This window comes from Pantoea sp. PNA 03-3, assembly GCF_003201175.1.
In the GTDB taxonomy this organism is placed as follows: domain Bacteria; phylum Pseudomonadota; class Gammaproteobacteria; order Enterobacterales; family Enterobacteriaceae; genus Pantoea; species Pantoea stewartii.
Genome location: NZ_QICO01000004.1, coordinates 230687 through 345029, shown reverse-complemented (window position 1 = coordinate 345029; position 114343 = coordinate 230687). Strand labels below are relative to the sequence as shown.

The following is a 114343-nucleotide window of genomic DNA, read 5'->3' as shown; positions in this document are numbered from 1 at the left end:
TCCAGAATACCGAGTTTGTTTCCCAGCTCCTGACGCAGATAAATGCGTAACGTTTCACCGGGAATCTGCGTGATCAGTGGCAATGCCAGTGTACTTAAACGCGCTTTGCCGTCACGAGAGCTTAAATCGACCTGCGGCAACAGGCTGTCGAACAAAAACGAAGAGAGCGGCATAGCCTGCTCCATCCTCGCTTCGAATGCGGCTTTACCTTCTTTGCGAACCAACGTATCCGGGTCTTCGCCGTCAGGTAAAAACATAAAGCGTAGTTGACGACCGTCATTCATGTAAGGCAATGCGGTTTCAAGCGCTCGCCAGGCGGCTTCACGTCCGGCGCGATCGCCGTCGTAACAGCAAATCACGTTATCCGTACTGCGAAACAGCAACTGAATATGTTCAGCCGTGGTCGATGTACCCAGTGAGGCAACCGCGTAGTCCACGCCGTATTGCGCCAGGGCAACGACATCCATATAGCCTTCCACCACTAACAGGCGTTTCGGTTCAGGATGATTTTTTAAGGCTTCATACAGGCCATACAGCTGACGACCTTTATGAAAAACAGGCGTTTCGGGCGAGTTCAGATACTTCGGCGTATCATTACCCAGCACGCGGCCGCCAAAGCCGATAACGCGGCCTCGCTTATCGCGGATGGGAAACATCACGCGCTCGCGAAAGCGATCGTAAACCCGGCCTTTGTCATTACTGACCAGCATGCCCGCTTCCATTAATGACTCGCGATCTTCCGGCTGCTTACCAAAGCGTTTGAGAACATTGTCCCAACCGGCGGGGGCATAACCTATCGCGAAATGATTAATGATATCGGCGCTCAGGCCGCGATGTTGAAGATAATCGCGCGCTGACTGGGCACTGGATTGCTGCAAACTTTGCTGATAAAAACCGTTAAGGTTGTCCATCAGTTGGTACAGGCTCTGGCGCTGATGGCGTTCCATCGGGCTGGGCCCGTTACCCGCTTCGTAAGGGACATCTAACCCGTGAGAAGTGGCTAACTCTTCGATACTTTCAACAAACTCCAGACGATCGTAGTTCATCAGAAAGTCGATGGCATTACCGTGCGCACCACAACCAAAACAGTGATAAAACTGTTTTTCGCCATTTACGGTAAAAGAGGGGGTTTTCTCATTATGAAAAGGACAGCACGCATGATAATTCTTTCCCTGCTTTTTCAGCTTTACGCGAGCATCGATCAACTCCACGATGTCCGTGCGGGCAAGTAAGTCATTGATAAATACGCGTGGAATTCGTCCTGCCATAAGCCCCGTTTTTTCAGCTCATAAACGACAACAAGCCGCGCTTCCTTTCGGAAAGCACGGCCTTTTACTTGACTCGGTCTGCGTTTATCACGCTGTGGAGGCGAACCTCCGGGATATTAGTACAGACGAGTGCGGCGTGCGTTTTCGCGAGCCAGTTTTTTGGCATGACGCTTAACTGCAGATGCTTTAGCGCGCTTACGCTCGGTCGTTGGTTTTTCATAAAACTCACGACGACGAACTTCAGCCAGAACGCCTGCTTTCTCGCAAGAACGCTTAAAGCGACGCAGTGCTACGTCGAACGGCTCGTTTTCACGTACTTTAATTACCGGCATGTAACTCTCACCTCAATAAAATTCGGTTTTTCTGCTGACTGCGGCGCCAGCACATTTCAAAATGGTGCAGCATTTTACTCCAACTCGCGTCGGCTTGTAAAGCACCATGGATAATTAAGAACCAACAGGAGCGTGTGCCTGTGCGGCTGCCGGTTTTTTCCAGGGGCGGGAGTATAGCGCACTCTTTAGGCAGCAGAAAATGACTTTTTGCGTGGATTGAGTCCTCTTTTTGCACAGTGGCTATGCTAAACTGCGCGCCGCAAGAATGAGGTGAAGCAATGCGAATTCTGGGTATTGAAACATCGTGCGATGAAACCGGCATCGCAATCTATGATGACGAGGCTGGCTTAGTCGCGAACCAGCTCTACAGCCAGGTAAAACTGCATGCCGATTACGGCGGCGTGGTACCGGAACTGGCTTCGCGCGATCACGTACGTAAAACGGTGCCCCTGATTCAGGCGGCGCTGAAACAGGCGGGTTTAGCGCCGCAGCAGATTGATGCGGTGGCCTATACGGCGGGCCCGGGCCTGGTCGGCGCGCTGCTGGTGGGCGCGACGATTGGGCGCGCGCTGGCCTTTGCGTGGAAGGTGCCTGCGGTGCCCGTGCATCATATGGAAGGCCATCTGCTGGCGCCGATGCTGGAAGACAATCCACCCGCATTCCCGTTTGTGGCCTTGCTGGTTTCTGGCGGCCACACGCAGCTGATCAGCGTTACCGGCATTGGTGAATATGTACTGCTGGGCGAGTCAATTGACGATGCCGCAGGCGAAGCCTTCGATAAAACCGCCAAATTGCTGGGGCTGGATTATCCCGGCGGTCCCATGCTGTCGAAAATGGCGCAGCAGGGCACGGCTGGACGCTTCACGTTCCCGCGTCCGATGACCGATCGTCCGGGGCTGGATTTCAGTTTCTCGGGCCTGAAGACCTTTGCGGCGAATACCATTCGTGGCCATGACGATGATGCGCAAACCCGTGCCGACATCGCCCGTGCGTTTGAAGATGCGGTGGTGGATACGTTGGCCATCAAATGCAAACGCGCCCTGGATGAAACCGGTTTTAAGCGGCTGGTGATTGCGGGCGGCGTAAGTGCCAACCGTACGCTGCGCGAGCAAATGGCGGTCATGATGCAGAAGCGCGGTGGTGAGGTGTTTTATGCCCGTCCTGAATTTTGCACCGATAACGGCGCCATGATTGCCTACGCGGGCATGGTGCGTCTGAAAGGCGGTACGCGGGGAGAGCTGGGCGTAAGCGTCAGGCCGCGCTGGCCGCTGGCCGAACTGCCTGCCATCTGACAGAAAAAAGCCGGTCAACCGGCTTTTTTTACGCTTACTGTTTCTTTTTGCGCTTCCAGATTTTACTTTCCTGACGACGCCACAGACGTTGGATGTTGTCATGATGCCGCAGCAAAATCAGGCAGGAGAGCATGGAAACCGGGAACGTAAACTGCGGTTTAAACCACCAGACATAGAACGGCGCAATCAGGGCGCTGACAATCGCCCCAAGCGATGAGTAGCCACTGAGCAGCACGGTCAAGAGCCAGGTGCCGGTCATCAGCCCGGTCAGATCCCAGCCGATAGGCGCGATAGCACCAAACGCGGTCGCCACGCCTTTCCCACCCCTGAAGCGGAAAAACACCGGATAAATATGGCCCAGACAGGCGGCAATGGCGGTTAAGCCCAGATAGAGCGGGGGCACATGAAGCAGGTACGCCAGCCAGACAGGCACCATACCTTTCAGAATATCGAATACCAGCACCGTTGCTGCCGCCGCTTTGCCGCCAAGGCGCAGCACATTGGTGGCACCCGGGTTGCCTGAACCGTGGGTGCGGGGATCGGGTAGCCCGGCGAGTTTGCATACCAGAATCGCACTGGAGATGGACCCACACAGATACGCGAAAATAATCATACCAAGCGCGAAAGCACTCATAACACCGTCCCGTTTCCTTTGGGGTCGTTTTGATCACGTCAACTATGGATAATACGCACAATCTGCCGGAAGTGGTATCCGGCCTGGCCAAAAACAGAGAGCACCGTCATGGATATCGTCTTTATAGAACAACTCACCGTCTTCACTACAATTGGCGTTTACGACTGGGAGCAGGGGATTCAGCAGAAGCTGGTGATCGATATCGAAATGGCCTGGGATAACCGCCAGGCGGCCGCCAGTGACGATGTTAAGGATTGTCTGAGCTACGCCGACGTCTCTGAGGCGATCCTGACACATCTGACGGGCGGACGTTTTGCACTGGTCGAACGCGTTGCCGAAGAAATTGCGGATCTGTTGATGAACCGTTTCAATTCGCCCGGTGTGCGTATAAAGGTAGCAAAACCGGGCGCTGTAGCGCAGGCCGCGCAGGTTGGCGTGCGAATTGAGCGCGGGACTATTCCTAAATAGTAATGATGTGATTGCCATCACAATGAAACCAAACCAAATTATGGTCTGTCTCAGCAGGTGCCGTTTCGTTATAACAAACTCAATGGCAAGCGAGCTTAATGTTATATTCAGGCTGGACAGATAAGATTCAAGGCGATAGCGCGACTGCTAGCGCCTTTTTCATGGTTTTAAAACGGACAGAGGAAATACATTGATGGCAGATATTCATCAGCTGTGGGTAGCTGCAATCCTGGGCGTGGTAGAAGGGCTGACCGAGTTTTTACCGGTCTCTTCCACCGGGCACATGATTATAGTGGGGCATTTGCTTGGCTTTGAGGGTGACAAAGCCGAAACCTTTGAAGTCGTGATTCAGCTAGGCTCCATTCTGGCGGTAGTCGTGATGTTTTGGCGGCGTTTGTTTGGCCTGATCGGCATCCACTTTGGCGAAGTCAAACACGAAGGGACAGGAACCGGTCGCTTAACGCTGATTCATATCCTGCTGGGCATGATTCCTGCTGTCGTGATAGGGCTGGTCTTACACGATCAAATTAAAACGCTGTTTAATCCGATAAATGTTATGTATGCGCTGGTGGTCGGCGGTTTGCTGCTGTTAGCGGCGGAATTCCTGAAGCCAAAACAGCCAAAATCCGTTGGCGTGGATGACATTACCTATCGTCAGGCGTTTATGATCGGCTGCTTCCAGTGTCTGGCGCTGTGGCCGGGCTTCTCGCGTTCAGGTGCCACGATTTCAGGCGGGATGCTGATGGGCGTGAGTCGCTATGCGGCGTCCGAGTTCTCCTTTATCCTCGCCGTACCGATGATGATGGGGGCGACCGGGCTGGATCTGTATAAGAGCCTGGGCTTCCTGAGCATGGCCGACTTCCCGATGTTTGCGGTGGGTTTTATCACTGCCTTTGTCGTCGCGATGATTGCGATCAAAGTGTTCCTGGAGCTGATCAAACGCATCTCTTTCGTATCGTTTGCGGTCTACCGCTTTATCGTAGCGGCTGCGGTTTACATGCTGTTCACGTAAACCCAACGCGGCCAGGTCACTGGCCGCGTTAACCTCTGCCTTCGGCAACGGCGTCGATGCGGCGCCGCGTCAGCTCTTCCCGCACCGCACTCCCTTTAAAGCCCGCCTCAACCACCGCTTTCGATGACACGGCCTGCGCCCGCGCAAATGCGCGTCGCAGATAGTCACCCTGTGGATACGGCATGCTGGCGAGCCCACCGCGCCCACGGGCATCGGCTTCGCTACACAGCGCCAGTTGATGCACGCGTTCAGGCTTACGCCAGGCGTCGAGACGGTCAAATAACGCCACAATCGCCTCAGAAGGCAACTGCTCAATGGTGTGCATCGTGTCGTGGAATTCGGTTACCAGCAGGGCTAAATCGCGAATGGCATTCGGCACGCGCAAACGCTCACAGAGTGCGGCAACCAGCGGCACACCGGCGGGGCCATGACCGCGATGGCTGGGCCACTTTTCAACGGGCGTTAACGCTTTGCCTACATCGTGAAATAGCGTGGCAAAACGTACATCAATGGCCTCACTTAAGGCGGCGGACAGCGTCAATGCCATCAGCGTATGCACGCCCGTGTCAATTTCAGGATGCCATCTGGCGGGGGCGGGGATGCCATAAAGGTTATCGATTTCCGGGAACAGCACCTTCAGGGCACCGCAGTCACGCAGCACCTGAAAATAGACCTGAGGATTATGCGAGGACAGCGCTTTTTCGGTCTCTTTCCACACGCGCTCAGCGGTAAGATCGGCCAGCTCGCCGCTCTCCACCATTTGCTGCATCAGCGCCTGGGTTTCATCGGCAATGCGAAAGTTAAGGTGGGCAAAGCGCGCAGCAAACCGTGCCACGCGCAGCACGCGCAGCGGATCTTCACTAAAGGCTTCTGAAACGTGGCGCAGCAGTCGGTCAGCAATATCCTGTTGCCCCTGGTAGGGATCATAGAGCGTGCCGTTTTCATCGCGGGCGATGGCGTTGATCGTCAGATCGCGGCGTTGTAAATCCTGCTCCAGCGTGACGTCCGGGGCCGACCAGGTGGTAAAACCGGTATAGCCTTTGCCGTTTTTGCGTTCGGTGCGCGCCAGTGCATATTCTTCGCGGCTGTCAGGATGCAGAAACACCGGAAAATCGCGGCCCACCTGATGATAGCCCTGTTCCAGCATGCTTTCTGGCGTTGCGCCCACGACCACCCAGTCTTTGTCTTTAACCGGCAATTTCAACAACGCATCACGTACCGCACCGCCAACAAGAAACGTCTTCACGCACCACTCCAGAGATAAATAAGCGACCTGCGCGTCTGCGGGCGTCCTGCACCTGAATTCAGACGGGCACAACCCTTATTGTTACACAAATTCGACATATTGCAGACAGGCCAAAAGGGGCATCTTGCGATCCCCTTTTGCAGCGAGCGGTGGAAAAGGTTAGTTCATCCAGCGATCGTTTTTCTTGCGACGCGGCACCATATGCGGCAGCAACAGACCCAGCAGCAGGCCCACGCCGAGCACGCCGCCACCGTATATAAACCACTGCATGATGATCGTGCGCTGTTTGTCATCCAGCTGAACGTTAGCGGCATTGACCTTCTTCTGGGCCACGATCAGTTCGTTCTTCAGCTTCTGATTTTGCTCTTTCAGCCCATTGATGACGCTGTCGCTGCTGGCCACTTTATTCTGCATCTCGGCCGTGCGCTGGTTCCAGCTGTTGTCAATGTTCGCTAACTTAGCTGTCAGGTCTTTAACCTGTTGTTCTAACTGAGGCACCCGGGTGCGCAGGCTGGGATTTTCACTCAACTGCGACAGGGGAATCCAGACGGTGCGGCCTTCCGCATCGCGCACCTGGCCATATTTGGTGGCGTCATTGGTTTGTAGCAGTTCGACCTGTTCACCCGCGTTCAGCTTACCGAGCAGGCGAAACTGGTCGCCGGGGCCGCTGCGAACCCAGGTGGATAATTCGTCAGAAACATAGCGTTTTTGATCGGCATGAGCAGGTGTAAGGGCGCTGAGGGCCAGCAAAGTGATTCCAGCAAGTGTGATTTTTTTCATTCGATTTCGTTTTGTTTAAAAATAAAGATAATTTACCGGCACAGTCTGTAGAGGCTTCGCATAAATCTGAATGAGAACTATCCTGGTCTCATAACAGTGCGAAAAGGCGAGCGAAAGCAGAAAGAAACCAGAGACAGCAAGGCTTCTGTGCATTACTCTTCGCCTGAAAACCCGCATCTTCGGCTCAGTGGATGCAGCAGAAGATAACCTTAAACGGGCAGGGAATATATCCTCAAGTGCCAGCGACGTAGTGAATAAAAAAATATGACCATCGAGATTGAGCTTAAGTTCATTGCAAAACCCAACGCTGCCGGGAAACTGGCAGAGAAGCTGGCGGCTTTTCCGCATCAGCATCAGGCAGCGCGCCAGCTGACCAATATCTATTTTGAAACCGACGATAACCAGTTACGTCGGTGGAACATGGGCTTACGTATTCGCGGCGTGGACCAGCGTTACGAAATGACGCTGAAAACGGCCGGCAGTACGCTGGGCGGTTTACATCAGCGCGGCGAATACAACGTTGACCTGACGGAACCTACGCTGGATATCAGCCGCCTGCCCGCCGACATCTGGCCAGAGGGAACGGATATCGCGGCCTTACAGCAGCGCCTGAACCCGCTGTTCAGCACGCATTTTGACCGTGAAATCTGGCTGGTGACGGCAGGTAAGAGCGAAGTGGAAATCGCGTTCGATAAAGGCGAGGTCGCGGCCGGTGAGCATCAGGAAGCGCTGTCAGAAGTCGAACTGGAGTTAAAAAGCGGTGAGCGCAGCGATATGCTGGCGTTTGCGCAGCAACTGATTGCCGTGGGCGACCTGCGTATGGGCAGCCTGAGCAAAGCGGCACGCGGCTATCAGCTGGCGAAAGGTAACCTTCCACGTGAATTACGTGCTTTTCCGCTTTTGAAAGCCGGGCCGAAGGCGACGGTGGAAGCTGGCATGGTGGCGGCAATGGCCGCTGGCCTGGAGCACTGGCAATATCATGAAGAAGTGTGGTTACGGGGCAATAAGCGCGCGCGGGAATCAGTACGTGAAGCGCTGGACGTGCTGCGCCAGGCCTTTGCGCTCTTTGGTGCGTTAGTGCCGCGTAAGGCCAGTAGCGATCTGCGTCAGAAGCTGACGACGCTGGAAGAAACGCTGCTGAATGAAGACGTGGATGCAGACAGCTTCTGCTTCTCTACTCGCTCCGTAGAAACCCAGTTAGCACTTACTCACTGGCTGGCTGAGGCACAATGGACGCCGTGGATTGATCAGAAGGGGCAAGCCAAGCTGCAAGGTTCCTTCAAGCGCTTCGGCGATATCATGCTGGGCCGCATTAATGCCGATCTGAAAGAAACCTTTGCCACCATTCATCAGGCGAATGAATATCAGGACAAAGCCACGCGTCTCGATCGACAATTACTGGCCGTTCATTTGCTGGCGGGCGCTTACTCGCCGGACGCGGTAGAGCACTGGCTGGCCCCGTGGCAGCAGCTACAGCGCGCCATACACGAAAAGCAGCACGTCAGCTTAGACGGCTTAACCGCGCAGGCAATGAAACAACCGCCGTTCTGGTTAACCAGCGGCTCGCCGCGCTGAATCTAACAGCACGCTATCAGGGAGAGAACATGTTGCCAGCCTTACCTACCGTATTGCGTACTCAGGCCGAGCGGGCGGTCGAACAGTCAGGTCTTACCGGTTCTGCTCTTACGGAAGAGCAGCTTGCCGGTCTGGCCTTCAGCGATTTCGTGCTCGACAACCTGCAGCAGAACCCGGACTGGTGGCAGGCGATCGCTGACCGCTCGCCTCAGCCTGAAGAGTGGCGGCACTACGCGCAGTGGCTAAGTGGTGACATGGCGGCGGCAGACAGCGAAGCCAGTCTGATGCGCGTGCTGCGCCTGTTTCGGCGTCGGATGCTGGTGCGCATTGCCTGGATGCAGTGCCTGCATCACGCCAGCACAGAACAGACGTTGCAACAGCTGAGTGTACTGGCGGAGGTCCTGATCAGTGCGGCGCGTGACTGGGTTTATCAGGACTGCTGTCGTGAGTTTGGCACGCCCTGTAATGCCGCGGGTGAGCCTCAGCCGCTGCTGATCCTGGGCATGGGAAAACTGGGCGGCGGCGAGCTGAATTTCTCCTCTGATATCGATTTAATTTTTGTCTGGCCCGAGAACGGCAGTACCCGTGGCGGTCGGCGTGAACTCGACAATGCGCAATTTTTTACCCGTATGGGGCAGCGCCTGATCAAGGTGCTCGATCAGCCCACCGCGGACGGGTTTGTTTACCGGGTGGATATGCGTTTACGGCCCTTTGGCGACAGTGGGCCGCTGGTGATGAGCTTTGCCGCGCTGGAAGATTATTACCAGGAGCAGGGGCGCGACTGGGAACGCTATGCCATGGTGAAAGCCCGACTGATGGGCGATGATCAGGATCGCTGGAGCCAGGAGTTGCAGCAGATGCTGCGGCCGTTTGTCTATCGCCGCTATATTGATTTCAGCGTGATTCAGTCGTTACGTAACATGAAGGCGATGATCTCACGTGAAGTGCGCCGCCGTGGCCTGAAAAATAACATTAAGCTGGGGGCGGGCGGCATCCGCGAAACGGAGTTTATCGTCCAGGTCTTTCAACTGATTCGCGGTGGACGTGAGCGCTCGCTTCAGCTCAGAGCCTTGCTGCCCACGCTTTCCGCTATTGAATCCCTGGGCTTACTGCCACCGGAGCAGGTTGCTGCACTGCGTGAGGCCTACCTGTTTTTGCGGCGGCTGGAAAACCTGCTGCAAAGCCTGGCAGATGAACAAACGCAAACGCTGCCGGAAGATGCCCTGCACCGCGCCCGACTGGCCTGGGCGATGCAGTGTCAGGACTGGTCAGAACTTAGCGCAAAACTGGATACGCACATGGCCGCCGTGCGGGCAATCTTTGACGAGCTGATCGGTGAAGATTCGCCGGATGTTGGCGATCAACCGGAGCTGGCCGATTTTAATATGCTCTGGCAGGACAGTCTGGAAGACAGCGAGTTGGCCCCGCTGGTTCCTCAACTGGACGCGGAACACTGTCAGGCGCTCAATCAGTCACTGGAAGCGTTTCGTCAGGATATCAGCCGCCGTTCCATTGGTCCGCGCGGCCGTCAGGCACTGGATCAGCTGATGCCGCGCCTGCTGAGCGAAGTCTGTCTGCGCAGCGATGCGGCCGTCACCTTTAGCCGGCTGGCACCGCTGCTGCTCAGCGTGCTGACGCGCAGTACCTATCTGGAGCTGCTGACGGAATATCACGGAGCCCTGCGGCACCTGATCCGTCTGTGTGCAGCCTCGCCGATGGTGGCAAGCCAGCTGGCGCATTATCCGCTGCTGCTGGATGAGCTTCTCGATCCCGCCACGCTGTATCAGCCCACCGCGACGGATGCCTATCGTGATGAACTGCGCCAGTACCTGATGCGCATTCCCGCCGATGATGAAGAGCAACAGCTTGAAGCGTTACGCCAGTTTAAACAGGCGCAGATGTTACGCATCGCGGCAGCCGACATTGCAGGGACGTTGCCGGTGATGAAAGTGAGCGATCACTTAACCTGGCTGGCCGAAGCCATCATTGAATCGGTGGTGCAACAGGCCTGGAATATGATGGTGCAGCGTTACGGTCGGCCTTCGCATCTGGTGCAGGAGCACGAGCGGGGCTTTACCGTGCTGGGCTATGGCAAGCTGGGTGGATGGGAGCTGGGTTACAGCTCCGATCTTGATCTGGTTTTTCTGCACGACTGCCCGCTGGACGCGGTGACCCAGGGCGAACGCAGCATTGACGGCCGACAGTTTTATCTGCGGCTGGCCCAGCGCATCATGCACCTGTTTAGCACCCGCACCTCGTCCGGGATTTTGTACGAAGTGGATGCGCGCCTGCGTCCTTCCGGTGCGGCGGGCATGCTGGTCAGCACGTTCGATGCTTTTGATGACTATCAACGTAACGAAGCCTGGACATGGGAACATCAGGCGCTGGTGCGTGCCCGGGTTGTCTTCGGTGAGCCCGCCCTGAGCGAACGTTTCAACGCCATTCGCCGGGCGATTCTCTGCCTGCCCCGTGAACCGGCGGCGTTGCAAACCGAGGTCAGGGAGATGCGTGATAAAATGCGCGCGCATCTGAGCAATAAGCATAAAGGGCGCTGGGAGATCAAAACCGACGAAGGCGGCATTACCGATATCGAGTTTATTGCCCAATATCTGGTACTGCGCTATGCCGCAGCAGAGCCTGCCTTAACGCGCTGGTCGGACAATGTGCGGATCTTTGAACTGATGGCAAACCATCAAAAAATGGCAGACGACGAAGCGGCGGCGTTAACCCATGCCTATGTCACGCTGCGCGATGCCTTGCACCATCTGGCGCTGCAGGCGCTGCCGGGACACGTCGAACCGGATGCCTTTGCGCAGGAAAGAGCGTCGGTCAACGCCAGCTGGCAGCGGTGGTTGCAGTCAGCAGAATCTCTCACGGCGTGATGCTGATAGCAACTGTGCTATCATCCGCGCACTATTTTGAATGCAGTCTGGAGTGTCTGGAATGAAAGTTACTCTGCCCGCGTTCGGCCAGGCTTCGGTACTGGTCGTTGGCGATGTCATGTTGGATCGTTACTGGTATGGCCCTACCAGCCGTATTTCCCCTGAAGCCCCGGTGCCGGTGGTGAAAGTGGAGACCGTTGAAGAACGCCCTGGCGGCGCCGCTAACGTGGCGATGAATATTGCTGCGCTGGGTGCCGGTTCACGGTTGATCGGGCTGACCGGTGAGGACGATGCGGCTCAGGTCCTGAGTAAAACGCTGAAGGACGTTCGTGTTGACTGCGATTTTGTCACGTTAAAAAGCCATCCGACGATCACCAAACTGCGTGTGCTGTCCCGCAACCAGCAGCTTATCCGCCTGGATTTTGAAGAAGGTTTTGAGCAGGTTGATGCCGCACCGATGCACGAAAAAATGCGCCAGTCGCTGGCCAGCAGTGGCGCGGTGGTGCTGTCGGATTACGGCAAAGGGGCGCTCGACAGCGTTCAGCAGATGATCACTCTGGCGCGTGAAGCCAGTGTGCCCGTCCTGATCGATCCGAAAGGCACCGATTTTGCCCGCTATCGCGGCGCGACGCTGCTGACGCCCAACCTGTCGGAATTTGAAGCTGTTGTCGGTAAATGCAGGACGGAGCAGGAAATTGTTGAACGCGGCATGAAACTGATTGCCGATTGCGACCTTTCCGCGCTGCTGGTCACGCGTTCTGAGAATGGCATGTCGCTGCTACAGCCGGGGAAAGCGCCGCTGCACTTGCCCACGCAGGCACAGGAAGTGTTTGACGTTACCGGCGCCGGGGATACGGTGATTGGTGTGCTTGCTGCTGCTCTGGCGGCGGGGGATTCGCTGGAAGAAGCCTGTTTCCTGGCCAACGCGGCAGCCGGTGTGGTGGTGGGTAAACTGGGAACCTCAACCGTCAGCATCGTGGAGCTCGAAAACGCCATTCATGCCCGTCCGGAGCGCGGTTTTGGCATCATGACCGAAGCGGAACTGAAAGAGGCCGTCGCTATGGCCCGTCAGCGCGGCGAAAAAGTGGTCATGACCAATGGCGTCTTCGACATCCTGCATGCCGGTCATGTTTCCTACCTCGCAAACGCCCGTAAACTGGGCGATCGCCTGATTGTGGCGGTAAACAGCGATGCGTCGACGAAACGTCTTAAAGGCGACAGCCGTCCGGTGAATCCGCAGGAAAACCGGATGATCGTGCTGGGTGCACTGGAAGCCGTAGACTGGGTCGTGCTGTTTGAAGAAGATACGCCGCAGCGTTTGATCGCCAGCATATTACCGGATTTACTGGTGAAAGGCGGGGATTACAAGCCGGAAGACATTGCAGGCAGTAAGGAAGTCTGGGCGAATGGCGGTGATGTGCGGGTGCTGAACTTTGAAGATGGCATTTCAACCACCAATATCATTAAAACCATTCGCGGCAACTGAGTCGTGATGGCGGGAGCCTGCGCTCCCGCCAGCCAGCATCACTCGCCGGATTTATCCGCAGGGTTCGCCGCCGGGACAATCGCCGGTGCCGGGCCTGGCGTGGTGGGCACCGCGGGTGCAGACGATGCGGTCCCGGTTCCTTTGCTTTCCAGCTGGGCCAGACGTTGTTCCAGCGCCGCCAGTTTTTCCCGCGTACGCAGTAAAACCTGAGTCTGTACATCAAACTCTTCACGGTTGACCAGATCCATGCGGGTCAGCTGGGCCTGCAGAGTCTGCCGTATTTTCTTTTCAACATCATCGCCAAATTCACGAACTCCCTTCGGCAGCGCGTCATGAACCTGACGGGCAATTTGTTCAATTTTTTTCGTGTCGATCATGATGATTTCCTGGTTACGGGTTGCTGTGGCAGCATTTTACCAACGCTAGAGTCACTTAAGTGTAATGCCTGAATTGAAAAGGTTAAACCTGAAATCCATAGCGCAAAAAAAGCTAAAGCAATAATGGCTTTGTGGATTGCTGCCCTGACGGGGAAACGTTATAGTTAAAACGCTTATTCTCAGGGCGGGGCGAAATTCCCCACCGGCGGTAAATCAGCCCAGGCTGAAAGCCCGCGAGCGCTTCGCCGTAATGGTGAAGGTCAGCAGATCCGGTGTAATTCCGGGGCCGACGGTTAAAGTCCGGATGGGAGAGGGTAACGACATCTGTCAGGCATTATGTCTGTTTTGCGTCATTGCTACGTCTTTACGACGTCACTCCTAAGCTTGCCCTGATTCTGGTAACCCAACACATTTATAAGGTTTTATTACCATGAATCAGACTCTACTTTCTGAATTTGGCACGCCGAAACAGCGTGTAGAACGTGCTATCGCAGCCTTACGCGAAGGCCGTGGTGTTATGGTTCTCGACGATGAGAATCGCGAAAACGAAGGTGACATGATTTTCGCCGCGGAGACCATGACCGTGGAGCAGATGGCGTTAACCATTCGTCACGGCAGCGGTATCGTTTGTCTGTGCCTGACTGAAGAACGTCGCCAGCAACTGGCGCTGCCGATGATGGTGGAAAACAACACCAGCGCCTACGGCACCGGTTTCACCGTGACGATTGAAGCGGCAAAAGGCGTAACCACCGGCGTATCTGCTCAGGATCGTATCACCACTATCCGTGCCGCGATTGCCGATGACGCAAAACCTGAAGATTTAAACCGTCCGGGTCACGTCTTCCCGCTGCGTGCCCATGATGGCGGCGTTCTGACGCGCGGTGGCCACACCGAAGCCACTATCGATCTGGTGACGCTGGCAGGCTTCAAGCCCGCAGGCGTTCTGTGTGAACTGACCAACGACGACGGTTCCATGGCGCATGCGCCGGAAGTGATCGCGTTCGCGAAACAACACGCCATGCCCGTCGTCACCATCGAAGATTTGGTAGCCTACCGTCGCGAACACGAAACGCGTCAGGCCAGCTAGTTTTCGTCTTAATCAGGCCAGTTCTCTGGCCTGATCGTCTCGCCTTGTCCTGTGTGTGTGCTTCCTCAGTCCCTGCCATTTTTATTCAAAATTTCTGACAGAGAACATCATGCTTATCCGCGTGATCACGCCGGTAAAAAGCGTATCGTGGTGTTCACAGAATGAACACATCAAGGATCACTATGAGTCAGGTTCGCATGCCGGCGCTGTTTTTGGGACACGGCAGCCCAATGAATGCCTTAGAAGAAAACCGCTATACCGCTGCCTGGCGTAAAGCCGGTGAAATCCTGCCACGGCCACGTGCGATTCTGGCGGTTTCGGCTCACTGGTACACACAGGGAACTGCCGTAACGGCGATGGACAATCCACGCACTATTCACGATTTTGGCGGCTTTCCTCAGGCGCTTTTTGATACCCGTTATTCCGCGCCGGGCTCACCCGCACTGGCGGAAGAGATTGCGGAACGGTTATCCCCGGTGCCGGTTCATCTGGATCACGCATGGGGATTGGATCATGGCTCGTGGGGCGTGCTGATTAAGATGTATCCCGACGCAGATATCCCGGTCGTCCAGCTCAGTATCGACAGCGGCAAGCCCGCCGCCTGGCATTTCGGGATGGGAAGAAAGCTGTCTGCGCTCCGCGATCGCGGCGTGATGATCGTCGCCAGCGGTAACGTGGTGCACAACCTGCGTAAAGTTCTCTGGGGCGGTGGCGAAGCTTACAGTTGGGCCACGGGGTTCAATAACTTCGTGCGGGACAATCTGGCGGTGCAGGCCGAGGCGGATGCACATCCGTTGGTGAGTTTTATGCAGCATCCGGATGCGGCCTTATCCAACCCGACGCCGGAACATTTCCTGCCATTGCTGTATGTGCTGGGCTCCCGTCACGCAGATGAGCCTGTGACCGTTCCGGTGGAAGGTATGGAGATGGGCGCAATCAGTATGTTGTCGGTACAGGTCGGTTAACGCGTAAGACAGGCCAGCGAACTGGCCTGGAGCTAAAAGGCTATTCAATGAAGGCGTGCGGATAGAAACGCGACAGATCCTGCGTGATCAACTCCCGATCTTCCCGCAGGCCAATCCCGGCCGGTTGATCGTCGATGAGCCAACTGCCAATCAGCGTATAACTGTCACCAAATTTTGGCAGCGGATGGAACTGCTGCACAATCATGCCTTCTTCGCCGTATGGACCATCCACCCGGGCGATCTCTTTGCCGTTTTCCACGATACGAATGTTAGCGCCTTCGCGGGAGAACAGCGGTTTGACCACATACTTGTCCATAGGCGGCACGTCGTCTTCAGCAAACCAGGCAGGCAGCAGGTTGGGATGATTGGGAAACATCTGCCACAGCATCGGCAATAACGCTTTGTTTGACAGAATGCTTTTCCAGGCGGGTTCAAGCCACCGCACGCCCGCATCCGCCAGCTTGGTCGAAAACATTTCGCGCAGCATAAATTCCCACGGGTAAAGCTTAAACAGATTACTGATCACCTGATCGTGCGGGTCAGTAAACTGGCCTTTCTCACCCAGCCCTATCTCATCAATATAGAGAAATTCGCTGGGTAAGCCGGCTTCCGTGGCGCAGTCCTGCAGGTATTGCACCGTGCCGCGATCTTCCTCGGTATCCCGGCAGCAGGCAAAGTGCAGCCAGTTAAAGCCGTGCTGCTGATGCAGCACCGTGAAGCGATCGATAAGCTTTTCCTGCAGGCTGTTAAACTGGTCGCTGCCAGGCGGCAACTGGCCCGCATTCAGCTGGTCTTCCAGCCACAGCCACTGGAAAAACGCCGCTTCATACAGCGAGGTCGGTGTATCGGCGTTGTTTTCCAGCAGTTTGGCATCGCCTCGGCCATCCCACGCCAGATCGAGACGGGAATAAAGTGAAGGCTGACGCTGATTCCACGAGTCACGCACGAAGTCCCAGGTATGTTTTGGAATACGGAAGCGGGTAAGCAGGGCTTCACTGTTTACCACTTTTTCCACCACCTGCAGACACATCTGATGAAGTTCGGCGGTCACCTCCTCCAGATAGTCGATTTGCGCCAGGGTAAACTGATAGTAAGCATCTTCGCACCAGTAGGGCTCACCGTGCATGGTGTGAAAACGAAAACCAAACTCTGTGGCTTTTTCCCGCCAGCCCGGACGCTCAGAAATCGCGATACGTTGCATAAACGGTATTAGCCTCCCAGCGAACGGCTGGAGGTGCCGGAAGCACTGCTGCGTTGCATCGCGTTTTGTTTCGCGACCGTTTCGCCAAAACCACCACGTGTGATGGTGGAGGTGGTGGTCGGTTTCGGCGCCAGGGCAGTTTTGGGCACGTTCATGGTCTTACCTGGGGTGGCATTACCGTAGTTACGGCCAGAGGCATCCACGAACTGACCGTTTGCCGGGCTGTTGGGGGTTTTCGGTGAGAACAACGGTTGCTGGGCAAAGCCCGCGCCACCGCCCATCATGCGCCCCATCATGTAGCCTGCCATTAACGGCATCCAGAAGCTGCCACTTTGCTGCGCTTCGGCATTCGTACTGCCTGTGCCCGCCTGTGCCGGTGCCTGCTGACACTGGTTTTCACCAAATTCGGCGACACAGTCTTCACGTGTCGCGTATTTTGGCGCGGTGCGTTCAGCTTCCTTTTTAGCGTTGTTAAACGCGGTGGTGCACTGCGCACTTTGTCCCGGATTGGCTTTTGAACAGTCGTCCGCGTTTTGATAAAGGGTGACGGTTTCGTCGTTTTGCTCACAACCTGCCAGCATAAATACCGCTGAAACAGCGATAGCAACAGGCGTTAAGTGTCTTGCTTGCCAGCTCTTACGAAAGGCGGCATAGCGGATCGTTTTAGTCCGTTTCATTATAAATATCCTGTGCCCAAAGGTAGTGCATAGAATAGGGGATGAGTGGTGAGAAATGAAGCTAACGGCCAGGCAGGACGGGGATCTTTACGTAGTTATACGTTTTGCAGAGAGGCGGGCCGCAAAGCAGCCCGCAACAGGCTTAGTGACTGAACGGATTACGGCTGCTCTTATGTGCGGCCTTATGTACGGGGGCCGGTGCTGGTGCCGTTTCGGAAGTGGAGATGTGATCTTCACCCAGCACCTGCTGTACATTTTGTGGCTGAACCGTTTCGGGCGAGGTTGAGATTTCTTTACCTAACTGACTGTTAAGCACACCCAAACTCTGCTCGTTCAGCGTGCCCAGGGCATAGCTGATATTCAACTGGTTAATCAGATAGCTGTAACGCGCATCCGACAACTGCTGCTTAGCGTTATAAAGCGTTGATGTCGCATTCAGCACGTCAACGATGGTACGGGTTCCCACCTGGTAACCGGCTTCCATCGCGTCTAATGAACTTTGCGCGGACACCACGGCTTGTTTGTAAGCGGCAATGCTACTTGCTGACGCATTGACGTTGTTGTAAGACGAGCGCACGGTCTGCACGGCTGAACGGTGCGCGGCTTCCAGCTGCTCACTGGCGCTGACAAAGTTGTATTGCGCCTGTTTCACCTGCGAGGTCACGCTGCCACCGCTGTAAAGCGGCAGGGTAAAGCTCAGGCCCACTTTGTTGTTGCCGGTGATGGAATCTGTCGAGCTGGCATTTTGCTCAGCACGGCTTCCGCCGTATTTGCTGTTGGACAGGCCAGTCGAGGCGGTCAGATCCAGCGTCGGTAAATGGCCCGCCTCCGCTGAACGGATTTGCTCACGGGCTAAGTCCTGGTTCAGACGGGCAGAAAGCAGGTTCAGGTTGCGGCTTTCAGCCTGCTTAAGCAGCGAGTTAACCGCTTCAGGTTTAGTGGTTTTGAAGCGATCAATATCCAGCGACGCCAGCGCCAGGTAATCCATACCGGTAATCTGACGCAGAGACTCCACTGCGTTGTCCAGGTCATTACGCGCGGTCACTTCATTCGCCAGGACACTGTCGTACTGCGCGCGGGCGTTCTGCACGTCGGTGATGGCGACCAGGCCCACGTTGAAGCGCTGGGTCGTTTGATCCAGTTCGCGATAAATCGACATCTTCTGCGCTTCGACGTAAGAAAGCGTATCAATGGCTTTCAGCACATTGAAGTAGGCCGTCGCGGTGTTCAGAATCAGATCCTGCTGGGCGACCTGGTAGGTCACATCCTGAATACCGGCTGCTTTTTCCTGCAGCGTCAGCGCACGCCATTTTGACATATCGAAAATGGTTTGCGTCAATTGCAGCGAGCCACTGGTGGTATTGGAGTGAATACCGCTACTATCACGGTAGCCGTTTGCGTAGGTATAGTCTGCACCCAAACCCAGTTGGGGTAATAAAGGACTGCGCGCTTCGTTAATTTTCTCGAACGCCGCATCACGCGTCGCCGCAGAGCTACGCAGATCAGGGTTGCTTAAACGCGCTTGCTGGTAAACCTGAAGCAGGTTTTCCGCCTGGCTGGCGAAGCTGAAACCGCCCAGGCTCAGCCCAATAAAAAATGGGAGCAGTTTTTTCATTTGCATTCCTTTTGTTGCAGCAAATCGCAGTGACTGTGCCGCCTGTAAGCCAAAAATTATCGCAGATTCTAGCAGAGGGCAACTGTGAGATAAGGTGGCTGAACGTGCCATATTTGTGTGTTTCAGGTAAATAACTCAGTAATGACCCTTTGGATGGCATCTGGGCTTGTGTTTTATCTGTGTTATCCCAATCTGCATAAGGAACTTAATGATGAAGGACAATAAAACATCACCTGTGACTTTCACAAAAAATGATGTAGAAATTATTGCACGAGAAACCGCGTACGAGGGTTTTTTTTCCATTGTGCGTTATCGCTTTCGTCATCGGTTGTTTAATGGCCAAATGAGCCGGGAAGTGACGCGTGAAGTTTTTGAGCGCGGTCATGCCGCTGTGCTGCTACCTTATGATCCCGTCCGTGATGAAGTGGTGCTGATTGAACAGATCCGCATCCCGGCTTTCGATTGCAGTCCCACGCCCTGGCTGCTGGAAATGGTGGCAGGCATTATTGAACCGGGTGAAACCCCGGAGCAGGTGGTGCGCCGTGAAGCCGTCGAAGAAGCGGATCTGACGGTTGGCCGGGTCAAACCGGTGCTGAACTACCTGGCCAGCCCCGGCGGCACCAGCGAACGGTTATCGGTAATGGTCGGAGAAGTGGATGCCAGCCAGGCAAAAGGATGCCATGGTCTGGAGGAAGAGAATGAGGATATTCTTGTCCATGTGGTCAGTCGTGAACAGGCTTACCACTGGGTGGAACAGGGGATTATTGATAACGCGGCATCTGTCATCGCCTTGCAATGGCTGGCACTGCACCATAAAAAACTTCGAGAAGAGTGGACGCAAAAATGAAACAGCGCTATATCCCTGATTTCCCCGAGATGATGAGGCTGTGCGAAACCAATTTCGCCCAGTTACGTCGTCTGCTACCACGTGATGACGCAGCAGGCGCATCGGTGATCTATCAGGTGAGTGGCGCCCGCTACCAGGTAACCGTTGAGGAATCAACGCGTTATACTACCCTGGTCGATATCCGTCAGACGGCCCCAGCCGTAAGTTACTGGAGCCTGCCGTCAATGTCTGTCAGGCTGTATCATGACGCGATGGTGGCTGAAGTGTGTTCGACACAGCAGATCTATCGGTTCAAAGCACGTTATGATTATCCGAATAAAAAAATGAATCAGCGTGATGAGAAGCATCAAATCAATCAGTTTCTTGCTGACTGGTTACGTTATTGCCTGACGCACGGCGCGATGGCAGTACCGGTTTGCTGATGCGTATAATGCACTGAATGGCGTAGAGACGAAGGAAACGCTTTGGATAGCCTGCTAACTCTTCCTGCGACAACAGAATCTGAGGTTCGGATTCTGCAAGTAACGGACACGCATTTGTTCGCAGGAAAACACGAATCCCTGCTGGGGGTGAATACCTGGGCCAGTTATGACGCGGTACTGGATGCGATCATCGCGCAGCAGCGTGATTATGATCTTATCGTTGCCACCGGCGATCTCTCTCAGGATCACTCAGTCGAAGCCTATCAGCATTTTGTTGAGGGCATTTCGCGCCTGCCTAAACCTTGCGTCTGGCTGCCGGGGAATCATGATTTTCAACCTGCGATGGTCGATACGCTGGCAGAGGCCGGCATTAACGCACACAAGCATGTGCTGTTAGGCGATCACTGGCAGGTTGTTCTGCTGGACAGCCAGGTTTTCGGCGTGCCCCATGGCATGTTAAGTGACTACCAGCTTGAGTGGCTGAATACCACGCTTGCCCGTTATCCGCAGCGCCATACGCTGGTGCTGTTGCACCATCATCCTTTAGCGTCGGGCTGCACCTGGCTTGATCAACACAGCCTGCGCAATCCGCATCAGTTAGACGCCGTGTTGCAGCACTATCCGCTGGCAAAAACGCTGGTCTGCGGCCATATTCATCAGGAAATGGATGTACCGTGGCAGGGCCGCCGTGTGCTGGCAACGCCGTCGACCTGCGTGCAGTTCAAACCGCACTGTACCAGCTTTACCATCGATACCGTTGCGCCCGGCTGGCGCTGGTTTACGCTGCACAATGACGGTCAGCTTGAGACCGAAGTCAACCGACTCACCACACAGGCTTTTCGCCCCGATCTGGATGCTGAAGGATATTAACGGATGAAGGCGCTGCTTTATCTGCACGGCTTTAACAGCTCACCGCGTTCAGCAAAAGCGACGTTGTTTAAACAGTGGCTGAGCCAGCATCATCCCGATATCGAGATGATTGTGCCGCATTTGCCCACGTTTCCTGCGGATGCGGCAGCTATGCTGGAAGATATTGTGCTCAGCCACAGCGGACGACAGCTGGGCCTCGTCGGTTCTTCGCTGGGCGGCTACTACGCCACCTGGCTGTCACAATGTTTTATGCTGCCGGCGGTGGTGGTCAATCCCGCCGTTCGCCCGTTTGAGTTGCTGGTGGATTTTTTGGGTGAAAATCAGAATCCCTACACCGGTCAGCAATATGTGTTAGAGTCTCGCCACATTTACGATCTGAAAGTGATGCAGATTGATCCGCTGGAAGCGCCTGATTTATTGTGGTTGCTGCAACAAACCGGCGATGAAGTGCTCGACTACCGCCAGGCACTCGACTATTACAGCGCGTGCCGTCATACGGTTGAAGAGGGCGGAAATCATGCATTTACTGGATTCGAGCGCCATTTCCCGCAAATTCTGGACTTTCTGGGCCTGAATCACGCTTGAGCAACGTGGAAATCGCAACCATTTTCTTCATCTAATCAGACAGTTACCATGAGTCAATCAAGCTATAATGCGGGTGACATTGAGGTCCTGACTGGCCTTGAGCCGGTTCGCCGTCGCCCGGGAATGTATACCGATACGACGCGCCCTAACCACCTGGGTCAGGAAGTCATTGATAACAGCGTCGATGAGGCACTGGCGGGCCATGCCAAACGGGTAGAGGTGATTTTGCATGCCGATCAGTCGCTGGAAGTCATCGACGACGGGCGCGGCATGCCGGTGGACATCCACCCGGAAGAAGGCGTTCCGGCTGTTGAACTCATTTTGTGCCGGCTGCACGCGGGCGGTAAATTTTCCAATAAAAACTACCAGTTTTCCGGTGGCCTGCACGGCGTCGGGATTTCGGTGGTTAATGCCCTGTCCAAACGCGTTGAAGTGAATGTGCGCCGTAACGGCGAGATCTACACTATCGCCTTTGAAAATGGTGAAAAGGTGCAGGATCTGACCGTCACCGGCACGGTTGCCAAACGCAACACCGGCACCAGCGTCCATTTCTGGCCGGACGAACACTTCTTTGACAGCCCGCGTTTCTCGGTTTCCCGCTTATCTCACCTGCTGAAAGCGAAAGCCGTGTTGTGTCCGGGTGTCGAAATCGTCTTTAAAGACAAGCTCAACAATACCGAGCAGCGCTGGTGTTACGAAGATGGCCTGACAGATTATCTGTGTGAAGCCGTAAACGGCCTGCCGACGCTGCCGGAAAAACCGTTTGTGGGTGCCTTTGCAGGCGATATCGAAGCGGTGGACTGGGCGTTACTGTGGCTGCCGGAAGGCGGTGAGCTGTTGACCGAAAGCTATGTGAACCTGATCCCGACCATGCAGGGTGGGACACACGTTAATGGTCTGCGCCAGGGCCTGCTGGACGCCATGCGCGAGTTTTGCGAATACCGCAATATCCTGCCGCGTGGCGTGAAGCTGTCCGCCGAGGATATCTGGGATCGCTGTGCCTATGTGCTGTCGGTGAAAATGCAGGATCCACAGTTTGCCGGTCAAACCAAAGAGCGCTTATCTTCACGCCAGTGCGCCGCCTTCGTGTCAGCCGTGGTCAAAGATGCCTTCAGCCTGTGGCTGAACCAGAACGTGCAGGCGGCAGAACAGCTGGCAGAGCTGGCGATTTCCAGCGCCCAGCGCCGGATGCGCGCGGCGAAGAAGGTCGTGCGTAAAAAGCTGACCAGCGGCCCGGCGTTGCCCGGAAAACTGGCAGACTGTACAGCACAGGATCTGAATAAAACCGAACTGTTCCTGGTGGAAGGGGATTCGGCGGGCGGTTCAGCCAAGCAGGCACGCGACCGCGAATACCAGGCGATCATGCCGCTTAAAGGCAAGATCCTGAACACCTGGGAAGTCTCGTCGGATGAAGTGCTGGCCTCACAGGAGGTGCACGATATCTCTGTGGCGATCGGTATCGATCCCGACAGCGAAGATCTGACGCAGCTGCGCTACGGTAAGATCTGTATTCTCGCCGATGCCGACTCAGATGGGCTGCACATTGCCACGCTGCTCTGCGCGCTGTTCGTGAAGCACTTCCGTACGCTGGTAAAAAACGGCCACGTTTATGTAGCGATGCCGCCGCTTTATCGTATCGATCTGGGCAAAGAAGTGTATTACGCGCTGGATGAAGACGAGAAAGAGGGCGTACTGGAGCAGTTAAAGCGTAAGAAGGGCAAACCGAACGTTCAGCGCTTTAAAGGGCTGGGTGAAATGAACCCGCTTCAGTTACGTGAAACCACGCTCGATCCGAATACCCGCCGTCTGGTTCAGCTTACCGTCAGTGACGACGATATTGAGCAGACGCTGCGGACGATGGACATGCTGCTGGCGAAGAAGCGTTCTGAAGATCGCCGCAACTGGTTACAGGAAAAAGGCGACAAGGCCGATATCGAAGTCTGAGTCGGTTACCCGCTGCAAAAAGCCCCGGCCTGTACCGGGGCTTTTTCGTGTCAGCGTTGCAGAAATTACTGGCCGGGTTCCAGCACCAGAATTTTTACGTCTGTCACGTATTCTTTAATGGCAGCGCGATGGGCTTCCATATGCGGCATTTGCTGATGCTGGTCGAGATGACGCAGGGTTTCCCACTGCTCCAGCATGAAAATCGAATCGGGTGAGTTGTGTTTCCACGGCACCTGCGCCTGATGATCGACCAGCGCGCTGTACTGATGGCAGCCTTCTTCTTCCAGCACGGTCGGGATCACCTGATGAAACGCCTCCAGTACTTTCTGACGGTAGCCTGGCTTCACACAAATTTCAGCAACGACGGTTAACATTCACGTTTCCTCTTTCGGGGGGAAAGTCTATTTAAGCAAAAATTTCGCTGAGATGCGTCCGATAACGAGCAATATCCCGCGGCACATCAGGCTGCTTGATCACGTCGTTACAGATGAACGTCGGTAAGGCTTCCATTCCAAGGAACTGATTAGCCTTGTGAAAATGCAGGTACAGGCCATCCACGCCGACGCCTTCGAAGAATTGCTCAGGATCGGTAAAGGCTTCCAGCGGAGCGTTCCAGGTCAGGGAAAGCATATATTTTTTGCCCTGAAGCAGGCCGCCAGAACCGTATTTTTTCTCGCTGTCTGAACGTGTGCGACCATCACTGGCATACAGCTTGCCGTGGCCTTCCGTAAAGACTTCGTCAATATAACGTTTCACGGTCCAGGGTTCGCCCATCCACCAGCCTGGCATCTGATAAATCACGACATCGCTGTCGAGATATTTTTGGATCTCATCTGCCACAACATAGTCACTGTCGGCGACGGTAACGGTCACCTCATGGCCCAGATCGCGCAACTGGCTGGCGGCCACGTCGGTCAGCGTATGATTCAGTTCACCTTTAGAATGGGCGAAAGTTTTACCACCATCGATAATTAAAATGTTGCTCATTAAGCGTGTCTCCCGTATGCGTTTATGGGGAGTAGCTTAGGCCGCGACGCGCGGGAGAAAAATGCGAGAATGATCACAACACTTTTGCGATTAGCGCAATAACCCGTAAGGTTATGTCACCATAACGGCGCAAACTCACCTCCGAAAAAAAAGAATGATGAAGAAAACACTCATAATGACTTTACTGCTGGTGGCTGGCGTTGCCCAGGCCCAGTCGCGTCTGGACAGCGTGCTCAACACCAAAACCCTGAAAGTCTGTACGACCGGGGACTACAAGCCCTACAGCTTTCTGAAACCCGATGGCCACTATGAAGGGCTGGATATCAGCATGGCGGAGTCGCTGGCGGCGTCACTGGGAGCGAAAGTGCAATGGGTACCTACCACCTGGAAAACCCTGATGCAGGACTTTTTAGCGAAACAGTGTGATATCGCACTGGGTGGCGTATCGGTTACGCTGAAGCGCCAGCAAACCGCCTGGTTTGCTCAGCCGCTTGGCGTGGACGGCAAAATTCCGCTGGTGCGCTGCGCGGATAAAACGAAGTATCAGACGGTTGACCAGCTAAATAAACCCGGCGTCCGGTTAATCGAACCCGCGGGCGGGACGAACGAAGCCTTTGTGCACAGTTATCTTCCTCAGGCGGCGTTAACGCTGTTTCACGATAACGTCACCATTTTCCAGCAGTTGGTGGATAACAAAGCCGATGTGATGATTACCGATGCCTCAGAGGCGCTGTATCAGCAAAAACGCTTCCCTTCCCTGTGCGCACTCAATCCGGATAAACCGCTTCAGTATGGCGAGAAGGCCTATATGCTTCCGCGTGATGATATGAGCTGGAAACAGTATGTCGATCAGTGGCTACACCTGAGCACGGCCACGGGAGAATATGCGAAGATTGCGCAGCAGTGGATGGGCGTGATGAAGTAATCATGTTTTGTGCGCTCAGTTTTTTTGCAGCGCTGTACACGCCATCCGACAGGGTTTCTGAGCGGGCGTCCTCACGTCGCTGTCGCGTGCCTTCACGTCGCGCTTCAGCCTGACGGACTGACGGAGACGATACAGCCTGTACCGACTCCGTTTTTTGCCCGCGTCCTGCGGGCAAATCCTGGTTTTATCGCTCTGTTCAGCGCTGCGGATTGCCTGCTCCGACTTCCTGTCAGATGGCTTTGAAACGCCACGGTGCGGTTATCTGAATCAAAAGCGAAGATGCTTAATACAACGACGCTTTACCCAGCCCACCAAACAAATTCATCTTGTAGCGAATGACCGCTTTTGCCGCCTCAATCGCTTCGGGATAAATTACGTTCGGATCCCACCAGGTTTCACGGGTTAACACTTCACGCACCTTCTGGAAATAGGCATATTTCATGTCGCTGGAGATGTTGATTTTACCCACGCCCAGCGTCACCGCCTCGGCCACTTCGGCATCGGGATTCGCCGAGCCGCCATGCAGCACCAGTGGAATGGAAACGCGCTGTGAAATGTCGCGCAGGATATGCATTTGCAACTCCGGTTTCATATCTTTGGGATAGATACCATGCGCGGTGCCGATGGCGACCGCTAAGGTATCCACGCCGGTTCGCTGCACAAAGTCTTCGGCCTGAGCCGGGTCGGTATAGATCACTTTGCTCACGCCGCCTTCCACGGTCGTCCCGGTATCGCCAATCGTCCCCAGTTCGCCCTCAACCGACACGCCCACCGCATGGGCCAGCTTCACCACCTCTTTCGTCAGCGCCACGTTTTCTTCATAAGGCAGCAGGGAACCGTCAATCATCACCGACGTGAAACCGCACTGAATAGCGCGCAGCACATGGGCCACCGATGCACCGTGATCCAGGTGCAGCGTAAACGGCACGCTGCTTTTCAGTGTGCGCTCCCGCACATAGCCAAAAAATGCATCGGTGACGAATTCCAGTTCACTGGGATGAATCGAGATAATGGCCGGGGTTTGAGTGGCTTCGGCTTCTTCCACGACCGCGCGGATAAAACAGCTGTCAGCGACATTGAAGGCGCCAATCGCAAAGCGATGTTGACGGGTGGGTCTTAACATCTCTTTCATGGAAATCAACATGTTAAATCTTCCTCAGCTTGTTTTATGACAAAGGGTTGCCCTGCGCTGACGTTCAGAGACGCGCACCGGGTTACAGCAGAAAGCCATCAGGCCTGGCGGGCGGAGCCAGACCAGCTCAGATAGTCACTGACGACTTCACAACAGGCGGACTCCATCAGGGCGAGTAAGTCCGGCAGTTCGGTGGTGGGAGGGTGTTTAAGCGCCTGGTGCAGCGCCTGTTTACCGGCTTCAAATACCGCCGCGCCAACGTTAATCTTGGCGACGCCGTGCTGACTGACGCGCCGAATATCGTCCGCTGGCGTGCCACTGCCGCCGTGAAGCGCCAGCGGGCGCGATGAGGCCGCGTGCAGGTCTGCCAGACGCTGGAAATCGATTGTCGGCTGCACCCCAGCGGGATAAAGCCCATGCGCGGTGCCAACCGAAACCGCGAGCAGATCGATATGGGTCTGCTCAAGAAACGGCAGGACATCCGCCACCTGGGTCATTTTGACCGCCGCGTCGGCCAGCGCGTAGGTGGGCGCATCGGCGATATGGCCCAGTTCGCCTTCGACGCAAACCCCGGCGGTGTGGGCCATGTCGACCACGCGGGCCGTCTGACGAATGTTTTCGGCCAGCGGCTCCGCCGAAGCATCGATCATCAGCCCGGTAAAGCCTGCGCGAAAGGCCTGGCCAATCAGCGGAAAGGCCTTGCCATGATCGAGCGCCAGCGCGATTGGTACGCTGGCCTCCGCCGCCAGCGCCTGCACCAGCGGCACCGCGATGGCTGGCGGAAAATGACGGCTATGGCCTTGATACACATTCAGTATCAGGGGCGCACGCTGCTGCTCCGCCGCCTTAACCGCCGCCCGGGCACTTTCCAGGTTGAAGCAGTTGATGGCCAGAACGGCATATTTTTTCTGCGCAGCCTGGCTTATCAGGTCGTTCATTGCCGCGTACATACTCACTCCTTATTCCAGTGTGAATTTAATGTCGTCGTCGCGAACGGTGTGATCTTCCACGTCGTCAAACTCTTCGTCGGCTTCAGTGACGGGCTTTTTCAGCAGCGAAAGCATGACGCCACAGATCGTGGTGCCGATACCGAGCGCCAGGCAGAACAACCCGGGTTTGGTGAACAGCGGTACGACAAACATGCCGCCGTGAGGCACTGGCGCTTCCACGCCCCAGACCATGATCAGGCCACCAGCAACGGCTGAGGCAACCACACAACTCCCGACGACCCGGAACAGATCGCGTGCGGCAATGGGGATCACACCTTCGGTGATCATGCAGATCCCCATCGGGAAGGCCGCTTTCAGGGCTTCTTTTTCCGCGCGGGTGTACTTATGGCGCGTGAGCAGCCAGGAGAGCGTGATGCCAAAGGGCGGGATCATCGAACCGGCAAATTTGACCGCTTCCGGCCCGTAAATGCCGTCCACCAGCATGCCATCCGCAAACAGCGACATGGTTTTATTGACCGGCCCGCCGAAGTCAAAGGTCGCCATCGCCCCCAGAATCGCCCCCATGATGAACTTAGAGCCCCCCTGCATTGATTCCAGCAGGGCGATCAGCGCCTTTTGCAGCCAGACAATGGGCTGACCGATAAACGTCATCATGAGCAGCCCGGCAATGATGGTGCTCAGTACGGGCAAGACCATGATCGGCATCAGCCCCTGCATCGATTGTGGCAACCGGATACTGCGCCGCAGCAGAATCACCGTGTAACCCACCAGGAAGCCACCCAGGATGCCACCGATAAAGCCGGTGCCAATCTGTCCGCAGATAAACCCGACGATCAAACCCGGCGCGAAGCCCGGCCTGTCGGCAATCGAGTAAGCGATAGCCGCACTGATCAACGGGACGATTAAGCCCATGCCCCAGCCACCGATCTGGTTCAGCATCCAGGCGATCGTACCGGGATGTTTACCCACATCGGGCCCGCCAATCACCTGACCCAGCGCAATGCAGATCCCGGCGGCGACAATCAGCGGGATCATCCAGGAGATCCCGGTTAACAGATGGCCTTTGATCGCTTGCCCGTACTGGCTTTTGTTAGCGTTCATTGTGGATCTCCTCAGGCACGCGCCAGTGAATCCGCCACTTTTTCCAGAAACTTGATGGGCGACTTGATCACCACTTCGGTTTTCACCCGCACGATCGGTTTGCCACGAAAACGTTCCTCGCCGGTGATCTTCACGTCCACCGCCAGGATCACCACGTCGGCTGCCGCTATCGTTTCGGCATCCAGGGCGTTTTCTGTCCCGATGGTGCCCTGCGTTTCCACATGGATGGTGTGGCCAAGGGCGTGAGCGCCTTTGATCATTTTTTCACGCGCAATGTAGGTATGCGCGATGCCCGCCGTACAGGCGGCAACACAGACAATGTTCATGATTACCTCGGATTCCAGGGTTAACAGAGGTCGGTTTCGGCGTACTGACTAAACAGCCGAATGATTTCGCTGGGATCGTTTTCCACCAGCAGTTGCGCAATCACCTCATCATCGGCCAGCGCACTGGCCACCTGTGACAGCAGGCGAATATGGGTCGTGTTTTGATCTTCCAGCCGCACGGCAAACAGGATGATGCAGCGCACCTTGCTGCCATCCAGCGTCTCCCAGGGGATATCCTGCTGGCTGCGCCCGATGGCCAGCGTGGTTTGCTTAACGGCGGAGGACTTACCGTGAGGAATGGCGATATGATTCTCAAACCCGGTCGATCCCTCCGCCTCGCGTAGCCAGACATCGCGGATAAAGGCCTCTTTATCGCTAATGGCACCGTCACTGAACAGCAACTCCGTCAGTTCGATAATGGCCGCTTCTTTGCTGCTGGCCTGCAGATTGAGATTGACGCGGCGTGGCGTGAGAATGCGAGAAATATCCATTAATCAGACCTCATTCAGTTAATGTTCTGCCAGTGCGCGCGTTGCGGCCTGTGGCAGTTGGCGACCAATCATGGCGTCCGTCACCCGGCGAATATCGTCGTCGTTAAAAAACGCAGTAACATACACGGTGGGCAAGGTGCTGATATCGAGATGAATGGTGGAGATGACCAGATCCACCGGCTCCTGCTGACAAAAGTCGTCCAGCGTGCTGGCCGAAATAACGCCCACGATAATCCAGTCCGGAAAGGCGCGCAGGATGCGACTTTTCAGCAAATGCGACGTGCCGACGCCGCTGGAACACACCAGCAAAATACGTTTATGGGCGATTTGCCGTTCAAGCGCGGCCTGAAAATGCACGCACAGATAACCGATCTCATCGTCAGCGATTGGCCCATAATGAAACCGCTCGGCCGTTACCTGCATGGCGCGTTGGGTCAGCGTGAAAATATCCTGTAATTCCGCTTTTATGTCATCGAGTAAGGGATTGCGAATCGTAATATGATATTTAAGCCGGTTAAGTAGCGGCTTAATATGGAATAGCAAACCTTCAAATAATAAAGAATCGGTCGACAGATCCTTTTGGATGAATGCGGAAAAGCAATGAATTAATTCGAGCGTAATATTGCGCGATGCTGCATTTGAAAAAGGAGAGTGCGATAGCATGTGGCTGCCGCGTTCTTCGACTACAATGCCCGATGAAATAATATATTGATAAATAAATCCCACTTCATCCGCGGGCGCGGATTGCCCCAGCCGCTGTTCAATCTGTACTACCATCTGGCGGGCAATCTTCAGAATTCGGTTGTCCATTTCTGACGCGCTCAGAGCCAGCGGCAGGGACAAGGCTTTGCCCTGCGCCATACGGTGAATCATGATCAGAATATGGGTGGACAGATTGAGGTAATACGCATCGCTCAAAGGGTAGCCAAGCTGCTGCTCCATTTGCTGCAGTAAGCGCTGCACAAAGGCCACGTCCTCTTCGCCAAAATAGTGGATCAGCGCCTGATAACTGCCGGGGTCGAGCCGCGGCAGGGCCATATTGCTGCCCGTGTTATGCTGCATAACGTCGTTAATCAGCAAAACCATGGCCTGGCGCAGTGCTTGCTCGCTGCCTGCCACATGCGTGCCGCTCTGACTACGGACCAGCTCCAGCGCCAGCGGCTGCAACCACTCTTCAATCACCTTGAGGTCATTAACAATCGAAGCGTGACTGATGAAATAACGTTCAGATAACTTACTGATCGAGGTTTCACGTGGCGCGTCTCGTAGCAGCTGGGACAGGATTTTTACCCGCCGCGCATTGTTGCTTAAGCCCGCAGACCAGTTATCGTCGCTGGCAACATGCTGCTGCAAGCGCAGCCGCTGTTCATGATCGTGTGTTTCCAGCGCCACACAGCGGCCAGGCAGCTTCACCAGTTGCGCCTGCCAGCCATGCAGCCAGGGTTCCAGACTTTGTAAATCGCGATAAATACTTTTTTCAGAAACGGTTAACTGTTGGGCTAATTGCGCTAACGCCAGCGGCGTGCCCGCCTGTAACAGTAATTTCAGTAATCGGTGTTGTCGTGAAGTCAGATTTTGCATTCAGTCACCTGTCTATTATTTCGTTAGCGGTGCTTAAGTGGCAATTCGTTAAATCCAACCAGGGCATAAAATAAAACCGGTATATGTCGCTGAAATTGAATTTAGGTGGTGAAAGAAAAAGCAACAATACTAAATGTTGTCCCGGGAACGGGACAGGATTAATACGCTATAAATAAGCTGATAATTAATTGCGAGGAAGGTCACAAACTATTAAAAATAAGCGCACGGGGATTTTTACCGGTGTGGTTTTTTCGGCGACCGGAAAACAGGGAAAAAAGAGTGACCAGCCCGCTCCAGGACTGTGACTAATACCCACGAATAAGGTACTATCCTCGCCAAACAACCGCCGGGTGATCCGCCGTTGCGGGTCACGATGTGAGGATGAGGACTTAATGAGCGAATTGACGCAGGATGGTGCAGAGCGTCTTGCCCTGCATACGTTTACTGAGAATGCGTACTTAAACTACTCCATGTACGTCATCATGGACCGTGCGTTGCCTTACATTGGCGACGGCCTGAAACCCGTCCAGCGCCGCATTGTATATGCCATGTCGGAGCTGGGGCTTAACGCTACCGCCAAATTTAAAAAATCGGCCCGTACCGTGGGTGACGTGCTGGGTAAATACCATCCTCATGGTGACAGCGCCTGTTACGAAGCCATGGTGTTGATGGCACAGCCGTTCTCCTACCGTTATCCGCTGGTCGATGGCCAGGGAAACTGGGGGGCACCTGACGATCCTAAATCTTTCGCCGCCATGCGTTATACCGAGTCTCGCCTGTCGAAGTATGCCGAAGTGCTGCTGGGTGAGCTGGGGCAGGGCACGGCAGACTGGGTGCCAAACTTTGACGGCACGATGCAGGAGCCGAAGATGTTGCCGGCGCGCCTGCCAAACATTCTGCTGAACGGCACTACTGGGATCGCGGTGGGCATGGCAACCGATATTCCGCCGCATAACCTGCGCGAAGTGGCGCAGGCCGCTATCGCCCTGATTGACGATCCGAAAACCAGCCTGGATGCGCTGCTGGAGATTGTGCAAGGGCCGGATTTCCCGACCGAAGCCGAAATCATTACGCCACGCGACGAGATTCGCAAAATCTATCAGAACGGGCGCGGCTCGATTCGCCAGCGTGCGGTGTGGAAAAAAGAGGACGGCGAGGTGGTGATCACCGCGCTGCCGCACCAGGTGTCCGGTGCCCGGGTACTGGAGCAGATTGCCAGCCAGATGCGCAATAAAAAGCTGCCAATGGTCGAGGATTTACGTGATGAGTCCGATCACGAAAACCCGACTCGCCTGGTGATTGTGCCCCGGTCAAACCGTGTCGATCTGGATCAGGTTATGAACCACCTGTTCGCCACGACCGATCTGGAAAAAAGCTACCGTATCAACCTGAATATGATCGGACTGGATAACCGTCCGGCCGTGAAAAACCTGCTGGAAATCCTGTCTGAATGGCTGGTGTTCCGTCGCGATACTGTTCGTCGCCGTCTGAATCATCGTTTAGAACGCGTGCTGCGCCGTCTGCATATCCTGGACGGTTTGCTGGTGGCCTTCCTTAATATTGATGAAGTCATTCACATCATCCGTACCGAGGACGAACCAAAGCCAGTGCTGATGTCGCGCTTTGAGATCAGTGAAACCCAGGCCGAAGCGATTCTTGAACTCAAGCTGCGCCATTTGGCGAAGCTGGAAGAGATGAAGATTCGCGGTGAGCAAAGCGAACTGGAAAAAGAGCGCGATCAGCTGCAGGCGACGCTGGCCTCTGAACGCAAAATGAATACGCTGCTGAAAAAAGAGCTGCAGGCAGACAGCAACAGTTTTGGTGATGATCGCCGTTCGCCTCTGCGTGAACGTGAAGAAGCCAAAGCGCTCAGCGAAACCGAGCTGGTTCCGTCTGAGCCGGTTACGATTGTTCTGTCGCAGATGGGCTGGGTGCGCAGCGCCAAAGGACATGATATCGACCCGGCGGGCCTGAGCTATAAAGCCGGTGACAGCTTCCTGGCGGCGGCACGCGGCAAGAGTAATCAGCCTGTGGCCTTTATCGATTCCACTGGCCGCAGCTATACGCTGGATCCCACCTCGCTGCCGTCGGCACGCGGGCAGGGCGAGCCACTGACCGGTAAACTGACGCCACCACCGGGTGCGGTTGTTGAACAGGTATTGATGGAGCCGGAAGAGCAGCGCCTGCTAATGGCTTCGGATGCCGGATATGGCTTTATCTGCACCTTCAACGATCTGATTTCGCGCAACCGTGCGGGCAAAGCGCTGCTGACCCTGCCGGAGAATGCGCGCGTCATGACGCCGATGGCTGTGCATCATGAAGACGACATGCTGTTAGCGATCACCCAGGCGGGCAGGATGTTGATGTTCCCGGTCGGCGAGTTGCCGCAAATGTCGAAAGGCAAGGGCAACAAGATTATCTCGATTCCGTCGGCGGATGCCGCGGCGGGCACGGATAAACTGGCCTGGCTCATGATTCTGCCACCAGGCAGCGCGATTACGCTGCACGTCGGTAAACGCAAGCTGTTGCTGCGCAGTGAAGAGTTGCAGAAATTCCGTGCCGATCGGGGTCGCCGTGGCACGCTGTTACCGCGCGGTCTGCAAAAAATTGATCGGGTCGAACTGGATGCCCCGGCACGTCCTGACAGCGCTGACAGCGACGCGTAATTCATCCGGCTGGTTCATCGCCAGCCGTGTTACATTGAGGAAGCTATGTTACTGATATTACGCACGATTATTGTGGTAATTTATTCGATTCTGGTCTGTGTATTTGGCTGCATCTGGTGTCTGTTCTCGCCGCGCAATCCGCGTCACGTCGCCACCTTTGGTCATCTGTTTGGCAAATTATCGACGCTGTTCGGTCTGAAGGTTGAACTTCGTCGCCCAGAGGGCGCGGATAATTACGGTAATGCGATTTATATCGCTAATCACCAGAACAACTACGATATGGTGACGGCCGCTAAAATTGTGCAGCCCACCACCGTGACCGTGGGGAAAAAAAGCCTGCTGTGGATACCGTTCTTTGGTCAGCTTTACTGGCTGACCGGTAATCTGCTGATTGACCGTGACAACCGGGCCAAAGCACACGGCACCATTGGCGAGCTGGTCGAGCAGTTCAATAAAAAACGGATTTCGTTCTGGATGTTTCCTGAAGGTACGCGCAGTCGCGGGCGGGGATTATTACCATTTAAAACCGGTGCGTTTCACGCTGCGGTCGCGGCCGGCGTCCCGATCATTCCGATTGTGGTGTCCAATACGCACAATAAAATTAATCTCAACCGCCTGAAAAACGGTCTGGTGATTGTGGAAATGCTGCCGCCGGTAGACGTCAAACAATTTGAGTCGTCGTCTGTGCGCAAACTGGCTACCCACTGTCGTGAACTGATGGCCGCGAAGCTGGAAGAGCTTAACGCCGAAGTCGAAGAACGCGAAAAAAACGGTAAAATCTAACCGACAAATCCGTTGTCGGACTATTCTGCATGGATGCCCCACGGCGAGTGACGTCCTGCGTCGCTCGCCGTGAAAGCAGCACAGCAATGACAGCAATAAAAACAGGGTTGGCGTTTCAGCGCCACGCGTAAAAGGTCTGAAATTTCATGTCTTTCAGCAGACGTCAGTTTATCCAGCTTTCTGCCGGTGTGGCGCTCAGTGCCACGGTAATGCCGCATGCGGCACGTGCCGCTTCCTTGCGTGGTGACACGCCACTTCCCGTTCCGCCGTTGATCGAATCCCGCCGGGGTCAGCCGCTGTTTCTGACCTTACAGCGCAGCCACTGGTCGTTTAACGGTGACAATAACAAGGTGCCGGTCTGGGGCATCAATGGCATGTACCTTGGGCCAACTGTCCGTGTTTACAGCGGCGATGATGTCAAACTGATCTACAGCAACCGCCTCAATGAACCGGTTTCGATGACCGTCAGCGGCCTGCAGGTGCCAGGGGCACTGATGGGCGGCGCGCCGCGGATGATGTCAGCGGGCGTCGACTGGGCACCGGTGTTACCGATTCGTCAGAACGCCGCCACCTGCTGGTATCACGCCAACACGCCAAACCGCATGGCACCCCACGTCTATAACGGCCTGGCGGGCATGTGGCTGATCGAGGACGACCTCAGTAAGCAGCTTCCGTTGCCAAAACACTATGGCGTGGATGACTTTCCGCTGATCATTCAGGACAAGCGGCTGGATAACTTTGCGACACCGGTTTATGACCCACCCGCTGACGGCGGTTTCCTGGGCGATACGCTGCTGGTTAATGGCGTACGCAATCCGTTCATTGAGGTATCACGAGGCTGGGTGCGCCTGCGGTTGCTCAATGCCTCCAATGCCCGACGTTACGAACTCAGCATCAGTGATAACCGGCCGTTTACGGTCATCGCCAGCGATCAGGGTTTTTTACCGTCGCCGGTAGCGGTACAGCGGCTAACGCTGGCTCCCGGTGAGCGGCGCGAAGTTCTGGTGGATATGTCGCAAGGGGATGAGGTCTCCATTACAGCGGGCACCGCGGCTGGCATCATGGATCGCCTGCGCGGTTTCTTCGAGCCTTCGACGATTTTGACCTCAACGCTGGTGCTCACGCTTCGCCCCACTGGCCTGCTGCCGCTGGTGACGGATAACCTGCCAATGCGTTTACTGGCCGATCAGATTCTGGACGGCGCTTCGGTGCGTACCCGGGAGTTTCGTATTGGCGACAGTATGCCCGGCATCAACGGTGCCGTGTGGGATATGAACCGCATTGATACCACCGCGCAGCAGGGCACATTTGAGCGCTGGATTATCCGTGCCGATCGTCCGCAATCGTTGCATATTCAGGGTGTAATGTTCCTGATTAAGAGCGTGAACGGTGCGCAGTCGATGGGGGAAGACCGGGGCTGGAAAGACACCGTCTGGGTGGACGGCGAGGTCGAACTGCTGGTCAACTTTACCCAAAGCTCTTCAGACCATTTCCCGTTTGTCTATTACAGTCAGACGCTGGAGCTGGCGGATCGGGGAACGGCAGGTCAGCTGCTGGTGCAGCCTGCCACGGCATAACGGAGCAGACTGTGCCGGGCAGGGCTTTCAGCTTTTGCGTTTGGCTAGCGCAGAAGCTGCAACATCAGTTGGGGCATCTGATTTGCCTGGGCCAGCATGGCGGTACCGGCCTGCTGTAAAATCTGCGCCTGTGACATCGCCGATACCTCCGCAGCGTAGTCTACGTCCTCTATCCTGCTACGGGCAGAGGTAAGGTTTGTGACCATATTGTTCAGGTTGGCGATAACCGACTGAAAGCGGTTCTCATAGGCACCCAGCATACTACGCTGACTATCAACGGATTTAATCGCCCGATCGAGATCGGCCAAAGGCGTACCGTCTGTCGCGGTTCCACTTGTTCCGCCGGTAACATCCCCTTTTAAAACGTCAAAGCCTTCTGCCGCAACCGTACGGGCCACGCCATTTACGGTATCTCCTGAGGTCATTTGCCGGATATTAAGTGTTGAGCCGGTGGTACCCGCTTTCAGAAGGTTATAGCTGTCGCTGGCATCCAGATCGATCGTGATCGTTTCGCCGTCTTCCGCACCGACCTGAAAGCGATACGCAGCCGAGCCCGATCCGGTATTCAACATACTAATGCCGTTAAAATTCGTTTGTGCGGTAATACGGTTAATCTCCTCCATTCGCTGATTCACTTCTGTCTGAATAGAGTCGATATCCGCAGCGGAGTTGCTGCCATTTTGCGCCTGCACCGTCAGGTCACGTATGCGTTGCAGGTTGTCGTTAATCGTGGAGAGCGCCCCTTCAGCGGTTTGTGATAGCGAAATCGCATCATTGGCATTTCTGCCCGCTACCGTCATGCCGTCGATGTTTGAGGTCAAACGATTAGCAATCGCCATTCCCGCCGCATCATCTTTCGCACTGTTAATGCGCAAACCTGAAGACAGGCGCTCAATGGCGGTCGATAAAGCATTTTGAGAGTTATACAGATCGTTTTGAACGATCAACGACACGATATTGGTATTGATAACCGACATGATACGCTCCCTGGTTAAGTCGCTTAACGTTCTGAAAACCGTGAAATGACGTTCAATGGTGGTAGCCGGGATCACGCGACAGGTGTGACAGAAAACAGTATTACCTGCATAACGACGTTTTCACAAAAGCGGAGCGGCTTCGGTGTGTTGCAAAATTTTACCTGTTATAACAAGGTAAGGTGAGGTGATTAGAATTTTAAGTTTTTGATTTAAAAGACAAAATACAAGGCGGAATTAAGGTGTCAGCGTTCAGCGCAAAAAATTTGATTTAACAGAGCGGAAAGACAGGGGGATTTCGGTCAGGAAAGGGTTTTTTTGCCCGGCGCCGCGCCCTGCCCAGAAAGGCGTTGCGTAATTATTATGCGTTTTGTCATACATTTTAAGGACGTTTAACATTTTGCGTGGGCGCTAACCGTAAAAAAGCCCCTCCCGGAGGAGAGGCCTGCACGAGGCGTGCATCGGGTCCGATGCGCCCGTGTTAGCCGTTAAACGTATCCGGGTCAGGACCTAAACGCTTACCGGTATCAAGCTGGGCAATCTCACTCATTTCTGCCTTATCCAGGCGGAAATCGAACACATTGAAGTTTTCTTCGATGCGTGCCGGCGTGACGGATTTCGGGATAACCACCAGCCCGCTGTCCAGATGCCAGCGGATAACGATTTGCGCCGGCGTCTTACCGTATTTTTTGGCCAGAGACTTGATGATTTCCTGATCGAATACGCCTTCGCCGCCCTGAGCCAGGGGACTCCAGGACTCGGTCTGAATCTGGTGCATGGCGTTCCAGGCATGCAGCGTGCGCTGTTGCAGCATCGGATGCAGCTCGATCTGGTTGATCACCGGGGTTACACCGGTTTCTTCCAGCAGACGTTTCAGGTGCGGCTGGTTGAAGTTACAGACGCCGATGCTTTTGACCAGGCCTTGTTGCTGCATCGCAATCATGTTCTTCCAGGCGTCAACGTACTGATCTTTCTCCGGGCACGGCCAGTGCATCAGATACAGATCTACCTGCTCCAGCTTCAGTTTTTGCAGACTGGTTTCCAGTGCCTGCTGGACATTTTGCTGGTCAGCATTCCACAGTTTAGTGGTGATAAAAATATCCTCACGCGCGACATCGGTTTCCTGTAACGCCTGACCAATCGCTTCTTCGTTTTTGTACGCGGCGGCGGTATCAATTGAACGATAGCCAACGTCCAGCGCTTTCAGCACGGCGTTGCGCGCATCTTCCATGCTGGCTTGCCACACGCCAAGTCCGAGCTGTGGCATCATGTTACCGTCGTGCAGTTTGATAATAGGTTGGTCTGCCATATCCTGCTCCTTACATTTGCAGTAAACCAGGGAATCTTCGCTGTGCTTAAGTCTAGCTAACAATTTTCAGGCTGCCTGCGAACAGGCGAGGATAACCCTGCCTGATCCTGTAAACTTCTTGCCTGATTCTCCATTTTGCTGGCGATTTAACCAGGCGCGCGGCAAACTGCGCTTTTTATTTTCAGGAGTGATGATGCCCCACGACTTACTGTGTCAGCGGCTGGCTCAACAGGTGGTCACGCTGATGACGAACGGACGCGAACAGCTGTGTCCGGTGGAAAATGTCTCACTGATTTATGCGGGGCAGCACCGACCGCGTGAGCCCATCATGTATCAGCCCGGCATTGTCATTTTGTTTCAGGGCAGCAAAACCGGTTATCTGGGCAGTACGGTTTTTCAGTACGACGCCACAAAATACCTGATGCTCACCGTGCCGCTCCCGGTCGAATGTGAAACCTGGGCGTCACCCGAGCAGCCTCTGGCCGGGATGTGCCTGCGCGTGGATACGGCCAGCCTGCAGGATTTGCTGATGGACATCGGTGATGACGAAGGGTTTCAGCCTCAGCCGTTGACCTCGGGCATTCACTCTGCCTTTCTCACGGAGCCAATGCTGTGTGCGGCAGAACGCCTGCTGGATGTGATGACCCAGCCTCGTGATGCAAGGGTGCTGGGGCCACAGATTGTGCGGGAAATTCTTTACTATGTGCTGACCGGCCCGATTGGGGGTGCACTGCTGTCACTGGTGAGTCGTCAGACGCAGTTCAGCCAGATTGCCCGGGCACTGCGCCGTATAGAGAATCACTATGCCGACAACCTCAGCGTGGACACGCTGGCGGCAGAGGTGAACATGAGTGTCTCAGCGTTTCATCATAATTTCAAAGCGGTGACGCAGACGTCGCCGCTGCAGTATCTCAAGCGGTATCGCCTGCATCAGGCGCGTTTACTGATGCTGCAGGATGGCCTGAAAGCCAGCGTCGCGGCGGTGCGCGTCGGTTATGAGAGTCCGTCGCAGTTTTCGCGGGAGTTTAAGCGCTACTTTGGCGTGACGCCGGGTGAGGAAGTGAATCGGGTGCGTCAGACGGTGGCCGAACCGCCCGCCTGACGCACGCGTGGTCAGGCTCTTTGACGACGTTTTTTCCAGATAACCACGATGCTGCCAACCAGCCCGACGACCAGCAGCACCATCGGTAATACCATCAGGACAGCCATCACCTGATCTTCGTGCCGTTTGATAAACGGCACCTGGCTGATGCCGTAACCCAGCGTCACCACAATGCCCACCCACAGCAGACCGCTCAGCCAGTTAAACAGCTGAAAACGGCTGTTCTTCAGGCCGGAAATGCCCGCCATTGTTGGCAAAATGGTACGAATAAAGGCCAGAAAACGTCCCACCAGCAGCGCCATCAGGCCATGACGATTAAACATATTCCATGCGCGTTGGTGATATTGTGCCGGAAGCTGCATCAGCCAGCTCTTAACCAGTCGGGTATTACCCAGCCAGCGGCCTTGCAGGTAACTGAGCCAGCAGCCCAGACTGGCGGCGGTGGTCAGGATCAAAAGCGTGGGGAAAAAATCCATCACGCCTTTGGCTACCATCGCGCCAGCCAGCAGCAGCAGACTGTCGCCGGGCAGAAAAGAGGCGGGCAGTAAACCATTTTCCAGGAATAGCGTCATAAACATCACGCTGTAGACGATCCATACCACTTCCGGATTGGCCAGCGCGGCGAAGTCTTGATGCCAAAGCGCGTGCACAATCTCATGTAAAACACCCATTAGCTATCCCATTACGTCACAATCATGCTGAATTATAGTGTTCAGATCGGCCTGACCTCTTGGTTGTCGCCTGCCCCAGAGTGGGCGACAACCTTAACCAGCGGGGGTTCTTCTGCTCGCTGAACACTTTTATATTAAGAGAATTTTAACATCTATCTGGCTGTGGCCTGTCGATATATCACACGGGTCTGTATCTGGTTTATATCAGGTTTACTCTTTTAGCGCGTCAGGCGTGTAAAACCCGCGTCAAGATCAACCAGTAAATCATCCACATGTTCCAGACCGATGTGCAGCCGTACCAGCGTACCGCTGAAATCAACGCCGCCCGCCGGGCGAATAGCCGCCAGCTCTTCGGGTTGACTGGCTAAAATCAGCGACTCATAACCGCCCCATGAGTACGCCATGCTAAAGTGCTGAAAATGATCAAGATACATCGCTAACTGCTCGCGGCTCAGTTTTTCTTTCAGCACAAACGAAAATAATCCGCTGCTGCCGCTGAAGTCGCGTTGCCAGAAGGCGTGACCGGGGCATGAGGGCAGCGCCGGATGATTCACTCTGGCGACCTCCGGGCGGGCGGCCAGCCATTCCGCGACCTGAAGTGCACTTTCTTCATGCTGCCGCAGACGTACGCCCAGCGTACGTAACCCCCGGCTGGCCATGTAGGCGGTATCGGCATCCACCATCTGCCCCATCAGGTAGCTGTTCTCGCGCAGTTGATCCCAGCAGCGGGCATTGGCGACGGCGGTCCCAATCATGGCATCGCTGTGACCAATCAGGTATTTGGTGCCAGCCTGAATCGAAATATCCACGCCCAGCGCAAGAGGACGAAACAGCACGCCCGCCGCCCAGGTGTTGTCGATCATAATAATCGCGTCCGGTGCTTTTGCGCGCACCGCCGCCACAATGGCGGGGACGTCCTGCACCTCCATCGTGATGGAGGCGGGCGACTCCAGGAACACCACGCGCGTGTTGGGCTGAATCAGGGTGGCGATCGCATCGCCGATGCCGTGATCAAACCAGGTGGTGGAGACCTGAAGTTTAGCAAGGATTTTGGTGCAGAAATCCTGGGTTGGTTCATACACCGCGCCGCTCATCAGCACATGATCGCCTGCTTCAACAAACGCCAGAATAGCGTTAGAGACCGCTGCGGCGCCGCAAGGATACAGCACACAGCCCGCGCCGCCTTCCAGCTCTGTCATGGCGTCCTGCAAGGCAAAGTGGGTCAGCGTGCCACGACGACCATAAAACAGTTCGCCCTTTGCCCGCCCTGCGGTCGCGCGTTTTTTCTCCGCAACGGTATCGAAAACCAGCGACGAGGCTCGCTGAATGACCGCATTCACCGAACCCTGGGTATAACGTTTATCGCGTCCTGCGCTGACGAATGTGGTATCAATTTTTTTTGTGGTCATGAACTCCCTGCCTTGCCGCTTGCACCTGAGCCTTCACGTTAGCACGAATTCGGCGATGACGTTGAGGGGCAACACAGATTATTCGCGCAGCAACAGGGAGATTTCCCGTGCGGCCTCCTGCAGTAGCGGCAAATGGTGTTGACGCAGCGTATCCGCAGAAACCTGTCCGGCATGGACGCCGACGTTCAGAGCGGCCACGATGCGTCCGTCCGCGCCACAAAGCGGCACGGCAAGCGAACGCAGACCGATTTCCAGTTCCTGATCGTTAATGGCGTAACCCTGCTGCCGGACGCGGGTCAGTTCTTCACGCAGTGCGCTGCTGCTGACCAGCGTGTGGCTGGTATAACGCAGCTGGGTCAGCCGCGCCAGATAGTCGTTCAATGGCTCAGCGGCAAGCCCACTCAGCAGCACTCTGCCCATGGAGGTGGTACTGGCGGGCAGACGACTGCCGATATGCAGGTCGATCGTCATGATGCGCGACGCGGACGCGCGGGCGATATAGAGAATGTCATCCCCGTCCAGCACTGCCATCGAGCAGGACTCGTTCAGCGTCTGGCTCAGCTGGCGTAAAACCGGCTGTGAGGCGCTGGCGAGCGGCGTGGCACCCAGCCAGTTATGACCCAGAGTGAGCACGCGCGGACGCAGTTCAAAGTTTTTACCATCTTCGGCGTAGACAAAACCCAGCTTACTCAGGGTGTACAGACAGCGCCGCACGGCTGCGCGCGGAATACCGGTGCGCTGACTGATTTGCGACACGGACATCACGCGTCGCTGTGGGGTGAATGCCTGCAAGACCTCCAGCCCACGCGCCAGTGAGGCCATAAAGTTCGGATCCCCTTTCCAGGGATCGCTGCTGCCGCGCAGCGTCTGATCGTCATCCGTCATGCTTTTCTCCCGAGATTAACTGGATCGTCCTGCAACTGTGCGAACGATCACATTGTGCCATTTGGTTTTGCCAGTGACCGATAATCGCACACTATTTCGATAATCGGTATTGTTTGCGCTCACAGAGCGATCTACTTTTTGGCTATTCACTACCAACCGGCTGATGCCGGGCTAAAGGAACAGCTAATGATCAATAAAAGTGTGGCAACACTGGCAGAGGCCGTGGCGGTCATCCCGGACGGGGCCAGCATCATGATTGGCGGATTTGGACCTGCCGGTCAGCCGCTGGAACTGATAGATGCGTTGATCGAAAGCGGCGCTCGCGGGCTGACGGTGATCAGCAATAACGCTGGCAACGGTGACAGCGGCCTGGCCGCGCTGCTTAAGGCAGGCCGCGTTGATAAAATGATTTGTTCATTTCCGCGTCAGGTTGACTCCTGGGTGTTCGATGAGCGCTATCGTCGTGGAGAGATTGAACTGGAGCTGGTGCCGCAGGGCAACCTTGCCGCCAGGATGCAGGCCGCGGGCAGCGGTTTAGGCGGCATTTTCACCCCCACCGCCTTTGGCACGCCGCTGGCGGAAGGCAAGGAAACGCGGGAAATCGATGGCCGCCATTACGTGTTCGAAAAACCGCTCAAAGCCGATTTCGCGCTTATTAAAGCCCATCAGGGCGACCGCTGGGGCAACCTGGTGTACCGCAAAGCGGCGCGGAATTTTGGCCCCGTGATGGCGATGGCCGCCACCACGACCATTGCCCAGGTAGCAGAGCTGGTGCCGCTGGGCCAGCTCGATCCTGAAAACGTCGTCACGCCGGGCATTTTTGTCCAGCGCCTGGTGTGCGTTCCCCATCCCGTTACCCTGACCGTTTCAGCCTGAGGAGTCGGCAATGCAAAAACTCACCCGTGACCAACTGGCACAGCGCGTGGCGCGCGATATTCCGGAAGGGGCTTACGTTAACCTGGGGATTGGCCTGCCGACCCGCATTGCGAACTATCTGCCTGCGGACAAAGAAATCTTTCTGCACAGCGAAAACGGACTGCTCGGCATGGGGCCAGCGCCTGCGCCGGAAGACGCCGATCCGGAGCTGATCAATGCAGGAAAAGAGCTGGTAACCCTGCTGCCGGGGGGCTGCTTTTTCCATCATGGCGACTCCTTTGCCATGATGCGTGGCGGGCATCTGGATATCTGCGTCATGGGCGCGTACCAGGTATCCGTCAGCGGCGATCTGGCGAACTGGAGTACCGGTGCGCAGGATGCAATTCCTGCTGTCGGCGGCGCCATGGATCTCGCCATTGGCGCGCGCAAGGTTTACGTGATGATGGACTATCTGACGAAAAAAGGGGAATGCAAGCTGGTGAAGCAGTGCAGCTATCCGCTCACCGGCCTGGGGTGCGTCAGCCGGATCTATACGGATATGGCCGTGATTGATATTACGCCGGACGGTCCGCTGGTGGTCGAGTGCTGCCCCGGACTGAGTTTCGAGGCGCTCCAGGCGGTCACGCCGGTGCGTTTACTGCAACCTGAACTGGCGACCACCGCCTGAGGAACCGTGAATGCAACAGGCTTTTATTTGTGATGCGCTCCGCACGCCATTTGGCCGTTATGGCGGCGCGCTCGCGGGAATTCGGGCAGACGATTTGGCGGCCTTACCGCTGGCGGCGCTGCTTGCCCGTCAGCCTGCTTCTGTCGCGCAGGCGATCGATGATGTGATCTATGGCTGCGCCAATCAGGCAGGCGAAGACAATCGTAACGTGGCGCGTATGGCCCTGTTACTGGCCGGGCTGCCGTCCAGCGTGCCTGGCACGACGATCAATCGTCTTTGCGGTTCGGGGCTGGATGCCATCGGCATGGCGGCCAGGGCAATAAAATGCGGCGAAGCCGAGGTCATGATCGCAGGCGGCGTAGAGAGTATGTCGCGCGCGCCCTTCGTGACCGGAAAAGCAGAAAGCGCGTTTAGTCGAAGCCTGAAAATGGAAGACACCACCATGGGATGGCGTTTCATCAACCCGCAGATGCGCGCCCGCTTTGGCGTTGAAACCATGCCGGAAACGGCGGAAAACGTGGCACGCGATTTTGCCATCAGCCGCGCCGATCAGGATGCCTTTGCGCTACGCAGCCAGCTTCGTACCGCGCGTGCGCAGGAGATGGGCCTGTTCAGTGACGAGCTGATGACCGTCACTCTCCCACAGCGCAAAGGGGAAGCCATCACTGTTGCCTGCGATGAGCATCCGCGCAGTACCTCCCTGGCGGCGCTGGCGGGATTAAAAGGCGTCGTGACGCCGGACAGCAGCGTGACGGCAGGCAACGCCTCGGGCATCAATGACGGGGCCTGCGCCTTATTACTCGCCAGTGAAAACGCGGTTGCCGCCCACGGCCTCACGCCGCTGGTGCGTGTGGTCGCGATGGCTGCCTGCGGTGTTGAACCGCGTATCATGGGTTATGGTCCCGTACCTGCGGTACGCAAAGTGCTGGCCCAGAGTGGCCTGACGCTGGCACAAATGGACGTAATCGAATTAAATGAAGCGTTTGCTGCCCAGGCGCTGGCTGTGACGCGGGCGCTCGGGCTGGCCGACGATGCCGCGCAGGTGAACCCTAACGGCGGCGCAATAGCGCTGGGCCATCCGCTCGGCGCATCCGGTGGAAGGCTGGCCATGACCGCAGCCTATCACCTGCGGCGCACCGGAGGACGTTACGCACTCTGCACCATGTGCGTCGGTGTCGGGCAGGGAATCGCACTTATTCTGGAACGGGTATAATCAATGTCTCTTTACCGCGCCATGTTTATGGCTTCTCCTCTCAGTGAGGGCTTCAGCGATACGGCGCTGCTGCAGGGGATGCTGGATTTTGAAGCTGGCCTGGCACAGGCACTTGCCAGTGCGGGGCTGATGGACCGCGAATCTGCGCAGATCATTCAGGACTGCTGCCGTGCCGACGCGATCGATGCCGCTGCGCTGACCCAGGCCGCAGGGCTGGCCGGCAACCTGGCGATTCCCCTCGTCAAACAATTGACCGCTTTGGTGGCTGCCCGATCGCCCGAGGCGGCGCGCTATGTCCACTGGGGCGCAACCAGCCAGGACGCAATCGACAGCGGACTGATGCTGCAACTGCGCGCGGCGCTCAGCGGTACGGCTACGCTGTTGGATCGGCTGATTGCCGTGCTGAGCGCGCAGTGCGAACGGCACAGCAAAACGCTGATGGTCGGACGCACGTGGTTGCAACATGCCTTGCCCGTTACCCTTGGGCTGAAGCTGGCAGGCACGCTGGACGCCCTGGTACGCGATCGACAACGCCTCAGGGCGATGCAGACGCGGGTACTGGCGCTGCAGTTTGGCGGGGCGGCAGGCACGCTGGCCTCGCTGGGCGATAAAGGCGAGCAGGTCGAGCAGGCACTGTCCGATGCGCTGAATTTGCCGCGTAGCGCCACGCCCTGGCATGCTCAGCGCGACAGGCTTACCGAGCTGGCAGGCTGGTATGCCGGCCTGACCGGGACGCTGGGCAAGCTGGCGCGGGATATGTCGCTGCTGATGCAGAGCGAGGTAGGGGAGATCAGCGAACCTCAGGCGGCAGGGCGCGGCGGCTCCTCAACCATGCCGCATAAACGTAACCCGGTACTGTGCGCCGCCATTCTCAGCGCGGCCAATCGGGTACCGGCGCTGATGTCCGGTCTGTATGCCGGGATGGTGCAGGAACACGAGCGTGCGCTGGGTGGCTGGCAGGCCGAGTGGCAGAGCCTGCCGCAGCTGATCGTACTGAGCGGCGCGGCGCTGGCCCACAGCACGGAACTGATCGACGGGCTGGAGGTGCATGAAGATGCCATGCAACGTAACCTTGGCCTGACGCAGGGATTAATTATGGCGGAAGCGGTCACGCTGGCGCTGGCGAACGAGATGGGACGCCAGCAGGCGCACCATCATATTGAGCAGTGCTGCCGCCGGGCGCTGGACACACAGCAGAGTTTGTTGTCCGTACTGAGCGCGGATGAAACGGTCAGAACGCGCCTGAGTCATTCAACGCTGGAGGCACTGCTCGACCCGGCCAATGCCACGGGCAGTGCGGCGCGCTTTATTCAACAGGTTTTAGCGGCGGCGAGGGAATCATGACACTTCATTACATCCTTGAGGGGCCAGACGATGCTCCGGTGGTGTTATTCAGCAACTCCTTAGGAACGGCGGCAGACATGTGGCAGCCCCAGCGCGATGCGCTGATCGGTCATTATCGCATTCTGCGTTACGATGTCCCGGGGCACGGTGCCTCGGCACCGAACGGACAAACCCGTTCGCTGGAACAGCTGGGGAGGGCGGTGCTGTCGCTGCTGGATAAGCTGGCTATCGACAGGGTGCATTTTTGCGGCATTTCGATGGGCGGGCTGACCGGGCTCTGGCTGGCCCGTTTCCATCCTCATCGCCTGATCACGCTCACGGTCGCCAACAGCGCCGCGAAGATCGGTGAGTCTGCGGCCTGGCAGCAGCGCGCAGCGCAGGTGCGTCAGTACGGTATGGCGGCGATTGCTGACGGGGCCGCCGCACGCTGGTTTACGCCGGCGTTCAGCGAACGGGCACCCGCCACCGTGCAGGCGTTGCTCACGCAACTGCGTGCCTGTGATGCAGAAAGTTATGCGGACTGCTGCGATGCGCTGGCTGCCGCAGATTTACGTCACGAACTGGCGGCCATTCATCTTCCTGTGCTGGTCATTGCGGGGCGGGACGATGCCGTGACGACGGTGGCCGACGCAGAAGCCATGGTGGCGCACATCCACGGCGCGCAGCTGGTGGTGTTGCCTGCGTCGCATCTCTCCAGTGTGGAGGTGTGGCTGGCGTTTAATCGTGCCCTGCAGCCGTTTATTGACGCGCAACTGACGCAGCAGCAGCGTTATCAGCAGGGAATGACGGTGCGCCGCGCGGTACTCGGTGACGCGCATGTGGAGCGCACTTTGGAGAATCTGTCCCCTCTGAACGACGAATTTCAACACTTCATCAGTCGTTACGCCTGGGGGGAGATCTGGACCCGGCCCGGTTTGTCGCGCCACACGCGCAGCCTGATCACCATCGGTATGCTGATTGCGCTTAACCGTGAAGCCGAACTGAAAATGCATCTGCGGGCCGCATTTAACAACGGGGTCAGTCGGGATGAGATCAAAGAGGTACTGATGCATGCCGCGCTGTATTGTGGCCTGCCTGCGGCGAACGCGGCCTTCCAACTGGCGCAAAGCATTTTCGACGAGCGGGATAGTGCCCGTTAAATCGCGGCGTCAGACCGGGACATCCAGCACCCGCTGACGCAATGCCGCCACCAGATGTTGTTGTTCAGGGGGCGGTGTATGCTGCTGACGGGTCAGGATGCCCACCGCTTCGGCCATGCCCTGGTTCGGCAGCGGCAGAGCCCGAAGCTGATTACTCGTTAAGTCGTCGCGCACCGCGCCGTAAGGCACCAGCCAGACGTAACCGTGGTTTTGCGTCAGCCGCCGCGCCAGCGTCGTTGACAGGGTTTCTACCGCGCCTTCAGGCAGGGTCAGCCCATGGCTGGTCATCAGCGATTCCGCATTCTGACGCGGTACGGTGCCGCGTGGCGAAAGGATCAACGGCCAACTGAGCGCTTCTGCCAGGGTCACGCCCGCATGCAGCAAGGGATGGTGCGGGGCCACGACCAGGCGCAGTGTTTCCAGATACAACAGTTCAAAGTTCAGACCGTCCATCAGAACCGGTTCCGCCATCCGTCCGATTCCCAGCGTCATTTGCCCCGACTTTATCGCCATCAGCAGCGCGTCGTTCGAAAGCGTAGTGACCTGTATACGCCAGCCCGGATAGTGCTGCTGCAGGCTGGCCAGCACTGGCGCAACCACGCTGCCGATGGCGGTCGGCAAGGCACCGATATGCAGAGGCGCGAGATGTGGCGCGCTGTCCGAACGCATGACCTGATCGACCAGCGTAAGTGCATCCAGGATGCGAATGGCGTCATGCAGAAAGCGCGTCCCGCTGGCGGTCAGCGCTGTTCCCTGGCGGCTGCGCACCAGCAGTTGTTCACCGGTCAGGTATTCCAGTTCGCTGAGGGTTTTCGATAAGGCGGGCTGAGTAATACCCAGTTGGCGGGCGGCACGGCCCAGCGTCCCTTGCTGCGCGGTGGCAACAAAAGCGTGAAGATGACGCAGGCGCACGCGCTGACTGAACCGGGAAACACTATCCATGGCTCATGGTAAGAATTTGCCGCCGTAGCGGCAAGGACAATGTAGCGACTTTGTTAAGCGTCAGACATCAAAAAACACGGTTTCGTTTTCGCCCTGCAGAACGATATCGAAACGGTAAACCGTTTCGCTGCCGCGTTGTTCACGGTGTGCCAGCAGGGTGTTGCGCCGCTTCTCCCACTCAATCAGATTCAGCACCGGATCCCGGGCATTTGCCGCCTGCTCATCGGCAAAATAGAGACGGGTGTTCAGGCCGATATTGATACCTCGTGCCACAATCCATAAGTTGAGGTGCGGCGCCATGGGGCGTCCGTCGCGGCCGGTCACGCTGCCGGGCTTGATGGTTTCAAAACGCCAGATGCCGCTGTCAAAATCGGAGCAGGTGCGCCCCCAGCCGCGAAACGCCGGATCCAGCGGCTTGTCGTGCTGCTGGTCAGCGGGATGCTGGTAGCGCCCGGCGGCATTGGCCTGCCACACTTCAATCAGCACATCGCGCACCGGCGTGCCAGAACCATCGTAAACACAGCCTTCAACGGTAATGCGCTCACCGCGCGTTTCCGGCTGCGTGAGCACCTCGCTGAAATTATGTTCAAAGATATCAAAGCCCGCGGCATGCGGTGCCAGGCCAATGTGCACGTAAGGGCCGGCAGTTTGTGAGGCTGTTTCAGGCAGATAGTTTTTCATGATGCGGCTCCCTGAGTGCGGTTTTCGAACCAGGTTGCGCGGTGACCCCGCAATACCAGATCAAAGCGATAGGCCAGACAGTCCAGGGGAATCGCCGAATGCGTATCCAGCTCTGCAATCAGGGTGCGGACGGCTTCTTCGCTGCCTACCGACTGCAGGATAGGACAGCGTCCTACCAGCGGATCGCCCTCAAAATACATCTGCGTAATCAAGCGCTGAGCAAAGGCTTCGCCAGAAAGGGAAAAATGAATATGGGCTGGACGCCAGTCGCTGACCTGGTTACGCCAGGGATAGGGGCCGGGCTTAATGGTCCGAAAGCAGTAGTAGCCGTTGTCGTCAGTCAGCATGCGACCACAGCCGCCAAAATTCGGATCGATGGGGGCCAGATACTGATCTTTTTTATGACGATAGCGACCGCCAGCATTGGCCTGCCATACCTCAACCAGGGCATTCCGCACCGGCTGACCAAATGCATCGCGCACGTAGCCATGCACAATGATGCGCTCGCCAATCGGCAGGCCGTCCTTCGCATAATTAAGAATCAGATCGCTGTCCCGGGGGCCCAGCTCCTGACGGGTGAACACCGGTGCGGTGATTTCCGATAAGGAATTTTGCAGCGAAATCAGCGCATTGCGCGGCGAGCGCAGTATGCTGGTTTTGTACAACGGCGCAAGCGCCGGCGGGTGATGGCGGTAATCACGGTGTACCAGTTCACGGGCGGGCCAGTCATTTTTCATCCAGGCATCCTTATTGTTTTGTTTTTCGCGTACAGAGGAACGAGTGTAGGAAGCGTAACTTGTAAAAGAAAAGTGAAAAAACGTAGCTGTACTCATAACCAAAAATCATGACCTGTCACATTGACGAAATGTTCCATCTGGTTCATAACAATTGCCAATCTCCGTTAGCAGAACGCCTCGCTGCTGACTGGCTGCTTTAAGGTCACCCTGTGACCGTTTATCAGGAGGCAATAATGAAACGTTCTGTCGCAACGGTCTCGGTATCGGGCACGCTGCCGGAAAAGCTGCGCGCAATCGCGGCCGCCGGCTTTGATGGTGTCGAAATTTTCGATAACGATTTAGTCTATTATCCCGGCTCACCCGTGGAGATTCGCCAGTTGTGCGAAGAGCTGGGGCTGGAAATTTTGCTGTTCCAGCCCTTCCGTGACTTCGAAGGCGGCCCGCGTGACAGGCTGGCACAAAATCTGGCCCGTGCGGCGCGCAAGTTTGAGGTGATGACGCAACTGGGCTGCCAGCGGATGCTGGTATGCAGTAATGTGTCACCCGATTGCAGCGATGATTTCAACACCCAGGTCAGCGATCTGCGTGCGCTGGCGGAGCTGGCCGCGCAGTACGGTATTACCCTCGGTTATGAGGCGCTGGCCTGGGGCCGACATGTCAGCCTGTGGCGTGATGCCTGGGCCCGCGTGGAAGCGGTGGACCATCCCTCCTTTGGCATTGTGCTCGACAGTTTTCATGTTTTGTCTCGCGGCGACAGCCTTGACGGCCTGGACATCGTGCCGCCCGAAAAAATAGTGTTTGTGCAACTGGCAGATGCGCCGCTGCTGAAAATGGACGTGCTTTCCTGGAGCCGTCACTTCCGCTGCTTCCCCGGCCAGGGGGAACTGAATCTGACGCAGTTTATGACGCAGCTGTCAGCACATGGCTATCGCGATGCCTGGTCGCTGGAGATTTTTAACGACGGATTCCGCGCTTCACCGGTAGTGCCGACGGCGCAGGACGGCTACCGATCGCTGTTGTGGCTGGAGGAGCAAACCCGCGACTGGCTGGTCAGGCAACCGCTGCTGCCCAGCGCGCTGGCTTCACTGGCGGGAGAAGAATTATTTCACTCAGCGCCTCAGCCGCCGTTGCTGGCACTGGAGTTTATTGAATTCGCCGTCAGCCATAACGATGCGCTGGCGTTAGGGCAGTGGCTCACGCAGCTTGGCCTGGTGCACGCGGGCGAGCACCGTTCGAAACAGGTTTCGCTTTATCGCAACGGCAAGGTCAACGTCATTCTGAATGCGCAGCCCGACAGCCAGGCCAGCGGTTACTACCATCAGCATGGTATTTCCCTCTGTGCAGTGGCCTGGCGCGTACGCGGCGTGGAGAACCTGATTCAGCGGGCGCAGGATTATGGCTACGCTATCTGGCAGGGCGAAACCGGCCCGAATGAACGTCAGATACCGGCTTTATGCGCGCCGGATGGCAGCCTGATTTATCTGGTGGAAGACGAGCCCGCCGGTCAGGACGGTTACCACAGTGATTTCAATTTAACGCATCGCAGCGCGCCTCAGCCTGCGATGCAGACCCTGGATCATCTGGCGATCGCGTTGCCGGATGAAACGCGCGACAACTGGATTATGTTCCTGCGCAGCGTACCGGGCTTTGTTCAGGATACCGAATGGGAACTGCCTGATCCGCTTGGGCTGGTGCGCAGCCGCGTTTTACGCAGCCCGAATGATGCTATCCGTCTGCCGTTGAATATGTCGGTCAGCCGGGAAACGCAGATCGCCCGTGCGTTGACGACCTACCAGGGGGCGGGATTACAGCACGTGGCGTTTGGTTGCGACGATCTGTTCAGCGCAGTAAAAGCCGCCCGCGAACGCGGCCTGAAAACCTTGCGCATCCCCGCTAACTATTATCAGGATCTGCTGGCGCGCTTTGACCTCGACCCGGATTTTCTGGCGCAGTTACAGCGCTTTGACGTGATGTATGATCGCGATGAACAGGGCGGAGAGCTGCTTCACGTCTATACGGAACCCTATGAAAAAGGGCGCTTTTTCTTTGAACTACTGGAGCGGCGGCGTCGCTATCACGGCTTCGGTGCGGCAAACGCGCCGGTACGGCTGACCGCCATGCGGTAATTCACAGGGGCCAGGCTGACTGGCCCCGTTACCGCAATCCCGCGTTTTCTCTCTTTCCCCTTCCTGGCATCACGCCGATCACGCTCACAATCCTCACCGGACAGTCCAGACAGACTTTCCAGAAAATTCCTTATTTTTAACAAGCCATTAACGCATTTCAGCTGCCTGCACGGGCGCAGGTTGCGCGATAAACGCACAAAATTTCGATTATCGCCATTTCTTGCCCTGCAGCGCCTGCATATAGTAACTGCACATTACTTATTTCACCGGAGAGTCACCGTGGCGGAAAGCAAAGCAATTGATGTTCGGGCGTTAATCGACAGCCGCCCGCTGGGGATGTGGCAAAAGATGGTGGTGCTGTTCGGCTTCTGCATCATCGCGCTTGATGGGTTCGATATCGCCATCATGGGGTTTATTGCCCCTGAATTGAAAGCAGACTGGGGGATCACGAATCGCGAACTGGGGCTGATTATCAGCGCGGCGCTGGTGGGACTGGCGCTGGGGGCGATGCTCTCGGGTCCGCTGTCCGATAAGCTGGGCCGAAAAGTGGTCATCATTAACAGCGTGTTCTTTTTTGGCGCGTGGACGCTGATCACCGCCTTCTCGCAAAATATGGAACAGATGGTCCTGTTTCGCTTTCTCACCGGCCTGGGTTTAGGCGCGGCGATGCCGAATGTGGGGACGCTGGTGGCAGAGTTTGCCCCGGCCAGACGGCGCGCCTTTCTTATCACCGTCGTTTTTTGTGGCTTTACTTTTGGCGCGGCACTGGGCGGTTTCGCCGCCTCCTGGCTGATGCCGCACTTTGGCTGGCATGCTGTGCTGTTGCTGGGCGGTATCCTGCCGATCCTGTTTGTGCCGTTACTGCTGTGGGCGCTGCCGGAGTCGGTCTGCTTTCTGGTGGTCAGGCGCGCGGCCAGCCAAAAAATTCACCGTATCCTGGCGAAACTGGCCCCGGATCTGGATCTGCAACAGTGTACGCTGGCGTTGCCCCCGGTCAGTCGGGCTCACGCGCAACCTGTGAAAGTCGTCCTCAATGACACCTACCGCTTCGGCAGCCTGATGCTGTGGGGCGCCTATTTCACCGCACTGTTTCTGTTTTACACCCTGGGCAGCTGGCTGCCGATGCTGATTAAAGACAACGGCTTTAGCGTGGTTCAGGCGGCGGTTATTACGGCCCTGTTCCAGGCTGGCGGCACCTGCGGTTCTCTGTTTTCCGGCTGGCTGATGGATCGTATTGAATCGCATCGTGCCTTATCGCTGATTTACGGTGCGGGTGGACTGTTTACTGTTTGTATGGGGCTGTCGATGACGCATCCGGTGTTGCTCGGCGGCTGCGCACTGATGATAGGCTTTTGCATTGGTGGCGCGAACACGGGAATGAATGCCCTGTCGGCCAGCTTTTATCCCACCGAGGCGCGGGCAACCGGTTCCAGCTGGATGCACGGCGTCGGGCGCGTTGGCGCAATCCTGAGTGCGCTGGCGGGCGCGGAAATGCTGGCGCTGGGATGGGGCGTTACCACGATTTTCGCGGTATTAGCGATTCCGGCCTTGCTGACGGTGGCAATGATTGCGGCGAAAGGACGCTATCAGCAGCGTCAGCGCGCGGACAGCGGCACCGTCTCCCGCTGGGGCGTCAGCCCGGGGGATATCCATTAACCTGCCCAGCCGCGGTCAATGCAGACAGGGCAGTAAGCCCGCGTCCATGTCCCGTTGCGGCACAAACAGATTTTGCTGTGCCGCGTTGTCTGCCTGACTCAGGCAGGGCGGCTGCGGTTGCGCAGGGCGCTGACGCAGTAAGGTATCAGGCTGGAACAGGGGGGAGGTTGACGTACTTACCGGTGTTGGCGCTTCCCCGCTGTCTGCACGGAATGGCGGCCGGACGGACTTTTTACCGGCGTGATGCGCATAGTGAAAACGCTTCAGTTTGCCCGGCGGTGCCGCATTGCGTGAAGCATGAATAAAGCGAATGAGCGCGACCGTGCGGAGCTGACGACTGAAACACTTCACCATACCGGATGAGGGCTTGCCCGATTCATAGCAGCGCCTGAAGAAGTGTAACGTAATCAAGGTGTTCGTCGCGGCATAGCACGCCCCTGAACAGGGTGAAACCATGCCCGATCCCGGCAACAGCAGTGAGATAAGCAGGAAGACGCGCGACAGCCAGAGAGAGGCAGGGCGTCCCGGCATTTGTGGCGAGTCCTCAGCGCCTGGTACAGATACCAAAGAGGACCGGCGCGCGCCGGCACTCAGTGACGCATCTTCCGGATGGGCCCGGACGGATTGCCGATCAGCGTGGCGATTGCAGGCAGCGATCCTGTTATGTGAAGCACAGCGGCCCTGCTGCTTTATTCGACGAAAAAACGTCATCAGGCTGGCGATAAAGAGGTTACTCATCGGCTGTTTTCATTATGTTTGCGCAACGGCCACTTACAACAGGCAAACCCTGACTGGCGGCCTCAATGTTTTACGTGCTGGCTTATCTGACAATGAAAATTCAGATTGATGCTGGACCGGATAAAATTATTTTTCTCGCGCCATTATGACGCCCGATGGCTTATTAAACGCCACAAAACACTTTCCCTGCGTCTGCGGTTAGCGTGCTCAGCAGGGCGGGCTGCGGATCAACTCACTCTCCATGCGCATCAGCCATCGACCAGGCAGTTTCTGACCGCCCTCATCGCTGCGTTGCATACTGTCCGGATACAGGCAACACGGTGCAACAGATACGGCTAAGCGTTATCCCTTCTTCCAGCGATGTCCAGCTATTTGATTGTAAATACTAATGAGAACCACTATCAATTCGATTGATTTTTGCTATCATTTGCCCTTATTCCGCATCCTGTATATGAAGTTGGAGAAGCAGCGTGGTAGCCAGTGATTTAATGCAAGCGGACCTTTCCGTGTGGGGCATGTATCAGCATGCCGATATTGTGGTGAAGGTTGTCATGATCGGTCTGTTACTGGCCTCAGTCGTGACCTGGGCCATTTTCTTCGGGAAGTACGCTGAGCTGAGCGCCGCCAGACGTCGCCTGAAGCGTGAACAGCTGGCATTAGGCGAAGCCCGCAGTCTCAATGATGCCGCGCGCGCGGCCCAGAGCTTCCATGCGGCCAGCCACAGCGCGGTGCTGTTACATGATGCGCAAAACGAGCTGGACCTGTCCGCAGGCGTTGAAGAAACCGGCGGCATTAAAGAACGCACTGCGTTTCGTCTTGAGCGTCGGGTTGCGGCATTCTGCCGTCATGCGGGGCGCGGGAATGGCTTCCTGGCCACGATTGGCTCGGTAGCGCCCTTCGTCGGCCTGTTTGGTACCGTCTGGGGCATCATGAACAGCTTTATCGGTATTGCCAAAACCCAGACGACTAACCTGGCGGTCGTGGCACCGGGTATCGCCGAAGCGCTGCTGGCGACGGCCATTGGTTTAGTCGCGGCGATTCCGGCGGTTGTGATTTATAACGTGTTTGCCCGTATGATCGCTAATTACAAAGCCTCCTTAGGCGACGTTGCCGCGCAGGTCATGCTGCTGCAAAGCCGCGATATCGACCTGGGAAACCTGGCTCAGCCTGAGGTCAGCCGTCCTGCCGCCGCGCAAAAACTGCGTCTGGGGTAAGCGTTATGGCAATGCGATTTAACGACAGCTCAGAAACCGATGGTGAAATGCATGAAATCAACGTCACGCCGTTTATCGACGTGATGCTGGTACTGCTGATTATCTTTATGGTGGCTGCGCCCCTGGCAACGGTGGATGTGCGTGTGAATCTGCCCGCCTCCACCAGTGCGCCGCAACCGCGTCCGGAAAAACCGGTCTATCTCTCGATTAAAGCCGATAAGCAGCTTTACGTAGGTAACGATCAGGTGAACAAGGACGCGCTTATCAACGTGTTGATGCAGCAGACGCAAGGCAACAAAGATACCACCATTTTCTTCCAGGCCGACAAATCGGTCGATTATGAAACTCTGATGAGCGTGATGGATGAACTGCGCACGGCGGGTTATCTCAAGATCGGCCTGATGGGGATGGAAACGGTAAAAAAATAACGCGTCGTTGATGTGCGCAGGCTAAACCCGTCCTGCACAGCCTTGCATTGAGTGCGTTTCGCCTGTTTCTCCTTCATCCGTTTATCCCTTGTTTTGTAAGACAGCGCGTTCAGCCCGACGCGCTTTTTTTATGCCTGAATTTTTGCCACATCTTGTCTGGCAAATCCTGCGCCGAGCAGGCAGTTATGCTGCTGTAACCCTTCTGTTAATTTCTTGTTACTTAAACCAGAGAGTTTGTAAAGTGCAATGGTGATGGAGGTCACATTAATCTCACCTCTGGCAGGCTAAAAGGGATAAAAAACCAAGGAAGCAGTTATGAGCCAAAGTGAAACTTTACAAAAGCCGCCAAAAGGTGCGGCCAGAACCATTTTCAATGTTACCAGCGGTAACTTCCTTGAAATGTACGATTTTATGGTGTTTGGCTACTACGCCACGGCCATTTCCAAAACCTTTTTCCCCGGAGACGATCCGTTCTCCTCGTTAATGCTGACACTGATGACCTTCGGTGCCGGCTTTCTGATGCGTCCTCTGGGGGCGATTATTCTGGGAGCGTACATTGACCATCATGGCCGTCGTAAAGGACTGCTGTTAACGCTTGGGCTGATGGCGTTAGGCACGCTGACTATCGCACTGGTACCGGGTTATGCCACCCTGGGTGCTGCCGCACCGATACTCATTTTACTTGGTCGCTTATTGCAGGGTTTTTCTGCCGGGGTAGAACTGGGCGGCGTTTCGGTTTATCTGGCCGAAGTGGCACCGAAAGGGCGTAAAGGGTTCTTTGTCAGCTGGCAGTCCGGTAGCCAGCAAATCGCGGTGATCTTCGCGGCTCTGCTGGGGCTGGGGCTGAATCATCTGCTCTCACATGATGAGGTGACCGAATGGGGCTGGCGTATTCCGTTTGTCGTGGGTTGCCTGATCGTCCCTTTCCTGTTCTATATTCGTCGCATGCTGGAAGAGACCGAAGCCTTTAGTCAGCGTAAACACCATCCATCAATGACCGACATTATGCGTTCCGTCGCCAGCAACTGGGCACTGGTGCTGGCCGGTATGCTGATGGTGGTGACCACCACGGTGATGTTTTACATGATCACCGCGTTCACCCCAACCTTCGGCAAGACCGTATTAATGATGAGTGACAAACAGGCCTTTATGGTGACGCTGTTTGTGGGGATTTCCAACCTGTTCTGGCTCCCGGTGATGGGCGCGCTGTCTGACCGCGTAGGTCGTCGTCCGCTGCTGCTGACGTTTACGGTATTGATGATTGCCACCGCCTGGCCTGTGCTGCACTGGATGGTTGGCGCGCCGAGCTTCGGCCACCTGCTGGCGGCGGAGCTCTGGCTCTCCTTCCTGTACGCCAGCTACAACGGCGCGATGGTGGTTTATCTGGCAGAAATTATGCCCGCCGAGGTGCGTGCCGCCGGTTTCTCGCTGGCTTACAGCCTGGCCACGGCGCTGTTCGGTGGCTTCACGCCCGCCGTTTCCAGCTATCTGATCCACGCCAGCGGCGATAAGGCGATGCCCGGCGCGTGGCTGACCTTTGCGGCCATTTGTGGATTGATCGGGACATTACTGATTGGCCGCATGGTGAAACAGTATCGCGCCCGGCATAGCGGAACCCCCGTCAGCGCGCCGCTCTAAAACGCGATATCCACCACGACGCTGTCGGTATAATTCCCTGCAGGCGGCGTATTTTGGGTGGTGAGGACACGCGCAGTGTAGTTGTAGCTGCGCGTCAGCCCATCGGTACTGACGGTATCCGCCGCCGTGCTGCTTACCCGTTCCGTGCCACTCGGTCCCCAGCGATTACTGGTCGTTCCTTTATAAATCTCGTAACTCAGTCGGTTCGTCCCACTCGCCATATTACGTACGCTGCTTACCGCGTTATTGCCGTTGCTTAACCCCACTGTATAGGTGCTGCCTTTACTGCACAGGACATTGATGGTTTGTGACACGCTGCCAAAACTGGCGACCAGCGGTGCGCTGCCAAAGCTGATATTGGGCGCGGTGATGGCGGTACAGTCGTTGCTGAGCACCACGGTAACAGTAATGGGAATGACGCCGCTGCCGGTTTGCGGTGTGAGACACAGGCCAACAGCCGAAACGCTGGTACAGATGTTGTAGGTGACCGTCATATTCAGCGTCACCGTGTAGGTCCCGGCGGCCACGGTTTGCCCGGTGAGGGTGCGCAAATAGACCGGAATGGCAAAGTTGAGACTACCCAGCAATCCCGCCAGGTTGATTAAGGTGGCGGAGTTGTAGACAAACGCAGGTCCGCCAATGGTGAGCTCACTGGCACAGGCGCTGTCGGTACATAACCGCACCGGAATGTTGTCGCTGCCGGTATCGCCGCTCCGTTTGAGGATGCCGCGCGTCCCATTGGCGTTGCTGGCGCTGGTCAGCTGAAAGGTGATCTGGTTATTGCTCAGCAGCGACAGCGCGCTGCCGGCCCCGCAGTTGACGTCAGCATTGGTCGAGGTGCTGCTGACCGTGGTGTTAGCCACAAAGGTGGTCACACTGCCAAAGCTGGCGCTGGAGGCGGGCAGGGCACAGGCGGCGTAACTCAGCGAGGGTAACAGCAGCAGGCAAAGCAGCAACATTAGCGTTTTCATGGGGTGATTCCGGCAGTGGCGTTATCGGGATTAGGCACGGATGCGCCTCTGGGGAGCGGCGGCAACGGGCAGGTAAGCGGGCCATACGTTTTGAGTGCCTGCGGCTGACCGCCAGGCAACGTCAGGATCGTTTCGCAGGCGCGACCATCAGGGGCGATCACGCGGATGGGATTGGTGGCACCCAGTTCTTCCATCCAGACAATACCGTCCCAACCCACATAGCCCGTAGCCCGTCCCGGCCGAATCACCTGGCTGGACACGGGCAGCGGCTTATCCTGACCGTCATGCAGTATCACGCTGGCGGCGCGCAACCGCTCGACCGGGAAGTTCAGCAAAAACCCACTTTGCCGTTTAACGGCAAAGCGCTGCTCGACGTTGGGCACCGTCATATCGGCGGGCAGATCGAGCGTATCGATGTCGTATTTAGCGGGATAGTAGCTGCTGATCGACGGCACCAGCAGATAGCCCTGGCGGTCGGTGCGTCCCATCGACTGATTTTCATAGCGCACATTCACGTCAGGGTAATGGGTTTTCACCACCACAAACGCATCGTTAATGGTGTTAGCGGCAAACACCTGGCTGTCCATTAACACCACCGAGCCGGACACATCGGCCCACTGGGTGAGGTTGTCGTCATCGCCGTAGAAGCCGGCAGAGGTATCGATCTTGTTATTGCGGTAACGCAGACTGCCCTGACGATAGTCGCCACTGTTGCCGCCCTGGTTCGCCCAGGAGGCATCCCAGGCGAATCCGCCATCGCTGGGCATGGCGCGGGATAAATACGCCCGCTGGCTTTGTTGACCTTGTTGATCGCGTTCGACGCTCAGGGAAGCATTACTGTTTTCACCAAACGGAATCACCAGCGAGACTGCGCCGCTCCATTCTCCCTGCTCTCTGTCGCGGCTGGCGGAGACATACAGGCTGGCATTGCCCCACAAATTTTTACTCCAGGAGAGGTTCCACAGGCGGGTACGCTGGTTATCGCCGCTGGCAATGTCGATCCAGGCCGCGCCCAGACTGCCATAGCGATTGAGCGACACGCTGGCGGTGTACTGCGCCGTGCGCCGTGCCAGGCTGTAGCGGTTATCTGCATAGAGGGCATTGCTCTGGCTACTCACCAACGCCAGGTTGCCAAAGCCCGCGCTGCGCACCGTATGCTGAGTGCCCAGGCTGAAACGGCTGGTGTTGTATTGATAACCCCAGCTGTACTGATTGCCCGACTCGCTGTCCAGGTGGCTCTGTGCGGCGGCTCCGTTGATCACGCCCCAACTGCCGACTTTAAACAGGGCACCTGCGCCGCCCATGGCCAAATCGCGGCTCCCTTCACCATGGGTTTCCAGTGTGAGCCAGTCTGTCAGGCCATAGCGCCACGAGCCGCTCATCGCGGCCGCACCGTAATCGGCGTTTTTGATGCCGTAATTTTGCCGAAGCGCACCGGCTGAAAAGGCGTAGTCAGACAGGCCTGGCTTGAGCAAGTTACTGGACACATAGAACGGCAGCGTCGTGACGACCTGACGACCCACCGCATCCGTTGTTGTAATCACGGCGTCACCGGCACCGTTAACGAAAGGCACGTTAGTGAGCGACCAGGGGCCAGGCTGGACATTCGCCTGAGTAGAGCGGTAGCCATTGACAAACAGATCCACCGTTGACGGCACCGCCGCCTGGCCAAAAAAGGCAGGCAAGGGATAGGTGATCAGATCCGGCCGCACGCTAAAGTCGCGGGCAATCTGGATGCCGCCGAGCCGCACGCTGCTGCTCCATGACAGCGCATCGGTAGTCAGATCCCCCACCCGCCAGCTCAGGATGGCGTTTTCATCTTCATTGCTCCACCAGGTGTCGTAGCGAATGTAGCCGTCATTCTGGTAGCGATTCTGTCCTTCCAGCTGCTGCTGTAAAACGCCATTGCTGGAGAAGTGTCCGGCGGGACCAAACACGCGCAGCTCATTAAAGGCGGCCAGACGCGTGCCTGCCACATCGGTGCGCGTGGCATAGAGATCGTAATTGAACAGCGCCCCGGTACTCACGCGTCCGGGGAAGCGCGACCCGTTCCTTTCCTCACCAATGGTCTGTTCAGGCAGCCAGCCGGGCGGCACGGTCAGCAACAGGCGCTGACGGCGATCGTCGTACTCCACGTTGACCCCGGCGAGCTGATTCACATCGACCTGCTGTTGCCCCTGAATCTTCTCCGCCGGGATCCCCGCGCGCTGTAAGTCGCCTGCCCGCACCAGGAAGTGGCCGTTTTGTTGCTCCACGGGCACAATATCGCCACGTGACAGCTGATTCACCACCAACTCCAGCATATAGCGCTGGCCCGTGGCCCCGTTGTCAACGGGCGGCGGCGGGGGAAGCGACGTAAACGTTTCTGCCCACACAAACGTGGGCACCAGACAACACAGACTCGCAATGGCGAGCGCAACGGGATGCGGGGAATACGGCTTCATTGCGATTTACTGCGCTGCGGCGCTGCGCCACTGTCCGGTGTTGGTCTCTGCGCGCAGTTCACCGCTGACGGCGGACCTGAGCGGAAAGCGCTGTGTGCTGTTCGCCAGCACATAACCATAGAGGCCGTTGCCGAGCCGCTGGCCGCCAATGGTGACATTGCTGAGTCGGGCATGGCCGTTACCGCGATTCGTCAGTTCCAGGTAGCGCTTACCGCCCGCGTTCACCTGACGCCAGCTCAGGGCGGGTTTTGCATTGTCGCGCACCAGACCGTTGCCATAGACAAAGAGCGGCACCGAATAGCGCATCTGAAAATTGAGCCCGGCCTGATTATCGCCAACGGCACGTGGCGTGGGGATTTCATCCAGCACAACGCGATAGGCCATCTCCTGTCCTGCGGCAGGCGGGATCTGTTTAATCAGACGGACCAGTTGCTTTTGCCCCGGTTCAATGCGCACTAACGGGGGACTGGCAACAATCTGCTGCTGGGTCTGATACTGCTCCTGGTTGTTCGTTTGCTGCCAGGCAAAAATGCGCACCTGCATCAGCGTGGTAGTATTGCCTCGGTTTTCCAGCCACAGTTCACTGGCCTTATCTTCCGGATCGATGGCCGGATCGATGGGCCAAATCATTACGGAATTTGCACCCTGAGCCTGAGGCAACACCAGAAAAGCGAACAGAAAAAACAGGGCACGCAGGGATGGCATGGTAAAGCTCCTTTTTCATCACCAGGTCAGCGTGACGCTGAGGGTGTCAGAATAAACCCCGGCGCTTGTCGGACCGGGTAATTGCAGCAAGCCGTAAATAGGTAACGTAATGTTGTTCGCGTTGCTGTAACTCAATGGCACGGCTGTGTTCACCGGAATCGGCGTGGTGTGTGCAGCATTGCTGTAGAGGTAATAAGGAATCGTGTTGGTATTGTTCGCCAGCTTCAGGTTACGGGCCGTGGTGTAATTGCTGCCGCCGTTGATGGTCATACTCAGCGTCGTACCCGGCGTGCAGGCCAGGTTAATCGTGGAACTTTGTACATAGCTGGCGCTGACGCTGCTACTGGCCAGCCCCGACTGGGTGCCAAAATTGAGCGTGCCGAAGATCCCCGTATTGGTGCCGGAGATCACGCAACCTGCCACGATTGACGCTGAAACCTGGAATGTTGTGGAGCTGGTCGTAATGCTCCACCCATTCATACACACGATCAGCAGCAACCCGCCAGCGGTGAACGAAACAGGTGACCGTCTTACCGTCATCTGCATCTACGCCAACACAGGCACTTAATAGTTCACGGCAACGTTAATCGTGTCGGTATAAGTCCCGGCCGGGATCACCGGATTAAATCCGCCGCCTACCACACGTCCATAGATCGCGTAATTGGTGCCGAGGGTCGGATCGGTCGTCCCGCTGGGCGCAATATTCGTGTTGTTGGCGATGGCGGTCGTAAAGGACGCATCGCTGTAGAGGGTATAAGCGATGCCTTGAGTATTATCGGCGCCCAGCACCAGGTAGCGTGGCGCAGAAGAAACGGTACCGTAGACGGTTCCCGGTGCTGCGTTACTGCTGGTCACCTGAACGTTAAACGTTTGGCCGGTCGTACAGCGCACATAGATGCCGTTACCCGCCGCGCCGACCAGCGTAGCGTTCAACGTACCAAAGGTGGCTGCGCTGCTACCGAAGTTCAACGAACCGAAGTTGACGCCAGAGGTGGCCGACTGGCCGTTCACCAGACATCCCGTGGTTAATGTTAGCGTAGCGTTAATTGCACCCGTGGTAGTGGCAGCAAACGTCGCGGACGGCAGGGTGGTAGCAACACCGGCAGCTAACAGAAAAAGCTTGAATTTCATAACCATTCCTTACTGATTATTTAGGGTCAGTGCTTTTTCACCTGATGGTATAATGCAAAAACCTCGAAAAAATAACATTAAATCGCCAGATAACAGCAACCTGCCGTCACTCTCTCCAGCGCCCCAGAAAAAAGGGGGGCTGATTTATATTAGTTTTTTTTACTATACATCAGCGCAGGCAAAGTGGCGAAACTCATCGATAAATTTTTTATTATTTTGTTACATTGCCTGCCGCAACGGCGAATCGACAGGCGATCACGGGCTGAAGACGCAGAGCCGCAGAACTGTTTTGCCTGTCTGTGGTGTCGCTGTTATGTCTCCGTCAGTTTGGTATGAGAAAGAAGCGCATGCGGGATGTGAGGCTGAAAAGCGGCAGATGCGCTATCTTTGAATAGCTGCTGTCTGCCCGTGCGGTAAAGGTCGTCAGTGCAGGCATAACGTTGTGGTCAGGCAGCAAAACGGCGGCTCATATGCCAGCTAAAAGAATTGATTGAGCCGGACGCTTGCAGGTATCGGAAAGCGCTATTAAAAAAGCCTAATTTAGTCGTTTCCCGCGCCGATAAAAGGGTAACAAGGCGAAAATTCCTTTTCATCATCTCTTTAACAGCGGCGTGTTCGGCGCTATTCGGAAATCACTATGTTAGTGGCCTCATACAACTCATTCATTGTCGTCATTTCGGTCTTAGTGGCGATGCTGGCTTCATTCACCGCGCTGGATATGGCGGGACGGGTTGCGACCTCAACCGGTAAAGTGGCCCTGGCGTGGCTCTTTGGCGGTGGCTTTGCCATGGGGATAGGGATTTGGGCCATGCACTTCATTGGCATGCTGTCCATGGACCTGAACATGATGATGAGTTACGACGCCTCGCTGACGGCGCTGTCCGCCGGCATTGCGGTGTGCGCATCCATCTTCGCCTTGTGGCTGGTTTGCCAGGGCAACCTGCCGCTGTTCCGCTTGCTGGGCGGCGCGATTGTCCTGGGCTGCGGCATTGTCGCGATGCACTACACCGGCATGGCCGCGCTGATGCTTTCACCGGGTATTCGCTGGAAGTGGGGATGGGTCGCGGCTTCAGTCATTGTTGCCCTTGTGGCCTCGGTGGCCGCACTGTGGCTGGCTTTTAAACTGCGCGAAGGCCCACAGGGGCGAATTGCCGCCTTGCGGCTGTGTGCCTCTATCGTAATGGGGGCCGCGATTGCCGGCATGCATTATACCGGCATGATGGCGGCGGAATTCCCGATGGGTAGCCATACGATGTCATCCGGCGTCAACAGCAACTGGCTGGCGATTGTCGTCACGGTAGTAACCCTCGCCATACTGGGGATTACGCTGCTGGTTTCCATGCTGGATGCCCGTATGCAGGCGCGCACCTCGATCCTGGCCAGCTCGCTGGCTGAAGCCAACCGTGAGCTGGCACAACTGGCGCTGCACGACAACCTGACCCGGTTGCCAAACCGTATTCTGCTCGAAGATCGCCTTGAGCAGGCCATCAATAAAGCGAATCGTGAAAGCACGCAGTTTGCGCTGATGTTTATGGACCTTGATGGCTTCAAGGCCGTAAACGATGCCTTTGGTCACCACATCGGTGACAGCCTGTTGATCAGCGTCACCAAAAGAATGAGTGACCAGATGAAAGGCTACTACACGCTGGCACGTCTGGGCGGCGACGAGTTTGTACTGCTGATTGAAATTACCGAGCCGAATGATGCGGCGGCGGTCGCCGATCAGCTGGTTAAGGCCGTTGACCGCCCGTTCCCCATTTCGCGTTACGATCTGGTGGTGTCACTGAGCATTGGCATTGTTGTCTATCCCGGTGATGGCGAGGATGAGCGCGAGCTGATGTTTAATGCCGATGCCGCGATGTACCACACCAAAAACAATGGCCGAAACGGTTACACCTTTTTCCAGCCTTCTATGAATCTGCTGGCACAGAGCCAGTTACAGTTGAACAACGACCTCTGGCATGCGCTGGACAATGATGAACTGCGCCTGTTTTATCAACCCAAGTACTGCGCACCGCACGGCCCGATTCTGGGCTTCGAAGCGTTGCTGCGCTGGCAGCATCCCCAGCATGGCCTGCTGTCGCCGGATCGCTTTCTGCCGATAGCGGAAAAAACTGGCATGATTGTGAATATTGGGGGATGGGTCATTAACGAAGCCTGTCGCCAGCTGCATCAGTGGCACCTGCAGGGCCATCAGACGTGGTCAGTCGCGGTCAACCTGTCGGCGCTGCAGTTTGAGCAAAGCAATCTGATCGACACCGTTAAGCTGGCACTGGCGACACACCAGATTCCGGCGGAGCTGTTGACGCTGGAGGTGACCGAAACCACCGCCATGCGCAATCCCGATGAAAGCGTGCGGATTCTGACCGAACTGACGCAGTTGGGCGTGAAAGCCTCGATTGATGATTTTGGTACCGGCTATTCCAGCCTGTTGTACCTTAAACGCCTGCCTGCAAGTGAGCTGAAAATTGACCGCGCCTTCGTCAACGAACTGGAGCATCATTCTGAAGATGCCACCATTGTGTCGGCCATTGTGGCGCTGGCGCAGTCATTGCAGTTAAAGGTCGTGGCAGAGGGCGTGGAAACGTCGGAACAGCAAGCGTTTCTGACCCAGCTTGGCTGTAATACGCTGCAGGGCTATTTGCTTGGCAAACCGCTGCCACCCGATCGGATCGATGAGCTGAAGGAGTTTGTCGGCCCGCACGCTACTGAGCCTGCCGCACTGGAAGTGTAAGGCCCGCCAGGGATTTTTGTTAGCGCTGATCAACATGCTAAAGTGGCGCCTCTGCATCAGGAGCGACAGGCCGTGGCGAAATATCAGCGATTAATGGATGACATTCAGCAGCAAATAGAAGCCGGTATCTGGCCGCCGGGTACCCGGCTCCCGTCGCTGCGCCAGCAGGTCGCGCGTCAGGGGCTGAGCCTGATGACGGTGCTGCACGCCTACGAACTGCTGGAAAGTCAGGGCTGGATCGTTTCGCGTCCGCAGTCAGGCTATTACGTCGCGCCCCGTGCCCTTGCCGCCGCGCCGCTCAGCGTTGCCATCAGCGAACGGGTCGATATTAATGACTTCGTGTTCGATGTGTTACAGGCCTCGCGCGATCCCGCCATTGTGCCGTTTGGCTCAGCTTTTCCCGATCCGGCGCTGTTCCCGCAACGTCCGCTGATGCGTTCGCTGGCAAATGTCTCGCATCAGCTCACGCCCACGGATGCGCTGCATAACCTGCCGCCGGGCAACGCGACATTGCGCCAGCTCCTGGCTCAGCGCTATGCCCGCCAGGGCATCACCTTGTCGCCCGACGAAATCGTGATAACCAGCGGCGCACTGGAAGCCCTGAACCTCAGCCTGCAATCGCTCACCGAACCGGGTGACTATGTGGTGATCGAACAGCCCAGTTTTTATGGTGCCCTGCAGGCCATTGAGCGCCTTAAGCTCAAGGCGCTGGCGATCCCGAGCGATACCCAGCACGGCATCGACCTGCAACAGCTTGAAGACGCGCTTCAGCGCTGGCCGGTTAAAGCCTGTTGGTTAATGACCACGCTGCAAAATCCCCTCGGCGTGACCTTAACGCCGGCGCGTAAAGCGCAACTGGTTGCCCTGCTGGAACGCTATCAGGTGCCATTGATTGAAGATGATGTCTACGCAGAGCTATGGGACGACAACAGCACATCGCCGTTGCCCGCTAAAGCCTGGGACAGCCAGGGGAATGTGCTGCACTGCGGTTCCTTTTCGAAATCGCTGGTGGCGGGGTTCCGTGTCGGTTGGGTCGCGGCCGGGCGGCATGCGCAGCGAATTCAGCGCCTGCAACTGATGAGCACACTCTCGACCAGCGCGCCGATGCAGTTAGCGTTAGCCGATTTCCTGGCGACCCGACGTTACGATAATCACCTGAAACGGCTGCGGCAAAGTCTGGCTAAGCGTCAGCAACTGGCGCGCCAGGCCCTGATAAAGGTGCTGCCTGCGCAGTCAACGGTCAGTGACGCGGCGGGGGGCTATTTTTTATGGGTGACGTTGCCAGACAGTATTAATACCACACAGCTGTATCAGCGTGCGCTGGCAGAAGGGATCAGTATTGCACCGGGACAGATGTTTGCCGCAGGCGAACAGTTCAGTCACTGTTTTCGGCTTAACACCGCCTGGCCGTGGGATACGCGGGCCGAGGCGGCGGTGGTCACGCTGGGCAGGTTAATGGCAGAGATGGCGCAGGATTAAACCTGAGCGGCCTGACGATGTCCCCAGGTCAGGTAATACACATCGTAAAAGTCCACTTCACCTTTCTGCTTCAGCAAACGGGTAATGCCGCTTTTTACACGCTCTGGCGCATCCGGCAGTGACAGAATGCGGGAGACCGCCTGTTCAGGGACGGGCTCCACGTAATACCATTCGCCGTTGTAGCAAACCCGCAGATCCAGAGCATCAATATCCTCAAAACGGTATTTAGGATTGATGTCCAGCAACATCAGAAAGCTCATCACCAGCACAAATGCTGTTGCAAACCAGAACGCGGGCCAGCCCAGCATATCCGTGGAAAAAATCAGCGCGACGCACAGGCCATAGCACAGGTACATCACTGCCCACAGTCCGGGATGGGTTTTTAAAAACGAGAAGCTGAAACGCGGCAAATTATCGCGGCGTCCTTCACGGTTTAGCGTATTAATTTCGTCGATTAAGATCTGTTTAATGGCGTCCATCGTTCCCCTCACTTTCAACTGATAGCGATTAGAACAGATAACAGTCAACTTGTTCAGACACAGATTACGCCCGTTTTTCTATAACAGTTGCGCCAATGCCTCCTTGCGCGCCGCAATCCGGCGTAGGGCGTGCGGAGCCAACTGACTAAAATAGTCGACAGCCGGTCCCATCAGCGCTTCGTCAGGATTAAAGGCCGGATGATGAAGCCCCGATTCACTGGCACTGCCAATGCTGACAAATGCCCCCGGCACCTGCTGCAGGTAAAAGGCAAAATCCTCACCTCCCATCAGCGGTATTTCAGCCCATTCGGCGCGATAACCGCTCTGGGCAGCCTGTTGCAGGGCAAAGTCGGCCCATTCCGGGGTATTCAGCAGCGCAGGCGGTCCCGTTATCCACGCCAGTTCAGCGCGCGCGCCAAAGCCCGACGCGATGCCCTGAATCAGCGCGGTCATGCGTTCAGGCATGTGCTCACGTATGGTCGCATTGTGCGTACGTACCGTACCTTCCAGTTCCACCTGCTCTGGCAGCACATTCCAGGTATTGCCGGCGGTAAAGCGGGTGACGCTTAATACCACCGTGTCCAGCGCGCTAAAGACGCGAGCCGGTAGCGTTTGCAGTGCCGAAACGATATGACTGGCGATCACGATGGCATCAATGCCTTCCTGCGGTCGGGCGGCATGCGCACCTTTACCCAGCACCCGAATGGTGAAGCGGTCAACATTGGCGTAAAACGCGCCGGGGCGGGTGCGCAGCGTACCCAGCGGCAAATCCGGCGCGTTATGCAGACCAAAAATAGCCTGTACGCCCGTCAGTGCACCGGCATCAATCAGCTGTCTGGCGCCGTCGAACGTTTCTTCTGCGGGTTGAAAAAGAATGCGTACCCGGCCAGGCAGGGCGGCTTCCTGCTGTTTCAGCTGATGCGCAACGCCAAGCATGACTGACGTATGAATATCATGTCCGCAGGCGTGCATGACGCCAGGCCGCTGAGATTTCCAGGGCACGTTCACCGCCTCGTCAATGGGAAGGGCGTCAATGTCGGCGCGAAAAGCAATCAGCGGCTCGCCCTGACCAATCTCCACCACCACACCTGTCGTTAACGGCAGGGGCAACAGACGAATATCCGCCTGCTGTAACCAACGGGTAAGACGTTCCGTGGTCGCAAACTCCTGATGAGAGAGCTCGGGATGCTGATGCAGTTCACGCCGCCACTGCACCAGTTTTTCCGTTAAAGAAGTCATGATTCTCCTGATAACACAGACTGAGACCCGGTCAGCAAAAGGGGCCGCGTTGTCTTTAAATGTGATTGGGCTGCCAGCGATAATCCGGTAATACCGTAAGGGCACTGTCGTTCCGCGATAATGGCGTTTGGATAAAGGCTTGCTGCGCGTTGTTCTTTTCACTCGCCTCAGGGGCAGGAATATTATTCAGGCATGAACCGCTGTCAGAATACGTCTGATTAGATGTGTGGTCTGGCGGGACAGGCGGGATAGCCGACAGTCTTTTTTTTGAAAACCTACCCGATTTCAGAACGTTTTCCCGTATCAGGCCAATGATGTTGTTCATCCTTCTTTTCCTCTTGAAACGCGGTATTTTTACAATGGTTTCATCATTAAACGTTCTGTCTGTCAGATAAAATAAGGAATAGCGCAAAGCTTAGTGAAAATACGCAAATGCCTGAGATATGTTGCCGGGTTTATTTCCACAGGTCGTCTAAACAGGGAGTCGGAAATAACGTTATTCTCTGCCTTGTTTTTATTCTTTTAAATTCTATTGCTGTTTTTTAACTTCATATTCTCATAATTGTTGTTTTACGAAATATAACGTTCTCGCCACACTAGCTTTCATAGGAAATAAGCGAGGGCAGGTGAATGGCATATCAGTTAAGTCTGTTAGATAAAGCGCCCGTGGCGGAAGGGGAATCGCCCGCCGCGGCCCTGCAACGTACGCTGCGGCTGGCGCAACAGGCCGAGAAATGGGGCTATCACCGCTTCTGGCTGGCTGAGCATCACAACATTGAACAGCTGGCGAGTCCGTCGCCCGAAGTGTTAATCGCCTGGATTGCGGCACAAACGACGCGCATCCGGCTGGGATCGGGTGGCGTGATGCTGCAGCACTACAGCCCTTACAAAGTGGCAGAAAATTTCAATCTACTGGCCTCGCTGGCCCCCGGACGTGTCGATCTGGGTATTGGCAAAGCACCGGGCGGCCTGCCGCTTTCCACCCGGGCGCTGCAGCGCGGTGTGCATCAGGATGAAAAAGGCAGCTTTGCGGAACAACTGCGCCAGTTAGCACACTGGCTGGCACCCGGCGCGGCGCAAGAGAATAAGGACGAAACGTTACGCGCCACGCCGATACCGGCGCGCCCGGCGCAGCGTTTTTTGTTGGGTGGCAGTGAACAGAGCGCACAGCTGGCGGCAGAGCTGGGCTGGCAGTTTGTCTTTGCCGCTCATATCAATGGCGATCGCCCGTTACTTGAGCGTGCACTGAAGACCTATTCACATCTGACCCGCGGCAAACGGGCACTGGTGGCGGTCCAGGTTGTGGTGGCGGATTCTCCCGCCCAGGCCGATCTGCTGGTCGCGGGGCTCAAACAGTTCCATGTCCAGGTTAAAGACGGGCCGGGCGTCAATGTTGCCAGTCTGGAACAGGCCGAACGTTATGTCCGTCAGGGTGGATTCACGGACTACCTGATTGAGCCGCGCACGCCCTCGCTGCTGAAAGGCACGGCCTCACAGGTTCACGCGCAGCTTGACGCGCTGCATCAGAACTTCAGCATTGATGAATTCGTTATCGACACGCCGGTTGCCGATACGCGCGCCCGATACCGGTCTCTGGAATTACTGGCAACCCATCAATGGGTCGCTGCCTGAATCGCCGAGGTCATGATGAGTCTGAACGAAGCACAGCTAATTGAATGGCGACGTGAACTGCATACCTGGCCCGAACTTTCCGGTCAGGAATTTGCCACCACCGCGCGCCTTCGCCAGTGGCTCCAGGCCGCCGGGGTTCGCTTACTGGATTACCCACTGGCAACCGGCGTGGTGGCGGAAATCGGCCAGGGTGAAAATCTGATCGCACTGCGTGCCGATATTGACGCGTTGCCAATCCATGAAGCCAGCGGCGTCAGTTTTCATTCCCGTCAGCCCGGCGTCATGCATGCCTGCGGTCACGATCTCCATACTGCCGTCATGCTGGGCGCTGCACTTGAGCTGCAGACAAGGGCGCATCAACTACCAGGACGGGTACGTATTTTATTTCAGCCCGCCGAAGAGATCGCACGCGGTGCCAGACAGTTTATTGAGGCCGGCGTGCTGGAGGGCGTTCAGGCAATTTTTGGCATGCATAACGAGCCGGGCCTGCCGAGCGGCACCTTTGCCACGCGCAGCGGTGCGTTTTATGCCAATGCAGACAAGTTCGTCATTCAGGTTACCGGCAAAGGCGCGCACGCGGCGCATCCTGAGCAGGGCGTGGATGCCATTGTGGTGGCCAGCCAGATTATTCAGTCTCTTCAGACGCTGACCAGTCGCAGCTTCAATACGCTCGACAGCCTGGTGCTCAGCGTGACCCGCATTGATGGCGGCAAAACCTGGAATGTATTGCCGGGTTCTGTGGAATTTGGCGGCACTGCCCGCACCCACGACCTGCAACGCCGTGCCGAACTGGAAGACCGTGTGCGCACGCTGGTGGAGCACATCGCCCGGGCCAGCGGCGCGCAGGCCAGTCTGAGCTGGCACGCCGGACCGCCCGTGCTGATCAATGATGCGCAGTGGGCGCAGTTTACCAGCGAAGTAGCGCACGATGTCGGCTATCGGGTACAGACGGCTGACCTGCATCTGGGGGGAGAAGACTTTGCCTTCTACCTGCAGCAGGTGCCCGGTGCCTTCGTCAGCATTGGCAGCGGCAGCGACTTTGGTCTGCACCATGCCGGTTTTACACCCGATGAAGCGTCGATCGCGCCCGCTGCCCACTACTTTGCTCAACTCGCGCAGCAGGCCCTGCGCCATCTTCATGACCGATGTCGTGAACCCGCCCTGAATTAAGTTCCACTTCCTGACGACCTGTGCGGCTTGTCGCGGACAACCGCCTGGCATTGTGACGCAGAAAAAAGAGAGTAATCATGACCACAAGACAGCTTAGACTGGGTACCCTGTTGCACGGTGCCTCGGGTAACATGTCCGCCTGGCGCCACCCGGCCGCTCAGGCGGATGCCAGCATCAGCTTCGACTATGCCAAAAAAATCGCGCGTAAAGCCGAGCAGGGCAAACTGGACTTTCTGTTTGTCGCCGATGGTCTGTTTATCAATGAAAAATCGATTCCTCACTTCCTGAACCGTTTTGAACCTTTAACGCTGCTCTCGGCGCTGGCCGGCGTTACGGAACATTTAGGACTGGTGGGCACGGTCTCCACTTCCTATAGCGAACCTTTTACCGTGGCGCGCCAGTTCGCCAGCCTGGATCATCTGAGCGGTGGCCGCGCGGGCTGGAACGTCGTCACCTCGCCACTCGAAGGGTCGGCAAAAAACTTTTCCCGCCAGCAGCACCCGGAACACGCTTTGCGTTACCGCATTGCCGACGAATACCTTCAGGTAGTGAAAGGGCTGTGGGATTCATGGGAAGAGGATGCCTTCGTTCGCAACAAAGAGAGTGGCCAGTTCTTCGATCCCGCCAAACTACACACACTGCATCATCACGGCGATTTCTTTCAGGTACAGGGGCCGCTCAATATTTCACGCACGCCGCAGGGACGGCCTGTCATTTTCCAGGCCGGCGCGTCTGACGACGGTAAAAAGCTGGCGGCGCGACATGCCGATGCCATCTTTACGCACCAGCCGACGCGGGAAGAAGCCCAGGCCTTTTACCGGGATGTGAAGCAGCAACTGGTGAAAAACGGACGGCAACCGGACGATTTGCATATCTTTCAGGGCGTCAGCGTCATTGTGGGTCGCGATGCAGAGGATGTGGAGCAGCAGTATCAAACTACCGCTGCGCTGGTCTCGATTGATGATGCGCTGAATTATCTCGGCCGCTTCTTCGATCATCATGACTTCTCCCAGTATCCACTCGATGCGCCGTTCCCCGACGTTGGCGACATTGGCCAAAACAGTTTCCGCAGCACCACCGACGAAATTAAACGCAAAGCCCGTGAACAGGGACATTCACTGCGCCAGGCGGCACTGGAAGCCGCCACGCCACGGCCGCTGTTTCATGGCACGCCAGCGCAGGTTGCCGACGGCCTGCAGGCATGGTTTGAGAGCGAGGCTGCAGACGGTTTCATCATCAATGGCGGTACGCCGGATACGTTTGAGCGCTTTGTTGATGAAGTGGTGCCTGTTTTGCAGGCGCGTGGCCTGACAAGACGTGAGTATCCGGGGCGCACACTGCGTGACAGCTTCGCCTTGCCCAAGCCGGTCAATCAGTTCACTTTGCAATAAGGACCTTTGCTATGCAGAAAAAAATGCTGATGGCGCTGATGCTGCTGACGGCCAGCGCTACCAGCCATGCCGAAAGCACCAGCGTCGCGGTAAATGGGCAGCGCGACAGTCTTGAAGCCAATAAAACGCCTGTCCATACCGTAAAGAATGCGCAGGCCATCGCACAGTTGCCCGCCGGTTATCACTTTGCTGTGCCGGGTTCGTTCACGGTGGCGGTGGCGGCCCTGAACTCGCCGCCGCTCACCGTTTTCTCGGACGACAATACCACGCTGTTGGGGAGCGAAGTCGATATCGCGCGACTGGTCGCAGACAGCTTGGGGTTAAAGCTCAACGTGGTGCCCACCTCGTGGGAGGACTGGCCGCTGGGCGTGGCGTCCGGAAAATATGATGCCGCCATTACCAACATCACCGTGACGAAGGCGCGCAAAGCGAAATTCGATTTTGCTACCTACCGCAAAGATTCGCTGGGGTTCTACGTAAAAACCAGCAGCCCGATTAAATCACTCACTCAAGCCGACGATATCGCCGGGCTGCGCATCATTGTCGGTTCCGGGACCAATCAGGAGGCCATTTTACTGGCCTGGGACAAACAAAATCAGGCCAAAGGGCTTAAACCGTTTATACCCATTTATACCAAAGACGATGCGGCACAGACGCTGGCGCTGCAGGCCGGACGTGCAGATGCCTATTTTGGCCCTAACGTGATTGGCGCCTGGAAAGCCGCGCTCAACGGTAAGACTCGTCTGGTCGGCAGTGTGGATGGCGGCTGGCCCAAGGCGGCGCATATCGCCGTGACGGTGAAGAAAGGCAGCGGCTTAGCGCAACCTGTCAGTACGGCGCTGAACGGCGTCATTCAAAATGGCGCTTACCAGAAGGTACTGGATCGCTGGGGCGAAGGCGTTGAACGCATCGACCATTCCGAAATTAATCCACCCGGTCTGGGTGACTGAGGAGCACACGATGAGTCAACAGCAATTCCGTGAACTGTCACCTGATGCACCAGAGTTAGAGCCCATTCTCACCGGCTTATTTGGTGAATATGCGGCCCGCTATGGCGATTACTTCAGCCGCCACAAGGAGCAGGAAAAAACCGAATGGTATCTGCCGCCGCACGGCTTATTCATCGTGCTGGAGCGCGACAAGGAGATTATCGCGATGGGGGCGTACAAACCTTACGACGCGCAGACGGCAGAGCTGAAGCGAATCTGGACGCGTGGCGATCTCCGGCGACAGGGGTTAGCCCTGGTGGTGCTGAAAGAACTGGAGCGACGGGCCCGGCGCGCCGGTTATCAGCGGCTGTTTCTGACTACCGGTTTCCGGCAGCCCGAGGCCGTTCGCTTATATACCGGCCACGGCTATGAGCCGCAGTTCGATCTGAGTGGCGATCTGGAGCGTTACGGGCAGCCACCGCACGATGGCCGCTTACGGTTTATCAAAGTGATCGGCGTGCACAGCGTTGTGCAGGCAAGTTAAGGAGTCAGTATGAACCCTCATCAACATTTACATGTCGTGCCTGCCCGTTATCCTGCCCGCACGCTGGGCGCGGTGGTCGCGCTGTTTATCCTGGCAGGCGTGGTGCAGTCGGTCGCGTTTAATCCACGCTGGGAATGGGGCGTGTTTGCCCGCTGGTTCTTTGATCCCGTCATTCTGCATGGTCTGGGGCAAACGCTGCTGCTAACGCTGTTGGGCACGGTATTCAGCCTGCTTTTAGGCGGGTTACTGGCGCTGGCGCGGCTGTCGTCGTCCTGGCTGTTAAGCAGCCTGGCGTGGGGATACATCTGGCTGTTTCGATCGCTGCCGCTTATCGTGGTGCTGATCATTCTCTATAACTTCTCTTATCTCTACGACACGCTGTCCATTGGCGTGCCTTTTACCACGCTGTCCTGGGGCCATTTTCAGACGATTAACGTGCTGGGGCAGTTTCCGGCGGCCGTCATTGGCCTGACCCTGGTCCAGGCGGCCTACAGTGCAGAGATCATCCGGGGTGGTTTTCTGGGCGTTGATCACGGTCAGGTGGAAGCGGCTTCCGCACTCGGGCTGTCTGCCACGCGGCGCACCTTCCGCATTATTCTGCCCCAGGCCCTACGCGCCATTATTCCCACGGCCTTTAACGAAATTATCAGCCTCGCGAAGGGCACGGCAATGGTCTATGTGCTGGCGATGCCGGAACTGTTTTACACAATTCAGATGATCTACAACCGCAACCAGGAGGTGATCCCCTTACTCATGGTCGGTGCGGCCTGGTATCTGATTATCACCACCGTTCTGTCACTGATTCAGCACAGCGTCGAACGCTGGCTGGCGCGTAGCGTCAGCCGTGAACCCCAACCGTCGCGCTGGCGACAATGGCGCAGCCGCGTCACACCGCTCAATCCTGTTGAGGAGATCAGCCATGTCCGAAGCCATTGATTACCGCGTAGCGCATCGTACCGGGGCCATCAGCATTACCGGGGTCAGCAAACGTTTCGGCAAGCTCAAGGCGCTGGACGACGTCTCGCTGGAACTTGAACCCGGTTCTGTGACGGTGATTCTGGGGCCATCCGGTTCAGGAAAGTCGACCCTGCTGCGCACCATCAACCATCTGGAACGCGTGGACGAAGGCTTTATTCAGATCGACGGTGAGTACATCGGTTATCAGCGTCGGGGAAATACACTCTATGAACTGAAGGCGCGAGCGATACTGCGCCAGCGCGTCAACGTTGGCTATGTTTTTCAGAACTTCAATTTGTTTCCTCATCTCACGGTGCTGGAAAATTTAATCGAAGCGCCGATAGCGCACCGGCAGCTCTCAAAACGTGAGGCGATCATCCGGGCTGGCGAGCTACTGGAGACGGTCGGCCTGCGCCATAAAGCGGATGCCTGGCCGCGTCATCTGTCGGGCGGTCAGCAACAACGCATTGCAATTGCCCGGGCCCTGATGCTGCAACCCCGTGTCATGTTGTTTGATGAGCCGACTTCCGCGCTGGATCCTGAACTGGTAGGCGAGGTGCTGGATGTGATTAAAAAACTGGCCCGCTCCGGCACCACCCTGGTTATCGTGACGCACGAGGTTGGCTTTGCCCGTGAAGTTGCCGACAACGTGGTGTTTATGGTGGACGGAAAAATTGTTGAGCAGGGCAGCAGTGCCCAGGTGCTAAACCATCCACGTCATGAACGCACCCGCCGCTTTCTGGCACGCGTATTATAAGGAGCCGATATGAAATACGCGTCTCTGACGCTGTTAGCGGTGTTGGTGAGCGGTACGGTATGCGCCGAAGAAAGACGGGATGCCGCCCAGAATGAACAGCCCATTCATGCGCCCGTGAACCCGGAAGCGGTGAGAAAAATCCCGGCGAATTTTCCGTTTGTGGAGCCGGGCACCTTGACCGTCGCCACCTCGGCTATCCACTCACCGCCGCTGGCGCTGCTGGCGTCGGATAACGTGACGCGCATTGGCAGCGATCCGGACATTGCCCGCCTGCTGGCAGACAGCCTGGGACTCAAACTGAAACTGGTGCCGGCCTCCTGGGAGGACTGGCCCCTGGGCATTCGCGCAGGCCGCTATGACGTAGCCATGTTTAACATCGCAGTAACCGAAGAGCGAAAGCAGAAATTTGATTTCGCGACCTATCGTGCCGATAACCATGCCTTTTCGGTCAAAGCTGACAGTCCCCTCCGCGCGATCACCTCACCGGCGGACGTGGCAGGGAAACGTATCATCGTGGCCTCGGGGACCAATCAGGAACGCATTCTGCTGAACTGGGACGCACAGAATCGGGCGAAGGGCTTGCCGCCGGTTACGCCGATCTATCTGACCGATGATGCTTCAGCCACGCTGTATCTGCTATCTGGGCGGGCCGATGTGATGTTTGGTCCACATTCTGTGGCGGCCTGGAAAGTCGCCTCACGGGGCCAGACGAAACTGGTGGGCCAGGGGCCGTTTCGCGCCTGGGTTGCCGTCACCACGAAAAAGGGCAATGGCCTGGCGGCGGCGCTGCAAACTGCACTCGATGGCACGATTGCAGGCGGACAATATCAGCAGGTTTTGCAACGCTGGGGTGAGCAGGATGAGGCGATCACCCATTCCACGATTAACCCACCCGGTATTGTGTACTGATTCAGGGCCTGCAGGCGGATTTTCCCCCACAGGCCCTGACAGTCCAGCGCCAGCACGGGCGAATAATCCCGTCTCATCTGACAGAAGAAGGCTGCGCGGTCAGCCTGTTTTCGCTCATCCCTTCCTGATATAAACAGGCTGCATGGCCGGTTGCCCTTGCAGGTTTTCCCGGCCTGCTCAGCGACGGGCGCATTGTGTTGCGCGTTTTACAGATTAATCCTACCACGATACAAAGCCTTACCGACTTAAGGTGGAATTGTTAACAATTAATTTGGCTTTGGTTAGCGAGTTTGGATGATTGTGTAAATTGTGATGCATGGCGCACATTACATCACCTGCGACCTTTGTCACACTATAGAAAAAAGGAGACATTGTATGACTGCCCAAACTTCCAGTCTGATGTTGCTGATGTCTTTCGCCGCAGGGACATTTTCAGCCGGTGCATCGAATAACCCGCAACATTTGATGTTCGCCAGCCCGTCTGCTGGCGTGCCCAATAATCCGTTGCCGCTCATCATCTGGCCGCGCGTTGTGCCTGAAGAGGAAGAGGACATCGCGCGCTGGTTTGAGACGACGTTTGAAAAAAATGGCTGGCCTTCGGACTGGCGCGATCAGATCTTCCCCTACATGCACTATCATCCCAACACGCATGAGCTGCTGGGTGTGGCGGAAGGCTGGGCTGAAGTGCTGTTTGGTGGGGACAGCGGCCGTATGATTACCCTGCGGGCGGGCGATGCCGTCCTGATTCCTGCGGGCGTTGGGCACCGTCAGGTGTCGGCCAGCGAAGACTTCATGGCCGTGGGCGCGTATCCCGAGGGCCTGAAGCCCGAGATTCTGCGCGACGAAATCGGTCTGCTCAAACTGTCGCAGGAAAAAGTGAAAAAAGTGCCCCTGCCAACACGCGATCCCTTCACAGGCAAAGCCGGGGCGATGACGGAGATCTGGAATCCCGTTGCCACCATCATGCACCAGCAGTAAGGCAGGGACCCGTTGCACGGTTGCGCTGCCGTTTTTTACGCCGCGCAACCGCCCCTTGTTTCTCCCGGCAAGGGCAAGTGACTGCCACGTCATAGCCGACTTTTCCCCCTTTACGCCGCGTTTCGCTCTGGCGAAATTGTCTTTATTAACCTGCTGTTTTTAGTAAATAAAATCCGTATTTCCATGCGTTCTCAGCAGACTGTGCTGACAATTTTGCCCTTCGATTTGTCCCGATTCATAAAAGTGCAAACATCGCGACTTACTTTCGCTGTATCTCTGGGACAGGCACGAAAGGTTAACTATGTTTTCAGTCGATCAGGTTATTGAGAGTTTCTGGCCTAACCAGCGTCCTGCCAACTGGCAGAAACGGATGCTGAAGTGGGTGTTGCGTGAAGATGAATTCCAGCGCTTTGCCGCGCGCTATCCCCACCTGAAAGGGCTGGATATGGTGGAGCAGGTACTGGAACACCTTGATGTACGCTGCGAACTCAGCGAGCGCGATCTGGAACAAATTCCGCCGCGCGGCCCGGTCGTGGTGGTGGCGAACCATCCGCTGGGCACGATTGATGGCATGGCACTCCTGCATGCGATCTCCCAGGTGCGCCGTGATGTCAAAATCGTGGCAAACCGGTTGATTATGTTACTGGAGCCGCTCAACAGTCTGATGTTGCCTGTCGACAACATCGGTAACCGTACCAGCCGCCAGCAGCTGCAACACATGCAGCAGCACCTCAATAATCAGGGCGTACTGATTATTTTCCCTGCCGGGGAAGTTTCCCGTCTCACCAGCGCGGGCGTTCGCGACCGTGAATGGCATCACAGCTTCCTGCGCCTTGCCGCGAAAGCCCGCGCACCGCTGGTACCGGTGCACGTTGAAGGGCGTAACAGCTCCCTGTTTTACACCACCGCCAAAGTCGCCCCACCGGTGGCGATGCTGATGCTGGTGCGTGAAATGTTTAAGCAGCGCGGCATGCGCATCAAACTGCGCATTGGAGCACAGATTCCGTTCGCGCACTGGCACGATGGTCACACGCCAGGCAAAGAGCTGGCAAAACGTGTGCGTAAACATGTCTATCGCCTGGGGCAGGGGAAAAAGGGGCTGTTCCAGACCGAATCCGCTATCGCCCTGGCGGAAGACCGCGCTGAACTGAAGAAAGCGCTACTGCAAAGCGAGCTGCTGGGAACGACCACCGACGGTAAGCAGATCTATCTGTGGCGACGCAACGGCGCAACCTGGGTGCCAATCCTGCGCGAGCTGGGCCGGTTGCGTGAAATTGCGTTTCGCGCCGTGGGCGAGGGCAGCGGACGTCGTCGTGACCTGGACAGCTACGATGATGACTATTATCACCTGATTCTGTGGGATGACGCCGAACTGGAAATCGTCGGTGCCTACCGGTTTATTCCGGGTGGCGAACAGCTGGAACGGCGCGGAATGGAAGGTCTCTACAGCCACAGCCTGTTCCATTACGATGAACGGATGATCCCAATCCTGCGCCAGGGCATCGAGCTGGGCCGTAGCTTTATTCAGCCAGCCTATTGGGGCAAACGTGGACTGGATTACCTCTGGCTCGGCATTGGTGCCTATGTCGCCAAATATCCCGAAGTACGCTATCTGTTCGGGCCGGTCTCGATTTCAGGCACCATGCCGCTGGCGGCGCGTGATTTGCTGGTGGCGTTCTACCGCATCTACTTCCCGACAGATTTTCCGCTGGCTACCTCACGCTGCCCGTATCCGGCCTCGCTGCCTGACGTGCTGGCACAGTTCAGCGGTAATGATTACAAAGAGGATCTGCAGCGGCTGAAACAACTGCTCAGTAACCTTGGCGCTGCGATTCCGACCCTGTACAAACAGTACTGCGAAGTGTACGAGCCGGGCGGCGTGCAGTTTATTGATTTCGGAAGCGATCCCGATTTTAACAACTGTATTGATGGGCTGGTGCTGGCGGATCTCACCAAAATCAAGCCGTCGCGCTATGAACGTTACGTGGCGGTGCATCTGCCGAAGTAGCGGGATGTCACGGTGCTGTCATCAACGTGTCGTAACGTTTAACGCAGGACGTTTATGGCAAAGGCACAGTAGATATGGCCGCACTCTCTCTCACCGGGCTGCATAAGGCCTTCGCGGCGCAGCCGGTTATCCATGACGTAACGCTGAAGATCCAGCAGGGCGAATTTGTCGCCGTGCTGGGTCCGTCCGGCTGCGGCAAGACAACCTTGCTACGCCTGATCGCCGGATTCGAAACGCTGGATCGCGGCGAGATTCGGGTGGACGACACCGTGTTTGCTGCTTCGGATTTTCACCTGCCTCCGGAACGTCGCGATCTTGGCGTGGTGTTTCAAAACTACGCGCTGTGGCCGCACATGACGGTGGCCGAAAACGTGGGCTACAGCCTGAAAGTCACCGGCGTAAACCGAACTGAACGGGCGGATCGCATCCGGCAGGCCTTGACGCTGGTCGATCTGCTGGCGTTTGCCGATCGGCACCCGGCCGATCTCTCCGGGGGCCAGCGTCAGCGCGTGGCGCTGGCGCGTTGTCTGGTGGCCAGGCCACGGCTGGTGCTGCTTGATGAACCCCTGGCTAACCTTGACGTACATCTGCGTGCGGCGATGGAAGACGAATTTCGCCGTTTTCATCGTCACAGCGGCGCGACGCTGATTTACATCACCCACGATCAGCGTGAGGCCATGGCACTGGCCGATCGTATTGTGGTGATGGAGGGGGGGCAGGTGATGCAGTTTGCCTCGCCACAAACCTTGTGGCGCGAACCGGCCAACGAGATGGTTGCTACCTTTATCGATGAAGGACGTGTGCTACCGATACAGGATATTGAACCCCTGGGACAGGGCGTGGCATCGGTCATGCTCTGCGGTACGCGACTACGGCTGCGTTGTGCCGCGCAGCAGACAGCCTTACCTTATGGCAAAGCCAGTTTCCATCGCGCCAGTTTCCGCCTGGCCCAGGGCGAAACCGGGCATTTTGCCGCGCAGATCACACGTCTGGTCTACCGTGGCGGTCATTACGACGTCCATCTGTCTCCCTCGGCAGCGCCTGATGTGTCTTTTACCCTGGCCCTCGACGACGTTTCTGCGCTTACGGTTGACGATACCGTCGGCATTATCGTGACTGACGGCTGGATTCTCCCCGCATAAAGGACTTCAGACAGTATGAAAAAGGCTATTTTCACTTCGGTGACCTCGCTGCTGTTTACCGTATTGCTGGCAGGCTCAGCGCTGGCGCAGGCGGCAGACCAGCCCACCGGTAAACTGGTGGTGTACACCTCGCAGGCACCGGAAATTGCACAGCAAACGATGGATGCGTTCAAAGCGGCCTATCCCGATATTCAGGTGGAGTGGACGCGCAACGGCACCACGCAGTTAATGAACGTGCTGCATACGGAAATGATGAGCGGCAGAGTCAAGCCTGATGTGCTGCTGGTCGCGGATGCCATTAATCTCGGCGCGCTGAAGAAAGAGCAGCAGCTCTATGCCTATCAGGACGCCCCCGTTGCACACCTGAAGCCGTCCTTCTACGATCGTGACAAGACCTTTTTTGGCACCAAGATCATTGCCACGGTCATTGCCTACAACACGCAACGGGCCAAACCGGTCAACAGCTGGAACGCATTGCTCAACGCCGATAACAAAGGCCAAATCGCGATGCCGAGTCCGCTCTATTCCGGGGCGGCCTTGTACAAACTCCATACCGACATCGCCACGCCTGACATCGGCTGGAACTTCTATAAACAGCTGGCGGCGCTGGGCATCGCGCCGCAGGGAGGCAACGGGCCAGCACTGAAAGCCGTGGCGAGCGGGATGGATAAATATGGCGTGATCACCGATGCCGATATTATCCGGGCGAAAAAGCAAGGATCGCCGATCGATCTGGTGTATCCCAAAGAGGGCGTGTCTTACGTCACCGAACCGGTTGCCATTATGAAATCCGTCCACAACCTGCCCGCTGCGAAAGCCTTTGTGAATTTTTTACTGTCAGAGCAGGGCCAGAAACTGGTGGCCGATCAGGGCAACCGGCCGGTTGACGATCGCGTAGCCGCGCCGGAAGGCTTTGCTCCGGTTGCGCAGATCAAACTGCTGACGCCGGACGTGGAAAAGGCGGTTGCGGATGATGCGCAGGTGCGGGCGCAGTTTACCGCACTGTTCGGAGGCTGAGCATGAGCGTGCTGAGTCACGACAGTCAGCCTCGCTGCTGGCATCTTACACGCGGGCGTTTTCGCGCCGAGCCGTGGGTGCTGGGCGTGCTGGTGTTGATGATTGGGCTGCTGTCGGTGGCGCCTTTTGCCCGGCTTATCTGGACGGCGGTAGCGCCGCAGGGCGTCCCCGATCTGACGCGGCTGGCGCAGTTGCTGGTCAGTCGGCGGGTCCTCAGTGCAACGCTCAATACCTTGAGTATCGGGCTTTGTGCCACACTGTTGTCGCTGCTGCTGGGCACGCTCGCTGCCTGGCTGGTCGCGCTCAGCGATATGCGCGCCAAAGCAGCCTGGGTTTTTGCGTTTATTCTGCCCTTGATGATTCCGCCCCAGGTGACCGCGCTGGCCTGGCTGCAGGCGCTGGCACCGGGTAGCCTGCTGGCCTCACTGTTTCAGTTACTGGGTTTACCCTGGTTCGCGCCAGGCGATCAGCCGCTCTTTTCATGGGGCGGCATCGTACTGCTGCTGGGCCTGCACAGCGCGCCGCTGGTGTTTCTGACGGTACGGGCCGGTCTGCGGCGTTTACCCGCCGAACTGGTGGAAGCGGCGCGTATCAGTGGCGCGTCACATGGGCAGATTCTTCGCACCATCATTTTGCCGCTGGCGCGTCCGGCCCTGTTTGCCGGCGCCGCGCTGGCCTTTGTCGCGGCCGTCGGCAATTTTGGTATTCAGGCCATGCTGGGCATTCCGGCGCGCCTGCCGACGCTTATCACCCTGGTCTATCAACAGCTTAACGCGACAGGTCCGGGTGCGTTGCCGGACACGGCTGTCTATTCGTTGCTGATGGCGCTGATTAGCCTGTCGGGCATGTTGCTGAGCGGCTGGCTGGGCGGACGGCGCGATGTCCGCGTCAGTGGATCCCCGCAGGCGTGGCGACAACCGCTACAGGGCGCACGTTTGCCGACAGAAATTCTGGCCTGGCTGTGGATGGTCGCAACGCTTATCCTGCCCGTCAGTGCGTTGCTGACCAGCGCGTTGACGCGGGGTTTTGGACAGGCTCTGACGTGGCAAACCCTGACGCTGGAAAACTTTTTTCAGGCGCTGTGGGGCTATCCCGCCATCCGCCATGCTTTTGCAACCAGCCTGTGGCTGACCGGGCTGGCGACGCTGATCCTGACCGCCATGGCGCTGTTTCTGGCTTTTTTTCTGAGCTGGCAGCGTACCCGACTGGTTCGCGGCCTGTGGTTCGCCAGCGAGCTGACCTATGCGCTGCCCGGTATTGTCACTGGCGTGGCGGCAATCCTGTTTTTTCTGCCGCCGCTTCCGCTGCTGGACGTGTCGATTTATGGCACGGTCTGGATCATTCTGGCCGCCTATCTGTCCAACTTTCTGGCGCTGGTGTTGCGGCCTGTGCTGGCTGGCTTCGCGCAAATCGAACCTGCGCTTGATGAAGCCGCCCGTCTGTGTGGCGCAGGACTGATGCGCCGTATGCGCGATATCTTACTGCCGCTGGCCGCACCCTCCGCACTGGCAGGCGGTCTGTTGGTGTTTCTTACCGCGTTAAACGAAATTCAGGTATCGGTTCTGCTGGTGACATCGGAAACGCAAACCCTCGGTCCCACGATTATCTTTCTTGATGAAGGCGGATCTGCGCCGCTGGCGGCGGCGGTGGGTTGCCTGATGATACTGGTGGTTCTGACGTTAATGCTGCTGGCGACGCGTTTAACGCGTCGTCTGCCACAGGGTACATTGCCATGGCAAGCCTGACCGTTGTGAGCGGGGTGGGCGGCAAATTGCCCGCGGCGTTCCTGCTGGAGATTCAGGGCTATCGTCTGCTGTGGGACCTGGGTGCCGGGCCGGAGCCGGGCGTCAGACCCGATCTGGCCGCCATCGGTCAGGTTGATGCGATCTGCCTGACCCATTCTCATCGCGATCATACCGGGGCGCTGGACAGCTGGCAGCAACTGGGCTCGCCACCGGTTTACGCGACGGACATCACCTGGCAGCAGTTGGGCGACGGTCCGGTGCCTGCGCGCTGCCGACATGCGCTGCCTTTACAGGGCCAGTGCGCCGTAGGGCCACTGAATCTGTTTACCGGCCGGAGCGGACATTCACCAGGATCCGTGTGGCTTCATCTGCCTGTCGCTGGCGGCATCACCTATATGGGTGACTGGAGCCGCGAGTCATTATTGTTACCGTTTGACCGCCCACCACGGGCGCGCTGGCTGATTACCGATGCGTCCTACGGCGACCGTCATCAGCGTCTGCATCAACAGGTCGACGCGCTGGTGCAGGCGGCCCGACACGGGGCGGTGGTCACGGCACCGTTACATGGCAGAGGGCCAGAGATGGCCCTGCGACTGCGCAGCCAGGGATTACCGGTCAGGCTGTGTCCGCAGGTGCGCGAGGAAGTCTCCCAGTTGCTGGCGCAAAAAACGTTACCGGCCGCCACGGCGCTGGCGTTACTGCCGCTGCTGCGCGAGCCGACACCGGCACGCTGGCAACCTGACAGCGTAATCGTGGCTGCCGATGCGGTCGCCGACAGCGGTCTGGCGGCCACGCTGAGCCACTGCCCTGAGTTTACCCTGATTTTTAGTAGCCACGTCGCCCGCGGGACACGAGCCTTTGAGATGCTGCAAAACGGGCTGGCGCAGTGGCTGCCCTGGAACGTTCATCCGCCGCTGGACGATCAACTGGCCCTGATAAAACACTGCGGAGCCGAGCAGGTGATCCCCGCCTTTGTCGCACCCGAACAGTGTCAGCAGTTGATGGCCCGTGCGGGTAGCACGCTGTGCTGGCAGCGTCACTTCACGCTGTCATCCCGCTGGGAGAGTTTTGTCTGACGCTTTAGCAAACGGCTTCAACTGTAAAGCCCGTACTGCTGTACCGGCGCATGGCCCGGATTATCCCGGATGCGGCGTACCGAATCGCGCACCACCAGTTTGCCGTTCAGCAGCAGGTTACCCGGAGGAAGATCCGGATCTAACCGGAGCGACTGAAGAATTCTCACCGCGGCTTCGCCCAGCTCATCGCGTGGCACCTGTACCGAGGTTAAGGGGATCTCCTGAACGGTCGCCAGGTTAAAACCATCCATGCTCATCACCGACACATCCTCCGGCACCCGCAGGCCCGCCTGCTGTAACGCCTGAACCGCCCCGGCGGCAATATAATCGCCGCTGGCCAGAATGGCCGTGGGCCGCTGCGCCTGAGGGCAATGGCGCAGGTAGTCGCTCAGCCGGTCGCGGGCGTCATTGCTGCTAAAGCTGTTCAGCGTTAACAGATGCTGACGGCTGTCGAAGCGCAGATTCATGGCATGCCAGGCATCACGGACGCCCTGTAGCCGCTGCTCCATCGTGTAGCGCCGCAGGCAGTGCAGCGACAGGATTTGCCGGTGGCCTTGTTCAAACAGATAGCGTGCTGAGAACTCGCCAATCAGATGATGATCGGGGGAGACCGACGGCAGGCGCATCCGGCGGTCGCGGGCATTAATCAGCACGCAGGGCTTGTGCATTTCAGCGGCCAGCTGATGGATATGTTCATCATCAATACCAATCACCAGCGCAGCTTCGGTCTGCTGCATCTTATCGATAAACAGTGCCGCATCGCTGTCGACTTCTTCCAGCGGGCAGTAGCGCACCCGGACATCGTGCGGTTTCACGGCTTCGCTGATCCCCTGGATCACCTTGTAATAGAAAATATCCGTACGAATATCGAAGGCACGCGGCGGCGCAAACACGATCAGGTCATTAAGCAGCAGCCGGCCATGGTGCAGGTTGTCCAGCACACCTTGCTGTTGGGCAATACGCAGTACCTTGTCGCGCGTGGCAGGGCGAATGTTGGCTTTGCCGGCCAGAACGCGTGAAACCGTGCTCACCGACACACCGCTCAGGGCGGCAATTTCGCTCACTTTTAAGCTTTGTTTCATTCTGTGATCGCCCTCAAGTCTGCAAATGAAAAATTTTTCATAAAGTGCTGAATCGTGTCCTTTCTGGTGTGAACGGACATTTTTGTTGTGCTGCAAGCTTGCCATGAAAAGAGTTGCAAAAAATTGGCTGTACCCACGTTTTGCGCTTTTTTAAGGTCGGGGCAGAGAGAAGTTTGTTCACGGCAACGTGATAATCACTGGCTACAGGAGCGTCATCATGAGTCTCGACTCAACCTCTGCCCGCAGCGCATCGCGCCCGCTGCGGATCATAAAAAATCTGCGCTGGTGGATGCTGGGCATGTTTCTGCTTGGCGTGACGGTGAACTACATCACCCGAAACTCCCTGGGCATTCTGGCCCCTGAACTGAAAAACACCCTGAATATGAGCACCGAGCAATATTCCTGGGTCGTTGCCGCCTTCCAGCTGGCCTACACGTTGTTTCAGCCCGTGTGCGGTTGGTTAATCGATGTCATCGGTCTGAAGATGGGCTTTCTGATTTGCGCCGTCATCTGGTCGATCACCTGCCTGCTGCACGCCGGGGCGGGAAGCTGGCTGCATCTGGCGCTGCTGCGCTTTGTGATGGGCGCCTCCGAAGCGGCGGCGACGCCGGCCAACGCCAAGGCCATCGGCGAGTGGTTTCCGAAAAAGGAACGTCCGGTTGCGGCAGGCTGGGCGGGCGTGGGGTTCTCTATTGGCGCGATGCTGGCACCGCCCATCATCTATGTCGCCCATATCTCCTTTGGCTGGCAGGGCGCGTTCCTGCTGACCGGCGGCCTTGGCCTTATCTGGGTCGCGCTCTGGTGGTGGGGTTATCACTCACCGGAACGCCATCCTCGTTTGTCGGATGAAGAGCGGGATTTTATTACGCAGGACAAGGAAGTCATCGGTGAAAAGTTACCGTTCTTTACCGCGCTGAAAGTCATCGGCAAAGAAAAGAAATTCTATGGCATTGCCATTCCGGCCTTTTTAGCCGAACCCGCCTGGGCCGTGCTGAGCTTTTGGGTGCCGCTCTACCTCGCCAATGAACGCGGCATGGATCTGAAACAGATCGTGATGTTTGCCTGGCTGCCCTTCCTGGCGGCAGATATTGGCAGCGTGGCCAGTGGTTATCTGACCAAAATTTATGTGCGCTGGTTTGGCTGCACCCGGGTGAACTCGATCGTCGCCAGTTCGATCACCGGTGCGGTGCTGATGATCTCGCTGGCGTTAATGACGCTGGTTAAAGATCCCTACCTGGCCATCGCGCTGATCTCCATTGGTGGCTTCGGTCATCAGGTGATCTCCTGCATGTTGAGTGCGCTGGTGGTAGAGCGTTTTGATCGCCGCCAGATGGCGACAGTCAACGGCATGCGCGGATCCTGCGCCTGGATCGCCAGCTTTATCTTCTCGCTGATTATCGGCGTCACCGCCGACACGATTGGCTTCAATCCCCTGTTTATTGCCATGGGTTTCTTTGACCTGATTGGCGCGGTTTTCCTGGTGATGTTTATCGCCGAACGCCGCCAGAATATTGCTAAAAATTGAGGGTAATCTGATGAAAACGCTTAAGACATGGACGCTCCATCAGCAGGCAGCGCACTTCGTCGAACTGAAAACTGAGCAGCGTCACTTTTTACGTATTTACGTATTGGAAAGCGGGCTGATGCGCGTGTTATTGAAACGCGACGGGGAGCTGGCATTAAACCGGACCTGGAGCATTGCGCCTCAGGATGATGTGCCCTGGCAGGGGCGCGATCGGGAATCGCTGGAAGGCTTTTCGTTGCCCGCATTCACCTTTGAACAGGGGGCGCAGTTTGTTCGCCTGGCCACCGACCGGCTGCGCGTGACGGTGCATTCGCCGTTGTACCTTAGCTGGGAGCATTTCGATGGCACAGAGTGGCAGCCGCTGGCGGCCGATCGTCATACCGGGGCTTATCTGCTGAACATGCATGGCGATGGCGTTGAACATTACCAGCGCCGTCAGCCGCAGGATCGGGTGTATGGCCTGGGCGAAAAGAGCGGGGATCTTAACCGGGTTAATCGCCGCTATGAGATGCGTAATCTGGATGCGATGGGCTATAACGCGGCCAGCACCGATCCGCTCTATAAACATATTCCCTTCACGCTGACCCAGCGCGACGGCGTCAGTTTTGGACTGTTCTACGATAATCTTTCCAGTAGCTGGCTCGATCTGGGCAATGAGCTGGATAACTACCATCTGCCTTATCGCCGCTATCGTGCAGAGGCGGGCGATCTGGATTACTACATGATGCTGGGGCCGACGCTGCTGGATGTGACCAAGGCGTTTGTGCGCCTGACGGGCCGAACGCTCTTTCAGCCGAAATGGAGCCTGGGCTATAGCGGATCCACCATGCACTACACCGATGCGCCGGATGCGCAACACCAGCTGCTCTCCTTCATCCAGCTGTGCCGTGAGCATGAGATCCCCTGTGATTCGTTTCAGCTGTCATCCGGTTATACCTCGATTAATAACAAGCGCTATGTCTTTAACTGGAACTACGACAAAGTGCCCAATCCCGAGGCGATGACCGCCGCGTTCCATGATGCCGGGATGAAGCTGGCAGCCAATATCAAACCCTGTCTGTTACAGGATCATCCGCGCTATGACGAGGTGGCGGCTCAGGGACTGTTTATCCGTGATTCTGAGCAGGATCAGCCAGAACGCTCCGTGTTCTGGGACGACGAAGGTTCGCATCTGGATTTCACCCATCCCAAAACGGTGGCGTGGTGGCAGGAAAACGTCACGGAGCAGTTGCTGAAAAAAGGCATCGACGCGACCTGGAACGACAACAATGAATATGAAGTCTGGGACGGCGAAGCGCGCTGTCATGGCTTCGGCCAGCCGATTGCCATTAAGCATATTCGTCCGGTCATGCCGTTGCTGATGATGCGCGCCTCGCTGGAAGCCCAACAGCGTTTTGCCCCGGAAAAACGCCCGTACCTGATTTCCCGTTCGGGTTGTGCCGGTATGCAACGCTATGTGCAGACCTGGAGCGGGGATAACCGGACCAACTGGCAGACCCTGCGCTACAACATCCGCATGGGACTGGGGATGAGCCTGTCAGGATTGTTTAACGTGGGGCACGATGTCGGCGGCTTTGCCGGGGATAAACCGGATCCGGAGCTGTTTGTGCGCTGGGTTCAGAATGGGGTTATGCATCCGCGTTTTACCATTCACTCATGGAATGACGATCACACCGTGAATGAGCCGTGGATGTATCCGGAAGCCACGCCAATGATCCGCGAGGCGATTCGCCTGCGTTACCGACTGATGCCGTATCTGTATACGCTGGCATGGCAGGCCAGCGCGCACGATGAACCGATGCTGCGTCCGACTTTCCTGGACCATGAGAACGATGCACGGACCTATGATGAGTGCGATGACTTTATGCTGGGACGCGACCTGCTGGTCGCCAGCGTTGTGGAGCAGGGCGCGCGTACCCGATCCGTATATCTACCCGAGAATCCACACGGCTGGTATGACTGGCATAACGGCAACTGGCTGGCGGGCGGACAAACAGTTACGCTGGATGCACCGCTGGATCGCCTGCCGCTGCTGGTGCGCGCAGGTGCCGCGCTTCCGCTTGGCCAGTGTGAAACCACCACCGATGCGCAACGTGACAACGTGCGTGAACTGCAGGTATGGCCTGCGCCGGGCAACGCCACAACCCACGGTGAGCTGTTTGACGATGACGGCGAATCGCACGGCTGGCGCCAGGGCAATGCACTCTGGCTGAGCTGGACGTTAACCAGTAGCGCGTCGCGGCTGGATCTGACGGTCGAGAAGCGCGGGGATTATCTGCCAGCATGGCGGGAAATGACGGTTATCTTACCGCCGGGTGAGAAACGTACGTTGTGGATCAACGGTGAAATGACGTCATGCTATCGGCTGGCATAAGCCGTAACGTGTCAGACCGGTAGGGTTCGTTACGATAACCACCGGCCCACCTGCGTGGGCCGGTTTGTATTCAGGCTGAGTGCGTTTCAGTGCTCATGCGTCCCAGGTCTTTATCTACCAGGAACAGGCCATTGCCGCCTTCGCCGACCATCGCCAGTTTGTCCAGTACGGTTTTAAACAGCTTCTCTTCTTCATGCTGTTCCGCAACGTACCATTGCAGGAAGTTGAAGGTCGAATAGTCCTGGGTGGTCATTGCCGCATGGGCCAGCTCGTTAATCTTACTGGTGATCAGCTTTTCATGATCCAGCGCCTGAATCAGCACTTCGTTCAGTGAATTGTAGGCAACAGGCGGGGCTGCGATGGTACCCAGCACCGGCATCGCACCGGTATCGCTCAGGTAGTTAAACAGGCGCTGCATGTGTTCCATTTCTTCACGTGAGTGCATTTTCAGGAAGGACGCTGCGCCCTCATAGCCTTTATCGCTGCACCACGCACTCATCTGTAAATAGAGATTCGCGGAGAAAAATTCCAGGTTCAGCTGGTCGTTTAAACGCCCAGTCATTTCAGCAGTCAGCATGGCCGCGTCCTTATTTCATTGTAAATAGACAGGTGATAAGTGATGAATTATGCATCAGGCTTATAAGAAATGTGAAGCATTTTGTTAAAAAAATACCATTTTATCTGATTGATTTAAAAAGAATTATTTCAACTCTTGAATGCGAGCGATTATCATTGTGGTCTGCTTTTCTGCCTGTGTCTGAGCCAGGTTGTGCCGGACGCGCGGGCGTGAAGGCGGTTTATCCAGTCGGCCCGGATCCGTCAGTGGACCGCGTTCTGCGGCGTTCTGCTACTGTCCGGCAACCGCTTTTTCCCGTCATGGTGATAAGGTAAGGCCATAATCGCGTCAGGAAGCATGAACAGCATTACACTGGTGTGCCTGACCGGGGTTTACTATGCGGAGCGGGGCCTGTGTCTTCGCACGAAAGAGGATGGCGTAAAAATGCAATCTTTGGAAAGCAACACTGAATACTATGATGCGTGTTTTACCACCTGCGATCTCAGCGAACCGGTGCTCACGCAGGCGCATTTTGAAGACTGTGAATTTACGCACGTTAACTTTACCTCGGCGCGCTTTTCAGCCTGTAAATTCATTAACTGCGTCTTTACGCACTGTAACCTCAGTCTGGTCGATCCGTCCGGCACCCGCTTCTTTGGCGTTCACTTTAACGACTGCAAGCTGACCGGCATGGACTGGACGAAAGCCTGGTGGCCTGATTTTTACCTGGACCATGAATTGCACTTTTCAACGTGTATCCTGACCAGCGGATCGTTTTTTGGTCTGCGGCTGCACGGTGTGAAAATGGAAGGATGCAAACTGATCGAGGTGGATTTCAGAGAGTGTGATTTAACGGGTGCAACGCTGACCGAGTGTGACATGACGGGCAGCCTGTTTCATCACACCGTGCTGCGCGGGGCCGATCTGACGGAATCCTGGCATTACGCCATCAACATCTTTAATAACACAGTCGAAAAAACCCGCTTTTCGCGGCTGGAGGCGGTTTGCCTGCTGGAAAGTCTGGGCATTGAACTGGTGGATTAACCCGCTGGCGAGGCGGCGGGATGAATACCGCAAAGACCGGAGAAAACCCGGCGTCATTTCCCCCGCGTTGACTTCACCAGCAGCCATCTGCTGCGCAGTGACCCGCTGTTTGCCGGTGGCGCGACTTTCTCTTCCGTCCGCTGTAGGCCAATAGCGCAAAATATTGTATGCTATGCCGCCTTAAAGTTGACCAGGTAACCGGAATCACGCCAATGTAACTTTGCGCTCATCCCGCGACGACAGAAAGTCGCATCTGGCACCGTTTACTCGCCGGTAAAATTCTGCCGGCCACCGTGATTTATCTGCTGCGCCTGAGAGTGCGTGGCTACGTTGAGAAGAATTCACTCATGTCTAATCCCTTTTTAGAAGAGGTGGCACGCCGCCGCACCTTCGCGATTATCTCGCACCCGGATGCCGGTAAAACCACCATCACCGAAAAAGTTCTGCTGTTCGGACAGGCTATCCAGACCGCCGGTACGGTAAAAGGCCGTGGCTCTAACCAGCACGCAAAATCCGACTGGATGGAGATGGAAAAGCAGCGTGGTATTTCGATTACTACCTCCGTTATGCAGTTTCCCTATCGTGACAGCCTGGTAAACCTGCTGGATACACCGGGGCACGAAGACTTCTCCGAGGATACCTATCGTACGCTGACGGCGGTCGACTGCTGCCTGATGGTGATCGATGCGGCGAAAGGCGTCGAGGATCGTACCCGTAAGCTGATGGAAGTAACCCGTCTGCGCGATACGCCGATCCTGACCTTTATGAACAAACTTGACCGTGATATCCGCGATCCGATGGAGTTGCTGGATGAAGTGGAAAGTGAGCTAAAAATTGCCTGCGCGCCCATCACCTGGCCGATTGGCTGCGGCAAGCTGTTTAAAGGCGTTTACCATCTCTACAAGGACGAAACCTACCTGTATCAGACCGGTAAAGGTCACACGATTCAGGAAGTCCGCATCGTTAAGGGCCTGAACAACCCTGACCTCGATGCGGCCGTCGGGGAAGAGCTGGCCTCGCAACTGCGTGACGAGCTGGAGCTGGTGCAGGGCGCATCACACGAGTTTGAACTGGACGCGTTTCTCAGCGGTCAGCTGTCGCCGGTGTTCTTCGGAACCGCACTGGGTAACTTCGGCGTAGATCATATGCTGGATGGCCTGGTGGCGTGGGCGCCGCGCCCTATGCCGCGCCAGACCGATACCCGCACCGTTGAAGCCAAAGAAGAGAAATTCACGGGCTTTGTGTTTAAAATTCAGGCCAACATGGACCCGAAACACCGTGACCGCGTGGCCTTTATGCGCGTCGTGTCGGGGCGTTATGAAAAAGGCATGAAGCTGCGTCAGGTCCGTACCGGCAAAGATGTAGTGATTTCGGATGCGTTGACCTTTATGGCGGGCGACCGTTCGCATGTGGAAGAAGCCTATCCGGGCGACATTATCGGCCTGCATAACCACGGCACCATTCAGATCGGCGACACCTTTACGCAGGGTGAAAACATGAAGTTTACCGGGATTCCGAACTTCGCCCCCGAACTGTTCCGCCGTATCCGCCTGCGCGATCCGCTTAAGCAGAAACAGCTGCTGAAAGGATTAGTCCAGCTGTCGGAAGAGGGGGCAGTGCAGGTGTTCCGCCCGGTGCATAACAACGACCTGATTGTCGGTGCGGTCGGTGTGCTGCAGTTTGACGTGGTGGTGGCGCGCCTGAAGAGCGAATACAACGTCGAAGCCATCTATGAGGCGATTAACGTGTCGACGGCGCGCTGGGTTGAATGCAAAGACGCCAAAAAATTTGAAGATTTCCAGCGTAAAAACGAGGTCAACCTCGCGCTGGATGGCGGCGATAATCTGACCTATATCGCCCCAACAATGGTGAACCTGAACATCACTCAGGAGCGCTATCCTGACGTCATTTTCCGCAAAACCCGCGAACACTAATCGCGTTTTCCGGGCCATTCTCCCTGGGAATGGCCCGGTTTCCCACGATACAGAACCCTCCTAAAACACGCTTTTTCCTCGCTTTTGACGCACGATCAACCAGTTACCCGAGCAAAGTGCCAAATCCCGACTATCCTTATTTCATCGGACGGTTAAAGAGACTTATTTCTCCATGCGTCCTGTGCCGCAGTAGCGTTGTTTGCTGCTCTTGCGCCCACAGTCTGGGGCGAATTAACAGATAGAAGGATGATATCGATGCACACAACTAAGCTTACTAAAACATTAATGGCTGCAATGGTAGGTACCGCACTGTTAAGCGGAAACGTCTTTGCAGAAGAGTCCGCGTCTCAGAAAGCGTCACAAACTGCTGACAGCGCAGGCGCGAAAATCGACAGCTCAATGAAGAAAGTCGGTGGCTTTATGGACGACAGCGCGGTGACCGCGAAAGCGAAAGCGGCGCTGGTGGATGACGACTCGATTAAGAGCACCGATATTTCGGTCAAAACCCACAACGGCGTTGTGACGCTGAGCGGTTTCGTGACTTCACAAGACCAGGCGGAAAAAGCCGTGGCCGTGGTGAAGAAAGTGGAAGGCGTGAAATCCGTTAGTGACAAGCTGCACGTAAAAGACGTGAAAAAGCAGTCCATGAAAGGTTATGCCGGTGACGCTGCTACAACCAGCGAAATTAAAGCTAAGCTATTAGCAGATGACAAGGTTCCTTCACGTAACGTGAAAGTTGAAACCACCGACGGTGTGGTACAGCTCTCAGGTGAAGTGGCGAACCAGGCGCAGTCCGATCGTGCCGAGAGCATCGCGAAAGCTATCGAAGGCGTAAAAAGTGTTAAAAACGACCTGAAGGTCAAGTCTTAACATGACTCCGTGAGGCCTCTGTCCGGGCCGCACAAATAAGAATACCCATCCTGGGATGAAACAAGCAGTTCAATATTAAAAATGGTTAAGGAGAGGCTTATGTTTCGTTGGGGCATTATTTTTCTGGTGATTGCACTGATCGCCGCTGCATTAGGTTTTGGTGGCCTGGCCGGTACCGCAGCATGGGCAGCGAAAGTCGTGTTCGTGGTGGGTATTATTCTGTTCCTCATCAGCTTGTTTACTGGCCGTAAAAAGCTATAGCGATGACCCAGACAGGTTAACGCTGGCATAGTCAGCGTTAAACGGAGACCAGTTATTTGTCGCGAAAGGTAGTGTGAAGCAAAGGATGCTTCATATTCGCAACGAAGTGTTAAAAAGCGCAACGCTAATAGCACAATTAATGGACACTCTGACTGGTTCTCCGTGCTAGTATCGACCCACAATTAACTCCCTGCATTCTCTTCATTCGTATTTCGGGATCCCACTCTGAGGTCGGTACATTGGGTATACGTATTCCCGTGACGCTCGGGGCCATTGAACCCCTTGCACTCACACCGTTTAAAGCCAACAAGATTGCCTTAGTGTGCGAGGGCGGCGGCCAGCGCGGCATTTTCACAGCAGGCGTTCTGGATGAGTTCCAGCGGGCAAAATTCAATCCCTTTCAGTTGCTGTTAGGCTCTTCTGCTGGTGCGCAGAACCTTTCCGCTTATGTCTGCGGCCAGCCGGGCTATGCACGTCGGGTGATTACCCGCTATACCACCAGTAAGCTGTTCTTTGACCCCGTGCGTTTCCTGCGCGGCGGTAATCTTATCGATCTCGACTGGTTAATTGATATCACCCGCAGCGAATTTCCGCTGGCCATGACCAGCGCCGAAACCTTGTTTGCTTCGGGGCGGCAATTTTACATGTGCGCCTGTCGCAGTGATGATTATGCCCCCAGTTACTTTGCCCCCACAGCCAGTAACTGGCTGGATATTATTAAGGCTTCCAGCGCCATTCCGGGCTTTTACCGTCTGGGCGTGGATTTGGAAGGCATAAGCTATCTGGATGGCGGCGTCAGCGATGCGATTCCCGTACGCGAAGCGGCAAAACGCGGGGCCGATACCATTGTGGTCATCCGTACCGTGCCGTCGCAGATGTTCGATGTGCCCCGTTGGGTGACCCGTATGGAACGCTGGTTCAGCGGCGGGGCGCTGCAGCCGATGATCAAGATTCTGCACCATCACGAGCAGACCTATCGCGAAACCCAGCAGTTTATTGAAAAGCCGCCGGGTGATTTACGTATCATCGAAATCTTCCCGCCGCGCGTGTTAGCCAGTAACGCACTGGGCAGTCGTATTGCCGCGTTGAATCAGGATTACCATCTGGGGCGCCGCTGTGGTCGCTACTTTATTGCCACGCTGGGGCAATGGCTGAGCGATGCCGAGCCCCACACAGGGCTGGATATTGTGGTCCCTTCTGCGCCGGTGGCAAATGAGCCGGGGGATATCGCTCCGGTCATCCCGCTGACCGGCAACGATGGCACTTATGGCGAGGGTCCGCTGACATGAGGTTTGTTGATACCCACTGTCACTTTGATTTTCCGCCGTTTGTGGACGCGGCTGACGTCAGTCTGCGCCAGGCTGCGGACGCGGGCGTAGAAAAAATTATTGTGCCGTCGGTCGAGGCAGGGCGCTTTGACCTTGTTTGCCAGTTAGCCCGGCAGCACCGCGCGTTATATGCCGCACTCGGCCTGCATCCGATTGTGACGGAGCAGCACGAGGAGCAGCACCTCGCTCAGCTTGAAAGCCTGTTACAACAGCGGCCCCCAAAGCTGGTGGCCCTCGGTGAGATCGGCCTGGATCTGTATCGGGACGATCCGCAGTTTGATAAGCAAACCTGTTTCCTGGATGCGCAACTGAAGCTGGCGAAACGTTACGATCTGCCGGTGATCCTGCATTCGCGCCGCACGCACGATCAGCTGGCACTGCATCTGCGTCGGCAGGCTGTGCCACGGCGCGGCGTCGTACACGGTTTTGCCGGTAGCCTGCAGCAGGCGCAGGCGTTTATTAAGCTCGGCTATGCGATTGGCGTAGGCGGCACGATTACATATCCCCGCGCCAGTAAAACCCGGCAGACGATTGCCCGTTTACCGCTCTCGTCGCTGCTGCTGGAAACCGATGCGCCTGATATGCCGCTGAACGGCTACCAGGGCCAGCCAAACCGGCCCGAGCGCGCCGTTTTAGTCTGGCAGGTGTTGTGTGAACTGCGTGACGAGCCGCCCGCCGAAATCGCCGACGCGTTATGGCACAACAGTCATGCGCTGTTTTCGCTTGCATAATTCCCGCCGTCACATCGTGTCCTGGTGAAATGTTATAATAGTAACATCCCTGTCGCTGACTTATACTGGCTGCCTTGCGCCATACTTTGCAGATAATCTAAATTTTCGCTGAGTGTTTGCAGCCGTTTCATACTTTTATGTGATTTTGTGCACAAAAAATGGCCGTTATCATTGTTAATATTATCACACTCAAGGGTGGGCGAACGTTTACCCGATGTTCTGGAGATCACCATGACCGATATTAAACAGCAGGCCCTGCGCGCCCTGAAACTGATGGATTTAACCACGCTGAACGAGGATGACACCGACGAGAAAGTGATCGCGCTCTGTCATCAGGCGAAATCTCCGGTGGGTAACACCGCTGCCATCTGTATTTATCCGCGTTTCATTCCCGTGGCGCGTAAAACGCTGCGTGAGCAGGGCACGCCTGACGTGCGCATTGCCACCGTAACCAACTTCCCTCATGGCAATGACGATATTGAGATTGCGCTGGCCGAAACCCGTGCCGCCATCGCTTACGGCGCTGATGAAGTGGATGTGGTTTTCCCTTATCGCGCGCTGATGGCAGGCAATGCGCAGGTCGGCTTTGATCTGGTCAAGGCCTGCAAAACCGCCTGTGCGGAAGCCGGCGTTTTACTGAAGGTTATTATCGAAACCGGCGAACTGAAGCAGGAAGCGCTGATTCGTCAGGCCTCTGAAATTGCGATTGATGCCGGGGCTGACTTCATCAAAACCTCAACCGGTAAAGTGCCGGTCAACGCCACGCCGGAAGTGGCGCAGATCATGATGAGCGTCATCCGCGACAAAGGTGTGAAAGCGCAGGTTGGCTTCAAACCGGCAGGCGGCGTTCGCACCGCTGAAGATGCCGCTGTCTATCTGCAGCTGGCGGATGACACGCTGGGTGCCGACTGGGCCGATGCCCGCCATTTCCGTTTTGGTGCCTCCAGCCTGCTGGCAAATCTGCTCAACACGCTTGGGCACAGCAGCGACACCAGCAAGTCGGGTTACTGATTCATCCGGGCGGCTCACGGCCGCCTCTTCTCCTCTTTCCCTGACGTAAGGGGGCGACATTGTACCTCGCACAAGAAATCATTCGAAAAAAACGTGACGGCCAGGCGCTGACTGAAGACGAAATTCGTTTCTTCATCAACGGGGTGCGCGATAACAGCGTGTCCGAAGGGCAAATTGCCGCACTGGCAATGACCATCTATTTCCACGATATGTCACTGCCGGAGCGCGTTGCGCTGACCATGGCGATGCGGGATTCCGGCACCGTCCTGAACTGGGCTTCACTGAATCTGAACGGGCCGGTGGTCGACAAGCACTCCACGGGCGGCGTGGGCGATGTGACCTCGCTGATGCTCGGACCCATGGTGGCGGCCTGTGGCGGCTATATCCCGATGATCTCCGGACGCGGACTGGGCCATACCGGCGGTACGCTGGATAAGCTGGAGGCGATTCCCGGTTTTGACATTTTCCCCAGCGATGACCATTTCCGCCAGACCATCAAACAGGTTGGTGTGGCCATCATCGGGCAAACTAACTCGCTGGCACCGGCGGATAAACGTTTTTACGCGACCCGCGATATCACCGCCACCGTGGATTCCATTCCGCTGATTACCGCTTCGATCCTGGCGAAAAAACTGGCCGAAGGCCTGGATGCGCTGGTGATGGATGTCAAAGTCGGCTCCGGCGCCTTTATGCCGACCTGGGAAGCCTCTGAGAGTCTGGCGCAGGCCATTGTGGGCGTGGCGAATGGCGCGGGCTGCCGTACCACGGCGCTGCTAACAGATATGAATCAGGTCCTGGCTTCCTCGGCGGGCAATGCCCTGGAAGTGCGCGAAGCCGTGCGCTTCCTGACGGGTGAGCAGCGCAATCCGCGCCTGCTGGACGTGACGCTGGCCCTGTGCAGCGAAATGCTGATTTCCGGCAAACTGGCGGCTAACGAAACCGACGCCCGTGAACAACTTCTCGCCGTGCTGGATAACGGCAAAGCCGCAGAGGTATTTGCCCGCATGGTGGCAGCACAACGTGGCCCAACCGATTTCGTTGAGCGCTACGACAGCTACCTCACAGCCCCTGTGATGAGCAAAGCGGTTTATGCCGATGGCGCAGGTTACGTTACGCAGATGGATACCCGCGCGTTAGGCATGGCGGTGGTTGCGATGGGCGGTGGACGTCAGCGCGCCAGCGACGCCATTGATTACAGCGTGGGCTTAAGCGACATGATCGCGCTGGGCGAGCGGGTGGACGCTTCACGCCCGCTGGCGGTTATTCATGCCAGCAGCGAAGTGCACTGGCAGCAGGCCGCCGCCGCTGTCAAAGCGGCCATCACTCTGGGGGACAGCGCCCCGGCGACCACACCGGTGGTTTATCGCCGTGTGACTGAAGCGGGATAACGCGGATAACAGACTGTATACCGGAGACGATTCGGGTATACTGATCTGATCGCTTTTTTTTGACTTGTCGCGCGCGTTAGCGCAGGAGACTGGCATGAAACGTGCTTTTATTATGGTGCTGGATTCCTTTGGAATCGGCGCCAGCAAAGATGCCGACAAATTCGGCGATGCAGGTTCCGATACGTTAGGTCATATCGCAGAAGCCTGTTTTAACGGTAAAGCGGATCAGGGCCGTAAAGGACCGCTGCACTTACCGAATATGACCGCGTTAGGTCTGGGCAAAGCGGCCGAGCTTTCTACCGGGCGTTTCCCGCCGGGACTGGATCCTGACGCTGAGATAAAAGGCGCTTACGCTTACGCCAGCGAACGCTCATCCGGTAAAGATACGCCGTCAGGCCACTGGGAAATCGCCGGTGTGCCTGTTCTGTTCGACTGGGGCTACTTCAGCGATAAAGAGAACAGCTTTCCGCAGGAACTGCTGGATAAACTGGTTGAGCGGGCCGAGTTGCCGGGTTATCTCGGTAACTGTCACTCATCCGGTACGGTTATTCTTGACCAGTTGGGTGAAGAACACATGGCTTCGGGCAAGCCGATTTTTTACACCTCGGCGGATTCCGTGTTTCAGATTGCCTGCCATGAAGAAACCTTCGGCTTAGATCGCCTGTATGCGCTGTGTGAAATTGCGCGCGAGGAGCTGACGGAAGGCGGTTATAACATTGGCCGCGTGATTGCCCGCCCGTTCGTGGGTGACAAAGCCGGCAGCTTTGAGCGCACCGGTAACCGTCACGATCTGGCCGTGGAGCCACCATCGCCTACCATGCTGAAGAAGCTGGTGGATGAGAAGGGCGGTCATGTGATTTCGGTAGGTAAAATTGCCGACATCTACGCGGAGCAGGGCATCACCAAAAAAGTCAAAGCCACCGGACTAGATGCGCTGTTTGATGCCACCATCCAGGAAATGAAAACCGCGCCGGATCAGGCGATTGTGTTTACCAACTTCGTAGACTTCGACTCTACCTGGGGCCATCGTCGCGATGTGGCAGGCTATGCAGGCGGGCTGGAGCTGTTCGATCGCCGCTTGCCAGAGTTGATGGCGCTGGTCAAAGAGGATGATATTTTGATCCTCACCGCCGACCACGGTTGCGATCCGACCTGGCAAGGCACGGAACATACGCGCGAGCATATTCCGATCTTAATTTACGGCCCGAAGGTCGAGCCGGGATCGCTGGGTTACCGCGATACCTTCGCGGATATCGGCCAGACGATTGCACACTATTTTGACCTGTCCCCCATGGACTACGGCAAGAACATGCTGTAAAAACAGCGAAATTTTTAAAAAGGATAGAGAATCATGGCAACTCCTCACATTAACGCAGAAATGGGTGATTTCGCTGACGTCGTACTGATGCCGGGCGATCCGCTGCGTGCGAAACACATCGCAGAAACCTTTCTGGACGATGCCGTTGAGGTCAACAACGTGCGCGGCATGCTGGGTTACACCGGCACCTATAAAGGCCGCAAAATCTCTGTTATGGGCCACGGCATGGGCATTCCGTCCTGCTCTATCTATGCGAAAGAGCTGATCACCGAGTTCGGTGTGAAGAAAATCATCCGCGTGGGCTCCTGCGGTGCGGTGCGTCCCGATGTGAAACTGCGTGACATCGTGATCGGCATGGGGGCATCCACCGATTCCAAAGTGAACCGTATGCGCTTCAAAGACCATGACTTTGCCGCTATCGCGGACTTCGACATGGTGCGCAACGCGGTGGATGCGGCCAAAAACCTGGGCGTCGAGGCGCGCGTCGGTAACATCTTCTCGGCCGATCTGTTCTATACGCCCGATCCGCAGATGTTCGACGTGATGGAGAAGTACGGCATTCTGGGTGTGGAAATGGAAGCCGCAGGCATCTACGGCGTAGCCGCTGAATTTGGCGCCAAAGCGCTGACCATCTGTACCGTGTCTGACCATATCCGTACCCACGAGCAGACCACGGCCGCAGAACGCCAGACCACCTTTAATGACATGATTAAAATCGCGCTGGAGTCGGTGCTGCTGGGTGATTAATCCCCACGGTGGCTGATCGGCCCCTTTATCCGGCTGCGCATCTGCGGCCGGATGATCCTCTCCCGTTTTCCATTTCGCAACATTCTCACTAAATGACACACTTTTCATCAGGCTTGTGCATCTTCGCGCTGGCACGACGGGCTGATGTCACTATCATGAAGCCGAACAATTAATAACAACACGCCATACAGAAAATACCTGCCTGATGAATTTCCGTGATTTCGACGCTGAAGAGAAGTTGTTTGTCCGCCGTGCCGCTATGGCGTTTGTACTGGTTTGCCTGTGCTTTAGCATCCTGGGTTTTAACCTGTATCGCCTGCAGGTCCGCGACCACAGCTATTATCAGACGCGCTCGAACGAGAACGACATCAAAATGATCCCCATTGCGCCCACGCGCGGACTGATCTTTGACCGCAACGGGATCCCGCTGGTGCGCAACGTGACCTGGTATGACATCACGGTTACCCCGTACAAAGTGGAGGACATGAAGGCGCTGTTGCAAGAACTGACGCCACTGGTTGATCTGACCCCGGAAGATATTGAGCACTTTCAGCACGATCTGCATCAGACCAGCCGCTATAAGCCCGTCATTCTCAAAGAGGAACTCACAGACGAAGAGGTGGCGCGTTTTTCGGTTAACCAGTTCCGTTTTACCGGCGTCAGCATCGATACCTATCAGGACCGGGAATATCCCTATGGGGCCGATCTCGCGCATGTGATCGGCTATGTTTCCAAAATCAACGATAACGACTACAAGCGGCTGAACGCAGAGGGCATCGCTGAAAACTATGCTGCCGACCATAACATCGGTAAGCAGGGGATTGAGGGCTATTACGAATCCCTGCTGCACGGCAAACCCGGCTATCAGGAAGTGGAAGTGGATAACCACGGGCGCATTGTCCGGGTGCTGAAAGAAGTACCGCCGGTGGCGGGAAAGAACATTACGCTGACGCTGGATCTGCATCTGCAACAGTACGCGGAAAGCCTGCTGGTCGGGCAGCGCGCCGCGTTGCTGGTCGAAGATCCCCATGATGGCTCAGTGCTGGCGATGGTTTCCAGCCCCAGCTACGATCCCAATCCGTTCGTAAAGGGCATCAGCTATCAGGCGTACAAAAAGCTGCTGCAGGATAAAAATTTACCGCTGATCAACCGTGTCACGCAGGGCCTGTATCCGCCGGCCTCAACGGTAAAACCCTATATGGCGATGTCGGCGCTGCTCACGCACGTCATTACGCCACAGACCACCTTTTTTGGCGGGCCCACCTGGACATTACCCGGTACTGACCGCCGCTATCGCGACTGGAAAAAAAGCGGTCACGGTACGCTGGATGTCACTAAAGCGATCGAAGAGTCGGCGGATACCTTCTTCTATCAGGTGGCGTTTATGATGGGCATCGATCGTATTCACACCATGCTCAGTAAATTTGGCTACGGTCAGTCCACCGGCATCGATCTGAATGAAGAGTACAACGGACTGCTGCCCAGCCGTGACTGGAAGATGAAAGTGCATAAGAAACCCTGGTATCAGGGCGATACGGTGTCAGTCGGCATTGGTCAGGGCTACTGGATCGCCACGCCGATCCAGATGGTGAAAGCGCTGGTGGCGCTGATTAACAATGGCAGAGTCATTGCCCCGCACCTGCTGGAGAAATCGCAGCTTGGCAACCACGTGCAGCTTTACCAGCCGAAACTGCCGCAGGCGCAGATTGGCGATCCGCATTCCCCTTACTGGTCGCTGGTGCGTCACGCGATGTTTGGCATGGCTAACGCGCCGAACGGCACAGGCTACAAGTATTTCCACACCGCGCCTTACGGCATTGCGGCCAAGAGTGGAACGTCGCAGGTATTCAGCCTGAAACAAAATCAGACCTACAATGCCAAAATGATCCCGGTGCGGCTGCGCGATCATACGTTTTATACCGCCTTCGCCCCCTTTAACGATCCTAAGGTGGCTGTGGCGTTGATCCTGGAAAATGGGGGCAGCGAAGGCGTGCTGGCCGCGCCGGTAATGCGGCAGCTTCTCGATCATATTTTCCTGCCGCCCACCACGCCGCCGCCCGTTGAGGTTGCCCAGCGTCCGGCCCGCTAGCGGAAAAATACCCGGTTACGTCCGTGCTTTTTAGCATCATAGAGTGCGGCGTCGGCATGCGTATAAAGCGCTTCGAAGTGGGAGCCCGCCGCGCCCCAACTCACGCCCAGGCTGGCGGTGACCAGCCGCTCGGGCAACGCATCCAGGGGAGACGCGTTCAGTGAGGCGAGAATCGCCCCGGCGACAATCACCGCTTCCCCAAGGAACGTATCCGGCAGCATAATCGTGAACTCTTCCCCCCCAATGCGCCCGATGCTGGCAATGTCCGGTGTGTTGCGCTGGATACGTTGCACCAGCTCGCAGATCACTTTGTCCCCGGTGGGATGGCCATATTCGTCGTTAATCCGTTTAAAAAAATCGATATCAAGAATGATCAGAGCGGCGGGGGTTCGCGTCAGTGTGTCGCTGATGCGCTGAATAATGGCGCTGCGGTTCCAGACATTCGTCAGCGGATCGTGAGTGGCTTTGTACTCCAGCTCTCTCGTCAGCTCAATAAGCTGCTCATTCACCCGGTTTAACTCACGCTCGGCCCGATCGCTGCGCGAGATCAGCCGGTAAGTTTCGCGCATCAGCCGCTGATAGTGGTTATTAAGATCGGACAACGCCTGGCGGTACTCTTCGGCGTGCAGACAGCTCTGCGCCGCCACATGGCTGGCATGGTTCAGCGCCTGGGTTTCTTCCAGAAACAGCTCATTAAGGTGCGTCATTGGCGCTGTTCCGCATGTAATGTGACGGTCAGGGCGGTGAAATCCAGCGACAGCTCCTCACCAAACTCTTCTGACACGTCATCTTCAGCGTCATAGAACCAGTTCAGCACAATCTCACAGCCGTTCTGCGCCAGCCTGTTGAACTGATCGAACAGCCCAAACAGCATTTTGGTGCTGGAGCTGTTGAAATAGCTCAGGTCGATATTGACTTCAGTCAGCTGGCTGGCCTGCGGTTGCCAGGATTCCAGTGCACTTTGCAGCGGGCGATAAAAGGCGGCCGCATTTTCCGGCCAGGATTCGCCCCGCAGGGAAAATCGCTGGGCCGCAAAATCAAATTCCACGGCGGGCGTGCATTCGGTGGCGGTGAGATGAATGGTTTGCATAGAGGATTCTTTAGTCATGGCAGATTGTCGCCTTTAGCCAAAAGGCAGAGAGCTCGCTGGCTTCCAGTGGCTGGAAGCAGTATTCCAGCGGTTCACTGACGTCGCGGGCAAGGGTAAGTAAGCCGATATTGGCGCCTTTGCTCCAGACAGGACTCTCTGCGCGTAACCGACTGCGGTAGGCTTGTTTAATTTCGTCTGCGTTCATGACCCGTAACGAGTCCAGATCGCCACGCAGTTGAACGCTGGCATCGCTGCCTACCAGATTGGCACTTTCCAGATAGTAGCGCCCACCATCATAGCGCAGGCTCAGCGATCCAAAACGATAGAGCTGATCGTTGTGGCTCAGCGCCCGGCTGTCCTGCGAGTAGCGCAGGATGTTTTGCGCGATCTCGACAAAGCTGGAGAACAGCCGTCGTCGCACTTTCTGTGACTGCTCGTGGTTCTCCAGAAACAGTTTGACCACTTCACCCATTGCCGTGATGTTTTGCGGCGAAAAAAAGCCGGTGTACTGGAGCGCGATAAGACCAGATTGCGATTCGGTGTTGAACGGCAGACCACGGAGTGATTCGTTTTTCATTTTCTTCCCGGTGCAATCAATAGCGAAAGCCAAACCAAGTGACGTCGTCGCGTCGCGCCTGGTTACCTTGCCAGCTTAAATAGTCTTGCTGAAACGCCAGCGATAACTCCGCCATAGGCAAATGCTGATAGCGCATCAGCAGTGACTGAATGCGCTTATTGCCAAACATAATATTGCGCTCGCCACCCGGCTGATCGGTGACGCCGTCCGTCAGCACAAACAGCATATCGCCGCGATTAAATGCCAGGCTCTGTTCCGGCCAGTCATAATCCTCCGGCGTATCGGTATACCCCACGCCGACGCGATCCTGGCTGAGCGCGATGATTTCGTTACTGATGTTGCTGAGCATAAATGCCTGGGTTCGGGCGCTGGCCCAACGCAGCTGATGCAGTTCGGTATCGACAGACAGCACGATGGCATCGCAGCCATCGTTAGAGAGTGACGTTTGCTGAGACGCATTTAACTGTCCCAGGGTTTGTTTAATATGGTGGTTAAGCGCATGCAGAATGCGGGCAGGCGCCTGCAGATCGGCCTCGCGTAGCGCATTTTCCAGCGCAGACTGCAAAATTACCGTCATAAAGGCACCAGGAATACCGTGGCCCGTACAGTCGGCAATGACCGCCAGCCAGCCGTTATCATGACGGTGAAAGGCGTAATAATCGCCCCCCACGCCGTCCCTGGGCTGCCAGTACAGACACCAGTCGTCGAGCAGAGTCGCGATTAGCTGGTTGGATCGGTCCAGCATCGCATCCTGAATCACCCGCGCGTAATCAATGCTTTGTAAAATCTGCTGATGCTGGCGCGCCTGTAAGTCGGAGACGCGGCGGATCAGATCGATCCCTAAACCAATGCCAATATAGTGCCCGTTCTCCGTCAGGATAAAGCCATCAGCGATGGACTTATCGCCATTGGCCACGACCTGCTGCGCCACGCTTTCCAGCGTGTTTTCCACGTCGATCACCAGCGGGAACTTATCCATAAAGGCAATGCAGCTCTTACGGTCATACAGTTCGGGAAAGAAGGGCCGCGCCATCTGCGACAAAAAGATGTGGCGGTTAATCATGCCAAACGGTTTGCCGTTTTCTACCACGGGCAAACCGATGAGATCTTTATGCTCGGCAAACAGCGCCATCACCGCACGGTTATCCGTCTCCGGACTGACAAAAGGGACCTCAATGCATAACACCCGCGCGTCGTAACGACTTGAGGCGGAAACCACAGTATTCACAGAGGCGGGTAACTGCATGATGCGGCTCTTGATTGTCCAGGAATAATCTTAAGAGTAATGAGCGCAGATGACGGATTTATGGCAAAAAAACAGTTAGTAAAAAGAGCGCCGATAAATCGTGGATAAAGCAAAATAGCAGCGAAAAACCGCCAGCCAGGCGGCGTTAGACAGCGTGAAAATCCGGCACCCGAGTTATGCGCCACCGGGACCGGCGGTCAATGTTGCTGCGGTTGATGGAAAAGGCGGCAGTTGATTTCATTTTTGTGAAAAGCGTTTGACGCTGGGGCCTGCATAGGGTTTAATGCGCCCCGTTGCCCGAATAGCTCAGTCGGTAGAGCAGGGGATTGAAAATCCCCGTGTCCCTGGTTCGATTCCGGGTTCGGGCACCACAAATTTGAAACCCTCGCTTCGGCGGGGGTTTTTGCGTTTGGGGGGTAATCCAGCTCAAGACACGGTACTGATTGTACTGCAATTGGCCCGATGTTTCAGCCAGTGTGAGTAGAGCTACTCAATTTGAGCATTGTGCTACAACGCAAACCCGACGGTACGCTTTGTATATTGTTGATGCTTCAGGGTTGCGAGCACTCAGCGTTAAAGCGGCTGTTAATACGCCATCCACTTCCTCCCTGTTGGATAAAAACCTACATGATGCCGTTGCCGTATCTCATTCAGCGGCCTTCGTCGTTGTTAAGGGGGATACGACTTTTGCTAACTTGTTCAGCGGGAATGCGGTGCTGTTGTGCCCATTTGCGGAGTTTCTGATCGCTGCCTTCGCTATCGACAAGGTAGATATCAACGGGGCGTTTATCGACGAGAATGGCGGATAGTCGGGCATCGTGGCTTTGGCAATCGGCTTCGCGCGCAAATAGCCCGAGTAGACCACCTGAGCCATTCGCGCTGGAATTTGAGCTTTCTTTCAGTTTGCTCGTATTCTTGTTTTACCCATTGTTCGACATAATGGCGTCGTTATGGGCTTCAATGCCTAAAGATAATAATAGGTGATCGAATACCTCTGTAACCACTCATAATATAATTAACTTTATTTTTCTCATCAGAAGTTAGTTCAAAATCGAGGTCATGAGAACTATGTCTTTCGAACGCTTATGATTATTTATTTATCTGAAAATATAGTTTTTTTAATAAGTGTTGCATTTGCGATTTTTTGTAAAAAAAAAGCACCATCAAAATTGAACATTCACTGATATTTAAGGTTCCCTTCATTCTCTTGTAGTTATATTAAATATAGGAGAAATGAGGGATGATTACGCCAACGACAGCATTAAATTGGAAACTGGATGTGATTAATAAAAAATTGAATTGCATTTTAAATGCCCCTATTGCTTAGGGGCTGTATTCCGAGCGAGCTCAGAATTTTTCTGATTAATGAAAACGGTATACATTTCCTTCGCAGATGGAGAGCCTTCTATTTTTGAAGAGAAAGTGGAGTAATATTTATAAAAAAGCTTCCTGTCATCTTTGTAATTATTTCTCCACAGTGAGGGGGCGACTTTTTTGCTTTCCTTTTTACCTGTAGGTATAACCGGAAAGGTTCTGTCTAATATAGCCTTATAAATAGAGTTATTTACAGCCCCTACAAAACTTCTTAATATGGAAGATATTGCTGCCAAATCATTATTTTTTAGCTCCAAAGGTTTTTCAAAAAGCCTTTGATGCTCTTGTAATCCCAAACAGATAGCATTTTTTGCCCCCAACTTACCGAAGCGATGTACGGCACAATGCCTCATTTGACATATTTTATCAAATTCATTTCTGGTTAAATCATCCAGAACCAAATCTATTGATATCAATTCTTTAAATGTTGTTATTATATTAACACTTGAAATGAATGAAAACTCATCCATTAAAGACTCGGGTAACAAGTTTTTGTTGTGATGAAGGGCGGCACCAAAGGTGATATTTTTCTGCTCAACCGACTTTAAAGAATATACATCTACGGACACTAGATTTCTAATTAAAGCTCGTATATACCCTTCAACTGCGGAAAAATATCCCATAAATATAGCTGAGGCAATTGTTACAGGAAGATCTTTATCTAAATTAGCCCAAAATAAATTTAAATTGTTTATATTTTCAATGAACTCATCGATCGGAGACGAATCCCTAATCGCTGTGGCCCGATTAAATAGCAATTCTGTTCTTAATGGCGAAGTAATGGGGCTTAACGCAATTATAGCGCTGTAATCTGTAATTGAGGCAACTCTATTTTTTATTCTCATTGTAAAAACTCATCAATAAAACTCAAAGTTAAAGTGATAATTTTTTCTGCTCTTCTCGGTCCAATCTGTTTTATTTTTCTTACCTCATTACCTGGATCCTGTACTGAGAGTAAGGCACCAACATTTTTGAAGTTTGAAAGCTCTGTTCTGATTTTTTTGGCTTGCCATTGTGTCAATCCAGGAACTTCATGCAAAGGCAAACCCATGCACTCTTGATAAGTTGAATAAGAAATTAATTCCGAACCACAATTATGGCAAAATTTTTGACTGGACTTTAGTCTTTCAGATCCGCAAGATGAACAGGGTGGTATGTCTAACTTTAGATCGCTTAGCGTGTTTTTATCTAGAAGTGTTGAAATTGAACGTCTTAGTGGATGCCTTACGGTTTTTCCCTCAAGCCTTTCAATGACGGCTCGAGGAGACCAGCCTTTTTCATTTGCAGAGAATACTCTTGCACTAAATAATGATGAAAAATGGGGGATGTATCTCTTATATTCCCTTTCTTGTCCATGAGATACCTTTTCTTTTAACTCATAAAGCAGACCTGCTTCAATTAAAATATTTATCATTCTTGCTGTGTAATTATTATCGCTTACATTCTGGATTCCTATTAAATATTGGACCTCCTGTTTCCCACTTAAAATAGCTAAGTCATTGAATTTCTTCAACTCATCGACTATTCTCTTATAAAGATCATTGCCTGCATTAATAATTGTTTTTAACTTAGGACTCTTTAATTGAAGTGTATTGTATTCATCAATTCTTGTTTCATGTAATTGTTGAACAAGCCTGTTTATGCCCTGCTGGCTAGTAGAGAATTTTTTCTTTAAAAATTCATTCAGCAAAAACATGTAAGCTCTTGGAATTCCAAATGCAGCATAAGCTAAGTATTCTCTAATATCCTTAGGGATGACTGAAAATTCATCAATTCTTTTAGATGCAATCAAGCTCATGTTATTTAAATAATTTGCATCGTTGACGGGTAACCATACATCCTCAAAAACAGCCTCTTGATTAGGATGAAATCTCGCACCATACTCAGTCGTACCTGGATAAACAGATGCCTTAGGGGATATATCTACTGTCTTAATTCCTCTAAATACATCAAAAAACTCCTGCATGTATTCTGGAGTTAACGTCAATGCTGCATCATCCATAAGTAAAATGGCACGTTTTCTTCCTTTTAATAACATTGCGCTTTTAATGCTTTGCTGCACATTACTTATAGTAACAAATGAAAGTAAATCAAGTTCTTCATTATTTAATGGAAGATTACGGTCGATCTTTGAGGAAATAGTATTGAGTTCGAATTTCGTAATAGATGGCATTATGTGCTGAGGATAGTTATCCTCAGCACCTTCTTCTAGATGAGAATGCACTTCGAGTAAAATCTGAATTAAAACCCAACAATGAAAAAGATTCATTGCATTTGTTCTTGAGTATAGTAATGGCTCCAATCGATAGTATCTATGATAGGAAACGTATATTGCCAGAGGTAAGTTATTATCTTTTTTACAAGTTAAATACGCATAGCGCATTATATGTGTTTTACCACAACCTCTCGGACCAACAAGTAGAGTCGTTTGTTTTTTTAATAGACTGTCGACTGAAGCTAGAAAGCTAGGGCTTTCAGCCGTAACCTCGATAATTTCTTCATCATTAATAAAATCTGCTCTTTGTTCCAAGACTTTATTTATTTCATTTTCAAAAATCACTTCAGACATTTTCAATCCTATTAGGTATAATCAACTCATATAGAGATTGCATCGAAATATGCTTAGCACTTACTCCACAACTCAAAGCACTCAAAGCCAATCTTCCATGCTCTGAAGTAAGATATTTAAATATATTTTCCCTAATGTCAGATCTCACTTCAATTTTAAAAACACAATCCGTAATTGGCATGCAACCACCCTCAATTAAGGCTATTTTTTTTGTGAAGTTTCTTCCCACCCTAGAGATTGCTATATCCCCTTTCTGAAGGAAAATATTTTCTTCATCAGGTTCGACTGAACATTCAAGATTAATATATTTCTCATTAGCTACGAAATTATCAATATGAAAAAATACACCGGGGTTCAATTTGGCTTTCTTAGAAGAGACCTTACCCCTAGAAATTTTTACCCCAAGATCACGCATGGTTTTACCCACTTTTGAGGCTTTTTCATTGAAATGATGGTATGAATAATCTAAGCTTCTAATCGCCTGCTCAGGATTTATATAAATTGTATCTTCGTTAGCGGGGAATGTCTTTAAAGCTATTCTATTATCAACTTTTGAATTTTTAGTTATGATCATGATATGGGCTTGTGCTTCAGTCCCGTGAAACATTTTTTGAGGGAGTTTAATTACACTTTTCACACCATGGCTTTGTAATAATGTCTTTCTAAAATAGGAATATCTAGATCCCGAAATTATTCCATCTGGGACAATCAAAGCTAAGTGCCCACCATCTTTAAGAGCTAATAAGCCTTGAGAGATAAAAAGTAATTCAACAGGCAGAGTCGATAACTCTTTTTCTGTAAACTGGAGGCCAATTTTTTCAAAAACATTTGTTAACCTGAATTTTTCATTATTTGAGATAAATGGTGGGTTGCATAAAACAATATCAAGTGTTCCCGGAATAACACCTATTTCTTGGAAAAAAGAATCAGATAAAACATCAGAAAAATGATGGGAGTATCTTTTCCCATCTTTTAAAAAAAATGCAAGACTATATGGCTCAGTATTTTTATCGACAGTTATAAACGTAGCGTCAGACCATCGGCCAGCAGCGGATAGGGATAAAGAACCAGCACCACAGCCTAAATCCATGATTTTTGAAGGGTTTTTTAAGTCTATTTCAGCTATCAAATGGTTACTAATGGCTTCTTTAGTATAATAGCGCCCTAATGGATCCCTTGCTCCAAAATTCGATATTATGTGTTTTTCATTATTAGCTATTTGCATCAATATCAATTCCAATAATTAAAGCTAAAGTTACCAGTCTATTTTGACAACGATTCATTTCTGCATAGTCTATCTCCTAATCGTAAACCATCAAATGAAAAAACCCTAGCATAAGCTAGGGCTTGCAGTAAATTTAGAAAGAGTCTTCAGAGTAAGTTCGATCGCCAACCGGTTTTTTTGGTGGAAACTATTCTTGTCTCTCTGACTTGCATACCATCTTTTGCCCAATTTTAATCCAATCGACCTTAATCAGTCTGGCTTTCAGGCTAACCCTTTGTTCGCCTGCATGATCACCTTTGTTGAGCGTGAATATGTCAGACGTCAGGTTACTGAGAGTAAACCCAAGCAGCACTTTCTGGTCCTCGTCTACGGCTTTCTGGCAGCGGCTGACCTGCTCCCCGTTGCTTCCTTATCGGCGACAGTGGCATCAAAGCGCACATAGATGGGATTGTCATTAGGGCCGCTCAGCGCATTTATCAAAACGCGTAGGAAGCCACCATTGAAGGTTTTAATTCTGCGAATGTTGCTTAGAACACCTTGGCCCTTGATGTTGAGGTTGAAGTATTCAGCTTTGGAAGAGCTAGTGTTGGCATTGTTTGCAGCATTGTTGGTAGTAGTAGTCATGATGTTTACTCCAGGAGAGGAAAATAGTGACGGAGAAACATTCATCCCTGCCGGGTAATTGCTTTTCGTAAAGAAGCGCGAATGGCTATGCCGCGCTGGCTGGTCAGTACAAAGAACCTCACCATACAGGTGATATCCGCATTATGAGGTTAAGTGGATCGACCACTGCAAAAGTAGCACTTTTCTCAGGTCATGAAGTTTTAGATGGCAACGGCGTAAGCGTTTCTCAGGCTGCTGAAACATTGGCTGGTTGTCGAGACAACAACAATAAAGTTATTCAGGCGAAATCACTCTAACCTAAACTCACCCCTTCGGCTCAACGCCCCTTGCCTTAAGCTCTTTTCGCAGCACCCGCTTTATCCACGTCGCCAGGTTGACGTCACCATCTTCCCGCGCCTGTTCTTCGAGCTGCGTCCGAAACTCGTGAGAAAGTCGGATTTGGTACTGGTCTGTTTTGGCTTTTTCCTTTGACATTGTAATTACAGAATCCTTAGTATGAGGTGATTGTAATTACACCGCACTTACAGGGTGTGATGCAACAGAAAGAGCGAAGCCCGGCTGTGCGCGAACACAAACCGGGCTTCTGACCACAACATTAAGGAGACTAATGCGATGGCTGATGTCGATAGTAACATGGACACCTTTTATCAATCATTGCCCGATCGTGAGTGTCTGTATTCTGGAATGCATGACGCGCTTTCTCAGTTGGATTTTTCAAATATGGAAGCCTATTCACGTTCTTTAATTACAGAGTATTGTGACGAAACACGCGCTGGGCTTTGCCATTGTCTGCACTTTATTGGCGATTCCCTGGTGACGTTTGCCGATAACAACGTGAAAGAATTTACGCCTGAAAGCCTTTGCCAGCTCGGGCACGGGCTGAATGCCATCAGCCTGCTTATTCCAGCGCTTGTCGATATAGCGAAGCGGGCGACCAACCAGCCGGATAACGCACTCTCTCAGGCATAGCCATCCTCAATCCCTGGAACGTTAACGCGGTAATAAAATCCGTCAGGTGCACAACCCTGTGCACCTGTTCTCCTACTTCACGCGCTTCTGGCTGCGCAGCAGTGCCAGGCCGCTCAGCACCGACATGGCCATCAGGTAATAGCCGGGTGCCAGGCTGGTGCCGGTGGCCGTGATTAACAGCGAACAGATCAGCGGTGCAAATCCGCCAAATACGGTCACTGCGATGTTATAGCTGATCGCCATGCCGCTGGCGCGGGTGCCCATCGGAAACAGATCGGCCATGACCGACGGCACGGTTGAGAAGTAGATCGATTTCAGCAACGCCATCCAGCAGACCAGCGCGACAAGCGTGATGGGCGTGGTGTGACTGACGACCAGCTTAAAGGCGGGATAGATGGTGACGATCAGTAAAATCAGCGAGCCCCACATCAACGGAACCCGGCCGATGCGTTCTGCCCACAGACCCATAACCGGCGTCACCACAGTCAGGATCACACCCGCCATTAACGTCGCGGTAAAGGCCACAGAGCCGGGCAGGTGCAGATTGCGCGTGGCATAGGTCGGTACATAGTTGAGCATGTAGTTAACCGCCGTGGAGATGACCATCAGGCCAATCGCCAGCAACATCAGCTCTTTCTGGCGGCCAAACAGGCGTTTAAGTGGGGCAACATCAGGTTGATGTGTGGCAAAGCTGGCAGGTTCATGCACATGGCGGCGGATATAAATTCCCAGTGGGCCAATCAGCAGACCAAAGGCAAAGGGAATGCGCCAGCCCCAGTCCTGAATCTCGCTTTCCGTCAGGATTTTCGTTAATCCCAGACCAAACGCGGATGCCATCAGCGTACTCGCCCCCTGAGTGGCAAACTGCCAGCTGGCGATAAAGGCTTTGCGCTCGGGAAAATGCTCCACCAGGAACGCCGTCGAGCTGCCAAATTCGCCGCCGGCAGAAAAACCCTGAACCAGCCGCGCCAGCAGGATAAGTACAGGGGCCATCAACCCAATACTGTCGTAACCCGGCATAAACGTAATCACGGCACCGCCCAGCATCATCAGATTGATGGAGAGCAGTAGCGCCTTTTTGCGACCATGGCGGTCAGCATAGTTGCCCAGCACAATCGCGCCCAGCGGCCGGATCAGGAAA

Annotated in this window: 105 protein-coding genes, 1 tRNA gene, 2 pseudogenes and 1 riboswitch (2 of these 109 cut by a window edge); of the genes and pseudogenes, 62 read left to right on the top strand and 46 right to left on the bottom strand. The window is 55.5% G+C overall.

Features of this window, described 5'->3' with window-relative positions; all coding sequences use genetic code 11:
* Positions 1-1268, bottom strand: partial view of a DNA primase gene (gene dnaG, locus C7433_RS14640; RefSeq protein ID WP_033739835.1) — the 5' portion only. Its footprint begins 478 nt before the window's first position; the window shows 1268 of its 1746 coding nt (coding positions 1-1268); the start codon lies at positions 1266-1268; its stop codon lies beyond the left edge, outside the window.
* Positions 1269-1384: 116 nt separating this feature from the next.
* Positions 1385-1600, bottom strand: a complete 216-nt coding sequence (gene rpsU, locus C7433_RS14635; RefSeq protein WP_001144069.1) for a 30S ribosomal protein S21 — start codon at positions 1598-1600, stop codon at positions 1385-1387.
* A gap of 278 nt (positions 1601-1878) precedes the next feature.
* Between rpsU and tsaD the strand changes: the two genes are divergently transcribed.
* Entirely contained in the window at positions 1879-2892 is a 1014-nt protein-coding gene (gene tsaD, locus C7433_RS14630; RefSeq protein ID WP_058708785.1) for a tRNA (adenosine(37)-N6)-threonylcarbamoyltransferase complex transferase subunit TsaD, read from the top strand.
* Positions 2893-2926: 34 nt separating this feature from the next.
* Here the strand turns inward: tsaD and plsY are convergent, their stop codons facing one another.
* Positions 2927-3526, bottom strand: a complete 600-nt coding sequence (plsY, locus tag C7433_RS14625) for a glycerol-3-phosphate 1-O-acyltransferase PlsY (protein ID WP_006118206.1) — start codon at positions 3524-3526, stop codon at positions 2927-2929.
* Positions 3527-3634: 108 nt separating this feature from the next.
* On the opposite strand from plsY, the gene folB reads away from it, so the two are divergent.
* Together folB and bacA are read left to right on the top strand one after the other, a co-directional pair.
* Positions 3635-3994, top strand: a complete 360-nt coding sequence (folB, locus tag C7433_RS14620; protein ID WP_006118205.1) for a bifunctional dihydroneopterin aldolase/7,8-dihydroneopterin epimerase — start codon at positions 3635-3637, stop codon at positions 3992-3994.
* A 193-nt stretch (positions 3995-4187) separates the two neighbouring features.
* Positions 4188-5006 carry an undecaprenyl-diphosphate phosphatase gene (bacA, locus tag C7433_RS14615; protein ID WP_054633121.1) on the top strand — a complete coding sequence of 273 codons (819 nt, stop codon included), beginning with the start codon at positions 4188-4190 and terminating at the stop codon, positions 5004-5006.
* 28 nt (positions 5007-5034) lie between these two features.
* Here bacA and C7433_RS14610 read toward each other — a convergent pair whose 3' ends face one another.
* Together C7433_RS14610 and C7433_RS14605 are read right to left on the bottom strand one after the other, a co-directional pair.
* Positions 5035-6252 carry a multifunctional CCA addition/repair protein gene (locus C7433_RS14610; protein WP_110268412.1) on the bottom strand — a complete coding sequence of 406 codons (1218 nt, stop codon included), beginning with the start codon at positions 6250-6252 and terminating at the stop codon, positions 5035-5037.
* 159 nt (positions 6253-6411) lie between these two features.
* On the bottom strand, positions 6412-7032 hold the full coding sequence (locus C7433_RS14605) for a TIGR04211 family SH3 domain-containing protein (RefSeq protein WP_110268411.1): 621 nt from the start codon (positions 7030-7032) through the stop codon (positions 6412-6414).
* A 264-nt stretch (positions 7033-7296) separates the two neighbouring features.
* On the opposite strand from C7433_RS14605, the gene C7433_RS14600 reads away from it, so the two are divergent.
* The 3 genes from C7433_RS14600 (at position 7297) to hldE (ending at position 12975) form a co-directional block, all read left to right on the top strand.
* A complete protein-coding gene (locus C7433_RS14600; protein WP_033739827.1) occupies positions 7297-8607 on the top strand; it encodes an inorganic triphosphatase in 1311 nt (436 codons plus the stop codon).
* Between the two features lie 29 nt (positions 8608-8636).
* Positions 8637-11489 (top strand): bifunctional [glutamate--ammonia ligase]-adenylyl-L-tyrosine phosphorylase/[glutamate--ammonia-ligase] adenylyltransferase, encoded by a 2853-nt coding sequence (glnE, locus tag C7433_RS14595; protein ID WP_033739826.1) that lies wholly within the window; start codon positions 8637-8639, stop codon positions 11487-11489.
* A gap of 61 nt (positions 11490-11550) precedes the next feature.
* Positions 11551-12975: a bifunctional D-glycero-beta-D-manno-heptose-7-phosphate kinase/D-glycero-beta-D-manno-heptose 1-phosphate adenylyltransferase HldE gene (gene hldE, locus C7433_RS14590; RefSeq protein ID WP_033739825.1), complete on the top strand. Its 1425-nt coding sequence runs from the start codon at positions 11551-11553 to the stop codon at positions 12973-12975.
* Positions 12976-13013: 38 nt separating this feature from the next.
* On the opposite strand, the gene C7433_RS14585 is transcribed toward hldE, so the two are convergent.
* Positions 13014-13352 carry an accessory factor UbiK family protein gene (locus C7433_RS14585; RefSeq protein ID WP_006118198.1) on the bottom strand — a complete coding sequence of 113 codons (339 nt, stop codon included), beginning with the start codon at positions 13350-13352 and terminating at the stop codon, positions 13014-13016.
* A gap of 171 nt (positions 13353-13523) precedes the next feature.
* Positions 13524-13672, top strand: a riboswitch (FMN riboswitch).
* A 110-nt stretch (positions 13673-13782) separates the two neighbouring features.
* On the opposite strand from C7433_RS14585, the gene ribB reads away from it, so the two are divergent.
* Both ribB and ygiD read left to right on the top strand, forming a co-directional pair.
* On the top strand, positions 13783-14439 hold the full coding sequence (ribB, locus tag C7433_RS14580) for a 3,4-dihydroxy-2-butanone-4-phosphate synthase (RefSeq protein WP_006118197.1): 657 nt from the start codon (positions 13783-13785) through the stop codon (positions 14437-14439).
* Positions 14440-14621: 182 nt separating this feature from the next.
* Positions 14622-15404: a 4,5-DOPA dioxygenase extradiol gene (gene ygiD / locus C7433_RS14575; protein ID WP_033739824.1), complete on the top strand. Its 783-nt coding sequence runs from the start codon at positions 14622-14624 to the stop codon at positions 15402-15404.
* A 40-nt stretch (positions 15405-15444) separates the two neighbouring features.
* On the opposite strand, the gene C7433_RS14570 is transcribed toward ygiD, so the two are convergent.
* The 3 genes from C7433_RS14570 to tolC all read right to left on the bottom strand — a co-directional run bounded on the left by C7433_RS14570 (position 15445) and on the right by tolC (position 18897).
* On the bottom strand, positions 15445-16605 hold the full coding sequence (locus C7433_RS14570; protein ID WP_006118195.1) for a glutathionylspermidine synthase family protein: 1161 nt from the start codon (positions 16603-16605) through the stop codon (positions 15445-15447).
* 8 nt (positions 16606-16613) lie between these two features.
* Positions 16614-17282: a DUF1190 family protein gene (locus C7433_RS14565; protein ID WP_033739822.1), complete on the bottom strand. Its 669-nt coding sequence runs from the start codon at positions 17280-17282 to the stop codon at positions 16614-16616.
* Positions 17283-17424: 142 nt separating this feature from the next.
* Positions 17425-18897 carry an outer membrane channel protein TolC gene (gene tolC / locus C7433_RS14560; protein WP_006118193.1) on the bottom strand — a complete coding sequence of 491 codons (1473 nt, stop codon included), beginning with the start codon at positions 18895-18897 and terminating at the stop codon, positions 17425-17427.
* A 211-nt stretch (positions 18898-19108) separates the two neighbouring features.
* Between tolC and nudF the strand changes: the two genes are divergently transcribed.
* From nudF to parE, 5 genes are read left to right on the top strand one after another with little or no spacing between them, the layout of a single operon-like run.
* Complete coding sequence (gene nudF, locus C7433_RS14555; RefSeq protein WP_033739821.1) at positions 19109-19744, top strand: ADP-ribose diphosphatase; 636 nt, start codon at positions 19109-19111, stop codon at positions 19742-19744.
* Positions 19741-20166 carry a DUF1249 family protein gene (locus C7433_RS14550; RefSeq protein ID WP_006118191.1) on the top strand — a complete coding sequence of 142 codons (426 nt, stop codon included), beginning with the start codon at positions 19741-19743 and terminating at the stop codon, positions 20164-20166. The genes nudF and C7433_RS14550 overlap by 4 nt, the downstream gene beginning before the upstream one ends.
* Before the next feature lie 42 nt (positions 20167-20208).
* Positions 20209-21036 (top strand): 3',5'-cyclic-AMP phosphodiesterase, encoded by an 828-nt coding sequence (gene cpdA, locus C7433_RS14545; RefSeq protein ID WP_033739819.1) that lies wholly within the window; start codon positions 20209-20211, stop codon positions 21034-21036.
* Between the two features lie 3 nt (positions 21037-21039).
* A complete protein-coding gene (gene yqiA, locus C7433_RS14540) occupies positions 21040-21621 on the top strand; it encodes an esterase YqiA (protein WP_110268410.1) in 582 nt (193 codons plus the stop codon).
* A 48-nt stretch (positions 21622-21669) separates the two neighbouring features.
* On the top strand, positions 21670-23565 hold the full coding sequence (parE, locus tag C7433_RS14535; RefSeq protein WP_006118187.1) for a DNA topoisomerase IV subunit B: 1896 nt from the start codon (positions 21670-21672) through the stop codon (positions 23563-23565).
* A 65-nt stretch (positions 23566-23630) separates the two neighbouring features.
* On the opposite strand, the gene C7433_RS14530 is transcribed toward parE, so the two are convergent.
* Both C7433_RS14530 and C7433_RS14525 read right to left on the bottom strand, forming a co-directional pair.
* The gene (locus tag C7433_RS14530) at positions 23631-23939 is read right to left on the bottom strand and encodes a putative quinol monooxygenase (protein ID WP_033739815.1); all 309 of its coding nucleotides are present in this window, start codon (positions 23937-23939) and stop codon (positions 23631-23633) included.
* 31 nt (positions 23940-23970) lie between these two features.
* Positions 23971-24552: an NAD(P)H-dependent oxidoreductase gene (locus tag C7433_RS14525; RefSeq protein ID WP_110268409.1), complete on the bottom strand. Its 582-nt coding sequence runs from the start codon at positions 24550-24552 to the stop codon at positions 23971-23973.
* A gap of 175 nt (positions 24553-24727) precedes the next feature.
* Here C7433_RS14525 and C7433_RS14520 point away from each other — a divergent pair, with 175 nt between their 5' ends.
* Positions 24728-25477: a transporter substrate-binding domain-containing protein gene (locus C7433_RS14520; RefSeq protein ID WP_369974383.1), complete on the top strand. Its 750-nt coding sequence runs from the start codon at positions 24728-24730 to the stop codon at positions 25475-25477.
* Between the two features lie 283 nt (positions 25478-25760).
* Here the strand turns inward: C7433_RS14520 and C7433_RS14515 are convergent, their stop codons facing one another.
* From C7433_RS14515 to C7433_RS14490, 6 genes are all read right to left on the bottom strand, one after another.
* A complete protein-coding gene (locus C7433_RS14515) occupies positions 25761-26621 on the bottom strand; it encodes a ketose-bisphosphate aldolase (RefSeq protein ID WP_006118185.1) in 861 nt (286 codons plus the stop codon).
* An 86-nt stretch (positions 26622-26707) separates the two neighbouring features.
* A complete protein-coding gene (locus C7433_RS14510; RefSeq protein WP_033739812.1) occupies positions 26708-27559 on the bottom strand; it encodes a class II fructose-bisphosphate aldolase in 852 nt (283 codons plus the stop codon).
* Between the two features lie 9 nt (positions 27560-27568).
* Positions 27569-28660 (bottom strand): PTS fructose transporter subunit IIC, encoded by a 1092-nt coding sequence (locus C7433_RS14505; protein ID WP_054633136.1) that lies wholly within the window; start codon positions 28658-28660, stop codon positions 27569-27571.
* 11 nt (positions 28661-28671) lie between these two features.
* Entirely contained in the window at positions 28672-28986 is a 315-nt protein-coding gene (locus C7433_RS14500) for a PTS fructose transporter subunit IIB (RefSeq protein ID WP_006118182.1), read from the bottom strand.
* Positions 28987-29006: 20 nt separating this feature from the next.
* Positions 29007-29477 carry a PTS sugar transporter subunit IIA gene (locus C7433_RS14495; RefSeq protein ID WP_033739808.1) on the bottom strand — a complete coding sequence of 157 codons (471 nt, stop codon included), beginning with the start codon at positions 29475-29477 and terminating at the stop codon, positions 29007-29009.
* An 18-nt stretch (positions 29478-29495) separates the two neighbouring features.
* Positions 29496-31058 carry a transcription antiterminator gene (locus C7433_RS14490; RefSeq protein WP_110268408.1) on the bottom strand — a complete coding sequence of 521 codons (1563 nt, stop codon included), beginning with the start codon at positions 31056-31058 and terminating at the stop codon, positions 29496-29498.
* A 392-nt stretch (positions 31059-31450) separates the two neighbouring features.
* Here C7433_RS14490 and parC point away from each other — a divergent pair, with 392 nt between their 5' ends.
* The 3 genes from parC (at position 31451) to ftsP (ending at position 36084) form a co-directional block, all read left to right on the top strand.
* Positions 31451-33724, top strand: coding sequence for a DNA topoisomerase IV subunit A (gene parC / locus C7433_RS14485; protein WP_033739803.1), 2274 nt, complete (start codon positions 31451-31453; stop codon positions 33722-33724).
* 45 nt (positions 33725-33769) lie between these two features.
* On the top strand, positions 33770-34507 hold the full coding sequence (locus C7433_RS14480; RefSeq protein WP_039342149.1) for a 1-acylglycerol-3-phosphate O-acyltransferase: 738 nt from the start codon (positions 33770-33772) through the stop codon (positions 34505-34507).
* A gap of 146 nt (positions 34508-34653) precedes the next feature.
* On the top strand, positions 34654-36084 hold the full coding sequence (gene ftsP, locus C7433_RS14475; protein WP_039342152.1) for a cell division protein FtsP: 1431 nt from the start codon (positions 34654-34656) through the stop codon (positions 36082-36084).
* Positions 36085-36128: 44 nt separating this feature from the next.
* Here ftsP and C7433_RS14470 read toward each other — a convergent pair whose 3' ends face one another.
* Both C7433_RS14470 and dkgA read right to left on the bottom strand, forming a co-directional pair.
* On the bottom strand, positions 36129-37061 hold the full coding sequence (locus C7433_RS14470; protein ID WP_039342155.1) for a flagellin: 933 nt from the start codon (positions 37059-37061) through the stop codon (positions 36129-36131).
* 478 nt (positions 37062-37539) lie between these two features.
* The gene (gene dkgA, locus C7433_RS14465) at positions 37540-38367 is read right to left on the bottom strand and encodes a 2,5-didehydrogluconate reductase DkgA (RefSeq protein WP_006118176.1); all 828 of its coding nucleotides are present in this window, start codon (positions 38365-38367) and stop codon (positions 37540-37542) included.
* Positions 38368-38560: 193 nt separating this feature from the next.
* On the opposite strand from dkgA, the gene C7433_RS14460 reads away from it, so the two are divergent.
* On the top strand, positions 38561-39469 hold the full coding sequence (locus tag C7433_RS14460) for an AraC family transcriptional regulator (RefSeq protein ID WP_033739797.1): 909 nt from the start codon (positions 38561-38563) through the stop codon (positions 39467-39469).
* 11 nt (positions 39470-39480) lie between these two features.
* On the opposite strand, the gene C7433_RS14455 is transcribed toward C7433_RS14460, so the two are convergent.
* From C7433_RS14455 to C7433_RS14445, 3 genes are all read right to left on the bottom strand, one after another.
* Positions 39481-40140 carry a DedA family protein gene (locus C7433_RS14455; protein WP_006118175.1) on the bottom strand — a complete coding sequence of 220 codons (660 nt, stop codon included), beginning with the start codon at positions 40138-40140 and terminating at the stop codon, positions 39481-39483.
* 218 nt (positions 40141-40358) lie between these two features.
* The gene (gene metC / locus C7433_RS14450) at positions 40359-41549 is read right to left on the bottom strand and encodes a cystathionine beta-lyase (protein ID WP_110268407.1); all 1191 of its coding nucleotides are present in this window, start codon (positions 41547-41549) and stop codon (positions 40359-40361) included.
* A gap of 78 nt (positions 41550-41627) precedes the next feature.
* Positions 41628-42434 carry an IclR family transcriptional regulator C-terminal domain-containing protein gene (locus tag C7433_RS14445; RefSeq protein WP_110268406.1) on the bottom strand — a complete coding sequence of 269 codons (807 nt, stop codon included), beginning with the start codon at positions 42432-42434 and terminating at the stop codon, positions 41628-41630.
* Between the two features lie 186 nt (positions 42435-42620).
* On the opposite strand from C7433_RS14445, the gene C7433_RS14440 reads away from it, so the two are divergent.
* From C7433_RS14440 to pcaC, 6 genes and pseudogenes are all read left to right on the top strand, one after another.
* A complete protein-coding gene (locus tag C7433_RS14440; RefSeq protein ID WP_054633141.1) occupies positions 42621-43310 on the top strand; it encodes a 3-oxoacid CoA-transferase subunit A in 690 nt (229 codons plus the stop codon).
* A gap of 10 nt (positions 43311-43320) precedes the next feature.
* Positions 43321-43977 (top strand): 3-oxoacid CoA-transferase subunit B, encoded by a 657-nt coding sequence (locus C7433_RS14435; protein WP_033739788.1) that lies wholly within the window; start codon positions 43321-43323, stop codon positions 43975-43977.
* A 10-nt stretch (positions 43978-43987) separates the two neighbouring features.
* The gene (gene pcaF, locus C7433_RS14430) at positions 43988-45190 is read left to right on the top strand and encodes a 3-oxoadipyl-CoA thiolase (protein ID WP_110268405.1); all 1203 of its coding nucleotides are present in this window, start codon (positions 43988-43990) and stop codon (positions 45188-45190) included.
* A 3-nt stretch (positions 45191-45193) separates the two neighbouring features.
* The gene (locus C7433_RS14425) at positions 45194-46534 is read left to right on the top strand and encodes a 3-carboxy-cis,cis-muconate cycloisomerase (protein WP_039342170.1); all 1341 of its coding nucleotides are present in this window, start codon (positions 45194-45196) and stop codon (positions 46532-46534) included.
* Positions 46531-47286: pseudogene (gene pcaD, locus C7433_RS23915) on the top strand (3-oxoadipate enol-lactonase); the annotation flags it as partial. The gene C7433_RS14425 and the pseudogene pcaD, both read left to right, overlap by 4 nt.
* Positions 47287-47673, top strand: coding sequence for a 4-carboxymuconolactone decarboxylase (gene pcaC / locus C7433_RS23910; protein ID WP_233255787.1), 387 nt, complete (start codon positions 47287-47289; stop codon positions 47671-47673).
* A gap of 9 nt (positions 47674-47682) precedes the next feature.
* Here the strand turns inward: pcaC and C7433_RS14415 are convergent, their stop codons facing one another.
* The 3 genes from C7433_RS14415 to pcaH are packed head-to-tail and all read right to left on the bottom strand — an operon-like array spanning position 47683 to position 50033.
* A complete protein-coding gene (locus tag C7433_RS14415) occupies positions 47683-48615 on the bottom strand; it encodes a LysR substrate-binding domain-containing protein (protein WP_110268403.1) in 933 nt (310 codons plus the stop codon).
* Positions 48616-48675: 60 nt separating this feature from the next.
* Entirely contained in the window at positions 48676-49296 is a 621-nt protein-coding gene (pcaG, locus tag C7433_RS14410) for a protocatechuate 3,4-dioxygenase subunit alpha (RefSeq protein WP_033739781.1), read from the bottom strand.
* Entirely contained in the window at positions 49293-50033 is a 741-nt protein-coding gene (gene pcaH / locus C7433_RS14405) for a protocatechuate 3,4-dioxygenase subunit beta (protein ID WP_033739780.1), read from the bottom strand. Before pcaH ends, pcaG begins: the two co-directional genes overlap by 4 nt.
* A 233-nt stretch (positions 50034-50266) precedes the next feature.
* Here pcaH and C7433_RS14400 point away from each other — a divergent pair, with 233 nt between their 5' ends.
* Positions 50267-52159 (top strand): bifunctional sugar phosphate isomerase/epimerase/4-hydroxyphenylpyruvate dioxygenase family protein, encoded by a 1893-nt coding sequence (locus C7433_RS14400; protein ID WP_110268402.1) that lies wholly within the window; start codon positions 50267-50269, stop codon positions 52157-52159.
* 279 nt (positions 52160-52438) lie between these two features.
* Positions 52439-53815 (top strand): aromatic acid/H+ symport family MFS transporter, encoded by a 1377-nt coding sequence (locus C7433_RS14395; protein WP_039342179.1) that lies wholly within the window; start codon positions 52439-52441, stop codon positions 53813-53815.
* A 15-nt stretch (positions 53816-53830) separates the two neighbouring features.
* On the opposite strand, the gene C7433_RS14390 is transcribed toward C7433_RS14395, so the two are convergent.
* A complete protein-coding gene (locus C7433_RS14390) occupies positions 53831-54346 on the bottom strand; it encodes a hypothetical protein (protein ID WP_226375859.1) in 516 nt (171 codons plus the stop codon).
* A gap of 695 nt (positions 54347-55041) precedes the next feature.
* Between C7433_RS14390 and exbB the strand changes: the two genes are divergently transcribed.
* On the top strand, positions 55042-55767 hold the full coding sequence (exbB, locus tag C7433_RS14385; RefSeq protein ID WP_199227862.1) for a tol-pal system-associated acyl-CoA thioesterase: 726 nt from the start codon (positions 55042-55044) through the stop codon (positions 55765-55767).
* Positions 55768-55772: 5 nt separating this feature from the next.
* A complete protein-coding gene (gene exbD / locus C7433_RS14380) occupies positions 55773-56195 on the top strand; it encodes a TonB system transport protein ExbD (RefSeq protein ID WP_006118163.1) in 423 nt (140 codons plus the stop codon).
* A gap of 128 nt (positions 56196-56323) precedes the next feature.
* Here the strand turns inward: exbD and C7433_RS24040 are convergent, their stop codons facing one another.
* The gene (locus C7433_RS24040; protein WP_255421309.1) at positions 56324-56458 is read right to left on the bottom strand and encodes a hypothetical protein; all 135 of its coding nucleotides are present in this window, start codon (positions 56456-56458) and stop codon (positions 56324-56326) included.
* 52 nt (positions 56459-56510) lie between these two features.
* On the opposite strand from C7433_RS24040, the gene C7433_RS14375 reads away from it, so the two are divergent.
* The gene (locus tag C7433_RS14375) at positions 56511-57833 is read left to right on the top strand and encodes an MFS transporter (protein ID WP_006118162.1); all 1323 of its coding nucleotides are present in this window, start codon (positions 56511-56513) and stop codon (positions 57831-57833) included.
* On the opposite strand, the gene C7433_RS14370 is transcribed toward C7433_RS14375, so the two are convergent.
* From C7433_RS14370 to C7433_RS14350, 5 genes are read right to left on the bottom strand one after another with little or no spacing between them, the layout of a single operon-like run.
* On the bottom strand, positions 57830-58804 hold the full coding sequence (locus tag C7433_RS14370; protein WP_039342185.1) for a spore coat U domain-containing protein: 975 nt from the start codon (positions 58802-58804) through the stop codon (positions 57830-57832). The two genes, C7433_RS14375 and C7433_RS14370, sit on opposite strands and share 4 nt — an antisense overlap.
* Positions 58801-61248 carry a fimbria/pilus outer membrane usher protein gene (locus C7433_RS14365; RefSeq protein ID WP_039342188.1) on the bottom strand — a complete coding sequence of 816 codons (2448 nt, stop codon included), beginning with the start codon at positions 61246-61248 and terminating at the stop codon, positions 58801-58803. Before C7433_RS14365 ends, C7433_RS14370 begins: the two co-directional genes overlap by 4 nt.
* A 6-nt stretch (positions 61249-61254) precedes the next feature.
* Positions 61255-61953, bottom strand: a complete 699-nt coding sequence (locus C7433_RS14360) for a molecular chaperone (protein ID WP_006118160.1) — start codon at positions 61951-61953, stop codon at positions 61255-61257.
* A gap of 18 nt (positions 61954-61971) precedes the next feature.
* Complete coding sequence (locus tag C7433_RS14355; RefSeq protein ID WP_006118159.1) at positions 61972-62493, bottom strand: spore coat U domain-containing protein; 522 nt, start codon at positions 62491-62493, stop codon at positions 61972-61974.
* A 24-nt stretch (positions 62494-62517) separates the two neighbouring features.
* Positions 62518-63084 (bottom strand): spore coat protein U domain-containing protein, encoded by a 567-nt coding sequence (locus C7433_RS14350; protein ID WP_006118158.1) that lies wholly within the window; start codon positions 63082-63084, stop codon positions 62518-62520.
* Between the two features lie 52 nt (positions 63085-63136).
* On the opposite strand from C7433_RS14350, the gene C7433_RS14345 reads away from it, so the two are divergent.
* The 3 genes from C7433_RS14345 to C7433_RS14335 all read left to right on the top strand — a co-directional run bounded on the left by C7433_RS14345 (position 63137) and on the right by C7433_RS14335 (position 67297).
* Positions 63137-63475 carry a hypothetical protein gene (locus tag C7433_RS14345; RefSeq protein ID WP_110268400.1) on the top strand — a complete coding sequence of 113 codons (339 nt, stop codon included), beginning with the start codon at positions 63137-63139 and terminating at the stop codon, positions 63473-63475.
* A gap of 246 nt (positions 63476-63721) precedes the next feature.
* On the top strand, positions 63722-65818 hold the full coding sequence (locus C7433_RS14340; protein WP_033739769.1) for a bifunctional diguanylate cyclase/phosphodiesterase: 2097 nt from the start codon (positions 63722-63724) through the stop codon (positions 65816-65818).
* A gap of 72 nt (positions 65819-65890) precedes the next feature.
* Positions 65891-67297, top strand: coding sequence for a PLP-dependent aminotransferase family protein (locus tag C7433_RS14335; protein ID WP_110268435.1), 1407 nt, complete (start codon positions 65891-65893; stop codon positions 67295-67297).
* Here C7433_RS14335 and C7433_RS14330 read toward each other — a convergent pair.
* Entirely contained in the window at positions 67294-67776 is a 483-nt protein-coding gene (locus tag C7433_RS14330; RefSeq protein ID WP_006118156.1) for a YlaC family protein, read from the bottom strand. The two genes, C7433_RS14335 and C7433_RS14330, sit on opposite strands and share 4 nt — an antisense overlap.
* Positions 67777-67854: 78 nt before the next feature.
* Positions 67855-69015, bottom strand: coding sequence for an amidohydrolase (locus tag C7433_RS14325; RefSeq protein WP_110268399.1), 1161 nt, complete (start codon positions 69013-69015; stop codon positions 67855-67857).
* 630 nt (positions 69016-69645) lie between these two features.
* Between C7433_RS14325 and C7433_RS14315 the strand changes: the two genes are divergently transcribed.
* The 14 genes from C7433_RS14315 (at position 69646) to C7433_RS14250 (ending at position 85270) form a co-directional block, all read left to right on the top strand.
* Positions 69646-70647 (top strand): LLM class flavin-dependent oxidoreductase, encoded by a 1002-nt coding sequence (locus C7433_RS14315; RefSeq protein WP_110268397.1) that lies wholly within the window; start codon positions 69646-69648, stop codon positions 70645-70647.
* Positions 70648-70662: 15 nt separating this feature from the next.
* Positions 70663-71817 carry an amidohydrolase gene (locus tag C7433_RS14310; RefSeq protein ID WP_110268396.1) on the top strand — a complete coding sequence of 385 codons (1155 nt, stop codon included), beginning with the start codon at positions 70663-70665 and terminating at the stop codon, positions 71815-71817.
* A gap of 77 nt (positions 71818-71894) precedes the next feature.
* Entirely contained in the window at positions 71895-73208 is a 1314-nt protein-coding gene (locus C7433_RS14305) for an LLM class flavin-dependent oxidoreductase (RefSeq protein ID WP_039342208.1), read from the top strand.
* A gap of 11 nt (positions 73209-73219) precedes the next feature.
* A complete protein-coding gene (locus tag C7433_RS14300; protein WP_110268395.1) occupies positions 73220-74158 on the top strand; it encodes an ABC transporter substrate-binding protein in 939 nt (312 codons plus the stop codon).
* A 10-nt stretch (positions 74159-74168) separates the two neighbouring features.
* Positions 74169-74681 (top strand): GNAT family N-acetyltransferase, encoded by a 513-nt coding sequence (locus tag C7433_RS14295; protein ID WP_110268394.1) that lies wholly within the window; start codon positions 74169-74171, stop codon positions 74679-74681.
* A 9-nt stretch (positions 74682-74690) separates the two neighbouring features.
* Complete coding sequence (locus C7433_RS14290) at positions 74691-75617, top strand: amino acid ABC transporter permease (RefSeq protein ID WP_033739759.1); 927 nt, start codon at positions 74691-74693, stop codon at positions 75615-75617.
* Positions 75601-76395, top strand: coding sequence for an amino acid ABC transporter ATP-binding protein (locus C7433_RS14285; protein WP_033739758.1), 795 nt, complete (start codon positions 75601-75603; stop codon positions 76393-76395). The genes C7433_RS14290 and C7433_RS14285 overlap by 17 nt, the downstream gene beginning before the upstream one ends.
* A 9-nt stretch (positions 76396-76404) precedes the next feature.
* Positions 76405-77304: an ABC transporter substrate-binding protein gene (locus C7433_RS14280; RefSeq protein ID WP_039342220.1), complete on the top strand. Its 900-nt coding sequence runs from the start codon at positions 76405-76407 to the stop codon at positions 77302-77304.
* A gap of 375 nt (positions 77305-77679) precedes the next feature.
* Entirely contained in the window at positions 77680-78282 is a 603-nt protein-coding gene (locus C7433_RS14275) for a cupin domain-containing protein (RefSeq protein ID WP_110268393.1), read from the top strand.
* A gap of 301 nt (positions 78283-78583) precedes the next feature.
* The gene (locus C7433_RS14270) at positions 78584-80290 is read left to right on the top strand and encodes a lysophospholipid acyltransferase family protein (RefSeq protein WP_033739756.1); all 1707 of its coding nucleotides are present in this window, start codon (positions 78584-78586) and stop codon (positions 80288-80290) included.
* 74 nt (positions 80291-80364) lie between these two features.
* Complete coding sequence (locus C7433_RS14265) at positions 80365-81432, top strand: ABC transporter ATP-binding protein (RefSeq protein WP_110268392.1); 1068 nt, start codon at positions 80365-80367, stop codon at positions 81430-81432.
* A gap of 15 nt (positions 81433-81447) precedes the next feature.
* Positions 81448-82449, top strand: a complete 1002-nt coding sequence (locus C7433_RS14260; RefSeq protein WP_039342226.1) for an ABC transporter substrate-binding protein — start codon at positions 81448-81450, stop codon at positions 82447-82449.
* 2 nt (positions 82450-82451) lie between these two features.
* Positions 82452-84194, top strand: a complete 1743-nt coding sequence (locus tag C7433_RS14255; RefSeq protein WP_033739752.1) for an iron ABC transporter permease — start codon at positions 82452-82454, stop codon at positions 84192-84194.
* Positions 84182-85270 (top strand): MBL fold metallo-hydrolase, encoded by a 1089-nt coding sequence (locus C7433_RS14250; protein ID WP_033739751.1) that lies wholly within the window; start codon positions 84182-84184, stop codon positions 85268-85270. The genes C7433_RS14255 and C7433_RS14250 overlap by 13 nt, the downstream gene beginning before the upstream one ends.
* Positions 85271-85287: 17 nt before the next feature.
* On the opposite strand, the gene C7433_RS14245 is transcribed toward C7433_RS14250, so the two are convergent.
* Positions 85288-86352 (bottom strand): LacI family DNA-binding transcriptional regulator, encoded by a 1065-nt coding sequence (locus tag C7433_RS14245; RefSeq protein WP_039342364.1) that lies wholly within the window; start codon positions 86350-86352, stop codon positions 85288-85290.
* 217 nt (positions 86353-86569) lie between these two features.
* Between C7433_RS14245 and C7433_RS14240 the strand changes: the two genes are divergently transcribed.
* Together C7433_RS14240 and C7433_RS14235 are read left to right on the top strand one after the other, a co-directional pair.
* Entirely contained in the window at positions 86570-87877 is a 1308-nt protein-coding gene (locus tag C7433_RS14240; protein ID WP_033739750.1) for an MFS transporter, read from the top strand.
* 10 nt (positions 87878-87887) lie between these two features.
* The gene (locus C7433_RS14235) at positions 87888-90251 is read left to right on the top strand and encodes a TIM-barrel domain-containing protein (protein ID WP_058708817.1); all 2364 of its coding nucleotides are present in this window, start codon (positions 87888-87890) and stop codon (positions 90249-90251) included.
* A 70-nt stretch (positions 90252-90321) separates the two neighbouring features.
* On the opposite strand, the gene ftnA is transcribed toward C7433_RS14235, so the two are convergent.
* Positions 90322-90828, bottom strand: a complete 507-nt coding sequence (gene ftnA, locus C7433_RS14230) for a non-heme ferritin (protein WP_006117595.1) — start codon at positions 90826-90828, stop codon at positions 90322-90324.
* Between the two features lie 423 nt (positions 90829-91251).
* Here ftnA and C7433_RS14225 point away from each other — a divergent pair, with 423 nt between their 5' ends.
* The 11 genes from C7433_RS14225 to mrdA all read left to right on the top strand — a co-directional run bounded on the left by C7433_RS14225 (position 91252) and on the right by mrdA (position 103528).
* Positions 91252-91851: a pentapeptide repeat-containing protein gene (locus tag C7433_RS14225; RefSeq protein ID WP_110268434.1), complete on the top strand. Its 600-nt coding sequence runs from the start codon at positions 91252-91254 to the stop codon at positions 91849-91851.
* 347 nt (positions 91852-92198) lie between these two features.
* Positions 92199-93785, top strand: coding sequence for a peptide chain release factor 3 (prfC, locus tag C7433_RS14220; protein ID WP_039342235.1), 1587 nt, complete (start codon positions 92199-92201; stop codon positions 93783-93785).
* Positions 93786-94040: 255 nt separating this feature from the next.
* Positions 94041-94655, top strand: a complete 615-nt coding sequence (gene osmY, locus C7433_RS14215) for a molecular chaperone OsmY (RefSeq protein ID WP_006117598.1) — start codon at positions 94041-94043, stop codon at positions 94653-94655.
* A gap of 99 nt (positions 94656-94754) precedes the next feature.
* Positions 94755-94916 carry a DUF1328 domain-containing protein gene (locus C7433_RS14210; protein ID WP_003848537.1) on the top strand — a complete coding sequence of 54 codons (162 nt, stop codon included), beginning with the start codon at positions 94755-94757 and terminating at the stop codon, positions 94914-94916.
* A 239-nt stretch (positions 94917-95155) separates the two neighbouring features.
* Complete coding sequence (locus C7433_RS14205; RefSeq protein ID WP_006118237.1) at positions 95156-96205, top strand: patatin family protein; 1050 nt, start codon at positions 95156-95158, stop codon at positions 96203-96205.
* Positions 96202-96975: a metal-dependent hydrolase gene (locus C7433_RS14200; RefSeq protein ID WP_006118238.1), complete on the top strand. Its 774-nt coding sequence runs from the start codon at positions 96202-96204 to the stop codon at positions 96973-96975. The genes C7433_RS14205 and C7433_RS14200 overlap by 4 nt, the downstream gene beginning before the upstream one ends.
* Positions 96976-97206: 231 nt before the next feature.
* On the top strand, positions 97207-97986 hold the full coding sequence (gene deoC / locus C7433_RS14190; RefSeq protein WP_033739743.1) for a deoxyribose-phosphate aldolase: 780 nt from the start codon (positions 97207-97209) through the stop codon (positions 97984-97986).
* A 59-nt stretch (positions 97987-98045) separates the two neighbouring features.
* Positions 98046-99374, top strand: a complete 1329-nt coding sequence (deoA, locus tag C7433_RS14185; RefSeq protein ID WP_054633161.1) for a thymidine phosphorylase — start codon at positions 98046-98048, stop codon at positions 99372-99374.
* 94 nt (positions 99375-99468) lie between these two features.
* Positions 99469-100692 (top strand): phosphopentomutase, encoded by a 1224-nt coding sequence (gene deoB / locus C7433_RS14180; protein ID WP_110268390.1) that lies wholly within the window; start codon positions 99469-99471, stop codon positions 100690-100692.
* A 33-nt stretch (positions 100693-100725) separates the two neighbouring features.
* A complete protein-coding gene (gene deoD, locus C7433_RS14175; protein WP_054633162.1) occupies positions 100726-101439 on the top strand; it encodes a purine-nucleoside phosphorylase in 714 nt (237 codons plus the stop codon).
* A 205-nt stretch (positions 101440-101644) separates the two neighbouring features.
* Positions 101645-103528, top strand: a complete 1884-nt coding sequence (gene mrdA, locus C7433_RS14170) for a penicillin-binding protein 2 (RefSeq protein ID WP_110268389.1) — start codon at positions 101645-101647, stop codon at positions 103526-103528.
* Here mrdA and C7433_RS14165 read toward each other — a convergent pair.
* Genes C7433_RS14165 through C7433_RS14150 form a run of 4 tightly spaced genes read right to left on the bottom strand, consistent with a single transcriptional unit; the run spans position 103525 to position 106441 of the window.
* Positions 103525-104235, bottom strand: coding sequence for a GGDEF domain-containing protein (locus C7433_RS14165; protein WP_033739733.1), 711 nt, complete (start codon positions 104233-104235; stop codon positions 103525-103527). The genes mrdA and C7433_RS14165 overlap by 4 nt on opposite strands.
* A complete protein-coding gene (locus C7433_RS14160; RefSeq protein WP_033739731.1) occupies positions 104232-104636 on the bottom strand; it encodes a DUF1987 domain-containing protein in 405 nt (134 codons plus the stop codon). The genes C7433_RS14165 and C7433_RS14160 overlap by 4 nt, the downstream gene beginning before the upstream one ends.
* Positions 104629-105195 carry a SiaB family protein kinase gene (locus tag C7433_RS14155; protein ID WP_006118245.1) on the bottom strand — a complete coding sequence of 189 codons (567 nt, stop codon included), beginning with the start codon at positions 105193-105195 and terminating at the stop codon, positions 104629-104631. Before C7433_RS14155 ends, C7433_RS14160 begins: the two co-directional genes overlap by 8 nt.
* A gap of 16 nt (positions 105196-105211) precedes the next feature.
* Positions 105212-106441 carry a SpoIIE family protein phosphatase gene (locus C7433_RS14150; RefSeq protein ID WP_110268388.1) on the bottom strand — a complete coding sequence of 410 codons (1230 nt, stop codon included), beginning with the start codon at positions 106439-106441 and terminating at the stop codon, positions 105212-105214.
* A 295-nt stretch (positions 106442-106736) separates the two neighbouring features.
* On the opposite strand from C7433_RS14150, the gene C7433_RS14145 reads away from it, so the two are divergent.
* Together C7433_RS14145 and C7433_RS23640 are read left to right on the top strand one after the other, a co-directional pair.
* A tRNA-Phe gene (locus C7433_RS14145) sits at positions 106737-106812 on the top strand.
* A gap of 162 nt (positions 106813-106974) precedes the next feature.
* Positions 106975-107250, top strand: a complete 276-nt coding sequence (locus C7433_RS23640; RefSeq protein WP_158281344.1) for a hypothetical protein — start codon at positions 106975-106977, stop codon at positions 107248-107250.
* 507 nt (positions 107251-107757) lie between these two features.
* Here the strand turns inward: C7433_RS23640 and C7433_RS14135 are convergent.
* The 5 genes and pseudogenes from C7433_RS14135 to C7433_RS23760 all read right to left on the bottom strand — a co-directional run bounded on the left by C7433_RS14135 (position 107758) and on the right by C7433_RS23760 (position 112707).
* Positions 107758-108660: a hypothetical protein gene (locus tag C7433_RS14135; protein WP_110268387.1), complete on the bottom strand. Its 903-nt coding sequence runs from the start codon at positions 108658-108660 to the stop codon at positions 107758-107760.
* Positions 108657-110384, bottom strand: coding sequence for a zinc ribbon domain-containing protein (locus C7433_RS14130; protein WP_110268386.1), 1728 nt, complete (start codon positions 110382-110384; stop codon positions 108657-108659). Before C7433_RS14130 ends, C7433_RS14135 begins: the two co-directional genes overlap by 4 nt.
* Positions 110377-111609, bottom strand: coding sequence for a class I SAM-dependent DNA methyltransferase (locus C7433_RS14125; protein WP_110268385.1), 1233 nt, complete (start codon positions 111607-111609; stop codon positions 110377-110379). The genes C7433_RS14130 and C7433_RS14125 overlap by 8 nt, the downstream gene beginning before the upstream one ends.
* Before the next feature lie 187 nt (positions 111610-111796).
* Positions 111797-112233: pseudogene (locus tag C7433_RS14120) on the bottom strand (STY4534 family ICE replication protein).
* A gap of 303 nt (positions 112234-112536) precedes the next feature.
* A complete protein-coding gene (locus C7433_RS23760; RefSeq protein WP_170934924.1) occupies positions 112537-112707 on the bottom strand; it encodes a hypothetical protein in 171 nt (56 codons plus the stop codon).
* 138 nt (positions 112708-112845) lie between these two features.
* Here C7433_RS23760 and C7433_RS14115 point away from each other — a divergent pair, with 138 nt between their 5' ends.
* Positions 112846-113202, top strand: coding sequence for a hypothetical protein (locus C7433_RS14115; protein ID WP_110268384.1), 357 nt, complete (start codon positions 112846-112848; stop codon positions 113200-113202).
* A 72-nt stretch (positions 113203-113274) separates the two neighbouring features.
* Here C7433_RS14115 and C7433_RS14110 read toward each other — a convergent pair whose 3' ends face one another.
* Positions 113275-114343, bottom strand: the 3' portion of a protein-coding gene (locus C7433_RS14110; protein WP_110268383.1) for an MFS transporter. The gene runs 206 nt beyond the window's last position; only the last 1069 of its 1275 coding nucleotides appear in the window; its start codon lies beyond the right edge, outside the window; the stop codon is at positions 113275-113277.

What these genes read in the sequence shown, in the direction of transcription:
- rpsU (WP_001144069.1), bottom strand. Translation starts at nt 1,600, where the DNA reads ATGCCGGTAATTAAAGTACGTGAAAACGAGCCGTTCGACGTAGCACTG.
- tsaD (WP_058708785.1), top strand. Translation starts at nt 1,879, where the DNA reads ATGCGAATTCTGGGTATTGAAACATCGTGCGATGAAACCGGCATCGCA.
- plsY (WP_006118206.1), bottom strand. Translation starts at nt 3,526, where the DNA reads ATGAGTGCTTTCGCGCTTGGTATGATTATTTTCGCGTATCTGTGTGGG.
- folB (WP_006118205.1), top strand. Translation starts at nt 3,635, where the DNA reads ATGGATATCGTCTTTATAGAACAACTCACCGTCTTCACTACAATTGGC.
- bacA (WP_054633121.1), top strand. Translation starts at nt 4,188, where the DNA reads ATGGCAGATATTCATCAGCTGTGGGTAGCTGCAATCCTGGGCGTGGTA.
- C7433_RS14605 (WP_110268411.1), bottom strand. Translation starts at nt 7,032, where the DNA reads ATGAAAAAAATCACACTTGCTGGAATCACTTTGCTGGCCCTCAGCGCC.
- C7433_RS14600 (WP_033739827.1), top strand. Translation starts at nt 7,297, where the DNA reads ATGACCATCGAGATTGAGCTTAAGTTCATTGCAAAACCCAACGCTGCC.
- glnE (WP_033739826.1), top strand. Translation starts at nt 8,637, where the DNA reads ATGTTGCCAGCCTTACCTACCGTATTGCGTACTCAGGCCGAGCGGGCG.
- hldE (WP_033739825.1), top strand. Translation starts at nt 11,551, where the DNA reads ATGAAAGTTACTCTGCCCGCGTTCGGCCAGGCTTCGGTACTGGTCGTT.
- C7433_RS14585 (WP_006118198.1), bottom strand. Translation starts at nt 13,352, where the DNA reads ATGATCGACACGAAAAAAATTGAACAAATTGCCCGTCAGGTTCATGAC.
- ribB (WP_006118197.1), top strand. Translation starts at nt 13,783, where the DNA reads ATGAATCAGACTCTACTTTCTGAATTTGGCACGCCGAAACAGCGTGTA.
- ygiD (WP_033739824.1), top strand. Translation starts at nt 14,622, where the DNA reads ATGAGTCAGGTTCGCATGCCGGCGCTGTTTTTGGGACACGGCAGCCCA.
- C7433_RS14570 (WP_006118195.1), bottom strand. Translation starts at nt 16,605, where the DNA reads ATGCAACGTATCGCGATTTCTGAGCGTCCGGGCTGGCGGGAAAAAGCC.
- C7433_RS14565 (WP_033739822.1), bottom strand. Translation starts at nt 17,282, where the DNA reads ATGAAACGGACTAAAACGATCCGCTATGCCGCCTTTCGTAAGAGCTGG.
- tolC (WP_006118193.1), bottom strand. Translation starts at nt 18,897, where the DNA reads ATGAAAAAACTGCTCCCATTTTTTATTGGGCTGAGCCTGGGCGGTTTC.
- nudF (WP_033739821.1), top strand. Translation starts at nt 19,109, where the DNA reads ATGAAGGACAATAAAACATCACCTGTGACTTTCACAAAAAATGATGTA.
- C7433_RS14550 (WP_006118191.1), top strand. Translation starts at nt 19,741, where the DNA reads ATGAAACAGCGCTATATCCCTGATTTCCCCGAGATGATGAGGCTGTGC.
- yqiA (WP_110268410.1), top strand. Translation starts at nt 21,040, where the DNA reads ATGAAGGCGCTGCTTTATCTGCACGGCTTTAACAGCTCACCGCGTTCA.
- parE (WP_006118187.1), top strand. Translation starts at nt 21,670, where the DNA reads ATGAGTCAATCAAGCTATAATGCGGGTGACATTGAGGTCCTGACTGGC.
- C7433_RS14530 (WP_033739815.1), bottom strand. Translation starts at nt 23,939, where the DNA reads ATGTTAACCGTCGTTGCTGAAATTTGTGTGAAGCCAGGCTACCGTCAG.
- C7433_RS14525 (WP_110268409.1), bottom strand. Translation starts at nt 24,552, where the DNA reads ATGAGCAACATTTTAATTATCGATGGTGGTAAAACTTTCGCCCATTCT.
- C7433_RS14520 (WP_369974383.1), top strand. Translation starts at nt 24,728, where the DNA reads ATGACTTTACTGCTGGTGGCTGGCGTTGCCCAGGCCCAGTCGCGTCTG.
- C7433_RS14515 (WP_006118185.1), bottom strand. Translation starts at nt 26,621, where the DNA reads ATGTTGATTTCCATGAAAGAGATGTTAAGACCCACCCGTCAACATCGC.
- C7433_RS14510 (WP_033739812.1), bottom strand. Translation starts at nt 27,559, where the DNA reads ATGTACGCGGCAATGAACGACCTGATAAGCCAGGCTGCGCAGAAAAAA.
- C7433_RS14505 (WP_054633136.1), bottom strand. Translation starts at nt 28,660, where the DNA reads ATGAACGCTAACAAAAGCCAGTACGGGCAAGCGATCAAAGGCCATCTG.
- C7433_RS14500 (WP_006118182.1), bottom strand. Translation starts at nt 28,986, where the DNA reads ATGAACATTGTCTGTGTTGCCGCCTGTACGGCGGGCATCGCGCATACC.
- C7433_RS14495 (WP_033739808.1), bottom strand. Translation starts at nt 29,477, where the DNA reads ATGGATATTTCTCGCATTCTCACGCCACGCCGCGTCAATCTCAATCTG.
- C7433_RS14490 (WP_110268408.1), bottom strand. Translation starts at nt 31,058, where the DNA reads ATGCAAAATCTGACTTCACGACAACACCGATTACTGAAATTACTGTTA.
- parC (WP_033739803.1), top strand. Translation starts at nt 31,451, where the DNA reads ATGAGCGAATTGACGCAGGATGGTGCAGAGCGTCTTGCCCTGCATACG.
- C7433_RS14480 (WP_039342149.1), top strand. Translation starts at nt 33,770, where the DNA reads ATGTTACTGATATTACGCACGATTATTGTGGTAATTTATTCGATTCTG.
- ftsP (WP_039342152.1), top strand. Translation starts at nt 34,654, where the DNA reads ATGTCTTTCAGCAGACGTCAGTTTATCCAGCTTTCTGCCGGTGTGGCG.
- C7433_RS14470 (WP_039342155.1), bottom strand. Translation starts at nt 37,061, where the DNA reads ATGTCGGTTATCAATACCAATATCGTGTCGTTGATCGTTCAAAACGAT.
- dkgA (WP_006118176.1), bottom strand. Translation starts at nt 38,367, where the DNA reads ATGGCAGACCAACCTATTATCAAACTGCACGACGGTAACATGATGCCA.
- C7433_RS14460 (WP_033739797.1), top strand. Translation starts at nt 38,561, where the DNA reads ATGCCCCACGACTTACTGTGTCAGCGGCTGGCTCAACAGGTGGTCACG.
- C7433_RS14455 (WP_006118175.1), bottom strand. Translation starts at nt 40,140, where the DNA reads ATGGGTGTTTTACATGAGATTGTGCACGCGCTTTGGCATCAAGACTTC.
- metC (WP_110268407.1), bottom strand. Translation starts at nt 41,549, where the DNA reads ATGACCACAAAAAAAATTGATACCACATTCGTCAGCGCAGGACGCGAT.
- C7433_RS14445 (WP_110268406.1), bottom strand. Translation starts at nt 42,434, where the DNA reads ATGACGGATGACGATCAGACGCTGCGCGGCAGCAGCGATCCCTGGAAA.
- C7433_RS14440 (WP_054633141.1), top strand. Translation starts at nt 42,621, where the DNA reads ATGATCAATAAAAGTGTGGCAACACTGGCAGAGGCCGTGGCGGTCATC.
- C7433_RS14435 (WP_033739788.1), top strand. Translation starts at nt 43,321, where the DNA reads ATGCAAAAACTCACCCGTGACCAACTGGCACAGCGCGTGGCGCGCGAT.
- pcaF (WP_110268405.1), top strand. Translation starts at nt 43,988, where the DNA reads ATGCAACAGGCTTTTATTTGTGATGCGCTCCGCACGCCATTTGGCCGT.
- C7433_RS14425 (WP_039342170.1), top strand. Translation starts at nt 45,194, where the DNA reads ATGTCTCTTTACCGCGCCATGTTTATGGCTTCTCCTCTCAGTGAGGGC.
- C7433_RS14415 (WP_110268403.1), bottom strand. Translation starts at nt 48,615, where the DNA reads ATGGATAGTGTTTCCCGGTTCAGTCAGCGCGTGCGCCTGCGTCATCTT.
- pcaG (WP_033739781.1), bottom strand. Translation starts at nt 49,296, where the DNA reads ATGAAAAACTATCTGCCTGAAACAGCCTCACAAACTGCCGGCCCTTAC.
- pcaH (WP_033739780.1), bottom strand. Translation starts at nt 50,033, where the DNA reads ATGAAAAATGACTGGCCCGCCCGTGAACTGGTACACCGTGATTACCGC.
- C7433_RS14400 (WP_110268402.1), top strand. Translation starts at nt 50,267, where the DNA reads ATGAAACGTTCTGTCGCAACGGTCTCGGTATCGGGCACGCTGCCGGAA.
- C7433_RS14390 (WP_226375859.1), bottom strand. Translation starts at nt 54,346, where the DNA reads ATGCCGGGACGCCCTGCCTCTCTCTGGCTGTCGCGCGTCTTCCTGCTT.
- exbB (WP_199227862.1), top strand. Translation starts at nt 55,042, where the DNA reads ATGCAAGCGGACCTTTCCGTGTGGGGCATGTATCAGCATGCCGATATT.
- exbD (WP_006118163.1), top strand. Translation starts at nt 55,773, where the DNA reads ATGGCAATGCGATTTAACGACAGCTCAGAAACCGATGGTGAAATGCAT.
- C7433_RS14375 (WP_006118162.1), top strand. Translation starts at nt 56,511, where the DNA reads ATGAGCCAAAGTGAAACTTTACAAAAGCCGCCAAAAGGTGCGGCCAGA.
- C7433_RS14370 (WP_039342185.1), bottom strand. Translation starts at nt 58,804, where the DNA reads ATGAAAACGCTAATGTTGCTGCTTTGCCTGCTGCTGTTACCCTCGCTG.
- C7433_RS14365 (WP_039342188.1), bottom strand. Translation starts at nt 61,248, where the DNA reads ATGAAGCCGTATTCCCCGCATCCCGTTGCGCTCGCCATTGCGAGTCTG.
- C7433_RS14360 (WP_006118160.1), bottom strand. Translation starts at nt 61,953, where the DNA reads ATGCCATCCCTGCGTGCCCTGTTTTTTCTGTTCGCTTTTCTGGTGTTG.
- C7433_RS14355 (WP_006118159.1), bottom strand. Translation starts at nt 62,493, where the DNA reads ATGACGGTAAGACGGTCACCTGTTTCGTTCACCGCTGGCGGGTTGCTG.
- C7433_RS14350 (WP_006118158.1), bottom strand. Translation starts at nt 63,084, where the DNA reads ATGAAATTCAAGCTTTTTCTGTTAGCTGCCGGTGTTGCTACCACCCTG.
- C7433_RS14345 (WP_110268400.1), top strand. Translation starts at nt 63,137, where the DNA reads ATGCAAAAACCTCGAAAAAATAACATTAAATCGCCAGATAACAGCAAC.
- C7433_RS14340 (WP_033739769.1), top strand. Translation starts at nt 63,722, where the DNA reads ATGTTAGTGGCCTCATACAACTCATTCATTGTCGTCATTTCGGTCTTA.
- C7433_RS14330 (WP_006118156.1), bottom strand. Translation starts at nt 67,776, where the DNA reads ATGGACGCCATTAAACAGATCTTAATCGACGAAATTAATACGCTAAAC.
- C7433_RS14325 (WP_110268399.1), bottom strand. Translation starts at nt 69,015, where the DNA reads ATGACTTCTTTAACGGAAAAACTGGTGCAGTGGCGGCGTGAACTGCAT.
- C7433_RS14315 (WP_110268397.1), top strand. Translation starts at nt 69,646, where the DNA reads ATGGCATATCAGTTAAGTCTGTTAGATAAAGCGCCCGTGGCGGAAGGG.
- C7433_RS14310 (WP_110268396.1), top strand. Translation starts at nt 70,663, where the DNA reads ATGAGTCTGAACGAAGCACAGCTAATTGAATGGCGACGTGAACTGCAT.
- C7433_RS14305 (WP_039342208.1), top strand. Translation starts at nt 71,895, where the DNA reads ATGACCACAAGACAGCTTAGACTGGGTACCCTGTTGCACGGTGCCTCG.
- C7433_RS14300 (WP_110268395.1), top strand. Translation starts at nt 73,220, where the DNA reads ATGCAGAAAAAAATGCTGATGGCGCTGATGCTGCTGACGGCCAGCGCT.
- C7433_RS14295 (WP_110268394.1), top strand. Translation starts at nt 74,169, where the DNA reads ATGAGTCAACAGCAATTCCGTGAACTGTCACCTGATGCACCAGAGTTA.
- C7433_RS14290 (WP_033739759.1), top strand. Translation starts at nt 74,691, where the DNA reads ATGAACCCTCATCAACATTTACATGTCGTGCCTGCCCGTTATCCTGCC.
- C7433_RS14285 (WP_033739758.1), top strand. Translation starts at nt 75,601, where the DNA reads ATGTCCGAAGCCATTGATTACCGCGTAGCGCATCGTACCGGGGCCATC.
- C7433_RS14280 (WP_039342220.1), top strand. Translation starts at nt 76,405, where the DNA reads ATGAAATACGCGTCTCTGACGCTGTTAGCGGTGTTGGTGAGCGGTACG.
- C7433_RS14275 (WP_110268393.1), top strand. Translation starts at nt 77,680, where the DNA reads ATGACTGCCCAAACTTCCAGTCTGATGTTGCTGATGTCTTTCGCCGCA.
- C7433_RS14270 (WP_033739756.1), top strand. Translation starts at nt 78,584, where the DNA reads ATGTTTTCAGTCGATCAGGTTATTGAGAGTTTCTGGCCTAACCAGCGT.
- C7433_RS14265 (WP_110268392.1), top strand. Translation starts at nt 80,365, where the DNA reads ATGGCCGCACTCTCTCTCACCGGGCTGCATAAGGCCTTCGCGGCGCAG.
- C7433_RS14260 (WP_039342226.1), top strand. Translation starts at nt 81,448, where the DNA reads ATGAAAAAGGCTATTTTCACTTCGGTGACCTCGCTGCTGTTTACCGTA.
- C7433_RS14255 (WP_033739752.1), top strand. Translation starts at nt 82,452, where the DNA reads ATGAGCGTGCTGAGTCACGACAGTCAGCCTCGCTGCTGGCATCTTACA.
- C7433_RS14250 (WP_033739751.1), top strand. Translation starts at nt 84,182, where the DNA reads ATGGCAAGCCTGACCGTTGTGAGCGGGGTGGGCGGCAAATTGCCCGCG.
- C7433_RS14245 (WP_039342364.1), bottom strand. Translation starts at nt 86,352, where the DNA reads ATGAAACAAAGCTTAAAAGTGAGCGAAATTGCCGCCCTGAGCGGTGTG.
- C7433_RS14240 (WP_033739750.1), top strand. Translation starts at nt 86,570, where the DNA reads ATGAGTCTCGACTCAACCTCTGCCCGCAGCGCATCGCGCCCGCTGCGG.
- C7433_RS14235 (WP_058708817.1), top strand. Translation starts at nt 87,888, where the DNA reads ATGAAAACGCTTAAGACATGGACGCTCCATCAGCAGGCAGCGCACTTC.
- ftnA (WP_006117595.1), bottom strand. Translation starts at nt 90,828, where the DNA reads ATGCTGACTGCTGAAATGACTGGGCGTTTAAACGACCAGCTGAACCTG.
- C7433_RS14225 (WP_110268434.1), top strand. Translation starts at nt 91,252, where the DNA reads ATGCAATCTTTGGAAAGCAACACTGAATACTATGATGCGTGTTTTACC.
- prfC (WP_039342235.1), top strand. Translation starts at nt 92,199, where the DNA reads ATGTCTAATCCCTTTTTAGAAGAGGTGGCACGCCGCCGCACCTTCGCG.
- osmY (WP_006117598.1), top strand. Translation starts at nt 94,041, where the DNA reads ATGCACACAACTAAGCTTACTAAAACATTAATGGCTGCAATGGTAGGT.
- C7433_RS14210 (WP_003848537.1), top strand. Translation starts at nt 94,755, where the DNA reads ATGTTTCGTTGGGGCATTATTTTTCTGGTGATTGCACTGATCGCCGCT.
- C7433_RS14200 (WP_006118238.1), top strand. Translation starts at nt 96,202, where the DNA reads ATGAGGTTTGTTGATACCCACTGTCACTTTGATTTTCCGCCGTTTGTG.
- deoC (WP_033739743.1), top strand. Translation starts at nt 97,207, where the DNA reads ATGACCGATATTAAACAGCAGGCCCTGCGCGCCCTGAAACTGATGGAT.
- deoB (WP_110268390.1), top strand. Translation starts at nt 99,469, where the DNA reads ATGAAACGTGCTTTTATTATGGTGCTGGATTCCTTTGGAATCGGCGCC.
- deoD (WP_054633162.1), top strand. Translation starts at nt 100,726, where the DNA reads ATGGCAACTCCTCACATTAACGCAGAAATGGGTGATTTCGCTGACGTC.
- mrdA (WP_110268389.1), top strand. Translation starts at nt 101,645, where the DNA reads ATGAATTTCCGTGATTTCGACGCTGAAGAGAAGTTGTTTGTCCGCCGT.
- C7433_RS14165 (WP_033739733.1), bottom strand. Translation starts at nt 104,235, where the DNA reads ATGACGCACCTTAATGAGCTGTTTCTGGAAGAAACCCAGGCGCTGAAC.
- C7433_RS14160 (WP_033739731.1), bottom strand. Translation starts at nt 104,636, where the DNA reads ATGACTAAAGAATCCTCTATGCAAACCATTCATCTCACCGCCACCGAA.
- C7433_RS14155 (WP_006118245.1), bottom strand. Translation starts at nt 105,195, where the DNA reads ATGAAAAACGAATCACTCCGTGGTCTGCCGTTCAACACCGAATCGCAA.
- C7433_RS14150 (WP_110268388.1), bottom strand. Translation starts at nt 106,441, where the DNA reads ATGCAGTTACCCGCCTCTGTGAATACTGTGGTTTCCGCCTCAAGTCGT.
- C7433_RS14135 (WP_110268387.1), bottom strand. Translation starts at nt 108,660, where the DNA reads ATGAGAATAAAAAATAGAGTTGCCTCAATTACAGATTACAGCGCTATA.
- C7433_RS14130 (WP_110268386.1), bottom strand. Translation starts at nt 110,384, where the DNA reads ATGTCTGAAGTGATTTTTGAAAATGAAATAAATAAAGTCTTGGAACAA.
- C7433_RS14125 (WP_110268385.1), bottom strand. Translation starts at nt 111,609, where the DNA reads ATGCAAATAGCTAATAATGAAAAACACATAATATCGAATTTTGGAGCA.
- C7433_RS23760 (WP_170934924.1), bottom strand. Translation starts at nt 112,707, where the DNA reads ATGTCAAAGGAAAAAGCCAAAACAGACCAGTACCAAATCCGACTTTCT.
- C7433_RS14115 (WP_110268384.1), top strand. Translation starts at nt 112,846, where the DNA reads ATGGCTGATGTCGATAGTAACATGGACACCTTTTATCAATCATTGCCC.